Below are 111434 nucleotides of genomic sequence, written 5' to 3' on the forward strand. Positions count from 1 at the left end.
CAATCTGGTCATACGCTTTGAAGTCACCGAAATACTTGGTGATCGCTGCGGTCAGCGTCGTTTTACCATGGTCAACGTGGCCAATCGTGCCGATGTTGACGTGCGGTTTTGTACGCTCAAACTTTTCCTTTGCCATGATGGCCTCCTTTGTCGGTAATGAAGGGAGCCCGCCAACCGAGCTCCCTCAAATCTTCGCTTATGCGTATTTCGCCTGGATCTCGTCCGAGATGTTCTGCGGAACCGGATCGTAGTGGTCGAACTGCATGGTGAACTGGGCACGGCCCGACGACATCGAACGCAGAGTGTTGATGTAGCCGAACATATTCGCCAGCGGAACGAACGCGTCGATCGCGATCGCGTTGCCGCGCGGTTCCTGACCAGAGACCTGGCCACGACGCGAGGTCAGGTCGCCGATGATACCGCCGGTGTATTCTTCCGGGGTGATCACTTCAACCTTCATGATCGGTTCCAGCAGTTTCGCGCCAGCTTTGCGCATGCCTTCACGCATACACATCCGCGATGCGATTTCGAATGCCAGAACGCTCGAGTCAACGTCGTGGAACTTACCGTCCAGCAGGGCAACCTTGAAGTCGATCACGGGGAAGCCAGCCAGCGGGCCGCTGTCCATGACCGAGTTGATGCCTTTTTCAACACCTGGGATGTATTCCTTCGGAACGGCACCACCAACGATGCGGCTTTCGAACGAATAGCCTTCGCCTGCTTCGGTCGGCTGGATCTCAAGCTTGACTTCCGCGAACTGACCCGAACCACCCGACTGTTTCTTGTGGGTGTAGGTGTGCTCAACCGGCATCGAGATGGTTTCACGATAGGCCACCTGAGGTGCACCGATGTTCGCTTCAACCTTGAACTCGCGCTTCAGACGGTCAACCAGGATGTCCAGGTGAAGTTCGCCCATGCCCTTCATGATGGTCTGACCGGATTCCAGATCAGTTTCCACGCGGAAGGAGGGGTCTTCGGCGGCCAGACGGGCCAGACCCTGGGACATTTTTTCCTGGTCGCCCTTGGTTTTGGGCTCAACCGCGATTTCGATCACCGGATCGGGGAAGGTCATGGTTTCCAGAACCACCGGATCCTTCGCATCACACAGGGTGTCACCGGTGGTGGTGTCTTTCAGACCCGCCAGCGCGATGATGTCGCCTGCAAACGCTTCTTCGATCTCTTCCCGGTTGTTCGAGTGCATCATCATCATACGACCGATGCGCTCTTTCTTACCTTTGGTCGAGTTCAGGATCGAGTCACCTTTGTTCATGGTGCCCGAGTAGATCCGAGTGAAGGTCAGCGATCCAACGAAGGGGTCGTTCATGATTTTGAACGCCAGACCGGAGAACGCCATATTGTCGTCTGCACGACGGGCGATGTCACGAACTTCTTCCTCGTCGCCGGGTTTGAAGCCCATGTAATCGACAACGTCCAGCGGGCTGGGCAGATAGTCGATCACAGCGTTGAGCAGCGGCTGAACGCCTTTGTTCTTGAACGCCGAACCACCCAGAACCGGAACGAACGCGATTTCCAGGGTACCTTTACGCAGCAGGGCGCGCAGGGTCGGAACGTCGGGCTCATTGCCTTCCAGGTATTCCATCATCGCGTCGTCGTCCATTTCGACGGCCGCTTCGATCATCTTGCCGCGCCATTCATCAGCCATGTCTTTCAGGCTGTCGCGGATCGGGGCTTTGACCCAGCTTGCGCCCAGATCTTCGCCTTGCCACAGCCATTCTTCCATGGTGACCAGATCAACCAGGCCTTCCAGCTCGGACTCGGCGCCGATCGGAATACCAACCGGAACAGCACGTGCGCCGGTGCGGTCTTCGATCATGCGAACGCAGTTGAAGAAGTCGGCGCCGATCTTGTCCATCTTGTTGACGAAAACCATACGCGGAACCTTGTAGCGGTCAGCCTGACGCCACACGGTTTCGGTCTGGGGCTCAACACCGGCGTTTGCGTCCAGAACGCAAACGGCACCGTCGAGAACCGCCAGCGAACGTTCAACTTCGATGGTGAAGTCGACGTGGCCGGGGGTGTCGATGATGTTCAGGCGGTGCTTGGCCGAGTCAGCGGTCTGACCGTCTTCGGTGCGTTCCCAGAAGGTGGTGGTCGCAGCCGAAGTGATGGTGATGCCGCGTTCCTGCTCCTGCTCCATCCAGTCCATGGTGGCCGCACCATCGTGCACCTCACCAATGTTGTGGGATTTACCAGTGTAATACAGGATGCGCTCCGAGCAGGTGGTTTTGCCTGCATCGATATGCGCCATGATACCGAAGTTACGGTAATGTTCGAGTGTATATTCGCGTGCCATTTTGATAAGCCTCTGGAATTACCAACGGTAATGGCTGAAGGCTTTGTTCGCCTCGGCCATCTTGTGGGTGTCTTCGCGCTTTTTCACAGCAGTGCCGCGGGACTGAACGGCGTCCAGCAGCTCGCCTGCAAGGCGCTCTTCCATGGTGTTTTCGTTGCGGCCACGGGCAGCGGTGATCAGCCAGCGGATGGCCAGTGCTTCGCGGCGCTCGGGGCGGACTTCGACCGGAACCTGATAGGTTGCACCACCAACCCGGCGCGAGCGAACCTCGACCGACGGTTTGATGTTGTCGAGTGCTTCGTGGAACACTTCGACCGGTGCGCGCTTGATCTTGCCTTCAACGCGATCAAAGGCGTTATAGACGATGCGCTCTGCGACCGACTTCTTGCCGTCGATCATCAGGTTGTTCATGAATTTGGTCAGGACCTTGTCGCCAAATTTGGCGTCAGGCAGGACTTCGCGTTTTTCGGCGGCGTGACGACGTGACATATCAGCCTCTCCTTCTTACTTGGGACGCTTCGCGCCGTATTTCGAACGACGTTGCTTACGATCTTTGACGCCCTGAGTATCCAGAACACCGCGCAGGATGTGGTAACGCACACCGGGAAGGTCTTTCACACGGCCGCCACGGATCAGAACAACCGAGTGTTCCTGCAGGTTGTGGCTTTCACCGGGGATGTACGAGATGACCTCGAACCCGTTGGTCAGGCGCACCTTGGCAACCTTACGCATCGCCGAGTTCGGCTTTTTCGGTGTGGTGGTATACACACGGGTGCAGACGCCGCGCTTCTGCGGGCACTGCTCCAGGTGCATGGACTTCGAGCGTTTTACTTTGGGCTGCCGCGGTTTGCGGATCAGCTGTTGAATAGTTGGCATTCCGGTTTCTTCCCCGTTTTGCAACACACATGACATGCACGCGGTTGCGTGCGGTTAAATTCGCTGCACTCATGCGTCCACAAGCGCAAAACCCGCGAGCGTTCCCATTCCGAGGTGAACGTCGCGGTTTGTTATCAGAGGGCGCGAACGATAAAAGTGTCCGGGCCTTGACCAGTTCATTACTGAAATCGGTTATGGGGCGGCCCCCGGTACCGAGATGTCGCGCGTAATAGGGGGAGTCGGCCCAAGTGTCAACAGCATCCGGTTCTGGATGCCCCACGGGCCAGATTGCGCAGATTTATCAGCCCGTCTTGCACCGCTCCAGCCCTCAATGCCTGGTTGCGGGTCGGAAAACGCAAAGGCATAGTTTGGCCAAGCCAATTCTGACGGGTGATTCATGCAAATCCTCGGCCTGTGCCGCTTTTCCTACCCCGCCCTCGGAGGGTTTCAGACCGTACATGAAACCGTCGAAGAACGCCGCAGCTATCTCTATAACCCCGCCCGTCTTGAGGAACGGTTCCGCCTGTTCGAAGCCTCGACCCTGCCCTGTTTTCGCGAACAGACCGATGAGGATTTCGACTTCCTGATCGTGATCGGGGATTGCCTGCCAAAACCGGCCTTTGACCGGCTGCACGATCTGACCGCAGGGATGAAACAAGTTCGGATCATCCAGAAGTCCGCCGACACCCAGATGAGGCCGCGTCAGGTCATGAGATCGGTGCTGAATGCGGCCCGCACCGATCCCGATCAGCCCTGCATCCAGTTCCGGCATGACGATGACGATGCGGTCTCGGTCGATCTGGTCGAGCGCCTGCGCGTCGCAGCGCAGGACAGTGCGGGGTTGCTGGCCAAAAACCAGATGGTCGGGATCGACTATAGTCTTGGATTCTTTGCCCGGTTCGGCCCGGAGGGCATTCGTGCCTCGGAAGTGTACAAACCCATGCTGGGCGTCTCGCAAGGCATGTATATCGCAGGCGGATGCACCCAGTCGGTCATGAATTTCACGCATCACCGCATTGCACGTTTCATGCCCGTCATCAGCTATGCAGACGCGCCGATGTGGGTACGCACGCTAAACGGATTCAACGATTCCAAACACGCGCGAAACAACAAGGATGAGTTTGAGGCGCTGACACCAGAGTTGGAGGGTGAATTCATTGCGCGCTTTGCCATCGATCAGAACGTGGTGCGCCGGGTTCATTCGGCCTGAGCGGACCTTTCCCGGAACAGCGTAAACAGCCCGGCCCCGACAACCAACGCAGCGCCCATCATCGTCACCGGGTCGGGCCAGTCGTCAAAGACCAGCCAGCCCAGAACCAGAGCCCAGATCAGGCTGGAATATCGGAACGGCGCGACAAAACCGACCTCACCCACGCGCATCACCATGACACTGAACAGATAGCCGCTGAGGACAAAGACGGCGGCCGAGACCGTCAGCACCCCGGCAGCCAGCGGAACCGGTACCCAGCCCTCAAAAAGCGAAACAACTGCGGCGGTCAGCGTGATCGTTAGCGATGTGGCCAGCGTGACCACCATCGAGGGCACATCGGCCGACATGCGCCGCGTGATCAGGTCCCGCAGGGTGACAGATGCCACCGCAATCAGCGCGTAGACGGCATAAAGGCTGAATCCATCCGGACCGGGGCGCACGATCAACAGCATCCCCGCGAACCCAAGTGCAATCGCGGTGATCCGTCGCCAGCCGATACGCTCGCCAAACACCAAGGCCGCCCCAAGCGTCACCGTCAGCGGCAGCGCCTGCAGCACCGCCGTCACATTCGCCAGCGGCATATGCTTGAGAGCGGTCAGAAAGAAGAAAGTGGCGGACAGCTCGCTGAGGCAGCGCAGGGCGATCAACCCCTTGTCATGACGCGGGAAATTCAGGTGCAACGCGCCCAGATGTCGGGCCAGTAGAAAGACCAAAGCGGTCGCCACCGCGCCCCGGATCGCCACCAGTTGAAACAGCGGCAAATCCTGCAACGCAACTTTGACCAGCGTGTCATTGACGGTAAAGCCCGCCATGCTGCCCATCATCAGCAGCGCGCCTTTCATATTTGGCGTCATTCGGCCTTTATCCAATCGCAAGTGAACGGAACCATTGGCCCGTCAGGTCTGCCCAATGTCAACTTATCAATGAAGGCTCCACCGAGCCCTGCTGACAGAGCCCTGTGCCATGTTATGATGAAACCCCGCCAAATCAAAGAGGTACACCGTGATCGAAGGCCTGAGCCACATGACATTCATTGTAAGAGACCTCGATAAGATGGAGGAAGTGCTGACAACCGTTCTGGATGCCAGAAAGATCTATGACAGCGGCGACTGGACGTTTTCCCTGTCGAAAGAACGGTTCTTCGACATCGGCGGCCTATGGATTGCCACGATGGAGGGCGAGCCGTTGACCGAAAGGACCTATAATCATGTCGCTTTCAAAATGGGCGAAGATGACTATGACGAGCGGTTGCGACGCATCCGGTCGCTTGGCCTCGAAGTGCGCGAAGGCCGGTCGCGGGTTCCGGGCGAGGGGCGCTCAATCTATTTCTACGACCACGACAACCATATGTTCGAGCTGCACAGCGGCACGCTTGAAGAACGATTGAAACGTTACGCCGAGGGGCCTGAAACTTAAAAAGTTTCAGGGGCGGTTTCTTTTCAAGAAACCGCCCCCCGACGAAAAAAGGCCCCGCTTAACGGCGGGGCCTTGATCGGTTTATATCGTGGCGCTTATTCGCGGCTTTCCGGAGTTTCCACCAGAACGTCCAGCTCATCTCCGACCATGTCGTCGTCGATCATCGGCGCAGCCAGAGCAGCAGCCGCTTCGGCCTCTTCCCGGCGGGCTTCGATGACCACATTGTCACGCGACTGCGCGATGTGGCGGACGGCCTGCGTGGCCCCACCGGTCCCGGCGGGGATGAGGCGACCGACGATGACGTTCTCTTTCAGGCCAACCAGCTTGTCCTTCTTGCCCTGAACCGAAGCCTCGGTCAGCACGCGGGTGGTTTCCTGGAACGACGCTGCCGAGATGAACGAACGCGTCTGCAGTGAGGCCTTGGTGATCCCCAAGAGGATCGGCTCACCCTGAGCAGGGCGACCGCCCCGGGCGATGGCCTTCTCGTTGGCCGCGTCAAACTCCTGCTTGTCGACATGCTCGCCTTTCAACAGGGTGGAATCGCCTGAATCCAGGATCTCCCACTTCTGCAGCATCTGGCGCACGATGACCTCGATGTGCTTGTCGTTGATCTTCACGCCCTGCAGACGATAGACGTCCTGCACTTCGTCGATCATGTAATCCGCCAGCGCTTCGACACCCATGATGGACAGGATGTCATGCGGAGCCGGGTTACCGTCCATCAGGTATTCACCCTTCTGGATGAAGTCCCCTTCGGCGACCGGGATGTGCTTGCCCTTGGGCACCATGTACTCGATGGTCTCCATGGTCTCGTCAGCCGGTTCGATGCTGATGCGGCGCTTGTTCTTGTAGTCGCGGCCAAAGCGCACGTAACCATCGGCTTCTGCGATGATTGCGTGATCTTTCGGACGACGGGCTTCGAACAGTTCGGCCACACGCGGCAGACCACCGGTGATGTCCTTAGTCTTGGCGCCTTCACGCGGGATACGCGCGACAACGTCACCGGCTTCGATCTGCTGGCCATCTTCGACCGACAGGATCGCATCCACCGACATCGGATAGTGAACCGGGTTGCCCGCATCGTTGCGGACCGGTTCGCCATCTTCACCGACCAGAATGATCTCGGGCTTGAGGTCGCTGCCTTTGGGGGCGGCGCGCCAGTCGATCACGATCTTCTGGGTCATACCGGTTGCATCATCGGTCTCGTCACGGACAGCAAGGCCCGAAACCAAGTCGACGTACTTCGCAGTACCAGCTTTCTCGGCGATGATCGGCAGGGTGTAGGGATCCCATTCGAACAGCTTGTCGCCGCGAGCGACTTTGGTACCATCCTTGACGAACAGCTTCGAGCCGTAGCCCAGCTTGTGGCTGGCACGCTCTTCACCGTGTTCGTCCTTGATCACCAGCTTCATGTTCCGGCCCATGACCAGGCTTTCACCTGCGGCATTCACCAGAATCTGCGGGTTCTCGAAGGAAACGACACCGTCCTGGCTGGCTTCCTGGAACGACTGCTGACCACCTTGCGCAACACCACCGATGTGGAAGGTCCGCATCGTCAGCTGTGTACCGGGTTCACCGATGGACTGGGCGGCGATGATGCCGACAGCCTCACCCGTGTTCACCATGGTACCGCGTGCAAGGTCACGACCATAGCAAGTGGCGCAAACGCCTTCCTCGGACTCACAGGTCAGAGGCGAACGGATGCGCATCGACGCAACGCCAGCCTCATCAATGGTGTCAGCCATGCGTTCGTCGATCAGCTGACCAGCAGCAACCAGAACCTCATCCGTGCCCGGACGCAGAACGTCATCAGCAGAAACACGGCCCAGCACACGTTCGGCCAGCGAGGCGACAACCTCACCGTCGTTCACGGCGGCTTCGGCAGTGATCGCTCGCTCGGTGCCACAGTCGATCTCACGAACGATGCAGTCCTGCGCCACGTCCACCAGACGACGGGTCAGGTAGCCTGAGTTCGCCGTCTTCAGAGCGGTATCCGACAGACCTTTACGAGCACCGTGGGTCGAGTTGAAGTATTCAAGAACGGTCAGACCTTCTTTAAAGTTCGAGATGATCGGCGTCTCGATGATGTCACCGTTCGGCTTGGCCATCAGGCCACGCATACCGCCCAGCTGTTTCATCTGAGTGACCGAGCCACGCGCGCCCGAGTGGGCCATCATGTAGACCGAGTTCGGTTCCTGTTCGGACCCATTCTCTGCCCGTTCAGACGACGAAATGGTGCTCATCATCGCTTCGGTGACACGGTCGTTACATTTCGACCAGGCATCGACAACCTTGTTGTACTTTTCGCCCTGCGTAATCAGACCGTCCATGTACTGCTGTTCAAAGTCCTTCACCTGACTGCGGGTGTCATCAACGATGCCCCACTTGTCGTCGGGAATGACCATGTCGTCCTTACCGAACGAGATGCCCGCCTTGAACGCTTCTTTGAAGCCCATCGACATGATCTGGTCACAGAAGATAACCGACTCTTTCTGACCGCAGTAGCGGTAGACGGTGTCGATCACCTGCTGCACTTCTTTCTTCCGCAGCAGACGGTTGACCAGCTCGAACGGTGCTTTGTTGTTCATTGGCAGCAAGGCACCCAGACGCAGACGGCCCGGAGTGGTCTCGAAACGCTTCTGAACTTCGTTGCCTTCGTCGTCGATCTGAGTGATCCGCGCGGTGATCTTGGTGTGCAGATGCACTTCACCGGCGTCCAGCGCGTGCTGAACTTCTTCGATAGACCCAAAGACCTTGCCTTCACCCGGCATGCCTTCGCGTTCCAGTGTCACATAGTAGAGACCCAGGATCATATCCTGCGACGGGACAATAATGGGCGCGCCGTTGGCAGGCGACAGAACGTTGTTCGTCGACATCATCAGAACACGGGCTTCCAGCTGTGCCTCAAGGCTCAGTGGGACGTGAACCGCCATCTGGTCACCGTCGAAGTCGGCGTTAAAGGCCGAACAGACCAGCGGGTGCAGCTGGATGGCTTTACCTTCGATCAGAACCGGCTCGAACGCCTGAATGCCAAGACGGTGCAGCGTCGGCGCACGGTTCAGCATGACAGGGTGTTCGCGGATCACCTCGTCAAGAATATCCCACACTTCGGGACGCTCTTTCTCGACCAGTTTCTTCGCCTGTTTCACAGTCGAAGACAGACCCTTGGCTTCAAGGCGCGAGTAGATGAACGGCTTGAAAAGCTCCAGCGCCATCTTCTTGGGCAGGCCACACTGGTGCAGCTTGAGTTCCGGACCGGTCACAATGACCGAACGACCCGAGAAATCGACCCGCTTACCCAGAAGGTTCTGACGGAAGCGGCCCTGCTTACCTTTCAGCATGTCCGACAGTGATTTCAGCGGACGCTTGTTGGCGCCGGTGATCACGCGGCCACGACGGCCGTTGTCGAACAGAGCGTCAACGGATTCCTGCAGCATCCGCTTTTCGTTGCGGACGATGATGTCAGGCGCGCGCAGCTCGATCAGACGCTTCAGACGGTTGTTCCGGTTGATGACGCGGCGATACAGATCGTTCAGATCCGAAGTCGCGAAACGGCCACCATCCAGCGGAACCAGCGGACGCAGTTCCGGCGGAATGACCGGGATCACGGTCATCACCATCCACTCGGGCCGGTTGCCCGACTCGAGGAAGGATTCAACGACCTTCAGACGCTTGATGATCTTCTTGGGCTTCAGTTCGCCGGTCGCTTCGGCCAGATCAGCGCGCAGCTGCTCGGCTTCGGCTTCCAGATCGATCTGGGCCAGCATCTCACGGATGGCTTCGGCACCGATATTCGCGGTGAACGCGTCCATGCCATAGGCATCCTGCGCATCCATGTACTCTTCTTCGGTCAGCATCTGGCCATAGGTCAGGTCGGTCAGACCAGGTTCGATAACGACATAGTTTTCAAAGTACAGAACGCGTTCCAGATCGCGCAGCGTCATGTCCAGCATCAGACCGATGCGGGACGGCAGCGACTTCAGGAACCAGATATGTGCGACGGGCGCGGCCAGTTCGATGTGGCCCATACGCTCACGGCGGACTTTCTGCAGGGTGACTTCCACGCCACATTTTTCGCAGACAACGCCGCGATACTTCATCCGCTTATATTTGCCGCACAGACATTCGTAGTCTTTGATCGGGCCAAAGATACGCGCGCAGAACAGACCGTCACGCTCGGGCTTGAACGTCCGGTAGTTGATGGTTTCGGGTTTCTTGATCTCGCCATAGGACCAAGACAGGATCCGCTCGGGGCTGGCCAGCGAGACCTTGATCTCGTCGAAGACCTTCGGGGGCGTCAGCGGGTTGAACGGGTTGTTGGTGATTTCCTGGTTCATTTGTTACCTCAAATCTTGCGGAAGGGGGGAGAGGGGAGCGGAAACTTCAAAAGTTTCCGCCTAAGAATTTTTTCAAAATTCTTATTCCTCAACCTCCGCATCCAGGAGTTCCATATTCAGGCCGAGGCCGCGGACTTCTTTCACCAGAACGTTGAACGATTCCGGTACGCCCGCTTCAAAGTTATCCTCGCCCTTGACGATCGACTCATAGACCTTGGTCCGGCCGGCGACGTCATCCGATTTCACGGTGAGCATCTCCTGCAGGGTGTAGGCGGCGCCGTAAGCTTCCAGAGCCCAGACTTCCATCTCACCAAAGCGCTGACCACCGAACTGCGCCTTACCACCCAGCGGCTGCTGGGTGACCAAGCTGTACGGCCCGGTCGAACGCGCGTGGATTTTGTCATCCACCAGGTGGTGCAGTTTCAGCAGGTACTTGATGCCCACGGTGACCGGACGTGCAAATTGCTCACCGGTGCGACCGTCGAACAAAACCGACTGACCGCTTTCCGAGAAGCCCGCACGCACCAGCGCGTCGTTGACGTCTGCCTCTTTGGCACCGTCGAAGACCGGGGTTGCGATCGGAACACCGCGGGTCACGTTGCCCGCAGCCTCGATCAGGCCATCCTCGTCCAGACCGGTGATGCCTTCTTCGTAGACATCCTCGCCATAGGCCAGCTTCATCGCTTCGCGAACCGGGGTCAGATCGCCGGAGCGGCGGTACTCACCCAGAGCGTCGTCGATGTTCAGACCCAGACCGCGTGCGGCCCAACCCATGTGGGTTTCCAGAATCTGACCAACGTTCATACGCGACGGCACGCCCAGCGGGTTCAGACAGAAGTCGACCGGCGTACCATCGGCCAGGAACGGCATGTCTTCCATCGGAACAACCTTGGAGATCACACCTTTGTTCCCGTGACGACCGGCCATCTTGTCGCCCGGCTGCAGCTTACGCTTCACGGCGATGAAGACTTTGACCATCTTCATCACACCCGGCGGCAGGTCGTCGCCACGACGGACCTTCTCGACCTTGTCCTCGAAACGGGCGTCCAGAGCACGCTTCTGCACTTCGTACTGCTCGTTCAGAGCCTCTACGATCTGCGCGTCCTGCTCACCTTCGAGCGCCAGTTGCCACCACTGACCACGGGTCAGGGTTTCCAGCAGCTCCTCGGTGATCACCGAGCCTGCCTTGACGCCTTTCGGGCCTTTGACGGCGGTTTTACCCAGGATCAGACCTTGCAGACGCGCATAGATGTTGCGGTCAAGGATTGCCAGCTCGTCGTCCCGGTCACGGGCCAGACGTTCGACTTCCTCACGCTCGATCTGCAACGCGCGCTCGTCTTTCTCGACACCGTGACGATTGAAGACGCGGACTTCCACGACCGTACCGTAATCGCCCGGCTTCACGCGCAGCGAGGTGTCGCGCACGTCAGATGCTTTTTCACCAAAGATGGCGCGCAGCAGCTTTTCTTCCGGGGTCATCGGGCTTTCGCCCTTCGGAGTGATCTTGCCGACCAGAATATCGCCCGGCTCAACATCCGCACCGATGTAAACGATGCCAGCCTCGTCGAGGTTGCGCAGCGCTTCTTCACCGACGTTCGGGATGTCGCGGGTGATCTCTTCCGGACCCAGCTTGGTGTCACGGGCGGCGACTTCAAATTCCTCGATATGGACCGAGGTAAAGACGTCATCACGCGCGATACGTTCCGAGATCAGGATCGAGTCTTCGTAGTTGTAACCGTTCCACGGCATGAACGCGACGACCACGTTCTTACCAAGGGCCAGTTCACCCATATCGGTCGACGGACCATCGGCAATGACCTCGCCCTTCTGGACGGTGTCACCCACCTTGATCAGCGGACGCTGGTTGATGCAGGTGTTCTGGTTCGAACGCTGGAATTTGCGCAGACGATAGATGTCAACGCCAGCGTCGCCCAGTTCCAGATCCTCGGTGGCACGGATAACGATACGCTGGGCATCGACCTGGTCGATGATACCGGCGCGTTTCGCCTGAATTGCAGCACCTGAATCGATCGCAACCTTTTCCTCGATTCCAGTACCGACCAGCGGCGCTTCGGCGCGCAGCAGCGGAACCGCCTGACGTTGCATGTTCGAGCCCATCAGAGCGCGGTTGGCGTCGTCATTTTCAAGGAACGGGATCAGCGATGCAGCGACCGAAACCAGCTGTTTCGGCGACACGTCGATCAGGTCCACATTCTCGCGCGGGGCGAGGGTGTAGTCACCGGCCTGACGGGTCGAAACCAGATCGTTGATGAACTTGCCATCGGCATCCAGCGTCGCGTTCGCCTGCGCCACGGTGTGACGCATTTCTTCGGTCGCAGACATATAGTGCACCTCATCGGTCACCTCGGCGTCTTTGACGACACGGTACGGTGTTTCGATGAAGCCATACTTGTTCACGCGAGCAAAGGTGGCCAGCGAGTTGATCAGACCGATGTTCGGACCTTCGGGCGTTTCAATCGGGCACATCCGGCCATAGTGGGTCGGGTGTACGTCGCGCACCTCAAAGCCCGCACGCTCACGTGTCAGACCACCGGGGCCAAGCGCCGAGAGACGGCGTTTGTGGGTAACCTCGGACAGCGGGTTGGTCTGGTCCATGAACTGCGACAGCTGCGACGAGCCGAAGAATTCACGAACAGCAGCCGCAGCCGGTTTCGCGTTGATCAGGTCCTGAGGCATGACGGTGTCGATTTCGACAGACGACATACGCTCTTTGATCGCGCGCTCCATGCGCAGCAGGCCAACGCGGTACTGGTTTTCCATCAGCTCGCCGACCGAGCGCACACGACGGTTGCCGAGGTGGTCGATATCGTCCACGTCGCCTTTGCCGTCACGCAGTTCCACCAGCGCCTTGATGCAGGCCACGATGTCCTCGCGGCGCAGCGTGCGCAGGGTGTCCGGCGCGTCCAGAGCCAGACGCATGTTCATTTTCACGCGACCAACAGCGGACAGGTCATAGCGTTCGCTGTCGAAGAACAGGGTGTCGAACAGGGCCGAGGCCGCCTCGACGGTGGGCGGCTCGCCCGGACGCATGACGCGGTAGATGTCCATCAGAGCGGTTTCGCGGCTCATGTTCTTGTCCTGAGCCATGGTGTTGCGCATGTAGGGGCCGACATTGACGTTGTCGATGTCCAGAACCGGGATGTCGGTGATGCCCGCATCCATCAGGTCCTTGACGGTGCCACCGATCAGGTCGCCGTCTTTGTCATACTCAAGGGTCAGTTCGTCACCGGCCTCGACATAGATCGCGCCGTTTTCTTCGTTGATGATGTCCTTGGCGACGTATTTGCCGACGATGTTGTCGAAGGGCACCAGCAGGTCGGTGACTGCACCTTCGTCGATCAGCTTCTTTACCGCGCGCGGGGTGACTTTCTTGCCCGCTTCGGCAATCACTTCGCCCGATTTCGCGTCGATCAGATCATATGTCGGACGGGTGCCGCGCACACGCTCGGGGAAGAAGGGCGTGACCCAGCCTTTCTTCTTGTCCAGCTTGTAGGACACGGTGTTGTAGTACGCGTCCATGATCGCTTCCTGATCCAGACCCAGCGCATACAGCAGAGTTGTCACAGGCAGCTTGCGGCGACGGTCAATACGGGCGAACACGATATCTTTAGCGTCGAACTCAAAGTCCAGCCAGCTGCCGCGATACGGGATGATGCGGCAGGCAAACAGCAGTTTGCCCGAGGAATGGGTCTTGCCCTTGTCGTGGTCAAAGAACACACCGGGCGAGCGGTGCATTTGGGACACGATCACACGCTCGGTGCCGTTCACGATGAACGTGCCGTTCGGTGTCATCAGGGGCATATCGCCCATGAACACGTCCTGTTCCTTGATGTCTTTGACCGATTTCGCGCCGGTGTCCTCATCGACATCAAACACGATCAGACGCAGAGTGACCTTCAGCGGCGCGCTATAGGTCATATCGCGCTGCATGCACTCTTCGACGTCGTATTTGGGTTTTTCCAGATCGTATTTCACAAACTCCAGAACGGAGGTTTCGTTGAAATCCTTGATCGGGAAAACCGACTGGAACACACCTTTGATGCCTTCGCCATCTGTGGGCTGTTCTGCATCGCCGGAGCGCAGGAAAAGGTCATAAGAAGATTTCTGCACCTCAATGAGGTTCGGCATTTCCAAAACTTCGCGGATTTTGCCGTAATATTTACGAAGACGTTTCTGGCCAAGGAACGTTTGAGCCATGTCAGATGTCACCTTTCGATGTTCTCAGCGGGCAAAGACACCGTCGGGCCCCGGCATCTTGCACAATCGAGACGACACGTCCGGATCAATTCGTGACCACCGTCCCGAAGGCGGCCTCCCGATCCGAAAACCGTGTCTTAGAAAACACCCCCTTGATTGAGGCCCTTTCTAAGACAGGTTCGGCTGGACCCGGATTTCTCCGGACCCAGCCAAATTTTTCGGCACATCAGCGATGCGCCAGAGACTAAGCTTAGGCCAGCTCGACTTCGGCGCCAGCTGCTTCCAGCTTGGCTTTGACGTCTTCTGCTTCTGCTTTGTCTACGCCTTCTTTGATCTTGCCACCGGCTTCGACCAGTTCCTTGGCTTCTTTCAGGCCCAGACCGGTGATGCCGCGAACTTCTTTGATCACGTTGATTTTCGAAGCGCCGGCGTTCTTCAGAACGACGTCGAATTCGGTTTTTTCTTCCTCAGCTGCGCCACCGGCGTCGCCGCCTGCTGCCATGACAACTGCGCCGCCAGCTGCGGGCTCGATGCCGTATTCGTCTTTGAGGATGGTTTTCAGTTCTTGTGCTTCCAGCAGGGTCAGACCCACGATGCTTTCTGCGAGTGCTTTCAGATCAGCCATTTTATCAGCTCTTTCCGTTTACAGTGTGTGTTCCAACGTCAGGGGGTATCCCCTACGCAGATCATTCAGTGCCAACCGCTTACGCAGCTTCCGCCTTCTCTTCGATGGTGGAAAGGATGCTTGCGATGTTGCTTGCAGGTGCGCCAATCGCGCCGGCGATGTTCGAAGCAGGTGCGCCAATGCAGCCCACGATCGAAGCAATAAGCTCTTCACGGGACGGCATTTTCGAAACTGTTTCGACGCCTTTGCGGTCCAGAGCGTTCTCGCCCATAGCACCGCCGAGGATCTCAAAATTCTTGTTATCCTTGGCGAAGTCCTCGGCCACCTTGGCTGCTGCCACGGGGTCCTCGGAATAGGTCAGAACGGTCATCCCTGTCAGCAGGTCGGCCATGCTTTCACACGGCTTACCCTCAAGGGCGATTTTGGCGAGCCTGTTTTTGGCAACACGCACGGCACCACCCGCGTCACGAGCACGTGCGCGAAGGTCCTGCATCTCGGCAACTGTCAGACCGGCGTAGTGCGAAACCACTACGACGCCAGAGCTTTCGAAGATTTGGCCGAGTTCCTCGACCACTTTCTCTTTCTGGGCTCTATCCACAGTTCTCTCCAAGTTAGGGGCGATATCTCACCCCGGCTCATATTTGCCGAAGGCAAGCCTCCGGCGTTCAGGTCCGTTGTTACGGGATTGGCCAAAATGCGCCCGAGGATCGTGACCCTCAGAATTCTTTGGTCTTACCCGTCTCAGGCAGGGAATTAAGGGGCCATATGGCACCACCCACCGTCTTGGACGAAACAAAATAAAGCGCACGACGAATCGCACGCTTTATTCCGCAGCCCTACTTAGGGCAGATGGCCTGGGTTTCCAAGGGGTAAATTGCCCACCCGCTCGGCGCTTTCTAAGCCACCTTGCATTGACACGCACACGCCTGTGGTGTCCGGTCACGCCAATGTATGACCAACAATGCTGCAATCCCGCCCCACTATGTTGACCCTCACGCCTGACGAAACGCAGCGCGCCACGCAATATGCCCAAGAGTTCGCGCAGGCCACTCGCGCGGGGACGGTCGCGTCAGTGGTCGGCGTCAAGCGGTCACACGACTTTCCGGGCAAGCGGCTGGTCCTGCGCGTGACGACCGGCAATCGCGATTTCGCGCTCAAGGTCGATCTGGACTCGCCCGAAACCGGGCGCTTGCAGCATGAATACCGCGTTCTGACGGACCTGAGCGCCCATTTTGCGCAAACCGCAACGTCGCGGGTCGTGACCCCGGCCTATATGTCGCCGTCGGGTCTGTTTTTTGTCACCGAATTCATCGACCGCACCACGGCGCTGGATGTGATCTATAACGAGCCCGACGACAACAGGGTTGCGCAAGCCTATCGCCGGGCCGGTGCGTGGCTGCATGATCTGCACAGCGTGCAACCGGCGCAGCCCTATGCGTTCTGGCCACAATGGATGATGGAGCGCATCCGCAATTCCTCGGACACGATCAAATCGCATGTTCGGCACGAATACCAACGCATGATGAACATCATGCGCGCGGACGCGGTGCACCTGCGCGGGCTGGAAGACATACGCGTGTTTTCGCACGGAGATTTCCACGGCCTGAACCTTATCCTAGGCCAGGGCACGGCCATCGGGCTGGATTTCACCGAAGCGCGCGACAAGCTGGCCGTCTACGATATCGTCGATTTCCTGAAGGCCGATGTGTTTCGCCCCGGAGATGCCGAGGAGTTGGACCGCAGCGGCATCCTGAGCCGCAATAAAGAGATGTTCTTTCGCCTCTACCGCCATCCGATCAACATGGACATTCTGGACTTTTGCATGCGCGGGCGATTGATGCGCGACTGGCTGCTGCTGAGCCAGCAGGATCGCGAATACAGCGACTATGACAGACGCCGCGCCGACCGCCTGCGCCTGCGCCTGAAACTGACCCTGACCGATACTTTGATCTGAGGCGGCGCGGCCTTTCGGCCTGCCCGGTCAGATATAGCTGCGCAGAACCGCGGCATCCCGTGCGCCAAGGGTCGGCGCGACCGTCGGGCCGAACTGCGCGCCGGCCGCACCCAGTTCAGGGAACAGAGACAGGATCTCGGCCCGCTGGCGCATGGTCAAAGCCCCGACCGAGTTGCGCGCCAAAAAGAAGCTTTCGCTCAACGCCCCATTCGAACGCACCAGATGATGCCGGTCGAACATGAAATGAGTATACCGCACGGCTTCGGTCTCGTGGATGCCCACCCCCGGCAACCCGCACAGATGCTTGGCCGCAACCAGCACCTCGCGCTCACCAAACAGAATCTCGGCGGCGGCATCGTTGATCAGCACTCGATGCTGCTGCGACAGCACAAGCTGAGTACTGTTGCCGATCACGCCAGGGGCGATGACAACAGGGGCGAATGCTCCGGCCCCCTTGACCTGCGTATGCCCGACCCAGAGCACGCTCTGTAGCCCTCCGTCCCGGGTCCAGACCCGCTGACCGACATGGATGTCTTCGACCAGACAGTTGCCGCCTTCGGTCTCGATCAGCGTCCCGGCCGCAAAGCAGGGGATATAGTCGGTATAGGCCGAACTGCCGGCATTTGACCCACTGACCTTGATATATTGCGTCCCGTCAACAAGCGGTGCCGACGTACCATAGCCCCAGACGTCCGAAAACACGCCGCCCTGCGAGAAGACGTAAATCGTGATTTCCGGCCCGGTCGGATTGCCATCGGCGTCCAGCGCCCGCACGTTGATCAGCGACTCGGACTCGACCCCCTGCCCGTTCGCGACGATGCCGCCCCCATCGGTGATGATATGATCGCCGGGTTCGTCGTCATTGAAGACGTCGACTTCAAACGTGTCGTCCAGGGTTATCGTGGTGCCCGTTCCGGCCGAATACTCGAATATCGTCCCATCCGGCGTGTCCGAGTTGTTGACGATCGGCCCCCCCTCAATCGCGGGATTGCCGCTTGAGAGCACGAGCAGGCTTTCACTATCCTGGGCAAAGAAACTGCGTAGAACCATCGCGACCGAACCGTTACTGAAGAAACACAAAACCCGGGTGTCGGCCCTGGTTACCTTCAGAGTGTATCGGAAAATTCGCGCAATCGATCAACCCCGCCGGGCGATCACTTTTTCGTCTCCAGTCGCCGCCGGAGCTCTTGCCGCATGGGTCGGGGTGCGGTCTTCAGCACATTGCGCAGGCGGCGCCGGTTATAGGCTTTCTCTCCGCTATCGAGCCGGGCCAGAATGGTCGCGAATGGGATCACTGGATGAAACAGGCGGTGCTCATCCACCCGGTCCCGTACCACCTCGTACAGATGAGGAGGATTCGTGCTGAAAGTCTCGACCGGCACCTGATCCGGGATCACATCCTCCAGTTTTGCATAGGAAAGCTTCCCTCGGTTGACGGCCCCGGCAAGGACCGCTTCGTCGTTCAGCTTGATATCGGGAAACCGGCGCAATTGCTCGGCCCGCAGTTTTTTCATTTCGTCTATGACATTCGGACTCACCGCCGTAAGCGGGAACAGGCACCCCCAGTTGGGGTCGACTCCAAAGTGATACAGCGTATTCGAGAACCTCCGGCCCCCAATCTTCTCAAGACGTGCCGCAATCGCATCAGCAGGATATGAGGACATAGAACGGACCAAGTCCGCCACACCAGCAGACGGGACAAAAACATCGGATTCGATGAGAACGTAGCGCGCAAAACCCGGCAACGCGGCGGCGGCCAGATAATAGCACATATCCCCGCACATCCAGCGCCATCGTTGCGGCAGAGACTTCAAACCCTGTTCGCCGAGAGCTTCACCGCAAAGCAACACCTTCGTGAAAGGTGTGCAATCTGCCGGGCCATCTTGTTCGTCCATGACAATTGCGACCTCGGCTCCGGCTGATGCGAGACGCGTGGCCAGCAGGCGTGCCATCTCGGGGAACCCTCTGGTCCTGACGAGAAACAGGGTTTCAATCGAGGTATCCACTGCGTCGCTGACCTGCCCTGAGTTTCGTGCTTGTGCGATGCGACCACCGGTTCGCAATCGATCGCGAACCATTCTCTGCCATCAGTTTTTTCGCTGCGCAAGGCGGCGACAAAACAAAAAAAACCGGGCAGCGCGCGCCACCCGGGTTTTCTATTGCTGAAAGGTCAGCGAGGGCTTATTCGCCCGCTGCCTCTGCCACGTCGACAGTCACGCCCGGGCCCATGGTCGAGCTCAGCGCGATTTTCTTCATGTAGGTGCCCTTGGCGCCCGAGGGTTTCGCCTTGGCCACAGCCGAGACAAAGGCGCGAACGTTTTCGACCAGCTTGGCTTCGTCGAACGACGCTTTGCCAACTCCGGCATGCACAACGCCGCCTTTTTCCGCCTTGAACTGAACTTCACCACCCTTGGCTGCTTCCACGGCCGCTTTCACGTCCATGGTCACGGTGCCCACCTTGGGGTTCGGCATCAGGTTGCGGGGGCCCAGAACTTTACCAAGACGGCCGACGATGGGCATCATGTCCGGGGTCGCAATGCAGCGGTCAAATTCGATGGTGCCACCCTGAATGGTTTCCATCAGGTCTTCTGCACCAATGATATCCGCGCCTGCTTCTTTTGCTTCGTCAGCTTTGGGGCCGCGTGCGAATACAGCAACGCGCATCGCTTTGCCGGTGCCATTGGGCAGGCCGACAACGCCGCGCACCATCTGGTCCGCATGGCGGGTGTCGACGCCCAGGTTCATCGCGATTTCGATGGTCTCGTCGAATTTCGAGGTTGCATTGCCCTTGACCAGAGCAACCGCTTCTTCGACCGACAGATTTTCCTTGCCAGCGATAGCTTCGCGCGCGGCGCGGGTACGTTTACCAAGTTTTGCCATCTTACTTCACCTCGATGCCCATAGAGCGGGCCGAGCCCAGGATGATCTGCATCGCACCTTCGACGCTGGTGGCGTTCAGATCTTTCATTTTGGCTTCGGCGATTTCACGAACCTGCTTGGTGGTCACGGTTGCCACAGTCTCACGACCGGGGTTCTCGGCGCCACGGGGGCGGTTCCGCTTGCCAACCGGCTTCAGACCAGCGGCTTTTTTCAGGTAATAAGACGCGGGCGGCGTCTTGATGTCCATGGTAAAGGACTTGTCCTGATAATAGGTGATCACGGTCGGGCAAGGAGCACCTTGCTCCATGTCTGCGGTCTTGGCGTTGAACGCCTTGCAGAATTCCATGATGTTGATGCCGCGCTGACCCAGCGCCGGACCAACTGGCGGCGACGGGTTCGCCTGACCTGCAGGAACCTGCAGCTTCATTGTACCAGCAAGCTTCTTGGCCATTTGGTTTTCCTTTCAACTTAGGCGAAACGCGTTTCACCCAGACTATGTTGCGTGGTCCGATCCGGGATCGCGATCCCAGCAACCTCCCACGAGAGAATCTCGCCCGAAGACGATAGAGGCGGCATCTATAGGGGAATGGTGGGGTTGGCAAGTGGTGCTACCACCATTCTGTAGCAACGTCTTTTAGCAGGTGGAGCTGATCATTCGTCTAAGGAACAGAACAAGATACTGCACTTCCGGTACAAACCGTTCGAACAATTCTTCGAGCACCTAAAAGGCCTTGCTCCGAATCATCAAGCCCATACAGTGAACACTCGGGAACGAGACCGAAAATGGACTGCTCGCGATGAAGTCCATGTCAAACATATTACTAAGAAGAAGCTGTTGAATTTGTACTATGATACGACTTTTCTATTTGGCCTATGACGCAGTTCTTTGGAGCATTGTTATTCTGTTTGTCGACACAAAACTCATAGAACAAAGAATGTCGGATGTGCTCCATCCAGACGGATTGTCAGAGACTGATTTTTTTGATCAAAACACAAGTGCATCACGCATCGGTGTCTATGTGGATCTAATCAACGCTAGATCGTCAGCGTTACTTGGCCACATATCAATAATGATAGCCGTGCTCCTCGCAATGCTTGTGGTCGTCCGCGAGGATACAGTCTCTTTTGTTACAGTCTTAATCGAACTTAACGTTTACCTCTTTCTGGCGACTGTCTGCCTGAGGTGCATTCGGACCTATGGCTTGGAAACCAACGAAGGACGCGAAAAAGAAAATATCAATCGGTTCAATGATCTTGTCTTCAGATACGCGGCCTATCGCTTTGCGAACTTCGGAATGATGCTGGGAACTCTTGCATTGATAGCTGTGATTTCTTTTCGCTGGCGTCAAATTGCGGAGGGTCTAGGTTGACCAAATTCAGAGAGGACGAGCTAACCTCCCGACCAGGGCAGCAGGATCAAGCTCATAAGACAGGCGCATATGACTATCTTTCGGATAGGAGTATGTACCCTCGGTTCGCACTTATCGGCGGGTTTGCTCTCCTACATCAATCAGCAACCGTGCTTGATGTAGGGTGTGGGGTTGGTTTGCTACGTAGCTTCCTTTCCCCTGAGACCCGATACACTGGTTTCGACATCTCACCCACCGCTATAGCGCGAGCCAAGGAACTGCATTCACATCTGGACCATACTGAATTCGCTGTGGGCGATTTATCGAGGTTCTCAAAAAGCGCGGTTTACGACTGTATCGTTTGGGCAGGCGTTGGAGTTGGTGCAACTTCTGGCGAGAATGTATCTGACTCTTGGAAGGAAACACTGAAGATCTTTCTGGCGCATTTGAAACCTGACGGAGTGCTGTTGGTTGAGTGCATCAGACAATACTCAGCAGAGCTCGAGCCGATCATTCTGGACCTGAGCTGTTTGAACAATCATGTCGAATTCGAATGCAAGGGGGCTGAAAATTACGCTAACCGCACACTATTTGTTGCCAGACCGAAGGCGGAGCTCAGAAATTGAACCGCATATCGTCGCCGGGCCTCTGAAATCCACCGAGCGTAGTTGCCGCAGTGTGCCTAGGCTTCAATAGTTGCAGAGAAGCTAGCAGCGTGACTTGAAGTATCTTGAACGGATAGGCCCACTGGGCCATGAAGCTTCAGCCCTGCTCGGTTATCTGCGTGAAATCCAGCTCGACCAGGGTTTCGCGGCCGAAAATGGAAACAGAGACCTTCAGCTTCTCGTTCTCGTCGTCCACGCCTTCGACCATGCCGTCGAAATCCTCGAACAGGCTGTCGTTGACCTCGACCTTCTCGCCGACCTCGAAGCTGATCATCAGCTTGGGCGCTTCTTCACCTTCCTGAACGCGGTTCAGGATCTGGTTCACCTCGGCGTCGCGCATCGGCATCGAGCGGCCTTACGAGCCTAGAAAGTCAGCGACGCGGTTGACCGAATTGACAAGGTGATAGCCCTGCTCGACCACCGGCGTACAGATCTGCTCTGCGATCTTCTTTTCGAAATTCGAAAGTACGCAGACCGAGTTCGACCGTTTCGCTATGAACCTGCTGCCCTTGTTGCCGTGGGCCGCGGCCCGTGTCTGCCGGCCAGCAAGCCTTCATAGGCCTTCATCCAGCTTTCGGCGACAACCGGCCACGTATATTCGGACATCGCGCGGGTGCGCGCGCGGTCAGATACGTCCTGCGCAAGATCGGTGTTGCTGATCAGCTGGTCCATCGCGCGCGCGAAGCCGTCAGCAACGGCGTCGAGATCCGCGGCCTCGACAAACAGCGCCTCCTGGTCGGTGGCCAATTGCATCGGGCCACCCCAGCGCAGCGTCACGACTGGCAGTCCCAGCCCCATCGCCTCTTGCATGACGATACCGTTGGCCTCGGCCAGAGTGGGGAACAGGAAGCCTCGGAACCGGGACATCTCGCGCACGTAGTCGGCATGGGACAGCCAGCCGGGAAAGGTGACGCGGTCCTGTAGGCCAAGCTCTTGAACTAACGCTTCAACGCCGTGCTTTTCTGGGCCGTCGCCATAGATGGTCAGTCGGGCATCCTGTTCGGAACGCGCAACCGCCCGGACGGCAATGTCGGCGCCTTTGTAATTGACCATCCGCCCGATCCAGACAAACTCTCGCCCGGTCTGGCTGTGATCGATTGGCCGCGCGTCCGATATCCGTTCCGAGACACCGGCATCGGCGACCGTCATCATCCGCGCCTCGTCACACCCGGACCAGCGCAGGGCTTGCCGGGTCCGCTCTCCGCCCGAGACCAAAAGGCGATCCGCCTTCTTCATCATGCCCGGCACGATGCCCAAGAAACCCTGAATCGGGCGGTAGAGGCGTTGCTGCAATCGCTGCCCCTTGCCTTGCCGATCGCGGAACCCGGGTGGGTAGAAGATATTGCCGGACAGCGGCCCCACCACATGCCGATACCCGCGCGGGGCAAACCGCTGCATCATTGGTGAAATGGGGCAGAGATAATGCAGGATCGTTTCAGCGGGATCGAACCGCTGGCAAAGCCTGCGCGCATAGCGATGAAACAGAGTGTTCACCAGAGGGTTCAGAACCCGGCTGCGCCAGCAGAACACCATCAGAGCGGTGTCGGGCACGAAAATCATGCGGTCTTCAGGGAACTCGCCCGCTAGCGCATCCCGGCAGCGCTCATGGGTCATCAGATAGGCATCATGGCCGTTTTGCAGCAGGAACTGGAAATACTGAAAGGCCTTGATCGCCTCTCCGCCCATATCCGTTCCAGCATTTGTGGAAATCAGAACAATCTTCATCAAAAACCGAACGGAGTTGCTGCAATAACTCCGCTCAGCTTAGGTATCGGGACATTGTTTGCCAAGTGAGATCCGTCACAGGACGGATCGTGGTCAAGATTGTTTCGTGACCTGTGTGAAATCCAGCTCGACCGGGGTTTCGCGGCCGAAAATGGAAACAGAGACCTTCAGTTTCTGGTTCTCGTCGTCCACGCCTTCGACCATGCCGTCGAAATCCTCGAACGGGCCGTCGTTGACCTTGACCTTCTCGCCGACCTCGAAGCTGATCATCAGCTTGGGTGCTTCTTCACCCTCCTGAACGCGGTTCAGGATCTGGTTCACCTCGGCATCGCGCATCGGCATCGGGCGGCCCTGAGGGCCCAGAAAGCCGGTGACGCGGTTGATCGAGTTCACAAGGTGATAGCCCTGATCCGACATCTCCATATGCACCAGCACATAACCGGGCATGAACCGACGTTCAGTGGTGACTTTCTTGCCCCGGCGCACTTCGATCACCTCTTCGGTGGGCACCAGAACCTCGTCGATATCGTCCTCAAGGCCCTGTTCAGCCACCGACGTGCGGATCTGCTCTGCGATCTTCTTTTCGAAATTCGAAAGAACGCTGACCGAGTACCACCGTTTCGCCATGAACCTGCTGTCCTTGTTTGCCGTAGGCCGCGACCCATCGCGCCCGTCGTTGAAATCTGTCGCACCACCCGGAATAAAAAGCGGCGCGCAGATCGAATCGCCGCACGCCCATTCCGAATAGTCCCGCGTCACCTACTAGTACATCGCCCAAGGTGCAAGAGGGCAGCGACTCGCAGGCGTTATCCGAACGCGCCCAGGATCAACTGCAGACCGCCGCGAATGCCCAGATCGACCAGCGCAAAGAACACAGCCGTCAGCGCCGCCATGATGAACACCATGACCGTGGTCAACAGAACCTCACGCCGGGTCGGCCAGACGACCTTTGCGACTTCGGCGCGGACCTGCTGAATGAACTGGATCGGGTTTGTGGTGGCCATTTGGCTTATCTCTCTGCTAGCGGATGGGCCGGACATAACCGGGCATTGCGGCAATTTCAAGGGCTGTCAGGGGCGAGGCTTGTCGTCCCATTCATCGCTGAGAATGCGGCGCGCGTCGCCTTCGGGGTCGTCATACTGGTTCGAGCGCACCGTGTAGATAAAAGCCACCAGACCAACGCCGCCCAGCAGCAGCGAGATCGGAATGAGATAGGCCAGAACTTCCATCACTTTACCTCAGCCGCAGGGCGTTCAGGGACACGGTGATCGACGAGGTCGACATCGCCAGCGCCGCAATCAGCGGGGTCGCCAGACCGACCACGGCCAGCGGCACGGCGATGATATTATAAACTGTGGCGATGCGAAAGTTCTCGCGAATCCGCCGGGTCGCCCTGACCGCCGTGTCGCAGGCATCCGCAATCGGGGACAGGTCATTGCCCAGCAGCACGATATCCGACGCCACCCGGGCCGCATCCAGCGCCGAAGCCGGAGAGATCGACACATGCGCCGCCGCCAGCGCCGCCGTATCGTTCAGCCCGTCACCCACCATCAGAACATGATGGCCCTGATCGCGCAACGCCTGCACCTTGGTGGCCTTGTCCTCGGGCAGGGCTTCGGCGATCCACGTTTCGATACCCAGCTTGCCGGCCAGTGCCTCGACCGCTCCGTGCGTATCGCCCGAGATCAGCATGACCTCTTTGCTCGCCTTGCGCAGGGCTGCAACGGCATCAGCCGCGCCGGGGCGCAGGCTGTCAGTAAAGGTAAAGCACAGGGGCGGGTTAGCCCCGATGGCCAGCCAGGCAGAGGTCTGCGGTCCGTCCGTGCCACCAACCCACGCCGCGCGGCCAAGCCGGACGCGCTGATCCTTGTAAACACCTTCCGTGCCATAGCCCGGGACCTCGACCAGATCGCGCAAGCTGGCCGGTTTGATCCCGGCCTCGCGCGCCGCTTTGGCAAGGGCCAGCGACAACGGGTGCGACGAGGCTTCGGCCAGCGCCAGCGCGACCTCAAGGTCCGGCCCCGCGTGATCACCCAGATTGGTCAGTTCGGGCGTGCCCGAAGTCAGAGTACCGGTCTTGTCGAACACTACGGTGTCGACCTGCGCCAGACGTTCGAGCGCGGTGGCGTGTTTGATCAGCATCCCCTTGCGGAACAACCGGCCCGAGGCCGCTGTGGTCACCGCTGGCACCGCCAGCCCCAGCGCGCAGGGACAAGTGATGATCAGCACCGCGGCGGCGATATTCAGCGCCGTGCGGATGTCACCCGAATAAATATACCAGCCCAGAAAGCTGAGCGCCGACAGGATATGCACGCCGGGCGCATAGAGCTTGGCCGCCTTGTCCGCCAACGAAGTATACCGGGACCGCCCCGATTCAGCGATGGCTACCAGATCGGCCATGCGGTGCAACGAGGTATCCTCACCCACCGCCGTCGCGCGGATGGTCAAAGGCCCGGTCAGATTGACCTCACCGGCGCTGACGGTCAGACCGGCCTCGGCAAAGACCGGCAGGGTCTCCCCGGTCAGCAACGAGCGGTCGAGTTCCGAGCGGCCCGAGACGATCTCTCCGTCCACCGGCATCCGGCCACCGGGCCGCACAAGGATCAGGTCGCCCACGGTCAGGGTGGCGACGGCAACCTCTTCTTCGGCCCCGTCCACCAGCCGGATAGCGCGGGGCACCTCAAGCGCGGTCAGCTCCTCAGCCGCCGAGCGCGCGGCGGCACGGGTGCGATAATCCAGATAACGGCCCGCCAGCAGGAAAAAGGTCAACGTCAAGGCGGCGTCGAAATAGGCGTGTTCGCCGCTGAGCGCGGTTTCCCACAGCGATGTGACCAGCGCCAGCCCAATCGCCAGCACGATCGGCACATCCATGTTCAGACGCCGCACCCGCAGCGCGCTCCAGGCGTTTTTGAAAAAGGGCTGCGCGGCAAAGGCAATCGCGGGGAAGGCGATCGCTGCCGAAATCCAGTGGAACATATCGCGCGTCGCGTCCGTGGCCCCGGACCAGACCGACACAGACAACAGCATCACATTCATCGAGGCAAACCCGGCCACCGCCAGCCGCATCAGCAGATCGCGCCCGGCCCGGTCAGTCTGCGTGGCGGACAGGGCGCCGGGGTCCAACTCATGCGCCTCGAAACCGGCGCGTTCCAGCACCGGGATCAGATCGGCGGCGCGGGTTTCGGGCGTGGCTTTGATCATCGCCCGCTTGAGCGTCAGGTTGACCCGCGCGCCTTCGACTCCCGGTGTGGCGTTCAGCTCACGCTCGACCGTGGCGATACAGGCCGAGCAATGAATGCCCGGCAGCGACAACGCAATCTGCACATCCTCGGGCGTGGGCTGCGCGGGCTGGGCCGGAGCCGCAATGCAGCCCGGGCAGGCCGCCGTCGCCGGGGTTACCTGCGCCGTCATCGCCTAGCCCTTCACATACAGCGGCACCCGCTGCGCAAACTCGGCCCCGTCCTTGGCCTTGGCAATCAGGCGGATGTTCCAGTTGCCTTTGCCCAGTGCCGCAGGTGCTGCATAGGCCCGACCGTCAAAGGTGAAATCGGGCGAGAAATCATCCTGTACGTGCGTGGCGCGACCAACCACGGCCTGCAGATCGGCCACTTCAACCGGCGCGCCGGTCTGGTCGGTGATGTGCAGCACCAGCAGGCCACCCGTGACCTCGGCCCGGATATCCCAACCCAACGCCTGTTGTTCCTGCAGGCGTTCGTTGAACTCCTGGCTGGCGACGTAGGAATTCTTGACCTCGAGCCCGGGGAAAGTCTTCACCGCGCTATACGCCAGCACAAGGTTCACCGCGATGATGACGCCAAAGGCGGCAACAAAGACCGCCAGTGCGTGTTTTCCGGTGAATTGACGCTCAGCCATGTTCAGTTTCCTCGTCCGTTGAACGTGGTGTCCTTATTGGCGCGCTCGCCGCTTTCAAGGTCTTCGACCCAGATGCGCACCGCCGTACTGTCCGCCGCTGCCGGTCCGGTATCCTTGGACGCAACGATGTAGACGCGGGTCAATTGTGCCGTATCTGCGGTGACATTGACAGTGTCCCCTTCGATGCCTTCAATTTCCAACTGCAGCGCCGGATCGCCCGCCAGCGACAGCTTGAAGGGCCGATCCTCGCCATGTTTGTTACGCAGGCGCACGTCATAAGTGTTGCGGATCGTCCCGTCCGAAAGGGTCACGAAAGTCGGGTTCCGCACCGGTGCCACCGTCAGGTCGATATCCGACCGGATGAACAGCGCAAACAGCAGCGCAAAGCCCACCAGCGACCACAGCGAGGTATACAGAATGGTGCGCGGACGCAGGATGTGTTTCCAGACGTTCTTGGGCGCCTGCCCTTCGCGTTCGCGGGTCTCATCGCTGAGCGCCATGTAATCGATCAGGCCGCGCGGCTTGCCGATCTTGGCCATCATGTCGTCACAGGCGTCGATGCACAGCGCGCAGGTGATGCATTCAAGCTGCTGCCCGTCGCGGATGTCGATCCCGACGGGGCAGACATTCACGCAGGCCATACAGTCGATACAATCGCCCAGTTCCGTGTCCTTGATGCGTTTGCCCTTTCCGCGCGGCTCACCCCGCCATTCGCGGTAGCCGACGACCAGCGTATCCTCGTCCATCATCGCCGCCTGAATGCGCGGCCAGGGACAGGCATAGATACAAATCTGTTCACGGGCGAAGCCGCCGAAGAAGAAGGTGGTCGCCGTCAGGATCAGCATGGTGGTGTAGGCCACCGGATGCGCGTTGCCGGTGACCAGATCGCGCGCCAACGTCGGCGCATCGGCGAAATAGAACACCCAGGCCCCGCCGGTGGCCAGACCGATCAGGAACCAGACCACCCATTTGGTCAGCCGCAGACGCACCTTGCGGACATCCAGCTTTTTCTGCCGGTGCAGGCGCAGACGTGCGTTGCGGTCGCCCTCGATCCAGCGTTCGACCAGAATATACAGGTCCGTCCATACCGTCTGCGGGCAGGCATAGCCGCACCAAACCCGGCCCAAAGCTGAGGTGAATAGGAACAACCCCAGCCCCGCCATGATCAGCAGACCGGCGACGAAATAGAACTCATGTGGCCAGATTTCGATCCAGAAGAAATAGAAACGCCGGTTGGCCAAATCCAGCAGCACCGCCTGATCCGGCAGGCTGGGGCCGCGGTCCCATCTGATCCATGGCGTGATGTAATAGATGCCCAGCGTGACCGCCATGATGATCCACTTCAGGTTCCGGAACGGGCCGGACACCCGTCTTGGAAAGATTGGCTCTCTGGCGGCATAGAGACTGGGGGTGGGGTTGGAATCGCTCACAGGCTGGCTCCGGGACTGGCATTTCTGTGTGTTTGTTGTTCCAGATCACAGGCCTAGGAACTTTGACATGGGTCAAAACGCGCATCGTACAGACACCTTTTCGCAAAGTTGTTACTGTGTGCTACGAGCCTGCCTCTTCAACCAGGCAATAAAGGTCTTCACCGAGGGCCTAAGTGCCGATCTTTGCGTCACAATATGATATCCGCGCAGGTCGGGCTCGGCGAACAGTTCGACTATGCGGCCTGCCTCGATATCCGCTTCGACGAATTGTCGCACGGTGACAGTGACCCCCTGCCCTGACCGCAGCCCGTCCAGCAGCAGATTGCCCGGCAGCTGCGTGCGCCCGGCCCCGCGTTCGGGGCCAACGCCGCGCTCGGTCAGCCATGTGGTGGCCTCGGTCGTGCCGAATTCTTCCAGCCATGGCAGTTGCGCCAGCTCTGACGGGGTCCAATCGGTCTTGCCGCCCAGCAGCTTGGGCGAGGCGACGATGACCATCGGTGTCTGCAGCAACATCTCGCTGTCCACGCCGGGCCAGCCCCCCGCGCCATAGCGGATGGCCACGTCCACGCCGCCCGGGCGCAGGTCGACCACCTCGAAGGTTGGGTCGAGGATCAGGTTGACCTCGGGGTGGGTCGCGCGAAAGCTGGGCAGGCGCGGCATCAGCCAGGACGCGGCAAAGGATGAGGTCAGCGAGACATGGACCGGGCGATCCTGACCCGAGCGGGCAAGATCGCCGACCGCCGTCTCAATCGCGCCGAACCCCAGTTGCAGCGCGCGGGCCAGATGCTCTCCGTCGCCAGTCAGGGTCAGCGCCTTGCCCGAGCGGTCCAGCAACGCGACGCCCAGATGCTTTTCCAACGCGCGCAACTGCTGACTGATGGCAGCGTGGCTGACATTCAGCGCCACCCCAGCGTCGACAACATTGCGCTTCTCAGCAAAGGCTGCAAAGGCGCGCAGCGCTGCAAGTGGGGGAAGGTTGAGCCAATCCATATGTAACCCGAACTTACACGATAGAATGGCAATTGAGTCGCATTTCATGCCCCGAAGGTCAATCCTTATGGCAGAAACCAGATCATACAGGAGGCATCCATGCTGACCGTTTTTGCCAGATCTTTCATGACCGCCACCCGCGTCGACGCACCTCGCATCCGCGATATGCCCAAGCCGCGCAAGCGCAGCCGGCGTTGGCTGCCCGAGGGTCACTGGTGGAAGGAAACGCCGCGCGACGTCGATCTGCGCGATCTTTAAGGCGGGATCAGCGGCAGTTTCTGGACCGCGATCAAACCTGCCCTAAACTTAGCAAAAGCGGCACCGGCTGTTCTGGAAACGCGCGAACAGATGGAACAGCCGGTGCCTCAACCTTCGGGCGGGAGACCGCCCGGAGGTGTTCTTTTGGACCTTACTGGCCGCCACCAAGCTGGTGGACATAGGCCGATACGGCGCGGATCTGCGCCTCGGTCAGACGGTTTTCCCACGATGGCATGACGCCAAAGCGGCTGTTGGTGACTGTCTCGGTCAGGGCCTCTTCGCTGCCACCATAAAGCCAGATCGCGTCGGTCAGGTTCGGCGCGCCCTGGAAGACATCACCTTTGCCATCTTCGCCGTGGCAGGCCGCGCAGTTGTCTTCAAACACAACCTTGCCTGCCTCAGCCGCCGCATCGTCGGTCTGTGCATTGGTCAGCGACATGACATATTGAACCACCTGGGTGATCTCGTCATGTTCGAGGATTTCGCCAAACGCGGGCATCTCGGAATAGCGCGCATCGTCGCTTTCCTCGTTGCGGATGCCATAAGCGACGGTGGTCTCGATATCCTCTAGGGTACCACCCCATAGCCATGCGTCATCCAGCAGGTTCGGGAAGCCCGGCGCGCCCTGCGCACCCGATCCGTGGCACTGTGCGCACCAGGTCCGGAACACGGCACCGCCTGCATTCACTGCATATTGCTGCAGCTCTGCATCGTTTGCGATGTCATCCAGCGGAGTTTCGACCAGCTTTGCATTCCACGGCGCGTTTGCCTCTTCGAACGCAACCATATCCTGCTGCACCAGTTCACGTGAGGACCAGCCCAGCACACCGGCGGTTGCCGATTGCACCAGAGGCCATGCGGGATACAGGACCGTATAGGCCACGCCCCAAGCAATACAGGCGTAGAAGGTCCACAGCCACCAGCGCGGCATCGGGTTGTCGAATTCCTCGATCCCATCCCAGGTGTGCCCGGTGGTATTAGGATCACCCGGCTGTTTTTCAGGTGTCTTGCTCATTGCCGCGCCTCCTTGGATGTGGCGGGTTTATCTTGATGCCGGAACGGGATGTTGGCGGTGTCCTTGTATTCCTTGCTGGCACCGGGGCGGAAAACCCAGATCACGATGCCAACGAAGAAAGCGAACAACAGCAGCAGCATCCAGCTGTCCGCGAACTGTCTGAGGATTGTGTATTCTTCCATCACATTCCTCCTTAACGGCTCGCGTCCGGGGTGAAGGTCGAGAAATCGACCAGCGTGCCCAGCATCTGCAGATAGGCAATCAGCGCATCAGCCTCGGTCAGCTCAGGCTGACCGTCGAAGTTGCGCACATTCACCTTGTCGCCATAGCGTTCCAGCAACCCGTCATAGTCGCTGTCCGGGTCGGCCTGAGCGCGGAAGTCGGCTTGCGCGTTCTCCAGCATCTCGTCGGTATAGGGCGTGCCCACGACGGCGTTCACCGCCATGATGTCACCGATATACTTGCCGTCCAGCTTGCGATGTTCGAGGAAGCCGTATTTCGGCATCACCGATTCCGGCACCACCGACTGCGGATCCCGCAGGTGGTCCATCTGCCACTGGTCCGAATAGCGGCCACCGACCCGCGCCAGATCAGGTCCGGTCCGCTTGGACCCCCACTGGAACGGGTGGTCATACATCGATTCAGCCGCCAGCGAGTAGTGGCCATAGCGTTCGACCTCATCCCGCATCGGACGGATCATCTGGCTGTGGCAGACATAGCAGCCTTCGCGCAGATAAATCTCACGACCCGCCATTTCCAAGGGGGTGTAAGGGCGCATGCCCTCCACCTTTTCGATGGTGTTCTCAAGGTAGAACAGCGGGGTGATCTGAACCAGGCCACCGATGGTCACGACCAGAAAGCTGAAGATCAGCAGGAGGGTCGCGTTGGTCTCGAGGATCTTATGTTTGTCGAGAATTGCCATTGCTCCGGCCCTCCTTATTCAGCCGGGACCGCGACGGACAGGCTGGCCTCTTTGGCCGGCGCTTTCCGCACAGTCATCCACAGGTTGTAGCACATGACCACAGCACCCGCGAGGAACAGAACCCCGCCCAGGCCGCGCACCACATACATCGGGAACTTGGCAGCCACGGTGTCAGCGAACGAGTTCACCAGGAAGCCGTTGGCATCCACTTCACGCCACATCAGGCCTTCCATGATACCGGTGACCCACATCGACGCGGCGTAGAGCACGATGCCGATGGTGGCGAGCCAGAAGTGCCAGCTGACCATCTGCAGCGAATACAGACGCTCACGCTTCCACAGGACGGGCACCAGGAAGTACAGCGCACCGAAGGTGATCATGCCGTTCCAACCCAGAGCACCCGAGTGCACGTGACCAATGGTCCAGTCGGTGTAGTGGCTGAGCGAGTTCACGGCGCGGATCGACATCATCGGACCCTCGAACGTGGACATGCCGTAGAAGCCGACCGAGATGACCATCATGCGGATGATCGGGTCGGTACGCAGCTTGTCCCATGCGCCCGACAGGGTCATCAGACCGTTGATCATACCACCCCAGGACGGCATCCACAGCACGACCGAGAACACCATGCCCAGCGTCGAGGCCCAGTCAGGCAGCGCGGTATAGTGCAGGTGGTGCGGGCCAGCCCAGATATACAGGAAGATCAGCGCCCAGAAGTGGATGATCGACAGCTTGTAGCTGAAGACCGGACGTTCCGCCTGTTTCGGGATGAAGTAGTACATCATGCCCAGGAAGCCTGCAGTCAGGAAGAAGCCCACAGCGTTGTGGCCATACCACCACTGGATCATGGCATCTTGCACGCCCGACCAGACGATGACCGATTTCGAACCCCAGATGCTGACCGGGATGGTCATGTTGTTGACCAGGTGCAGCATGGCGACGGTGACGATGAAGGCCAGATAGAACCAGTTTGCCACGTAGATGTGAGGCTCTTTGCGCTTGATGATCGTGCCCAGATAGACGGCCAGATAGGCCACCCAGACAACGGTCAGCCATAGGTCAACATACCATTCAGGCTCGGCATATTCTTTAGACTGGGTCCCTCCCAGCAGATAGCCGGTTGCCGCCAGAACGATGAACAGCTGATAGCCCCAGAACACGAACCAAGCGAGGTTTCCGCCCCACAGGCGCGCTGCGCTGGTGCGTTGCACCACGTAGAACGACGTCGCGATCAACGCGTTGCCGCCAAAGGCGAAAATCACCGCCGAAGTGTGCAGCGGCCGCAGACGGCCAAAGTTAAGGTAGCCTTGCGCCCATTCAAAGTTCAGAGCCGGAAAGGCCAGCTGGAACGCAATGAAGGTTCCCGCCAGGAACCCGACCACACCCCAAAATGCAGTTGCGATCACGCCATAGCGGATCACGCCATCCATGTATTCCCCTGAACGGTCTACGAGAATATCTGGCTCGTCTGTGTTTCTAAGCGTCCAGATGAACAGGCCACCGGCGATCAACATCACCAGTATCGCATGCACCTGATACGCCAAATCCCGTGCATAATTGGACCCGATGGCTGCGAATATCACAACCAGTCCAAGCACGATCAGCTTGATATAATTTGACATATTGCGTCCCTTTGCCATGCCCCGCGCGGTTCCGATGCCCCACGGGACCCATTTGACTGTATGCTGTAATGCAGCGAGGCCGCTGATGCTGCTTTGATCTGCATCAAGACAAGCCCCTGTTTTCTGTGACAGGTATGCGCCAAGAAACAGGTGCGCGCGCCAAATCGGCGGCAGTAGAATCACGAGGGCGACATGGCATATAAATCCCTGCTCACGGTCATGACGGAAACTGGCCTGTCCCGGGCCGCATTGGCGCAGATGGTGGCGCTGGCTCAGGGACAGGACGCCCATGCCGAAGCCTTATGTCTGGGCGTCGACCGCAGCCAGACCGGATATTACTATGCCGGGGCCAACGCGCTGATCCTGCAAGAGACTCTGAACCGCGCGAATGCCGAGGCCGAAGAGGTTCTGGCCTTTGCACAGAACTATCTGGGTAAGTCCGGCGTGCGCTGGTCCGCCGAGAACGGCGTCGCCCAGATTGCTGATATCGGCCGCCACGTCGCGCGGCGCGCGCGGTTTTCTGATCTGGTGATTCTGCCCCGCCCCTACGGCAAGGACCGCGACGCCGAGGCCGAGCCGATTGTCGAGGCCGCAATGTTCGAGGGCCACGCACCGGTTCTGCTGGTGCCGGACAAGGTCCAACCGGTGGCGGCCCCGCAGACGGTGATGATCGGCTGGAACGAAAGCGTCGAGGCCATGCGGGCCATCCGCTGCGCCCTGCCCTTCCTGAAACGGGCGTCTCTGACGCGCATCGTGGTCATCGATCCGCCACGTCACGGGCCGGATCGCTCGGACCCCGGTGGGCTACTGTCGCAGATGCTGGCCCGGCATGGTGTCCGGTGCGAGATCGACGTGCTTAGCAAGACGATGACCCGGGTTTCAGACATCCTCAATCGCCATGCTGCGGATACCAATGCGGATATGATCGTGATGGGGGCCTACGGGCATTCGCGTTTCCGCGAGGCCATTCTGGGCGGCGCAACCCGCAACATGCTGGAACAATCGAACGTCCCGGTATTTCTCGCCCACTGACGCTGAACCGGCGCGACATCAAAGCCGCCCTTGGGGGCGGCTTTTTGGTCAGGTCTTGCGGATCAGACCAATCAGGAACAGCAGGATCACCGCACCGACGGTTGCAAAGAAGACCGACGAGAACAGGCCGCCGCCAACCGCAAAACCCAACGCTGGAAAGATGGTACCGGCCAGAAACGCACCCAGAATCCCGACGATGATGTTGCCGATCAGGCCAAAGCCGCGACCCTCCATGATTCGGCCCGACAGCCACCCGGCAATCGCACCGATAAAGAGCATCGCCAACAGACTGCTGAATACCATGCCTTGCTCCTGCCGTTGAAAGTCCGTGCGCCGTGCCGGGGGTCAGACGAGGAAACCACCATCCGTGTCATCGCCCGCCTCTTCCATCAGGCGGCCCATATCGGGAATGGTCACGTGGCGCTTACCCTCAAGCGCGATGATCTGGTCCTTTTTCAGCGCCGACATCTGGCGACTGACGGTTTCCAGCGTCAGGCCAAGGTAATCCGCCATCGCCTCGCGCGTCAGCGGCAGGTCAAACACGATCGGACCGGACATGCCGGCCTTGTGGATCGACGCATCCCGCCGGGCGATGATCGACAACAGGCTGGCGATCTTTTCGCGTGCGGTCTTGCGCCCCAGAACCAGCATCCATTCACGGGCCGCATCCAGTTCGTCCAACGTCATCTCAAGCAATCGCTGGGCGATATGCGGCGTGGAGACCATCAGATCCTCGAACGGCTTCTTGCGAAAGCAGCACATCACCAGATCGGTCGTTGCCATCACATCATAGGGCGCATTGTCGCGCCCGGGGCGGCCCACAAAATCGCTGGGCAACAACAGGCCCACCATTTGCGTGCGCCCGTCCTCCATCGTCTGGGTCAGCGAGGCAATACCGGACACGACCGAACCGACGAAATTCATCGGATCGCCCGACCAGATTATCGTCTGGCCAGCCTCGAAGCTGCGGTAATACTTGATAGTTTCAAGTTCATTCAGTTCATCTTTTTCGCAATGCGCACAAACTGCCCGATGCCGGATCGGGCAATCATCACAGTTTGTGTGCTCGTACAAGGCCTTGAGTGTCATTCGCGTTTCCACTTGATCTCGGTCAAAGTATCTGAGCGTCCCTACGTATACCCGTATCGTTATGACAATGAAACCTCAATTGGCACGGCTTGGACTTTTTGACGCGAAAGTACCGCGTTATACCAGCTATCCCACCGCCCCGCATTTCAACAATGACGTGGGCGCAGAGCTGTTCGGCGACTGGATTGCCGGGCTGAAGCCAGGCAGTTCTGTCTCGCTGTATATCCACGTCCCGTTCTGCCGCAGGCTGTGCTGGTTCTGCGCCTGCCGGACACAGGGCACTCAGACCGACAATCCTGTCATCGCCTATGTGGACGTGCTGAAGGCCGAGTTGGATTTGCTGGCTGCACGGCTGCCCGACGGCATCACCCTGTCGCGCCTGCACTGGGGCGGCGGCACACCGACCCTGCTGAACGCTGACCTGATGCGTGATCTGGCAGCCCGAATTCTGGATACCGTGCCGCTGGGACCAGACGCCGAATTCTCGGTCGAGATCGACCCCAACGAGATTGACGAGGCCCGTCTGGACGCGCTGGCCGAGGCCGGGATGAACCGCGCCTCGATCGGGGTGCAGGATTTCGACGACGAAATTCAGAAAACCATCGGTCGCATCCAAAGCTATGACACCACTCGCGAGGCCGCCGAGATGATTCGGGCTCGCGGGATTTCCAGTCTGAACGCCGATATCCTTTATGGCCTGCCGCATCAGACCAAGGCCCGCATGACCGAAAGTGTGCAGAAATTGCTGTCGCTGAACCCGGATCGCGTGGCGCTTTACGGGTATGCGCATGTGCCATGGATGGCCAAGCGTCAGCAGATGATCCCGTCGGACGCGCTGCCCACCCCCGAACAACGGCTGGAGCTGTTCGAAACCTCTCGCCGCCTGTTCCTGTGGGACAATTACGCCGAGATCGGGATCGACCACTTTGCCACTCAGGATGACGGGCTGACCCACGCACTGCGTGCGGGCCGCCTGAAGCGGAACTTCCAAGGCTATACCGACGATCAGGCCCCGGTGCTGATCGGGCTGGGGGCCAGTTCGATCTCGCGCTTCCCGCAGGGTTATGCGCAGAATGCCTCGGCCACCTCGGCCCATACCAAAGCTATTCGAGAGGGACAGTTCTCGACCGCGCGCGGGCACCTGTTCAAGGGACAGGATGTCCTGCGCGCGCGCCTGATCGAGGCCCTGATGTGCGATTTCCGCATTGATTCGGCCGAAATCCTGCGTGATCATGATATCTCGGCCTCCGAGTTGCAGCAGATGTACGCCGACGCAAACGCCGCCTTTGACGGGCTGCTGCGCGTCGATAACAACGGTCTGTTCATTCCACCCGAGGCCCGCGCCCTGACTCGTATGATCGCCCGCAGCTTCGACGCCTATGACCTGAGCAAGGCCGGGCACAGCTCGGCGATCTGACACCTCTTTCGCGGGCTGGCCCTTCGGCCCGCATCATTCACACCGGCACGGGGGCTTGACGCACGCCTTCGGTATTCTCCAAACTCAGGGGGTGAAGGGGTACGCCCTTTCGCAGCCCGAGGCAGGCGAATTCGCAGACAGTTCTTGCCGACGCAATCGCGTTCGACAGCCCTTTTCGTGCAGCCATTCTGCAACCTGAAAGAGGGACAGCACCCATGCGCGTTTTCACCGTCCTCGGCCCCACCCAATCGGGCAAAACCACCTTGGTCGAGGCCATCAGCCGCCTCGACGGGCGGCCCACCACATTCGATGTTGCCGGAACCGTGCACCTGCACGGTTTTTCTTATTTGGACGAGCCTTGGTGCGCGATCGACGTGGATGGGGGCGGCGATGCGCTGGCCTATGTCGGCCCCGCGATGGCAATCTCGGACGCTGCCGTGGTCGTGGTGCCGCCCGACCCGGATGCCGCCGTTCTGTGCGCGCCCTATCTGCGGTTGGTCGAAGAAGCGGGCATTCCCTGCTTCCTGTTCATCAACCGCATGGACAGCCCCAATGGCCGCATTCGTGATATCGTAGCATCCCTGCAGACCTATTGCTCGCACCATATCGCCCTGCGGCAGGTCCCGATCCGCGACGGCGACACGATCATCGGCGCGGTCGACCTGATCTCGGAACGGGCGTGGAAATATCAGGAGGGTCAGCCCTCGGCCCTGATTGAGTTGCCACAATCAGTGGAAGACCGCGAACAGGAAGCCCGCACCGAGTTGTTGGAGACCCTGTCGGATTTCGACGACAAACTGCTGGAGCAGTTGATCGAAGATAAGCAGCCCCCCAACGATGAGGTCTACGAACTGGCCGCACAAGTGCTGCAGAACCATCAACTGATCCCAGCCTGTCTGGGGGCCGCAAGCCATGGCAACGGCCTGACCCGGCTGATGAAGGCCCTGCGGCATGAGGCGCCCGAGTTCAACATCGCCGCCGACCGGGACGAGGCCGAAGAAACTGCGCGCGCCATTGCGGGCTTTGCGGATGTGAAGAAGCATATTGGCAAGATCACCGTGCTGCGGGGTCTGGGCGATGGCGTGAAAGCGCATGAATCCCTTGGCGGTGAGACCGTCGGGAACCTGACCACGCTGGACGCCAAGACCCAGATCGAGACGCTTGAGGCCGGGCAGATCGGATTGGCGGTGAAGTCAGATCACCTCAACCCCGGTTTCATCTACGACAGCGCAGCGGCCACGCCGTTGCCGGAATGGGCCGCGTCGCATCCCGCCGCGCATCGTCAGGTGGTTTCCCCGGCGCATGAACGCGATGATGTGCGCCTGTCGAACGCGCTGACGCGGCTGGTCGAGATCGACCCCGGTCTGCATCTGGAACAGGACGACCTGAGCGGCCATTCCATTCTTGGCTCGCAAGGCCCGCAGCACATGCGTCGGGTGTCGGCGAAACTGGCTGAAGACTTCGGCATCGAAATCGAAGCCGAGGCCGCCGGAACCGCCTATCGCGAGACCATCCGCACCAAGGTCGAACACCGCCACCGTCACCGCAAGCAATCCGGCGGGGCGGGGCAGTTTGCTGATGTGGTGATCTCGATCGCGCCCCTGCCGCGCGGCTCCGGGTTCCAGTTCGAAGAGGTCGTCAAAGGCGGCGCGGTACCTCGGAACTATATCCCCTCGGTGGAACATGGGGCCAAGGACGCGTTGGTCGAAGGACCCGAGGGCTTCCCGGTGGTGGACGTAAAGGTGACGCTGAGCGACGGCAAACATCACAACGTGGACAGTTCCGATTTCGCCTTCCGCACGGCGGGTAAGAACGCCGTGCGCGAGGCGCTGCCCGAGGCGAAACCGGTGGTCCTGCAACCGATCCTGAATGCCGAGATTCACCTGCCCTCGACTTTCGTGGGCGATCTGGTGCCGACTATTAGCTCGCTGCAGGGTCAGGTTCTGGGTTTCGAGGGCAACCCGAACGCATCAGGCTGGGAAATCTTCAACGCCCAGCTTCCGGCGGTGGCCGAAGACGAATTGCACCGGACGCTGGCCAGCGCAACCCGCGGCACCGGTTGGGTCAAGCTGCAGTTCGATCACTATGAAGAGCTACGCGGCCCGGTACCCGCATCCGCCAAAAACAAGGAAATGGCCTGAAGCCAAAGGCGCGGGCTGCCTGTCAGCCCGCCGCCGCGATCAGTTCACGGGTATAGTCGGTCTGGGCGTTTTCAAACAACTCCTCAGCCGATCCCATCTCGACCACATCCCCGTTACGCATGACGATGACGTTATGTGACATCGCCCGCACCACCTTCAGATCATGGCTGATAAACAGATAGGCCAATCCGTATTTCCGCTGCAGATCCCGCAGCAGATCCACGATCTGAACCTGCACCGTCATGTCCAGCGCGCTGGTGGGTTCGTCCAGAACAAGCAGCTTGGGGCGCAGTACCATGGCGCGCGCGATGGCGATCCGTTGGCGCTGCCCGCCCGAGAATTCGTGCGGGTAGCGGTCCATCGCTGCAGGGTCCAGCCCGACCTCGGTCATCACTTCAGCCACCAACTCCCGCGGGGCGCGGTGGGGATCGACTTTGTGGATCGCCAATCCCTCGGCGATGATCTGCATACAGGTCATGCGCGGGCTCAGGCTGCCAAACGGGTCCTGAAACACAATCTGCATGTCCTTGCGCAGCCGCCGCAACTCACGCGTGGACCAACGACGCACGTCCTGATCGCGGAAGGTGATCGCGCCCTCGGACGCGATCAGGCGCATGATGGCCAGTGCCAGCGTCGTCTTGCCAGAGCCACTTTCGCCAACGATGCCCAGCGTTTCTCCGGCGCGGACGCTGAGCGTCGCATCGTTGACGGCCTTCACATGGCCGACAGTGCGCTTAAGAAAGCCGCGCTGGATCGGGAACCAGACTTTCAGGTGATCGGTGCGAGCGACCTCTTCGGCGTCGCTCTCGACCGGATCAGGGTGGCCGGACGGCTCTGCCGCCAACAGTTTGCGCGTATAGGGGTGCTGCGGATTGTCGAAAATCTCGGAGGTGGCGCCGGTTTCGACGATCTCGCCATCCTTCATCACGCAAACCCGGTCAGCGATCCGGCGCACGATGCCGAGGTCATGGGTGATGAACAGCATCCCCATGTTTTCGGATTTTTGCAGTTCGGCCAAAAGCTCAAGAATCTGCGCCTGAATGGTCACATCCAGCGCCGTGGTCGGTTCGTCAGCGATCAGGATGTCAGGCTTGTTCGCCAGCGCCATCGCGATCATCACTCGCTGGCGCTGACCACCCGACAGCTGGTGCGGATAGCTGTCCAGCCGTTCCTCGGGGTCGCGGATGCCGACCTTGGTCAACAACTCGACAATCCGACCGCGTGCATCGTCGCCCGCCACGTTCTGGTGCAGGGCCAGAGATTCCGCCATCTGTTTCTGGATCGTGTGCAGCGGGTTGAGCGAGGTCATCGGTTCTTGAAAGATAAAGCTGATGTCGTTGCCGCGCACATCCATCAACCTGTCCTCGGACGCGCCGATCATCTCTTGCCCGTCATAGGTGACCGAGCCTTCGACAATCGCACTGTCACCCAGCAGCGATACAGTGCTGAGCGCGGTCACGGATTTACCCGAACCGGATTCACCCACCAAAGCCACCGTTTCACCGCGATCCACAGTGAAAGACACGCCTTTGACAGCTGACGAGACCTGCCCGTCCTGCCGGAACGAGACCTTCAGGTTGTTCACATCCAAAAGGCTCATGAGAAGGTCTTTCTGGGATCAAACGCATCGCGCACGCCTTCGAAAATGAAGACCAGCAGCGATAGCATGATGGCAAAGGTTAAGAACGCGGTGAAGGCCAGCCACGGGGCCTGAAGGTTCTGTTTTGCCTGCAAGGTCAGTTCCCCCAGCGACGGGGCCGAGGACGGCAGTCCAAAGCCAAGGAAGTCCAGCGAGGCCAACCCGCCGATGGTGCCGGTGACGATGAAGGGCATGAAGGTCAGCGTGGCGACCATCGCGTTGGGCAGCATGTGGCGGAACATGATCGTCATGTTGCCAACGCCCAGCGCGCGGGCGGCGCGGACATATTCGAGGTTCCGCGCCCGCAGGAATTCGGCGCGCACAACACCCACCAATCCAGTCCAACTGAACAGGATCATCAGAACGACCAGCAGCCAGAAACTTCGCCCCAGAATCGCGAACATGATGATGATGACGTAGAGCGAGGGCGTGGACGACCAGATCTCAATAATGCGCTGGAATATTAGGTCCAGCCATCCGCCGAAAAAGCCCTGGATGGCACCGGCGAAAATTCCGATCAGACTGGCTGCCCCAGTGACGATCAGCGTGAAAAGGATCGACAGGCGGAAGCCGTATATCACCCGCGCCAGCACATCGCGTTTGGTGTCGTCCGTACCCAGCAGGTTCTGACCGTTGGGCGGCAGCGGCGCGGCCCCGGGGCGGTCTACGCTGGTGTTGAAGGAATAGGGGATCAGCGGCCAGATCGCCCAACCGCGTTCAAAACCCTCGGCCTCGAACGTGCCAGCCGTGATCTCGTCGATGATGCCTTCGGGGTCATCGAAACACTGGTCCAGACCGCCACTGTCGATCAGACACATGACCTCGGGGTCGCGATAGATCGCCTCGGTCTGGAAATCGCCGCCAAATTCAGTCTCGGCGTAGAAGTTGAAGACGGGCGTGTAGAACTCACCCCGGTATTTCACCAGGATCGGTTTGTCATTGGCGATGAACTCGGCAAACAGCGACAGGCCGAACAGGACCGAGAAGATGATCAGCGACCAGAACGCCCGACCATTGCGCCGGAAGTTGCGCCAGCGGCGCTGATTGAGGGGGGAAAGCGCCATCTACCCCTCCCGCTTCTCAAAATCGATGCGCGGGTCGACCAGCACATACATCAGGTCACTGATGATGCCGACGACCAGCCCCATCAGGCCGAAGATGAACAGCGTCCCGAAGATCACCGGATAGTCGCGGGCCACGGCGGCTTCAAACCCCAGACGGCCCAGACCGTCCAGCGAGAAGATAGTCTCAATGATGATAGACCCGCCAAAGAACACGCCAATAAACACCGCCGGAAAACCCGCGATCACGATCAGCATCGCGTTGCGGAACACATGGCCATAGAGCACCTTGCGCTCACTCAGCCCTTTGGCGCGGGCGGTCATGACGTATTGCTTCTTGATCTCATCCAGAAACGAGTTCTTGGTCAGCAGGGTCAGCGTCGCAAAAGCCGAAATCGTCAGTGCGATGATCGGCAAGGCAATGTGCCAGAAATAGTCGGCGATCTTGCCGAACAGGCTGAGGCTGTCCCAATTGTCCGAGGTCAGCCCCCGCAGCGGGAAAATTTGCCAGTAGGAGCCACCAGCGAACAGCACCAGCAACAGGATCGCAAACAGGAAACCGGGAATGGCATAGGCCACGATGATGGCGCCGCTGGTCCATGTATCAAAGGTCGAACCGTCTTTGATCGCCTTGCGGATGCCCAGCGGGATCGAAACCAGATAAGCAATCAGAGTCGACCACAGGCCCAGCGAGATCGAAACGGGCATTTTTTCCAACACCAGGTCAATCACGCTGATCGAGCGGAAATAGCTCTCGCCAAAGTCCAGTGTCAGGTAGTTGCCCATCATGCCCAGAAAGCGTTCGAGCGGAGGCTTATCGAAGCCGAACTCTTTTTCCAGCTCGGCGATGAACTCGGGCGGCAAGCCGCGCGCGCCGACATATTTGTCGTCAAAGGCACCGCCTGCGGGCTCGGCACCTGCATCGCCACCACCGGCAAACCCGGCAAAGACATCTCCCTGACCTTCAACCTGCGCGATGATCTGCTCAATCGGCCCGCCGGGCACGAATTGCACCAGCGTGAAGTTGACGATCATGATGCCCAGAAGGGTCGGAATGACCAGCAACAGGCGTCTTAGGATATAGGCGCCCATATTATCGCAGCGCGCCTTTCGCCTTCAGATCGGCCTCTTTCTCGGGGTTGACCCACCACAGGTCGAGATAGCCCAGCGTGAACGGGGGCAGGTTTTCAGGGTATTCATACATATCGTAGTAAGCTGTCCAATAGTCCGCCACATACCCATCGGGGATGACAAAGAACTCATAACGCAGCGCGCGGTCGAGCGCCATAAGCGCCGCGTCCTGTTCTGCCTGATTTGTGGTGTCGAACGACGCCTCGATCACGGCATCCACCAGCGGGCTGGCAAGGCCAGCCGGGTTGAACAGGCTGAACGCCGCCTCTTTCGAGCCGTACATCTGGCTGAGACCGCCGCCCGTCGACAGGAACGAACCATACCGGCTCGAATACACCATGTCGTAATCACGCTCGCGCCGACGCAGGGTGAACTGTGCCGGGTCAACCTTTTCTGCGGTCGCATCGACGCCGATGGATTGCAGGTTTTGCACATAGGTCTCGATCATCGTGGCGGTCGATGTGGGAATGCTCGAGGCATAGGGAATATTCACCTTCAGCGTCTGCCCCTCGGCATTCCGACGCAGATTGCCCTGGCCCACGGGCCATCCGGCCTCATCCAGCAGCTTGGAGGCCTTGCGCAGATTGCGCCGGTCATTCAGGCGGGCCGGGTTGGATTCGTGTGTCACCAGTGCGGGTTCGCTCAAAACCTCGTCCGGGACGATGTCACCGAGCGATTCCAGAAACGCCAGTTCCGCACCTTCCGGCGCGCCGGTTGCTTCGATATGCGTGCCCTGCACAAACGAGTTGCGGGGCGTGTTCAATCCGAACATCAGGGATTCATTGGCCCACTCAAAGTTAAACGCCAGCGCCAGCGCCTTGCGCACATTCTTGTCGGCGAATTGCGGCTTGCCCAGATTGAAGACAAACCCCGACGGGGTCGGAGGGCTGCCATCGGCGATCTCATCGCGCACCACGGACCCTTCGCTGAGTTTCGGGAAATCATAGCCCGACGCCCAGAGCTTGGGATCACTCTCGATCCGCATGGTGTATTCACCGGCTTTGAACCCTTCGAACGCAGCGGTCTGGTCGGCAAAATACTCGACCCGGATGGTGTCATAGTTGTTGCGGCCAACGTTGAAAGGCAGATCCTGGCCCCAATAGTCGTCCCGACGCTTGTAGACGATGCGGCGATTGATATCGTAGCTGTCCAGCTTGTAGGGACCGGAGCCGACAGCGACCTCGAGCCTTGGTTCATCCAAACGGCGGCTTTCATCCGCCTCAAACCACGCTTTTGAGAACACCGTCGTCGACCCGACTGTCTCAATCAGGCCGCGCCGCGTCACATCCGGGCTGAAGGTGAACTTTACGGTGTGATCGTCCAGCGCCTCGGCCCCGGTGACCATGCGACCCACCGCCTGCGCGTACGAGGGCAGGCCCTGTTCGATGAACAGACGGTGGCTGAACACCACATCCTCGGCGGTCACGGGCGTGCCGTCCCAGAATGTCGCCTCGGGGCGCATGTGGAAGATCACGTAATTGCGGCCTTCGTCATATTCCATGCTTTCCGCCAGAACCCCGTAATACTGGCCCACACTGTCGGCGGTCGACTCGATCAACGAGTCATATTGCAGGGTGGTCAGCGCGCCCGGGCGGCCCTTTCGCGAGTAGGGGTTCAGAGAATCAAACGTCCCCGACCCCGCCAGCGACAACTCTCCGCCCTTGGGGGCATCGGGGTTGACGTAGTTGAGATGCGGATAGTCGGCCGGATAATCCAGATTGCCAAAATAGGAATAGCCATGGCTGCGCGTGACGCCATCCTCGGCGGCCGAGGCAAAGCTGCCCGCTGACAGGACAACTGCCGCTGAAATCCCCAATGCTGCAGCCCATGAGTGAATTTCGGGCGGGCGCAGGGCGGTCAGAAGGGATTTCATCGTTGCACATCCTCTGGGTCGTTGACGTCTTTAATCTTCGTGCGCGCCAGCTAAAAGGCCAACACTTACTGTTGCAAGTTTAGAATGCGTGAACGCTTTGTGAAGTTCTTGTCAGACAAAAAATAAAGCCGCTGCACGAGAGCAGCGGCTTTGAAACCTGCAATTCTGATCGAAAGATCAGTTGCCGATGGTCTGCAGATACGCAATCAGGTCGGCGCGTTCCTGCGGTTTTTTCAGGCCCGCAAAGCTCATGGATGTGCCCGAGATATAGGCGCTGGGGCGGGTCAGGAACGCGTCCAGAGCCTCAGGCGTCCAGTTGCCGCCATGCGCCTGCATCGAGGCCGAATAGCCTGTGAAACCCTTGGCCGACGCAACCGGGCGGTCGACGATACCATACAGGTAGGGACCCGTGCCGTTCGCGCCGTCTTCCAGCTTGTGGCAGGCGGTGCATTTGCGGAACACCCGCGCGCCCTTTTCCGGGTCGGCTGCGGCCAGCATGTCTTCGAATACAATCTCTTCCCCGTCGGCGCTTTCGCCCGAGCTTTCGGTTTCGATGATATAGGAAGCCTCGGCATGATGGCTATCGGTGCTATAGAGGACGTCTGCCCCCCATTTCGCCAGAAGCAGCACCAGGAAGGTGCCGAACAGGCCTGCGGCGGCCTTGGTAACTGTCATCGTGTCGAACATTTTGATCGCGAGTCCATTTCAGCTGTCTGCGGGGTGTCTAAGGCTTCCCCTGACAAGAGGCAAGGTATAGACACCGCGACGAAACGCCCAATTCGCGAACTTGTTGCACGGAATCGACCAAATGACCAAACGTATCGCATTTCAGGGAGAGCCCGGCGCCTATAGCCACGAGGCTTGTCGCAATGCCCGCCCCGATATGGACGCCCTGCCCTGCCGTACTTTCGAAGATGTGATCGAATCAGTGCGCTCGGGCGAGGCCGAACTGGCGATGCTGCCGGTTGAGAACACCACCTATGGCCGGGTCGCGGATATCCACCGCCTGCTGCCCCATAGCGGGCTGCATATCATCGACGAGGCCTTTGTGCGGGTGCATATCAATCTGCTGGCTGTGCCGGGTGCAAAGCTTGAGGACATCACCGAGGCGCATTCCCATCTGGTTCTGCTGCCGCAATGCGCGGGTTTTCTGAAGCAGCACGATATCCGGGGCCGCGTCAGCCCCGACAACGCCCGCGCCGCGCGCGAGGTGGCCGAGGCCGGTGACATCCACTCGGCCGCGCTGGCCAGCGAGTTGGCCGGTGAGATTTACGGGCTGAACGTGCTGGCCCGCCACATCGAGGATCAGGGCGACAACACCACCCGTTTTCTGGTCATGTCGCGTGAGGCAAATCTGTCGCGCCGGGGCGATCACGGGATGATCACCAGCTTTGTCTTTCAGGTCCGCAACATCCCCGCCGCGCTGTATAAGGCGATGGGCGGATTTGCCACCAACGGTGTCAACATGACCAAGCTGGAAAGCTATATGGTCGACGGCTCGTTCACCGCGACGCAGTTTTACGCGGACATCGTGGGCCACCCCGATGACCGCAATGTGCAGCTGGCGATGGACGAATTGGAGCACTTCACCACCAATGTCGAACTGCTGGGCGTTTACCCCGCAGCGCAGCCGCGCGGGTGAAGGCGGGCTATTCAGGTCCCGAAAACTCTGAACACCGTCGCCCCGAGCGCCATAGGTCGAGGATTGTCGCCACGTTTGCGTCCGCGCTCTCGGTCGCGTCGACCTCAAGATCGTATACTCTTCCAAGATGTATGGAGCGTTCATCCCGGGCGGCACTGCCCACTTGGCGGTCACCACGGGCAAGTTCCCGTTGCGCCAACACGTCCTCAGGGCAACGGACAGCAACGAACAGAACGTCGTGACCCGTGAAACCTTGCTTCAGGGCCTCAATCCATCCCGATGTATCGAGAATATGTTCAACGATCAGGTTGTTGCCTGCATTCGCATAGGCCGCAAGGGACGCGTGAAAGCCATCAAATATCGCCGACCGGCTTTCGGCCCAATCGAAATGGCCCTGCCGAAATCGCTGCATCGGCAATACGCCCGAATCCCGCAGATGGTCGATCGAGACGTGCCAGAAGGGGACCTCGGCCCTGTTCTGCAACTCTTGGGCGATTGTCGACTTACCGCTGCTTGAGGCACCGTGCAGGAAGATGATCTGCGCCATGTCTGTTCTTCCCCCTGCAGCACCGGTTAGGTGACGCTATCCGAGGTCGAAGGACTTTGAAATGGCCTCTTCGCTCTGCCTATAGTCGCGAAATCCCATCGCCTCATAATAGGCCAGACCCTCGGCATTGCCCGCTCCGATGGTGGCGTCGATGGCCGGCAGGCCAGCGGCCTTTGCTGCCGTCAGAGTGACGCCGAACAGCGCCCGTCCAACGCCGCGGCGCGCGGCCGTTGGGGCAATATGAGTCCCGATGATGCCCCATCCGGTTGCCACGCCATAAGGATTGCCCGCGGTCGCCAGTTTGAGCGACTGAAACCCCAGAACCTCACCCGTCGCCGCAACCGCGACCGAGCATCGGATCTGATGGGGACCATTGATGTAGTGAGACAGCGCGAACGCGGCATCGCTTGGCCTCGTGCGTTTGCCCGCGTGGGTCAGAGCCTGCAGCAACGCGGACATTCCCGCCGCGTCACTGTCCCGAGCCTCTCGAATAGTGATCTGAGCCATTCGGCTTACCCCTTAGGCCCCGTGCAGGTGGCGTTCTTCCAGCTCGCGCGCAAAGTCGCTGAGGCGAGTCTGGAACTGGCGGCGAAATCTGGACTGGCCCAGTTTCAGCGATTGCAGCAACAACCGCGCGGGCAGCGTTTTTGCGCCCAGCGACGTCGCGATGCTCAGCCGCGTGCGGCGCTGGGACAGGGCGAGTAATTCGATTACCGTATCGCCATTCATGCCCTTGCTGCTCGCCTCGAACCGCATCAGCGATGGCGTCTCGCATTCGGCCAGCAAAACCGAGATCTGGCGCGGTTTGCCCCGGATGTTCAGCTCGGTCTCCCACGTCGTCCCGGCCTGCGGGGCCCCGTATCCGGCGGTGCGTCGCACCTCGATCCCGCGGCGCATGGCCATCCGTTCGAAACGTTCGAAATCCGCAACCATGGCGAATACCGTGTCGATCGGAACCTCGATATCTTCCTGCGCTGAAAACTGCATCTCGTTTCTTTTCCACACCCGGGGTCGGGGTCAGTTTCTCGTTAGTCCAATGTGTCTGCAAGCCAGTGCTGCAGCAAGAAATGCGCAATCGCGCCTTTTCGGGCTGGCAGCAGCCTGGGGTGATCCCCGGCAAAGACCTGCATCATCTCGGTCCGGCTGACCCAGATCGCATCCTCGATCTCGACCGGATCGATCACGATCTCGGGCGACAAGGCGTCACCGGCGCAGCCAAGCATCAGCGAGGCCGGAAACGGCCAGGGCTGGCTGGCCAGATAGCGCACCGCGCCCACCGGCACGCCCGCTTCTTCCATCACCTCGCGCCGCACGGCCGCCTCAAGCGTTTCGCCGGGTTCGACAAAACCGGCCAGCAGCGAATACATCCCCTCGGGCCAGCCGGGCGAGCGGCCCATCAGCACCGAGTTGCCATGTGTGATTAACATGATCACCACCGGATCGGTTCGGGGGAAATGCTGCCCCCCACACGCCGCGCAACTGCGTTGCCATCCACCCTGAGACATCTCGCTGGCCGCACCGCAGCGGGCGCAGAACCGGTGTGTTTCGTGCCATCCGATCACCGCCTTGGCGGTCGCTGCCAGTTCCGCATCGCGTGGGCTGAGGCGGGTCATGATTCGGCGCAGCTCGGCAAAGACATAGCCGTCCGGCAGGTCCGGGTGCTGCTGTTCGCTGCGATCCACAAAGGCCCCAACATCAGCCAGATCCAGCCCCTCGGCGGCCCAGCCCGAGATATCCATGGCAAAAAGCGGCGTCTCATCGTCCGACAGGCCCAGCAAAACCGGCTGTTCTATCACGCCGCCCGGCCCATGTTGCAGAACCTTGTGATCCATCGGGATCAGGGCCAACTTGTCCAACCCCTCGCCCTGCACCAGCAGCTTATCGCGCCACAGCAACAGGCAACGCGCCGCCGGATCGTCATAGGTCTGCGCCAGTTTCCCCGCATCGCCGCGCAGCAATCCCGCCCGGTTCAGCCCCGAGCCGCCAAATGTGACCTGTTCCGCGCGCTTCATGCCTGTTGTCCTCAAGTACCGGGCAAAGGGCTGCCATGTCTTTGCACCCGGCGCAACGGGTATTCACCGGCGAACTTATTTTCGCCTGCCGCCGAAAGACCGCAACATTGCCCCGGAATTTGCACTAAGTCATCCTCATGGTGAATATCGAGTTACCTTGACAGCCAGAAGTAGAAATTTTGAAATCCAGTCCATCGTCGCGCCCACAACAAGGGGGCCGTTCCGGCGCATCCCTGCGAATATTGGCGACCTCTGACCTGCATATGCATCTGACGGCGTTCGATTATTACGCCGATAGCGCGGCCACCGGGATTGGCCTGACCCGTACCGCCAGCCTGATCCGCGCCGCGCGGGAAGAGGCCCGGCGAGAGGGTGCCTTGGTTCTGCTGTTCGACAATGGCGACGCGTTGCAGGGCGCGCCGTTTGGCGATTGGGCGGCAGAAACCGCGCCGGATGCACACCCGCTGCCGCAGGTCTTCAACGCCCTCGGCTATGACGCGGTCGGTCTGGGCAATCATGACTTTGGATTCGGGCTGGAGTTTGTCGATGGCATCGCCGCCCAGATCCGGTGCCCCGTGATCTGCAGCAACATGCGCAGCAAGCGGGCGACGCAGGGCTGGGTTCCACACACGATTCTGCAGCGGGTCGTCAACATCGACGGGGCAGAGATCCCGCTGCGCATCGGCGTCCTGTCGGTCCTGCCGCCTCAGACAGCTCGGTGGGAAGCGCATATGCTGCAGGATCAGGTCGAGGTGACAGATATCCTGACCGCAGCGCAACAGACCGCATCCGACCTTCGGCGCGAAGGCTGCGATCTTGTCGTGGCACTTGCGCATTCCGGGCTGGATCGGGTCGAGGCTGAACCGGACATGGAAAATGCCGTCATCCCGCTGGCCGCGCTGGACGGGATTGACGTGATCGTGGCCGGGCATACACATCTGACCTTGCCCGGCAAAGCGCATGGCGGCTTGACCCATGTGGATCACCAACAGGGGCAGGTACACGGCAAGCCGGTTGTAATGCCGGGATGGGCCGGGTCGCATCTGGGCATTGTTGATCTGGTCTTGGAACAGCGTGACGGGCACGGCTGGCACGTCGTCGAAAGCCGGGTCGAGGCGGTGCCGGTCAGAACCCCCACGACGCTGACCCCGGAGAATGCCGAGATCAAACAGCTCTTTGCAGCAGGGCATGAGGAGACGCGCAAACGCGTCTCAAGACCGGTGGGGTCAGTTCGCAAATCGCTGCACAGCTATTTCTCGTATTGCGTCCCGGATCGGGGACTGGCGTTGCTGGCGGCGGCGCAGGCTGCGGCGCTGCGCCCTCTGCTGCGTGGGAGTCAATGGGACAGCCTACCGGTCCTTTCAGCCACATCCCCGGCCAAGTTCGGCGGGCGCGCCGGCCCCGGATATTACACCGAAGTTCCCGCCGGCCCGGTCTCGATCCGCCATGTGGCCGACCTGCATGTCTTTCCCAATGAACTGCGGGCGGCGGTGGTGACCGGCGCGCAGCTTGAGGATTGGCTTGAGATGTCCGCTGGGGTGTTCAACCAGCTCTCGCCGCGCAGGCCGGGGGATTTGATCGACCATCGCCGGGCGGGATACAATTTCGACGTCCTGCATGGCGCAACTTGGCAAATCGACCTCACCCAACCGGCCCGGTTCAATGCAGGCGGAACCCTGACAGACCCGGCCCATTCGCGTATTCGCGCCTTGCAGGTGAACGGCAAGCCGGTGCGCCCGGATCAGCGCTTTGTCGTCGCCACCAACAATTACCGCCTCAGCGGCGGGGGTCATTTCCCGTTTGTCTCTGCGGCTGAGGTGATCACGCTGCCTGCGCCGCGCATTCACGACGTTCTGTGCGCCTATCTGGCGGGCGCGCTGGCCTCCGATCCGTTGGAGCGGGCACCGCGACCGTTCTCCTTTGTCCCGGCAAACGGGGTTGAGGCGATTCTGGCCACCGGCCCCGGCGCGCGCGCCTATCTGGATGAGCTGGCCGAATACGCACCCCGCACCCTGCCCCTGAACGACGACGGGTTTCTGCCCGTTCACCTGACGCTCTGACGGGTTGCCAAGGCCACGCGGCACGCCTATATGGGGGGCGAGAGGTTGGCGCGGGCGAGCGCCTCGCCAACCTGGTCAGGTCCGGAAGGAAGCAGCCACAACGAGTCCCGCTTGGGTCGATGTCCAGCCTCTCACTTGAACCAACCCATAGCCGCAGGAGGGCTTTATGATTGTAGTAAAAACCCTTCGGGCAGCCCGGTTCTGATCCACAGCGATCTTCTGACTGCCTGAACACATGACCAGCGGGTGCGCGATTGCCATCCGATGGGCAAGCTGTTTCTGATCACAGGCAGAGCAATGTATCTTTCCTTATCGGACCTCGGATGGTCCTCTCATTTCGCCGCGCAACACGCGGCTGACCCTTCATGCCAACCTTTTCGCATCGCCGCCGTCCACCGGGACCGGCTGATCGGCCTCAGCCCCGATGGCGAATCCCCATTGCTGAGCCCGGACAACCCCACCGGGAACTACGCGGTCGGAGATTGGGTGCTGGCAGACGACAACAACCGCGTCCGGCATCTGCTCGAGCGGCGCAGCCTGCTGCAACGCCGGGCGGCTGGCACCGGGGCGTCGGCGCAGTTGATCGCCGCCAATGTCGATGTGCTATTCATCATCAGTTCGTGCAACGCCGATTTCAGCCTGCCCCGGCTGGAGCGTTATCTGGCGCTGGCCCATCAAGCCGGAAGCTATCCGGTGATCGTGCTGACAAAGGCCGACATATCGGATGCGCCCGAGACCTATGTGCAGCAGGTGCAAGCCATCGACCCGTTTCTGACGGTGCTTGCGATCAATGCGCTGGACCCGACTGAGATCGAACAGGTTCTGGCGTGGTGTCCAAAGGGCCAGACCGGCGCGCTGTTGGGCTCATCCGGCGTTGGCAAGACGACGCTGGCCAACGCTATGACCGGTCAGGCACAGGCTACCGCAGGCATTCGCGAGGATGATGCGCGGGGTCGGCACACCACCACCGCCCGCGCGCTGCACCACATGCGCAATGGTGGATGGCTGATCGACACACCCGGCATGCGCGCCTTGCGGTTGCTGGACGCGCAGGAAGGCGTGGACGAGGTGTTCTCGGACCTCATAGAGCTTAGCCAGAACTGCCGATTCTCGGATTGCCAGCATGAGGCCGAGCCCGGCTGTGCCGTGCAGGGCGCGATCCACGACGGCACGCATGATCCCTCACGACTGGAGCGGTGGCGCAAGCTGCGGCGCGAGGATCAGCGCAACTCGGAAACCATCGCGCAGTCCCGCGCGCGCGACAAAGCGTTCGGCAAGATGGTGCGCGGTGTCATGCAAGAGAAGAAATCGCGCAAGCGGTTGTGACCGGCAGGCCTCGTCTGATCAGGCGATCAGGCGGGGCCAGACGGCAGCGTTGCGCCGGGCAAACACGCCGATATGGCCGACCTTGGACAACCCGAACTCCTGCGGTGACAGCAGATGACGGCGCGCCTCCGGGCCATAGAGATCGGCCAGCCGCCAGACCGCCTCGGGTGGGACCATTTGATCGTCTTCGAATGCAAACAGATCAACCGGTCCGCCTATGGTGGACCATCGCGCGGCAGGCAGGGTCTCTCCGATTTCGGGCAGATAGCTGTCGGACGCGGTGCACCATTTGCGCCATTGCCAATAAACCCCAGCGGGCAGATTTTCACCAAAGCCCAGCGCCTTACCCGGCAGATAGCCCAGCGCACGCGCCGCTAGCGGCGCGTGACCGTACCAAAACAATGCAGCCAGGGCACGATAGGGCCACGGGTGATCCGATAGCGTCACCAGCCCGGAACAGACACAGATCATCCGGTCAATACGGTCGATATCAGGTTGCACCGGCCCCAGCATCGCACCCAGCGAATGGCCAACGCTCCAGAGTTTTGCCTGAGGAAACCGCCGCCGCATCTCAGTGCGCGCGGCCGGAATATCGATCAAAGCCCAATCCGCCATCGTCACTGTTGACGTTCTTTGTGGGCCGGTCAGGGACTGGCCAAAATCGCGATAATCATAGGTCAGGCAAGCCATGCCGTGCTCGGCCACCAGCCAGCGCGCAAAATGCTGATAATAGTCACGCGGTACACCGGTCGCATTGTTGATCACAACGACCGTTTCCGGCTCTGACGCGGGCCGGTAGAGCCGCGCCGACAGCATCGCAGGGCCGGAGGGGAACCGGAAATCTTCCGCCATTACGGTCTGCTGCGCATCCAACATTGGGTCCTCTGGCACAATCTGAACCGATCAGTTCATTTAGTCGCCACAGAGTCAAGATTGACGTCGCGAGACCATTGGTGGGCCGCGCCCGCCAATTCGCTTGACTCGGTGCCCGCCCAACCGCTAGCGATGCGGTGATGGTTCCCGTGCCTTTGACCAAGGCCGGGATGAAAAGGGAACACGGTGCGGCCCTGCCCGGCGACAACCGGAACGGACCAAATCCGCGACTGCCCCCGCAACTGTAAGCGGTGAGCAATGCCGAAATGCCACTGGCCGAAAGGCTGGGAAGGTCGGCAAAGCGATGACCCGCAAGTCAGGAGACCTGCCATCGGAACCGAAACTGAATCTCGGGCGGGGTGTCCGGGCAGGTCCTGACAGCATCGCGCCGTCCCGCCTGTATCATGCCCCCGCCCCGCGCGCGGAGGGCGCATCATATGATCTGGAAGACCAACACGCACGAATTCTCGGCAACAGTATGCCAGCGCACCGGAAAACCCTGCCCGGCATTGGCCCGCATGGCGCGGGCACTGACGCAGGCCGTGTCAACCGCCCGCCCGGTGACCAACCCCGAATTTCAGGTCGAAGGCAGCAGCGAACTGACCCATTGCCTCGAAGGCTGTACCGCCCGCTTTCGCGCCTGCCCCGATCAAGTGCGCGTGTTCTGCGGCGGCGATCCCGAGGCCGAAACCGATATGCTTGAGGACTATGCGGACATGATGTTCGGCACCTCTTTCACAACGCTGCCCTCTGGGCTGCTTACGAACCCGCCCTGCGCGATGCTGGAAGCGTCTGTTCTAGCCCCGCGTCGTCAGGCCGAACCGCAACAAATGGCCTGCGCCTGATCTATCGCTGTAACGGGACCCGGGCCGGGGCAACGGCCCAGGTCATCTGCCCCTCGGTCTCGACAGCGCAGGGGCGCAATGCCCGCAGGCGCTCCAGCGCCTTTTCGGGCCGCTCGCCGGATTCGACCATCAGCCGCAGTACAACCATGCCCGACCGGCCACAGCCGCCCCGGCAATGCACCAGAACTCGGCCTCCGCCGGACAGGGCCTGCCGCGCGGCAGCGCTGACCTGAGGCCACAGGTCCTCGACCGCCTCGGGTGGGGCGCCGAAATCCTCGATCGGCAGATGCACCCAACGGCTGGCGCGGCTCTGGATATCCGCTCCGAAATCGCGCGCACCGTCCTGAATCATTTCAACCTCGGTGGTCATCGACAGAACAAGCCCCGGCTTCCAGCCTGCGATCACACCCAGATCGCCCTCATAATCCCCGCCGCGGCCCGGCATCGACGTCAGGGCCAACGTGCCCCCGCCAACCCGCAACGCATAAATCACCAGTTGCGACATGAAATCCCCCTTAAAACACACCCCACAAAAAACGAGCCGCTCAAATCTATCCGGCCAGTCTATCCAGCCTGGCGCGCTTTCCAAAATGAAAATCATCGGGGCGGGCGGTGGACGCGGACAGCGGGGGCCTCTACGCTGCGGCAGAACTCGAATCCGCGAAAGCAGACATGACCGACACGCCCAGCCCCGCCTATCAGGTTCTCGCCCGAAAATACCGCCCGGAAACCTTTGCCGATCTGGTCGGCCAGGACGCCATGGTGCGCACCCTGAAAAACGCGTTCGAGGCCGACCGGATCGCGCAGGCTTTCATCATGACCGGCATTCGCGGCACCGGCAAAACCACCACCGCGCGCATCATCGCCAAGGGCATGAACTGCATCGGTCCCGACGGCGAAGGCAAACCGACCACCGAGCCTTGTGGCCAGTGCGAACATTGCGTGGCCATCATGGAAGGCCGCCATGTCGATGTGATGGAGATGGACGCCGCCAGCCGCACCGGCGTGAATGATATCCGCGAGATCATCGACAGCGTCCGCTATCGCGCGGCCTCGGCCCGCTACAAGATCTACATCATCGACGAGGTGCACATGCTCTCGACCAGCGCCTTCAACGCGCTGCTCAAGACGCTTGAGGAACCGCCCGAGCATGTGAAATTCATCTTTGCCACCACCGAGATTCGCAAGGTCCCTGTGACGGTTCTGTCACGCTGCCAGCGCTTCGACCTGCGCCGGATCGAGCCCGAGGACATGATCGGCCTGCTGCGCAAAATCGCCGATGCCGAAGGCGCACAGATCGCCGAGGATGCTCTGGCGCTGATTACCCGCGCGGCGGAGGGATCCGCGCGTGATGCGACCTCATTGCTGGATCAGGCGATATCCCACGGCGCGGGCGAGACCAACGCCGATCAGGTGCGCGCGATGCTGGGTCTGGCTGACCGGGGTCGCGTACTGGACCTGATCGACATGATCCTGCGCGGCGATGCGGCAGGCGCCCTGACCGAACTCAGCGCTCAATACGCCGAAGGGGCCGATCCGCTGGCCGTCCTGCGCGATCTGGCCGAGATCACCCATTGGGTGTCGGTGGTGAAAATCACGCCCGACGCCGCCGAAGACCCGACCGTTTCCCCCGACGAACGCGCCCGGGGCCAGCAAATGGCCGAGGCGCTGCCGATGCGCGTCCTGACCCGCATGTGGCAGATGCTGCTGAAAGCGCTTGAGGAGGTTTCGGCCGCCCCCAACGCCATGATGGCCGCCGAAATGGCCGTGATCCGGCTGACCCATGTGGCTGACCTGCCAAGCCCCGAAGAGCTGATCAAACGGCTGCAGGATACCCCTCCGCCGCCTAATGGCGGACCCGGCGGCGGAATGCCGACACCATCGCATGCCGCGCAAGCCCCGATGGCCACCGCCTATGCTCCGCCCGCGCGCGGCGGGGCAGGCGCCCCGACCACCGCATTGGCCCAGGATGTGCAGACGGCTCTGGCCCGCTACCCCAGCTTTGAGCATGTGGTCGAACTCATCCGCGCGAACCGGGATGTGAAGCTGCTGGTCGAGGTTGAAAACAGTGTCCGACTAGTTTCATACCAGCCGGGGCGGATTGAGTTCACCCCAACGAATTCCGCGCCAACGGACCTTGCCGCACGGCTGGGTACAGCGTTGCAACGCTGGACCGGAAACCGCTGGGCCGTCTCGATCGTGGCCAACGGAGAGGCCGCAACCATCGCCGAACTGCGCGATGCCGCCGATCTGGCGATCAAGGCTGAGGCCGAGCAACACCCATTGGTTCAGGCTGTCCTGATGCATTTCCCCAAAGCCCGGATCAAAAGCATAGAAACCCCCGAACAACGCGCCGCCAAAGTCGAAACTGAAGCCCTGCCCGAGGTCGAAGACGAATGGGATCCGTTCGAGGAAGACTGACGCGGCTCAGATTCCCGGACCGCTCCCGCGCCCGCCACGGTCCATCGGCTGCGCCGATACCCCTGAGCGGCCTTGGGCCCGGCAGCGCGGGCTTTGCCCGCGCTGCCGGGCCCAACCGGAGAAAAGGTCTTGCCAAAGACCTTGACGACGGGCGGGAGCCCCCTCGGCCCTTGTGTCGCAGAGATGTCGCCCGTATTTAGGCTTCAAACTGACTTACAGGAGAATTCCGATGCTCAAAGGACTCGGCGGTCTGGGCGATATGGCCAAGATGATGAAATCCGCACAAGACTTGCAGACCAAGATGACCGAAATGCAGGACGAACTGAACACCCTGTTGGTCGTCGGTGAATCCGGCGCAGGCCTCGTCAAAGCCACCGCCACCGCCAAAGGCGAGCTCAAAGGTCTCGATATCGATCCGTCCATCTTCAACGGCGACGACAAGGAAGTGGTCGAGGACCTGATCCTGGCCGCCATCAAGGACGCGCAGACCAAGGCCGCCGAACGCTCGCAGGAAGAGATGGCAAAACTGACCGAAAGCATGGGCCTGCCCGCAGACATCAAGCTGCCGTTCTGATCTTCATCTTTTCGAAAATACTCCCGCCGGAGGCTCCCTCCGACGCCACGCAGGACAGGCCGTGAGTTCCAACAGCGACATCGACAACCTGATCGACCTGATGGCCAAGCTGCCCGGTCTCGGCCCCCGCTCGGCCCGCCGAGCGGTGCTGCACCTGATCCGCAAACGCGCCCTGCTGCTGACGCCCCTGTCGGACGCCATGCAGCAGGTCGCCATCACCGCCCGCGAATGCCTGAACTGCGGAAATGTGGGCACCACCGATATCTGTGACATCTGCAACACCGAGGCCCGCGCAACCGGTGAGCTGTGCGTGGTTGAAGACGTCGCCGATCTCTGGGCGATGGAACGCGCGGGTGTCTTCAAAGGCCGCTACCACGTTCTGGGCGGCACGCTCTCGGCGCTGGACGGCATCGGCCCGGACGAACTGCGCATTCCCCGCCTCAAGGACCGGGTCACAGCCGAAGGGATCACCGAAATCATCCTCGCCCTGAACGCCACCGTCGACGGCCAGACCACCGCCCATTACATCGCCGACCAGCTGGAGGGTCAGGTCCGCCTGACCTCATTGGCGCAGGGCGTGCCGATTGGGGGAGAGCTGGACTATTTGGATGACGGGACGATTACGGCGGCGCTCAGGGCGCGGAAGGAGCTTTGAAACCTGTCGTGCGACTTGCTACGGTTCCAGCTTTTCAAAGACGATTTAAGCTCAGGTAGTTTGGAGAAATGAATGGCTTACAATGTTTGGGGCACTGTGAACCCGCCTTGGTATGTGAACATTGAATTCGATGGGGAAAAGCCACGCAATGCTCGCAAGCTGGGACTAGAGAGCGCGACTCGTTACAATCCTGCCTCTGGACCATTGCCGACCAGTGGCTACACTGAAAAGCCGCGTAAGCGTATTCCGGACTATATTGATCGTTGGGGTCTCCAATTTGTTTCCGAGAATTTCCGGCAGGTTGTTGAGGAACTGGAACCGGGCCTGCATGAGTTTTTCCCATTCCAATTGCGTAACGGAAAACGTGGTGATCCGGCACCACAGCAATACTATGTCATGAATATCATGACCCAGTGTGATTGTCTTGACTACGAACAGGGCGGTGTCAGTGTGGATCGTTGGGAAGATGGGGCGATCGCATTTTTCTCCCCTGAAAAAATATCCCATGAAGGAATGGTGCTAAAGAGCGATGTCATAGCCGGTAAACACCTTTGGCGGGCGAAGTATCTGGGTGGCAGTTTCTTCATCTCTGAGGACTTCATGGGGCTCTACAGGAAACGGAAGCTTCAATATCTGGAGCGTGCCCCCGCCGAAGAACGGTAGCAGTACAACACGACGGCCCAACCAGATACCCCTCCCAGATTCACCGTTTCGGTCGGCTCCGCTTCCGGGTAGCATCATTGCCAAATCGGACTTCCAAGGACATCGCTCATGACCCGCCTCCTCGCCCTCACCGTCGCCGCATTCACCGCCAACGCCTCTCTCGCCCAAGACCTCATCGACAAGGGCTTTGTCCAAGGTTGGAACATCATGATGGACCCTGCGCTTGGCGACGGGTGTCTGATCCAGACGGTGTATCAGGACCTCTCGGTGGTGCGCTTAGGCTATGACGCGCTGGACAATCGCGGGTATTTCACCGTCTACAACAAGGCCTGGGGCGACATCGAACCGGGGCAGAGCTATCCGATCCGGTTCGAACTGGACGGTAAGAGCTTTGATGCCACCGCTATCGGGTTCAAACAAGATCGAGTACCCGGCGCGACCGTGTTCTTCACTGACCGCAATTTCGTCAACGCGATTGCCCAGAACAAGACCATGACGGTTTACAACCCAGACGGCCAGACCGTCATGGCAATTGATCTGAAAGGCACCGCCAAGGCGCTGGACTATGCGCGCGATTGCCAGAACAGAACGTTGTGACGAGGCGAGAAGCTTCGCCAACCTCCTTGAGCTAGAGGCCAGGCAAAGCGCCCGGACCCGGCGGCGGTGGCTTGTAGTAGGACCTGAGCCTGCTCAGAACGAGTGTTGCAAATTCGTAAACGAAGGCCGCGTCCGGGGATGATTGCATCGAAACAAGTTCCAAATCGGGGCGCCCTGATCCAGAATGACTTTGCTTCCGGTCGTTCTTTTGCTCTGTAGAAGCCTATCAAAGTGGATTCTTAGCCGCCCGCCATTCATAACTCAGGTCTATTCATGAAGTATTTCATTTTTCATAGTTTGATGAAGCTCAAGGAACCCTTCTCTGCGGCCGCACGTCGACGTCGGCGTCGGATTTTCATAGAGCGTATGAATATCAAGGGCGGAGAGCGGATTATCGACCTTGGGGGCACGGCCGAGTTCTGGGCGGATTTCCCATTGCCTCTGGATCTCACCATCATCAACCTGCCGGATTCGATGTCGCCAGAACCAGAGTACTCGACACACAAAGTCACCTTGCTGCCAGGCGACGCCTGCGATGTCGATTTCGCCAAGGATATGTCGTTTGATATCGCCTTCTCGAACAGCGTGATCGAACACGTCGGCGATAGCGAAAACCGCCGGCGCATGGCGTCCGAGGTCAAAAGGCTTGCGCCCAGTTACTGGGTGCAGACCCCTTCGATCTGGTTCCCGATCGAAGCGCATTGCAACATGCCGTTTTGGTGGTTCTATCCGAAATGGATCAAAAACAAGCTTATCGCAGGCTGGCAGAAGAAATTGCCTGCCTGGACGGAGATGGTCGTTGGCACAACTGTCCTGATGCGGTCCGAGATCAGAAATCTGTTCCCGAACGGTCAGATCTGGACCGAATGGAAGCTTGGCTTTCCCAAGAGCTATGTGGCCTATAAGCCGCCCGAAAACAGTTGACCCGTCGACAGTTTCGGGCGGCATCTCGCCGTGGCCCGCTAGGTACCCACTTGGCCGAGCCATTTGCTCAGCCATGGTGGCGGCTGGCGATGAGGATTGCTCAAACCAGAACGTTCTAGCGAATCGGATCAAGCAGGGCGTCCGTTGCCCTGCAATCCCGGATCACGTCCCGACCGCAGGGCACCGGATCGAGGTCGCGGGACAGGCACAGGCGGATTTCTTCAATGTAACCTTGTTTGCAGGTCACGGTGATCATGTCCGGCTCTAGCGTCGGGTTGGCTTGCAAAAACGCCTCTTCCACCACAGCGGCGGGCAGTTTGACCGAAGCCTCCAGCTTGCGAAAGACCGAAGGGCGCGCAATGCGATCATAGGCTTGCCGCGACAGGGTGAAGTAGTCCGGGGCAGAAAGCCCCGAGCAGGTTCCGTGTTTCTTCCACTGATGCCATGCAAGCCCTGAACTGCCCTGAATATCTTCCATTTCCCGCGTCATCGCGCGCGACGGCGGGGCCTCGGGGGTGCGGCAATAGGACGGCCAGCCCTGATGAAACTGCGGCCACAACCCGTGCAGAATCCAACCGTGGTCATGCCGCGCATCACACTGGTCTGACCCGCGCGCATCGCCTTCGCGGGCGCACCAGTTGGGCGACCAGCTGAGCGACAGAACGTAGTAGTCGAACACGCCCGCCTTCTCGCCCTCGGCCATCGCAGTCACGGCGCTCAGCACCCACAATACTACCCAGCGCATTCGCCTCTTCCCTTCTTTCGGTGACGCGACTATATAGGCCCCAAGTTCCCCGACAACGGAAACCTGCCCCACAACCTCGGGGCCGCCGAATTCCGGCGACGGGACAGATGTATTCAAAGGAGATGGGCTGATGGCAAAACCCCTGATGGCCAAGGCAACCGCCGTATGGCTGGTGGACAACACCACGATCAGCTTCAAGCAGATCGCGGATTTCGTAGGCATGCACGAACTGGAAGTGCAGGGCATCGCGGATGGCGATGTGGCCGCTGGTGTGAAAGGCTTTGACCCCATCGCCAACAACCAGCTAACGCAAGAAGAAATCGACACCGCGCAGAGCAACCCGCTCCATAAGCTGAAGTTGAAATTCAACCCGGCAGCCTCGGGCGAGGAAAAACGCCGCGGCCCGCGTTATACGCCCCTGTCCAAGCGGCAGGACCGTCCGAACTCGATTCTGTGGCTGGTTAAGTTCCACCCCGAACTGAGCGACGGTCAGATCGCCAAGCTGGTGGGCACCACCAAGCCCACGATCCAGTCGATCCGCGAGCGCACGCACTGGAACATCTCGAACATGCAGCCGATCGACCCGGTTGCCCTGGGCCTGTGCAAACAGTCCGAGCTGGACGCCATCGTCCAGAAGGCCGCTGCGAAGAAAGCCGCCGAAGGCGGCGTCATGAGCGATGATGAGCGCCGCAAGCTGGTTTCGACCGAACAATCGCTGGATATGGATGCCGCGCCCAAGATTCCGACCGCGATCGAGGGGCTGGAAACATTCTCGCTGTCTGATGACGGCGACGACAAGGACGAGGATGAACCGATCGTCGACGCTGACAGCTTCTTCAACCTGCCCAAGGGCGGCAGCGACGAAGACGAGGAAGACGATCTGCGCCCCTGACCTGATCTTGGCCCCGACTGAACCCAGCCGGGGCCTTTTCGATTGTGAAATGCCATGCTGAATGTTCTGTCCGCGCTCTTTGGCCCGCACCGCGCTGTGTCGATCTATGTCTTCCTCAAGACCAAAGGTCTGGCGATTGCCGGCGCACTGTTGATGGTCCTGATCATCTCGGGGCTTGTGTTTCTTGGTGACGATGGTGACCACGAGCACCATTCGTTCATAACCGTACCCGTGCTGTCCGCCACGCCGATCAACGGTGATCTGAAGAATGGGGTGATTGCCTCGGTCCGCCTGCCAGATGGCTCAGCCGCGTCGGTGACATCGACAGAGGCCCCCGTTGCGCAAACCGTCGGCACCAGCGCCTGCATCGAAAAACGCGTCTATGTGGAAAGCGGTGAGCCGCGCTACCGGTTCAAACTGCCTCGCTACTGCGAGGCAAGCTGACAAGCAAAACCGCCCGGTGGTCGCACCGGGCGGTTTTTCCTTCAGATCATCTGAAACAGAATGCCTGAGACGATGGCTCCGCTGATGCCCAGCCCCAGATAAGTGGCAAAGACGCGTGGCTTAACCAGCGACCAGACCGCTGCCATCGCAGGGATCGAACTGACGGCCCCGGCCACCATGAACGCCATCGCAGCGCCTGCGGTCATCCCCTGCTCCATCAACCCCGCCAGCAGCGGCGGCGCTACATAGGAGTTCAGGTAGGCAGGCATCCCGACCAGCGCGGCGGTGACAATGGGCAGTACACCTTCCCCCCCGACAACGCGAGCGATCAGGTCGGCAGGGACGTAGCTGACCAGCAGCGCCTCGAGCACGTAAGCCAGCGCCAGCCATTTCAGCAGAAACAGGCCGTTATGGACGAACTCCGACCGGAAGCGGACCCGGCGCTCGGGCTCCTGCCAGAATTTCCACACTGGTTTGTCGTCCTTTTTCGGACCGCAGCCGCAGCAACCCGCGGGTTTGTATTCGCGCAAGGGCTGGGCGAACGCGCCGCCGCGCATCAGGGCGCGGACCGCAAAGCCTCCGAACAGGCCCAGCGCTACCGCAGCGACGGCCTTGCCGATGGCAAAGGGCCAACCCAACGCGCCTGCGGTGATCAAAAGGGTCGGCGGGTCGATCAGAGGCGAGCTGAGCCAGAAGGCCATGACGGCCGACAAGGGCGCACCCAGCGCCAGAAGCCCGGCGATAAACGGGATCACCTCGCAGGAACAGAAAGGAGCCAGCCCGCCGAACAGCGCGGCGAGAAAGATCATCCGCGTCTCGCGCCCCTCAAACGCGCGGGCCACCATAACCTCGGCCCCTGTGGCTTTGAGGTAAGACAACAGCAGCACCGCGAACAGGATGTATTGCCCTGTATGCGCGAGCGCCTTGCCCGCAAATGTCACGACCTCAACCCAGTTGCCCGGATCAAGCAGCGCGACAGCGATCAATAGGGCGACAATCAGCGCCCAGGGCGTCTTGATCAGGTCAACCAGGTTCCGCCCCAGTGGCTTGGGATTCTGTGTCAGTTCAGCCATCGTTCGCGGCCTTTCCCACTTCGTCTGCACAGCATTCGCTGAGGATGAACTGCGCAAGGTTCCTAAGTTCATCGAAACACGCCCGGTTAATGGTGCTGCGCCCGATCTTTTCCTGTTCCACAACGCCACCGGCGGCCAAAAACCTCAGGTGATGCGCAAGAGTCGACGGCGCGATGCCCGTGCGGTTTTGTATTTCTCCAACCGTCAGCCCGGTCTGACCGGCGCGGACCAGCGTCTTGAGGACTTTCAGCCGGGCCTCGGACCCCATGGCCGAAAACCCGGCAGCAACTGATTCCCACATTTGCCATCTCCATTAAACTAGATTTATAGTTATTTAATTCTTTTGGAACCACAAGTCAATCACCCGTGGATAAGTCCAGATTGCCCCCGCCTTAAGTCCAATCTATAAGCAATCCATGGGCATCTCGGTCGACACCTTCTTTCTGGAGCGCAACGGACAGGGTACGCTGCAGGCGCAGATCCAACAGATGATCGCCGAGGGCATCCTGTCGGGTCGCTTTCATACCGGCGAGAAACTGCCCTCGTCCCGAAAATTGGCAGCACATCTGGGGGTCAGCCGGATCACGGTCACGCTGGCCTATACTGAGTTGCTGGCCAATGACTATCTCACAGCAAAGGGACGCTCGGGCTACTACGTGTCGGACAACGCCCCCGTGCCCCCAACCTATACCCCACAAAGACGCGAGAGCGAGACGGTGGACTGGGACGTAGCACTGGCGCGCCGGTTTTCGGGTGGAGATATTCTGCCGAAACCCAGCGATTGGCGCGACTACCGCCATCCATTCATCTACGGTCAGGCTGACCGGACTCTGTTTGACCATGCGAATTGGCGCCTCTGTGCTGTACGCGCGTTAGGCCATAAAGACTTCGACACATTGACCGGCGATTATGTGGATCGCGACGACCCACTGCTGATAGAATTCATCGCCCGCCACACCCTGCCCCGGCGCGGAATCGCCGCCCGGCCCGAAGAGATACTCATTACCTTGGGCGCGCAGAACGCCCTGTGGCTGGCTTCGCGCGTCCTGCTCAACCGGGACCGCAAGGCAGCCATCGAAGACCCCTGCTATTACGCCCTGCGCGATCTTCTGATCCATTCCGAATGCAAGCTGGCCCCGCTGCGCGTAGATCGCGACGGCTTGCCGCCCAATGCGATCCCCGATGACACCGATGTCATCTTCACCACTCCCAGCCATCAATGCCCGACCACAGCTACGATGCCCATCGACCGCCGCCACGCCCTGTTGCGCCGCGCGCGTGAGTTGAACGCGATGATCGTGGAAGACGACTATGAATTCGAGATGTCCTTTCTGGGCGCGCCCTCGCCCGCGCTGCGGTCGCTGGATACGGACGGGCGGGTGATCTATGTGGGCAGCTTCTCGAAATCTCTGTTTCCGGGACTGCGGCTGGGCTACATGGTCGGGTCCGAAAGCTTCATCCGCGAGGCCCGTGCCCTACGGTCGCTAGTCCTGCGCCACCCGCCCGGCCATGTGCAGCGCACAGCGGCTTATTTCCTGTCTCTGGGGCACTACGATGCGCAGATCAGGCGCATGTCCAAGGCCCTTCAGTACAGGCGCGAGGCCATTGATGAGGCGATCCGTCAGTCTGGTCTGACGGTCGCGGGGCGCGGAATGCTGGGCGGGTCGTCGATCTGGATGCAGGCCCCCGCGCATGTGGACACCACGCGGCTTGCGCATCATCTGCAGGACAAAAGCGTACATATCGAACCCGGAGAGCCTTTCTTTTTCGGCCCGCAGCGACCAAAGACCTACTATCGCCTCGGTTATTCCTCGATCCCGCCCGACCGGATCGGGCCGGGGATCGCGAAAATCGCCGAGGCGATTGCGCAGGCGTGACGCCACTGGACCTATCCCGCCTGCAGTTCTGGCCCTATCGCCATAGACACCCTTGGGTCAAAACCAACCGGAAAATAGGGGCGACAGACCCCGTTCCAGCCATCCTTGATCGGAGAACATGCAGATGAAAATGACCACCGAAGAAGCCTTCGTCAAAACGCTGCAAATGCACGGGATCGAACATGCGTTCGGCATTATCGGGTCGGCCTTCATGCCGATCTCGGACATTTTCCCCAAGGCCGGGATCACCTTCTGGGACTGCGCGCATGAGGGCTCGGGCGGGATGATGGCAGATGGCTATACCCGCGCCACCGGCAAGATGTCGATGATGATCGCGCAGAACGGCCCCGGTATCTCGAACTTCGTGACCGCCGTGAAGACCGCTTACTGGAACCATACGCCGCTGTTGCTGGTGACGCCGCAGGCAGCGAACAAGACCGTGGGTCAGGGTGGGTTTCAGGAAATCGAGCAGATGAATATGTTCGCCGACTGCGTCTGCTATCAGGAAGAGGTCCGCGACCCCTCGCGCATGGCCGAAGTGCTCAGCCGCGTGATCCAGAACGCCAAACGCTACAGCGCGCCCGCGCAGATCAACGTGCCGCGTGATTACTTCACGCAGGTGGTGGATATCGAACTGCCCCGGATCGTCGATTTCGAACTGCCCTCGGGCGGAGAAGCCGCACTGGATGAGGCTGCCGAGCTGCTGTCGAACGCGCGTTTCCCGGTGATCCTCAACGGCGCGGGCGTGGTTCTGTCAGGCGCGATCCCGTCAACCGTTGCGCTGGCCGAGCGTCTGGATGCGCCGGTCTGCTGCGGCTATCAGCACAATGACGCCTTCCCCGGCTCGCATCCGCTTCATGCGGGTCCGTTGGGCTATAACGGCTCGAAAGCCGGGATGCAGCTGATCGCGCAGGCGGATGTGGTGCTGGCCTTGGGCACGCGCCTGAACCCGTTCTCGACCCTGCCGGGTTACGGCATCGACTATTGGCCCACCAACGCCAAGATCATTCAGGTTGACGTCAAACCCGAGCGGATTGGCCTCACCAAGCCCGTCACCGTCGGCATCGTGGGCGATGCCAAAAAGGTTGCCGACACCTTGCTGGAAAGGCTCTCAGGCACCGCTGGTGACGAAGGCCGTCAGGCCCGCAAAGACCTGATCGCCACCACCAAATCCGCATGGGCGCAGGAGCTGTCCTCGATGGATCACGAGAACGACGATCCCGGCACCACATGGAACGAGCGCGCCCGCTCGGCCAAGCCCGACTGGCTGAGCCCTCGCAAGGCGTGGCGCGCCATTCAGGCCGCGTTGCCGAAAGAGGCCATCATTTCCTCGGATATCGGCAATAACTGCGCCATCGGCAACGCTTATCCGTCGTTCGAAGAGGGCCGCAAATATCTGGCCCCCGGCCTGTTTGGCCCTTGCGGTTACGGCCTGCCTTCGGTGATCGGTGCCAAGATCGGCTGTCCGGATACGCCGGTTGTTGGGTTCTCGGGTGATGGCGCGTTCGGCATCGCGGTGACAGAACTCACCGCAATCGGCCGCGAGGAATGGCCCGCCATCACGCAGGTGGTGTTCCGCAACTATCAGTGGGGTGCTGAGAAACGGAACTCGACCCTGTGGTACGACGACAACTTTGTCGGCACCGAGCTGGATACTCAGGTTTCCTACGCCGGCATCGCGCAAGCTTGTGGCCTGAAAGGCGTGGTCGCGCGCACGATGGACGAGTTGACGGCGGCTCTGGCGCAGGCAGTCGAGGATCAGAAGAACGGTATCACCACCCTGATCGAAGCCATGATCAATCAGGAACTGGGCGAACCTTTCCGCCGCGATGCGATGAAAAAGCCGGTCGAAGTGGCAGGCATCGACGCAGCAGACATGCGTCAGCAATAACATCATGACGTGGCCGGGTCCCGGCGGCCCGGCCCTCATATATTAGTTTCGAAAAAGCCGGAAACCCATCTGAACAGTAACGAAACGCTTGAGCCCGGCACTAAAGTTCTCACAATGGCCCGCAGGTTCAGGTCCCAAGGCGACCGGCCACAGGGAGAGAGTTAACGTGACGCATCAGCCCAAGATCGACCTGTCGCCCAAGGTTTCAGATGAGGTGCGCAAGACCACCTGCTATATGTGCGCCTGCCGCTGCGGCATCAACGTGCATATGAAAGACGGCAAGGTCGCCTATATCGAAGGCAACCGCGATCATCCTGTGAACAAGGGCGTTCTATGCGCCAAAGGCTCCGCCGGGATCATGCAGGTCAACGCGCCTTCGCGCCTGCGTAAGCCGCTGCGCCGGGTGGGTCCGCGCGGGTCCGGCGAATTCCGCGAGATCGAATGGGATGAGGCGATCAGCACCGCCGTCGGCTGGCTGAACGAGCTGCACGAAACCGCACCGCACAAGCTGGCCTTCTTCACCGGGCGCGACCAGAGCCAAAGCTTTACATCCTTTTGGGCGCAGAATTTCGGCACCCCGAACTATGCAGCCCATGGCGGCTTCTGTTCCGTCAACATGGCAGCGGGCGGTATCTACACGATGGGCGGTGCGTTCTGGGAATTCGGCCAGCCCGATTGGGACCACACCAAACTATTCGTGCTGTTCGGCGTGGCCGAGGATCATGACAGCAACCCGATCAAGATGGGTATCGGCAAGATCAAGGCGCGCGGCGCGCGGGTTATCGGCGTGAACCCGATCCGCTCGGGTTATAACGCGGTGGCCGATGATTGGGTGGGCATCACGCCCGGCACCGATGGTCTGTTCATTCTGTCGCTGATCCATGTGCTGATGAAAGCGGGCAAGATCGACCTCGACTACCTCAGCCGCTACACCAACGCACCAGTTCTGCTGAACGCCGCCGAAGGCCCCGAGAAGGGCCTGTTCCTGCGCGACGCAGACGGCAAACCGCTGGTCATCGACCGCGTCACTGGTGAACCAACGGCTTTCGACAAGCCCGGTGTGCGCCCGGACCTGTCGGCCACATATGACAAAGACGGCGTGACGCACCGTCCCGTCTTTCACCTGATCGCCGAGAAATACCTATCCGACGACCACGCCCCGGAAAACGTCGCCGAACGTTGCGGTATCCCAGCCCAGAAAATCCGCGCCATCGCCGCCGAAATCGCCCGTGTCGCCTTTGATGAGGCCATCGAGCTGGACCACGAATGGACCGACTTCCGGGGCGAGAAACACAGCAAAATGACAGGCCGCCCGGTCAGCTTCCACGCCATGCGCGGCATCTCGGCCCATGCCAACGGCTTCCAGACTTGCCGCGCGCTGCATGTGCTGCAAATCCTGCTGGGCACGGTTGAGGTCCCCGGCGGATTTCGCTTCAAACCGCCCTACCCGAAACCGGTCGAAGCACACCCGACACCCCACGGCGACCGCCGCCCGGGCCGCCCGCTGGAAGGCCCCCATCTGGGCTTCCCGCGCGGCCCCGAGGACCTTCTGCTGGACGAGCACGGCAATGCCCAACGCATCGACAAGGCCTTCACATGGGAAAACCCGATGTCCGCCCACGGGCTGATGCATATGGTGATCTCAAACGCTGCCGCCGGTGATCCCTACAAGATCGACACGCTGTTTATGTATATGGCGAATATGTCGTGGAATTCGTCCATGAATACCAAGGGCGTGATGGAGATGCTGTCGGCCCGCAACGAAGACGGCAAATACGTCATCCCAAGGATCATCTATTCCGACGCCTATTCCTCGGAAATGGTGGCCTATGCCGACCTTATCCTGCCCGACACCACCTATCTGGAACGCCACGACTGCATCTCGCTGCTGGATCGCCCGATCTGCGAGGCCGACGCCGCCGCCGACGCCATCCGCTGGCCGGTGGTCGAACCCGACCGCGACGTGCGCGGCTTTCAGTCGGTGCTGATCCAGCTTGCCAACCGCATGAGCCTGCCGGGCTTCACCAACGAAGACGGCACTCCCAAGTGGAAAGACTATGCCGACTACATCGTCAACCACCAGCGCAAACCGGGGATCGGTCCGCTGGCGGGGTTCCGGGGCGAAAACGGCGACAAGGAAGGCCGTGGTGTGGTCAACCCCAATCAGTTGGACCGCTATATCGAGAACGGCGGCTTCTACGTCGCGCATATCCCTGAGGGCGCGGATTACTACAAACCGTGGAACACAGCCTATCAGGACTGGGCCGTAGGCATGGGGATTTATGACAGTCCACAGCCCTACCTGTTCCAGCTCTATTCCGAGCCGATGCGCAAGTTTCAACTGGCCGCTGAAGGTCACGGCAACCACCAGCCGCCCGACCACCTGCGCAAAAGGCTCAAAGGCACGATGGACCCGCTGCCCATCTGGTATGAGACGGACCAGCAGGGCAACGAGGGCTTCACCATCAACGCCCTGACCCAGCGCCCGATGGCGATGTATCACAGCTGGGGCACCCAGAACGCCTGGCTTAGGCAATTGCATGGACGCAACCCGCTTTACGTCCCCACCAAACTGATGCGCGAACACAATCTGCAAGACGGAGATTGGGCCAAAGTCACCTCCCCTCATGGTGAAATAACTGTCCCGGTCATGGAAATGGCCGCGCTGAATGAAAACACCGTCTGGACCTGGAACGCCATCGGCAAACGCAAAGGTGCCTGGGCGCTGCAGGAAGACGCGCCCGAGGCCACCAAAGGCTTCCTGCTGAACCATCTGATCCACGAGTTGCTGCCGCCTAAGGGAGACGGCATGCGATGGGCCAATTCCGATCCGATCACGGGTCAGGCCGCCTGGTTCGACTTGAAGGTCAAAATCGAAAAGTCCGCCCCCCCAAGCGACGCGGAAAGCCAACCCGAGTTTAACCCAATCAAATCTCCCGTCGGCACTGGCCCAAGAAACCTCGCTTGGAAGGTGGGCGAATGATCCACTCTTCATCTGGCCATAAATATCCCGGGGAGCGCGAGGGGCTGGCCCCTCGCTCCTGCCCTCACCACACCGACGAAGGCTCACTGGCATGACCCAGCTCCCCACATCCACAGACCGCAAGATGGGCTTGGTGATCGACCTCGACACCTGCGTCGGCTGCCACGCCTGCGTGATCTCGTGCAAAGGGTGGAATACCGAAAACTACGGTGCGCCGCTGTCGGATCAGGATGCGTACGGAGCCGACCCTTCGGGCACCTTCCTGAACCGCGTTCATTCCTACGAAGTGCAGCCCGCCGACGGCCCCGCCCAACTGATCCACTTCCCCAAATCCTGCCTGCATTGCGAGGACGCCCCCTGCGTCACCGTCTGCCCGACCGGGGCCAGCTACAAACGAGTCGAGGACGGAATCGTGCTGGTCAACGAAAGCGACTGCATCGGCTGCGGTCTCTGCGCTTGGTCCTGCCCCTATGGCGCGCGCGAGATGGACATGGCCGAAGGCGTGATGAAGAAATGCACCCTCTGCGTAGATCGCATCTATAACGAGAACCTGCCCGAAGTGGATCGTGTCCCGACCTGCGTCCGCACCTGCCCCGCCGGCGCGCGGCATTTCGGCGATCTGGGCGACCCGGACAGCGATGTCAGCAAGCTGGTTGCCGAACGCGACGGCATGGACCTGATGCCTGAGATGGGCACCAAACCGGTCAACAAATACCTGCCGCCCCGGGCAAAGGACACGGTGGACGAACAGATCAACATACTGGCCCCGCTGCTGGCCCCTGTGGCGGAAGACCCCAAGGGCTTTCTCGGATGGCTCGACAAGACGTTGGAGAAGTTCTGATGCATCCGGCCCCTTCCGTTATCCTCTTCACCACATTGTCGGGGCTGGGCTTCGGGATGCTGTTCTTCCTTGGCCTCGGGATGCCGAATGTTTCCGGCTGGGTGGCTTTGGTGTTCTTTGCCATCGCCTACGCGCTGTCTGTTGGTGGATTGCTGGCCTCGACCTTTCACCTCGGCCATCCGGAGCGGGCTTGGAAGGCCTTTACGCAATGGAAAACCAGCTGGCTCAGCCGCGAGGGTTGGTGCGCAGTGCTCGCTCTGATCGTCATGGGGATCTATGCGTTGGGCGTGGTCTTTCTGGACCAACGGTTTGGTCTTCTGGGGTGGGTTGGGGCGTTACTGTCTCTGGCCACGGTGTTTACGACATCGATGATCTACACCCAACTCAGGACCGTTCCGCGCTGGAACATGAAGCTGACGCCTATCCTCTTTCTAAGCTTCAGCTTGGCCGGAGGTGCCCTTCTGGCCGGTCAGACCCGTGTCGCCGTGCCCATGTTGCTGATCGCGGCGCTGGTTCAGCTTCTCTACTGGCGCCAGGGAGACAAGGCTTTCGCGGCGGCGGGCACCGATCTGGGCACCGCGACAGGTTTGAGTGAACGCGGTTCTCTCCGCGCGTTTGAACCACCCCATACCGGGACCAACTATCTGTTGCGAGAATTCGTCCATGTGGTCGGACGCAGACATGCGGCAAAGCTGCGGGGAATTTCGTTTCTCCTTGCGTTTGGTCTGCCGGTCCTTTTGCTGCTGGTCCCCTTCAGCCATCTTTTTGCTGCCCTCGCCGTCCTGTCGCATATCGCAGGCGTCGCAACCTCGCGCTGGTTGTTCTTCGCGCAGGCAGAACACGTTGTCGGGTTGTATTACGGCAAACGATGAATGGGGGCTCTGCCCCCGGCGCGGCAAGCCGCACCTCCCCCGGGATATTTGGGGCCAGATGAAGTTTGGAACCCCAGGAAGAGAAGCCGCGCGCCGGGGCGGGGTGCCGCCCGGTTGCAGGTGGATCAGATCAGGCCCGCATGGGTCATGGCCGCATCGATGGCAGCTTTGGTACTGGCATCCAGTTCGGTCAGGGGCGACCGGACCTCGGGGCTGCACAGGCCCAGCTTGCTAAGGGCATATTTGGCGCCAACGAGACCGGGTTCGATGAAGATCGCCTCGTGCAGGGGCATCAGGCGGTCCTGATAGGTCAGAGCTTTGGCGTAATCGCCCGCAAGCGTTGCCTGCTGGAATTCGGCACAGAGTTTCGGGGCCACGTTTGCCGTGACCGAGATGCAGCCGACGCCGCCATGGGCGTTGAATCCCAATGCCGTCGCATCCTCGCCGGACAACTGGCAGAAGTCCGAGCCGCAGCTGGCGCGTTGCTGGCTGACGCGGGCCAGATCGCCTGTGGCGTCCTTGACTCCGACGACGCGTGGCAGTTGGGCCAACTCGCCCATCGTCGCGGGCGTCATGTCGATCACCGAGCGGCTGGGGATATTGTAGATGATGATCGGAATATCGGCGCTGTCGTGCAGCGCGCGGTAGTGGGCCAGCAGGCCCTTTTGCGTCGGCTTGTTGTAATAGGGCGTCACAACCAGCGCCGCATCAGCGCCGATCTTTGCAGCGAACTGGACGAACCGGACCGCCTCGACCGTGTTGTTGGACCCGGCCCCAGCGATCACCGGGACGCGGCCTGCGGCAGCCTTCACGACTTCGGCAACGACCGTTTCGTGTTCATCATGGGTCAGCGTCGGGCTTTCGCCGGTTGTACCGACGGGCACCAGGCCGGTCGAGCCTTCGCTGATCTGCCACTCGACCAGATGTTTGAGCGTCTCCAGGTCCAACGCGCCGTTGCTGAACGGGGTGACCAGGGCGGGCATCGAGCCTTTGAACATGGAACGCTCCTTAAGGTGCAGTTAGCAGTTTTTGCGTCACGGGCCATCACAATCATAGCGATCCGAGTTGATCCCGGCGGCGCAAGGTTTATCCTGAATGGCTCTATCCTTGGTTGGTTGGGAAATGCAAGGCATGACACGCGTACTGGCGCTTTTGGTGGTGGTGATTTTGGGCTCGGTCGGGCAGGTGCGGGCCGACGCGGCGGGCGACCTGCGTGCCGGTCTGTATGAGATGCGCAAGGGGGATTGGAATGCGGCCCTAAGCACCTCGGGCGCGCGCGGGTCGGTGTCTCGGGACATCATCGTCTGGCACTGGTTGCGCGAGGGCTTCGGCAGCTCGGGGGATGTGCTGGTTTTCCTTGAACGTCGCCCCGATTGGCCCGGCCTGGCCTGGCTGCGCCGCAAGAGCGAGCCGTCCTTTACCAATGCCGATGCGGACCGGGTGCTGAAATTCTATGCCGGGATGCCGCCACAAACCGCCGAAGGGTCGCTGAACTATGCCGTCGCGCTGATGAGCAAGGGGCGCCATGGCGAGGCCGAGGCCGATATCGTGACCGCGTGGCGGACCATGCCGATGGGTTCAGGACTGCAGAAGGATTATCTGGAGAACTTCGACAAGCTGCTGAAGCCGCATCACGCGGCGCGCATGGACCGGATGTTGTGGGATGGCCATCTGGTCAGCGCCGGCCAGATGTTGCCCCTGATCAGCGCCGATCAGCGCAAGCTGGCCGAGGCCCGGATCGCTCTGCAAAAACGTCAGAACGGGGTGGATGGCAAGGTGGCGGCGGTGCCGAAATCTCTGGCCGATGCGCCCGGGCTGGCCTTTGACCGGTTTGTCTGGCGTGATCGGAAAGAGCTGGACGACAGCGCCATCGATCTGATGCTGGCCCGGTCGACCGGGCCTGACGCGCTGGGTGAGCCGGACAAGTGGGCCGAGGGGCGGCGCAGGCTAGCGCGGCTTGAGATGCGAACCGGCAGCGCCGAGCGCGCCTATGCCATCGCCGCCAATCATCACATGACCCCGGATATGGGCTATGGCTATGCCGATCTCGAATGGCTGGCCGGGTTCCTTGCCCTACGCAGGCTGGATGATCCGGCGACGGCGGTGCGCCATTTCCAGAACTTCTCGGGCGCGGTGCAATCCCCCATTTCCAAAGGGCGCGGCGGGTATTGGCTGGGGCGAGCTTATGCGGCACTGGGAGATGCAGACAAAGCATATGAAGCATATGCAGTTGGGGCGGATCATCAGACCTCGTTCTATGGTTTGCTGGCAGCCGAGCGCATTGGCCGACCGTTTGACCCAGAATTGGCGAACCCGCGCCGCGCCGCGCACTGGAAACAGGCCGCGTTCGCGGACTCCAGCGTGCTCGAGGCCGGGTTGCTTCTGTTGCAGGCGGGTGAGGGCAATCTGTCGGAGCGCTTCCTGACCCATTTGGTCGAAAGCCTCGATCAGACGCAGGCCAATCAGTTGGGCGATTTGGTGCTGGAACTGAATGAGCCGCATCTGGCCGTCATGATAGCCAAACGCGCGGCGACAACCGGGGTTGTCCTGCCAGCCGCCTACTATCCCGTGCATCCAGTCGCCGATATCGGCCTGCCGATGGCAAAAGAGATGACCTTGGCCATTGCCCGGCGCGAAAGCGAATTCGATCCGGTGGTGATCAGCGGCGCGGGCGCACGGGGGCTAATGCAGGTGATGCCCGCGACGGCGCAGTTGGTGGCCAAGGATCTTGGTATTCTCAGCGGACACAAGACCGGGCGGCTGACCTCGGACTGGCGGTACAACGCCAAGCTGGGGGCGAATTACCTGTCCAGCCTGGCCGAGGATTTCAACGGCAACGTCGTCATGATGGCGGCTGGCTACAACGCCGGACCCCGTCGCCCGATTTCATGGATGGAGCGTTATGGCGACCCCCGCCGGGGTGAGGTGGATGTGATCGACTGGATCGAGACCATCCCCTTCAAGGAAACCCGCAACTATGTCATGCGCGTCGCCGAGAGCCTCCCGGTCTATCGTGCGCGGCTGGGCCAACCGCCTCTTCCGGTGCCGTTTTCACAGGAGTTGACCGGCTCAACCCTTGCGTCTTTCGCGCCATAGGGTGAACAGGCCCGCCGCGATCACCAGCCCTGCGCCCAGCACAACTGCGGGGCGCAAGGTCTCGTGGAAGACGGTGATGCCCAGAATAGCGCTCCACATCAGGTGGAAATAGGCGAAAGGCTGTACGGCGCTGGCCTCGGCCATTTCATAACATTTGATCAGCAGCCAATGCCCCAGCGCACCTGAAATGCACAGCAGCCCCATCCATAGCCAGTCGCTGCGAGCCATCGGTTCCCAGAACCATATGCCAATAGCGGTCATAGCGACGGCCCCTGCCACGCCGGTCCAGAAAAAGCTGGTGGCGGTGCTGTCGCGCCGCGCGGCGTATCGGGTCAGCAGGCCGTAAACCGCGAACATCAGCGCCGAGATCAGCGGGATCACCGCCCAAGGGTTGAACACGCCTGCTCCGGGTTGGAGGATGATCAGAACGCCGACACAACCGACACCGATCGCAGCCCAGCGCCGCCAGCCGACTTTTTCGCCCAGCACCGGGCCGCTGAGGGCTGCGATCAGCAGCGGGTAGCAGATGAACACCGCTTGACTTTCGATCAGCCCGAGGATCGTGAAACTGTAAACAGCGACGCAGATTTCTCCGGCCAGCAGCAGGCCCCGGAAAATCTGCAGCCGAAGCTGACTGGTCTGCGCTGCAGCCCTCAGGCCTCCGGGTGATCTGGCTGCTAGTGCAATCACGAAGGCGGCAAAGAACCAGTACCGGATCATCACCACCATGTAGGTGTTATAAGCCCCCGCCAGATGGCGCGAGATACCATCCTGCAACGCAAACACGATGGTTGCGCCGATCATCAGCGCAATACCCGCGTTTACGTTGTTCTGCTGGCTCATGGCTTCACCGCCCGGGTCATGTGCCGCTTGCGGCCAAAGCCGGGGCTGCGGGTAACGTCGAACCCGGCGTCGGCCAAGCCCCGGCGTACGAACCCGGCTGCGGTGTAGGTTGCCGCCGTGCCGCCCGGCGCCGTGTGGTCAGCCACCTGCTGCATCAGTTCCGCACCCCATAGTTCGGGGTTCTTGGCGGGTGAGAAGCCATCCAGAAACCATGCGTCCGCCGTATGATCCCAGCCCGGCAGGGTTTGACGGGCATCCCCGACAATGACCTCAAGATGCAACGTATCCAACGTGCAGCTCTGGCCCGTCCAGACCGCCAGAAAGCGATCCGCCCATGGCGACAGTTCGGGAAACGCCGCCAGCGCGCGGGCCATATCGTCTGGGGCCATCGGGAAGGCCTCGAAACTGGTGAACCGCAGCGGTGAGGTCTGCCCTGCACCCTCCCACGCGGACCAGACGGTCAGCATGTTCAGGCCGGTGCCGAAACCCAGCTCGGCGATGTGAAATCCGGGTGCAAAGCGCGCAGGCAGGTCGTTGCCTGCAAGGAACACATGGCGCGTCTCTTCCAACCCGTTCTGCAACGAGTAATAGGGATCGTCGAAACGATCCGAGACAGGAATCTGATCCTCGGTCCACGTCAGTTCGGCACGCTGGTCTGCCATCGGGTTATCCTGTAGCTAGGCGGCGCGACACTGAACAAGGAAAAGGGGATTGGCAATGGTCGATGTGACGGTGCGCGGCGCAGGCATCTTTGGCCTGTCCATCGCATGGACCTGCGCCCGACGCGGGGCCAAGGTTCAGGTGGTCGACCCCTTCGGCCCCGGCGCAGGCTCCAGCGGAGGGCTGGTGGGGGCGCTTGCGCCGCATGTGCCCGAGAACTGGAACGCCAAGAAGGCCTTTCAGTTCGACAGCCTGATCATGGCCGAACCGTTCTGGCAACAGGTGGAGGCGACGGGTGGCGTTTCCCCCGGCTATGCGCGGCTGGGTCGGTTGCAGCCCGTCGGCGACCAGCGCAGCCTTGACCTCGCCCATACGCGGGCAACCACGGCCGAGATGCTATGGCAAGGGCGCGCCCGTTGGACCGTGCGCCCGGTGGACGAGCTCGGCGCTTGGTGCCCGCCCAGCCCCACTGGCTTTATCATCCACGACACGTTGAGCGCACGAATGCACCCCCGGCGCGCCTGTGCTGCTTTGGTTGCAGCGCTCGGGGTGATGGGGGTCGAGGTGACAACACAGGCCCCCGACAAGGGTCAGGTCATTCACGCCACGGGCTTGGCCGGTCTGGATGAGCTCAGCCGCGCCTTCGGCAAAACCGTTGGCAATGGCGTCAAAGGACAGGCCGCCTTGCTGCGGTTTGATGCCGGAGAGGTGCCGCAGCTATTCGCGGATGCGGTTCATATCGTGCCGCACGCGGATGGCACGCTGGCGATCGGATCGACGTCCGAACGGGGCTATGATGACCCCACCAGCACCGATGCAGCACTGGACGATGTGCTGGACCGCGCCACCCGCGCGCTGCCCCTGCTGCACGGGGCCGAGGTGATCGAGCGATGGGCCAGTGTGCGCCCCCGCAGCAAAAGCCGCGCCCCGATGCTGGGTGCGCATCCTTTGCACCAAGGCCAGTTCATCGCCAACGGAGGCTTCAAGATCGGCTTCGGCATGGCCCCGAAGGTGGCCGAGGTCATGGCCGATCTGATGCTGGACGGCAAAGACGCGATCCCCGACGATTTCCGGCCCGAGGCGTCGTTGTGACCTTCGAAGTCCCGCCGCAGCGCCTGTTCCCGGACAGTCCGAAACTGTCGGAGGTGCTGGTGCTAATCCGCGAAAGCTTTGCTTATATGGAAGGTCGCATTGATCCGCCCTCATCCATGCACCGACTGACCGAGGATACGCTGCGGGATCAGGCGCGAGAGGGTGAGGTCTGGGTCATCGGTACGCGCCCGGATGCCGTTGTGTTTCTGACGCCAAAGCCCGGGCGTTTGTATCTGAGTAAACTGGCCGTCGACCGAAGCCAGCGGGAGCGGGGTTTGGCCCGGCGGCTGGTTACGCTTGCTGAGACCCGCGCAAAGGCGCTGGGTTTAGAGGTGTTGGAACTGCAAACCCGCGTCGAGCTTGTCGAGAACCACGCTGCCTTTGCCCGCATGGGGTTTGTCAAAACTGGTGAGGTGGCCCATCCGGGGTACGACCGCACCACCTCAATCACGATGCAAAAGCGCCTAGGTTAGCGCCTCGGCCCGCATACATTCGCGTCCGTCGGGCCCGCGCGTCCACAGCGTTTGCCCGTTCCGACAGAGGGTCGCAGTTTCAAAGTGCATCAGCGGGGCCGTGGCGCGGAAGGAAAACGCGGTCAGCTGGCCCATCAACTCGGTCGCATAAAGCATCAGAAGCTGCGCCAGCAAAGGCCCATGCACGACCAGCCCGGCATAGCCCTCAACCTCGCGCGCGTAATCCAGATCATAATGGATGCGATGCCCGTTGAAGGTCAGCGCGGAATAGCGAAACAGCAGGGTGGTATCAAAGCTGACCTCGCGGCGGTCGGTCTCATCCGAACGGGCCTGCGGGGGCTGCGGAGGATGGACCCGGGGCGACGGGTCCTCGCGATAGACCAGATCCTGCCATTCGGTCAGGCACAATTGGCCCTGCTGCCAGACCTCGTGGCGCAGAGTGACAAAGCCCAGCGGACCGCTGCGGCCGGTCTTCTGCGCAGCCCTTTCCCGGAGCGACCGCCGTTCGGCTTCAACGCCCGCGATCAGAGGTCGGTGGAATTGCAATCGACCTCCGGCCCACATCCGCCGCGGCAGACCCATATCCGGGATCAACCCAAGGCCAACCTTCGGATGCCCGTCCCGCCCAAGATCAGACGGCGGCAAGGGTGACCAGAAATACAGGTGATGGAAAAACGGTGGCAGGGCCGCGCCCGCCTCAACCGAGGGCGCGTGCCCCAACGCGACCTGCAACGCTCGGGCGCGGGCGGGATCCATCGGGTCTCCGACGACCTCGGCCCCTATCGCATCTTCGTAGGTCAAACCCCCGCCTCGGCCCGCAGCTTCTGCATCAGGGCGTGCAGAGTGTGTTCATAGCGGTCATTGGTCAGACGTCCCTCGGCATCAAACTCGTTAGAGCTGTCGGCCAGATGAATTTCGGGCCCCTGCAGGATGCGCGGCTGGAACGGCACCATGAAGGAGCGCAGGATCATCTGCGCGCGTTCGCCCCCGGCGCGGCCCGCGGCGGCGGACATTACGGCCACCGGCTTGTCCATCCACGGCTTGTCCTTGGTTCGGCTGACCCAGTCCAGCGCGTTTTTCAGAACGCCTGACGGCCCCTTGTTGTATTCCGGGGTCGAGATGATCACCGCATCCGCCTGCGCGATCTGATCCGCCAGCACCTGTACGGCCTCGGGGATACCCTCGCCGGTTTCCAGATCACCGTCATAAAGCGGCAGGTTCAGATCGGCCTCGATAAATGTGCCGGGCGCGAACAGGCGCGCCGCTTCGCTCAATAGTTTGCGGTTGGTCGCGCCCTGCCGCAGCGAGCCGGAGAGGCCAAGAAGGATGGGATCAGACATGGGGAAACTCCGTTGCCGTGTTTCCCCAATAGTTAGCCAAAGATCGTTCCGGACCAAAGCCCCGGTGACGCGCAGTCACTGTGCGCACCGCAGGGTGCCCGGCCAGATTAGGTGCGCCCGCTGGGAATGATCTCGATATCGACGCGGCGGTTGCGGGCCTTGCCCTCGGGCGTCAGGTTCGAGGCGGCGGGGCGGCTTTCGCCCAGACCAATCGTGGTGATCCGGCCGCTGTTCACGCCATTGGCCTGCAGGATATCCGCCACCGAACGGGCGCGCCGTTCCGAGAGGCCCTGATTGTAGGATGCCTCGCCATCGCTGTCGGTATGGCCGATGACCTGCACGTTCGAGTTGGGATAGCGCACAAGGTTCTGCCCCACGCGTACAAGATCAGCCCGCAGCGCCGGATTCACGGTCGAGCTGTCGGTGGCAAAGGTGATGTCGTTGGGCACGGTCACGATCAGACGGTCGCCCGCATTGGTGATGGTGATGCCGTCATTGGCCAGTTGCTGCCGCAGTTCGGCAGCCTGCCGGTCCAGTTGATTGCCGATGACACCGCCACCGGCGGCCCCGATGGCCCCACCGGCCAACGCACCCAGAAGCGGATCAGAGTCGTTGGCAATCGCGCCAACCCCGGCCCCGATCAAACCGCCCAGAATCGCACCTTGCTTGGCGTTCTGATTAGGATCAGAGGGCAAGTTCAGCGTACCGGGGTCCGTACAGGCCCCCAAAACCAAAGCCGAGCTCAGCCCGGCGGCAACAACAAACTTGGAAATCGTCATAAGTTCAACCTTCTGCTCTGGCATCCGTTTTGGTTGGTGCCACGTTCTTTGCCCCATTATATCGCGCCGCTTGGGCCCAGGCTCAAGCAACAATCGGGTGAATTGGCAGTTACGCGCCGTTCAGTGGGCCTGTCCAGGCGCGTCCCAGCGGTTCTGTTCCTGCCAGATCGCACGCAGCGGCTCACCCTGCCCACAGAAGTGATCCTCGGTCAGCTCACAAGCCCAGATGCGGTCTGTGCGGAAATGGCGAAAACCATTGCGCAGCTCGCACCACGCCGCCAGCATAGTGCATTCGATGTGATAGATCAGGGCGACGGGCCGTACAGTACGTTCAGTCCGCTCGCCTTGGGAATTGACATAGGTGATACGAATTTTGCGCTCGGACCGGATCGCTTCACGGTAATTCACGACCGGCACGCAGCCCTTGGCTGGATCATCCAACGGTGCACCCCACGGCGCGACCTGCAGCCAATCAGCGGGCGCGCGCAAGGCCTCGATCTTGCGGCACACCCGGTCGGCGGCCTGCTGTAACGTGCTGTCACCGGTCCGCGCCAGCATCGACAGGCCAACCCACAGCGCCTCGACCTCTTCGGCGTCAAAGTTCAGCGGCGGCAGGTCATACCCCCGCCGCATCAGATACCCGACCCCCGCCTCGCCCTCGATCGGCGTGCGCTGAGCCTGAAGCGCGGCGATGTCGCGATAGACCGTCCTGACGGACACCTCCAGCTTGTCTGCCAACGTCTCAGCCGTCACAGGCGCGGGGGCGGCGCGTAAAATCTGAATGATTTCAAACAGGCGGGTGGAACGGCGCATCTGGGTCTCCGGCATTTCTGCTGACACCCTAGCACATCCCCCTGACAAGGTGGTGTCAGGAGTGATCGGCAATTCTGGGCTCAACCGAAAGGAGGCCCATCATGCCAAGCCGAGACCATCACGTTCTGATGACCCTGAAACTGGACCGCTGGGCACAAGACCACCATCTGCGCGGGTTCGAGATCGAGCGCGAGATCATGGCCGCCCGACAACCCTGCGCCCCAAAACGGCGCGCCCGGCGGTTCTCGCTGGGCAATCTGAAGGTGTTTTGGACCCGAACCGCCTAGAAATCCGCCTTGGCGCGGAATTTCATTGAAACGCCCCCTTCGGGGTTCTTCAGACGCAGTTCTTCCGAATGCAGCATCAGGCGCGGAAAGTCCCGCGCCGCGCCCTCGGCATAAAACGGGTCACCCAGAATAGGATGGCCCAGCGCCAGCATATGCACGCGCAACTGATGCGAGCGCCCGGTTTTGGGAAACAGTCGTACACGCGTCGTCTCACCCTCGTACTTCACCACACGCCATTCGGTGACGGCTGGTTTGCCCGTCTCATGGCACACCATCTGCCGCGGGCGATTGGGCCAGTCGACGATCAGCGGCAGATCAACCGTGCCCGTCTTGTCCTTCGGCCGCCCCCAGACACGGGCAACGTAGGTTTTGCGGGTCTGACGGTTCTCGAACTGCAAACCCAAATGCCGCTGAGCGTGAGGCGTCTGAGCAAAGACCATGACGCCCGATGTATCCCGATCCAGCCGATGCACCAGTAGAGCCTGCGGAAATGCCGCCTGCACCCGGGTTAGCAGACAATCGGCCAGATGCGCCCCCCGCCCCGGCACCGACAACAGCCCCGAGGGTTTGTTCACCACGATCAGCTGTGTGTCTTCATGCAGAACGTCCAGAGGCGTCTGCGGGGGATCATAGGTCTCGCTCATGCGCGCCTGCCTATCGCAGCCCGCAACCTCCCGCAACGTCGTCCTTGCCTGATGCGGCCGGGTTCAGCAACTGTTGCCCCAACAGACAGGAGGACACATGCATCCCACGATCCAACGTATGCAAGAGGTTGTCGCCAAAGGCGATGAAAGCCTGATCCAAGACCTGCTGGCCGAAGACGTGCGGTTCTCGCCCCCGACCTATTACAGCACTTGGACCGGGCGTGCACCGGTTGCGGCGGTTCTGGGCCATGTGGGTCAGGTGTTCTCGGATTTCCGCTATCGACGTGTGATGGGTGAGGGCAACGACTGGGCATTGGAATTCCAATGCAAGGTGGGTGAGCTGGATGCGGTGGGCGTCGATCTGATCACGCTGGACGAAGACGGTCAGATCCAGGACTTCGAGGTGGTCATGCGCCCTTATAAGACCATCGGAGCGCTGCGCGAGGCCATGATGGCCCGCGTCATGAACGATGCCCGGCTCCTGCAGTTCAAGGACGCGCTGAGCTGACCATGCCAATCGCTGCCGATCAACTTGTTCGCGTCCCCCTGCTGCCCGTACTGGCCCTGCAAGGCCTTTCTGTGCGCCGCAACGCGCGTTTCCTCCCCGAACCCATTGGCCCCCGCGAGGGGCGTGAAGGCCGTGGTCCCCGCCTGCGCCTGCTGATCGCCGGAGACAGCTCTGCCGCCGGGGTCGGGGCAGGCACGCAGCACCAAGCCCTGTCGGGTCATTTGGCCCGCCGGTTGGCAAAACACTATTCCGTCGAATGGCGGCTAGAGGCCACCACCGGGCACACGACGCGAGATACGCTTGATCGGCTTCAAAAACTGGATATGGAGTTTGATGCTGTCGTCACAGCACTCGGCGTGAATGACGTCACCCGCGCGGTCTCGGCCCGGCAATTCGCGACGCAGCAGGCAGAGCTGCTGACCCTACTGACCGATAGCTTCGGCGCGCGCAAAGTGATCGCGACCGCAGTGCCCCAGATGAACCGCTTCCCCGCCCTGCCCCAGCCCTTATCGTGGGTGCTGGGCCAACAGGCCAAGCGGCTGGATCAAGGATTACAGCAGGTTGCAAGCCGCTTCCCGCAAGCACGTCATCTGACGCTGGATTTGCCGGATGACCCGGCGCTCGCTGCCCCGGATGGCTATCACCCCAGTCCCAAAACCTACGCGCTCTGGGCAGACGAGGCCGCGCGTCTGATCCTTCAGGCCTGAGACCGGATCTGCCGGATCATCGGGATCGAATAGACCACCAGCCCAGCCCAGATCAGGGGGAAGGCAATCATTCTTGCGCTGTCGATCTTCTCACCGAACAAGGTTACGGCGGTGATGAATATCATCGTCGGAGCGATGTATTGCAGGATGCCCATCGTTGACAGCCGCACCAGCTTGGCCCCGTTTGCATAGACCAACAGGGGCACCGCAGTCACGATCCCCGCGCCTGCCAGCAACATGGTATCGGACATTGCGACACCGAAATGCCCCGAGCCAGTTGCCCCCAGCCACGTCACATAGGTCAACGCGGGAACCAGCAGGATCAAAACCTCCAGCAAGAAACCCTGATTGGGCCCGATCGGTAGCGAGCGTTTGAAGAAGGCATAAAACCCCCAACTCACCATCAACCCCAGCGCAGCCCACGGCAGGCTGCCTGCCTGCACCACCAACACCAGCACGCCCAACGCAGCTAGACCAACGGCCAGCATCTGCGTTTTGGTTAAAGGTTCGCGCAACAAAACCGCGCCCAATGCAATGCTGAACAGCGGGTTGATGTAGTATCCTAGGGCTGCATCCAAAGCGTTGCCTGAAGAAATCGCCCAAACGTAAATCGCCCAATTTACCGAGATCAGCGCCGCAGTCAGCGCCGCCATCCCCAACATCTGCGGATTGCGCAACGCTGCCTTTAGATCGGCTGTCCGCCCCAGAGCAATCAGCAACAGCCCCGCCACCGGAACCGACCAAATGACGCGATGCGCCACGATCTCGACAGGGCCGATATGCGCCACGGCTTTCATGTAAAGCGGAAGGAACCCCCACAGCACATAGGCCGTCACAGCAAGAGCCAACCCCTTGGGTGAATCCATATTCCGATCAGCAATGTCGCGCGCAGTCATGGGCTTCTCCAAGGGCAACGCCCCTGTCTAAGGCAATGTTGCGCACTGACAAACCTCTTATTCTGTGACATCCGCCATCACGATCCCTGATACATCAACAACCAGCGTACACATGACGATCAGCCGACTCTTTGCGAGGCTCTGCCTCGCGCTCCGGGATATTTTTGGCCAGATGAAGAGTGGATCCCCTGCTTCATCTGGCTCTAAATATCCCGGGGGAGACGCGGCTTGCCGCGGCGGGGGCAGAGCCCCCATCCTCTGTTCTCAGATCTTAACCCGTTCGGATTTCGGATCATACATCGGCTTCAGCGAGGTCTCGGCGCGCACTTTGACGCCACACACATCAATCTCGTAGGCGGACGCCAAAACACTGGCCGCCGTTTCACCAGCGCACGGGACATAGCCCATGCCGATCGCACCACCCAGCGTGTGCCCATAGTTGCCGGAACTGAGATAGCCGACATATTCCCCGTCCCGCACGATCGGCTCGTTGTGATACAGCAGCGGCTCGGGGTCGGTCAGTCGGAACTGCACCAGACGGCTCTGGGGGCCGCTGTCTTTGCGCGCGATCACCGCGTCGCGTCCGATGAAATCACACCCCTTGTCGGGCTTGACCGCAAAACCCAACCCGGCATCGATCACGTGGTCTTCGCAGGTGATGTCATGGCCGAAATGACGAAAGCCCTTTTCGATCCGGCAACTGTCCATCATGTGCATCCCGCACAGTTTCAGCCCCATATCCTGCCCTGCTGTGTGCAGCGTTTCGAACACGTGGCCCGCCATGTCGGTTGAGACATAGATCTCCCACCCCAGCTCTCCCACATAGGTCACACGATGGGCGCGGGCCAGCCCCATGCCGATCTCGATTTCCTGCGCGGTGCCGAACGGATTCACCGCATTCGAGAAATCGTTGGGCGATACTTTCTGCAGCAACGTCCTCGCGTTCGGCCCCATGACGGCCAGAACGCCTTCGGCCGCTGTCACATCGGTGAGGACAACGCGGAAATCACCCACGTGGCGCTGCATCCAGGTTTGGTCCGCCAGACGTGTCGCGGCGGGGGTGACGACCAGATAGGCGATCTCGGATAGGCGGGTGACGGTTACGTCGGCCTCGATCCCGCCTGCGCGGTTGAGGAACTGGGTATAGACGATCTTGCCCACCGGCACGGCGAAATCCCCGCCGCCGACATAGTTCAGGAAGGCCTGCGCATCCGGCCCCTCGACCCGGATTTTACCGAATGAGGACATATCGTACATGCCCACATTTTCCCGCACCGCGCGGTGTTCCGCCGCCGTGTTTTCGAACCAGTTCTGGCGTTTCCAGCTATAGCGGTATTCGCGCGCCTGCCCCGGTTCGGCGAACCAGTTGGCGCGTTCCCAGCCTGCCAGTTCGCCAAAAACCGCACCTTGTTCCTGCAGGTGATGGTGGAACGGCGTCCGGCGCACACCGCGGGCGGTGGCTTTCTGACGATATGGGTAGTGGTCGGCGTAGAGCAGGCCCAATGTCTCTTTCGACCGTTCAAACAAGTACTGCCTGTTGCCCTGAAACGGCTGCATCCGCGCGATGTCCACATCGCCCAGATCGAACGGCTTCTCGCCTGCATCCATCCATTCGGCCAACGCCATGCCCGCCCCTCCGGCGGATTGGATGCCGATCGAGTTGAAACCGGCTGCGGTCCAGACATTGTCCATCTCGGGCGCGAGGCCAAGGTGATAGGCATCGTCGGGCGTAAAGCTTTCGGGGCCGTTGAAGAAGGTATGAATCCCCGCCTCGGCCAGCATCGGCATTCGGTTGCAGGCGGCTTCGAGGATCGGCTCAAAGTGGTCGAAATCCTCGGGCAGTTGGTCAAACTCGAAACTGTCGGGGATACCGTTCATCGCCCAGGGCTTGGCGTTGGGTTCAAACGCGCCCAGCAGAATTTTACCCGCATCCTCTTTGTAATAGGCGCATTCGTCGGGCACCCGCAACACTGGCATTTGGCCCAGCCCATCAATGCCTTCGGTCACGATATAAAAATGCTCGCAGGCGTGCAGAGGGACATTTACGCCCGCCATCCGACCGACCTCGTGCCCCCACATGCCAGCGCAGTTCACCACCATGTCACAGTCGATATGGCCACGGGCGCTGCCATCGTCCGAGACCCAGTCCACCCCCGTCACACGGCGGCCCGATCTGGCGATGCCCGAGACCTTGACCCGTTCGCGCACGACCGCACCACGCTGGCGGGCGCCCTTGGCCAAGGCCAGCGCGATATTAGCCGGATCGCCCTGCCCGTCCGTTGGCAACCAGACACCGCCCGTCACACCCTCAAGATTGATATGCGCGTAGCGCTCTTTTACCTCGGCAGGTGACAGTTCCTCGACCGGCACACCGAAAGCACGGGCCATCGCGGCGTTTCTATTAAGCTCTTCCAGACGCTCGCTGGTCAGCGCGACCGAAATCGATCCGACCTGGCGCAGCCCGGTGGCCACTCCGGTCTCTTCTTCCAGTCCCAGATACAGCTCGGCCGAGTAGCGCGCCAGCTTTGTCATATTGGATGAGGCGCGCAATTGCCCGATCAAACCGGCGGCGTGCCACGTCGTGCCGCTGGTCAGCTGCTTACGCTCCAGCAGCACCACATCGGTCCAGCCTTTCTTGGTCAGGTGATAGGCGACCGAGCAGCCGATCACGCCGCCGCCGATGATGACCACGCGGGCTTTGGAGGGAAGGTCAACCATTCTGATATCTCCGATGTTTCATGATGTGCGCTCAGACGATCCGATGTCCGGCGGCCCGCAGCTTTTGGGCGAGGGTTTCGATATGCTCGGGGCCGACCTCGCAGCAGCCACCGACGATTGTTGCCCCGTGTTCGACCCAGCGCATAGCGTGGCTTGCATAGGCGTCGGGGGTCAGGTCATGGCGTTGCTGCAGCGCGTCGACCGTCGGGGCATCCCGCAGGAAACCGACGGAGATGCCGGTGAAGCCGTTGGCATAGGCCCCATACGGCAGACCAAAGTCGGCGATGACGTCTAGCGCCGCAGGAATCGCCTCGGGGCGCGAGCAGTTGATGAGCACCGCGCCGGGCGCAAACCGCGCGATCAGCGGCGCAACGTCGCCCACGGCCTCGCCCGAGCGCAATCGGGTGCCATCGTCGTCCATCACCGACAGGGCCAGCCAGACCGGCTTGCCGCAGTCTTGGGTGCCGCGCAGCGCGCCTTCGGCTTCTTGCAGGGATGAGACCGTTTCGATCAAGAACAGGTCGACGCGGTCGGCCATCATGCCGACCAGTTCGGCAAATTTCGCGGCGGCCTCCTCGGGGTCGGGGTTCAGGTCTGGGCGGTACGAGGCTAGAAGCGGCCCAAGCGCACCGGCGATGCGGCCCGTCGTTCCCGCCCGCGCCCGCTCGGCCTGCGTCAAGGCGGCGTCGATCAGTGGGTTCAGCTGATCTTCGATCCCTTCGCGGACCAGACGAGAGCGGTGCACGGCGTAGGTGTTGGTCGTGGCCACGGTGGCGCCGGCCCGGAAGTAGTCGGCATGCACCTGCCGCACCAGATCGGGCCGATCCATCATCACCCGTGTTGACCACAGCGCAGTCGGTCGCTGATCGCTGCGTTTGACCAGTTCCTGCCCGACCGAGCCGTCCAGAAGTGTGATATCCGCCATCAGGTCGTCTCCTCAGGGTATCAGGACCAGTTTTCCGGGCAGGGTTTTCGACTGAAACACCTCTTGCGCGCGGGCGATGCCGCGCAGCGGAAAGGTGCTGGAAATCAGAGGTCTGATCCGGCCTTCGTTTATCAGGGTGACAAGGCAACCGAAGACCTCGGGCGGCTGATGGGTGCAGCCGTGAATCGTGATGTCGCGCAGGTAGATGTCGCGCAGATCGGCGCTGACGATCGGTCCTGCGATGGCCCCCGACACGGCGTATTGCCCGCCCGATTTGAGTGCCCGGATCAGGTCGGGCCATGCCGGGCCGCCCACTACATCAATCACCGCGTCGAAGGTGTCTGGTGGCAGCGGGGCGTCCCGATCATAGGTTGCGACCGCACCCTGCGCTTTCACCACGTCAGCCTTGGCCGCCCCCGTGACGCCGCAGACCGCTGCGCCGCGCAGGATGGCCAGCTGGACCGCGGCCAGACCCACGCCGCCCGACGCGCCTGTGATCAGAACCTTGTGTCCTGCGGTCACGCCCGCGCGGGTCAGCAGGTTCTCGGCGGTGCCAAAGGCGCAGGGGATGGCGGCGATTTCCTCATCCGACAGCGGTGAGGCCGTCACGTCATACAGATCATCCGCATCCAGCAGGCAGTATTGCGCAAAGGCCCCGTCAATCTCGGACCCCAAGGCGATAAACCCGCGCGGATTGCCGGGATATGGGCGCGGCAGGTTGATCGGACAGGTCACGCGCTGGCCCGGCGCGAAACCGGTTTCGGGCCCGGCTGTTTCGACAATCCCGCACAGATCGCCGCCCTGAATACGCGGAAACACCAACGCACCACCCCAGCCACCCGCTGTCACATCCTGATCGACCGCGTCGGTCGCACCGGTCACGTCCGGGGAATACCAGCCAATGCGTGTGTTGATGTCGGTGTTGTTAACACCCGCAGCCGCCACGCGCACCAGAACTTGACCGGGGCCGGGTTGCGGCACCGGGATATCCTCGCGCCATTCCAGCGCATCCGGCCCCCCGTGGCAGGTCAGATAGACGCCGTGCATAACGCGCCCAGCAGCCATGGCTCAGGCCCGCAGCCGCTCGTTGGCCGGATCCCAAAGGGGTTGATCCTCTTGCACCGTGGCGGGGTATTTCTGGCCGTAGATCTCGACCTCAAGCGCGGTGCCCGGCTGGGCCAGTTCCGCCCTGATCATGCCCAGCGCGATGGACTTGCCCACGCGATAGCCCCACGCGCCCGAGGTCGTCTCGCCCACGATCTCGCCATTTTGCCAGATGCAGGACATATAGGGCGCGTCGCAATCGCCCGCATCCACGGTCAGGGTGACGAAGGATTTCTTCACGCCCCGCTGCTTTTCGCCCAAGATCGCCGCCTTGCCGGGGAAATCCTGCGGTTTGTCCAGTTTGACGAAACGTTCCAGCCCGCCCTCCAGCAGAGAGTAATCGGTCGACAGGTCGCCCTTCCACGCGCGATAGCCCTTTTCGATGCGCAGCGAGTTGAGGGCATACATGCCAAACGGTTTCGCCCCAGCGTCGAGGATCGCGTCATAGACCGCAGGCATGTCGTCGTTCAGGGCGTGAACTTCCCACCCCAGCTCTCCTGCAAAGGACACGCGGATCAGGTGGGCGGGTCGCCCGGCGACGGTGGCGGACTGATGGGTCAGCCACCCCGACGAGAGGTCCGCATCCGTCAGGCCAGACAGGATGTCGCGCGATTTCGGGCCGGTGACGATCAGCGTGTCGCGGGTGGTGGTGACGTCCTGAACGCTGACACTGGCGGGCATGGCAGCCCGCAGGATGTCACGGTCATGCCATTGGGCTGTCGCGGCGGTGATCATGACGAATTCGTCCTCGCCCAGACGTAGGCAGGACATCTCGGTCAGGATGCGGCCCCGGTCGTCCGAGATATAGACCAGATTGATCCGGCCCACCTTGGGCAGACCACCCGTAACCAACCCGCGCAGCGCCTCGGCGGCCCCTGCGCCCTGCACCATGAAGCGCGAAAATCCCGGCAGGTCGAGCACGCCACACGCGTCACGCACGGCCTCACATTCTTCCCTGATCCGCTGCTCCCACGGGCCGGACCGGCCCCATGTGTGCGTTGCATCCAGCGCGGTATCATCGCCCGGCTGCGCAAACCAGTTGGCACGTTCCCAACCGTTATAGACACCCATCACACCACCCAGCGCCCTGACTTTGTCATGCACCGGAGACAGCTTCTTATCCCGCGCAGCAGGCCATTCGTGGTGGGGGAAGTGCATGGCGTATTCGTTGCCATAGACCTCCATGCCCTTCTGGTTGCAGTAATCCTGATCGGTGTAGTCGGTGTAACGGCGCGGATCGACGGCCCACATATCCCATTCGGTCGCGCCATCAACGATCCATTCGGCCAGCACCTTGCCCGCGCCACCGCCCTGCGCAATGCCGAAGGTGAAAGTGTGGGCCTCGAACGCATTCCTCACACCCGGCATCGGGCCGATCAGAGGCAGCCCGTCCGGCGCGTAAGGGATCGGCCCGTTGATCACACGGCCAACGCCCGAGGTCGCCATCAGCGGCACACGCTCCATCGCGTCGGTGACAATATCCTCGATGCGGTCCAGATCGTCGTTCCACAGTTGGAAACTGAAATCGTCGGGCATCGGGTCATCTTCGGTCATCCAATGACCCCTGCAGTTGGGCTCATAGGGGCCAAGGTTGAAGCCGTTCTTCTCCTGCCGCAGGTAATAGGACACATCCACGTCGCGCAGCAGAGGCAGCTTGCCACCGTTTTCCTTGCTCCACGCTTCGACCTCGGGGATCTCATCGGTCAGCAGGTATTGATGACTCATCACCATCGCAGGCACGGTGCGTCCGCCATAGGGCTTGAACCATTCGCCGACGCGCTGCGCATAATATCCGGCCGCGTTGACCACATAATCACAGGCGATGTCGCCCTTTTCCGTATGGACCGTCCATGTGCCATCGTCGTGCTGCGTCACACCCGTCGCCGGGCAGAAGCGGATGATCTTCTGCCCCAGATCGCGCGCGCCCTTGGCCAGCGCCTGTGTCAACTGCGCCGGGTCGATGTCGCCATCGGTCGGATCATACAGCACGCCCTCAAGGTCGTGGGTTTCCAAAAACGGATAGCGCTCTTTGGCCTCGTCCGGCGTCCACATCTTCATCGCGATGCCCTGATAGCGGCCCATGGAGCAGGCGTGCTGAAACTCCTGCGTCCGCTCGGCACTATGGGCCAGACGGATCGACCCCGAGACATGGTAGTTCATCGGATAGTCGACCTCATCCGCCAGCCGCGCATACAGCTCGGTCGAATAGCGCTGCATGTTCATGATCGCCCATGAGGTCGAAAAGGTCGGCACATTCCCCGCCGCGTGCCATGTGGACCCGGCGGTCAGTTCGTTCTTTTCCAGCAGAACGCAGTCGGTCCAGCCCTTCTTGGCCAGATGATACAGGGACGAACAGCCCACAACGCCGCCGCCGATTATGACCACACGGGCCTTGGTTGGAAAGTCACTCATGCGTCTGATCCCCCGTCAATCTGCCCGCTGGGGCAGGTCGTCCTTGATGTCGTAGTAATCGCCCTTGTCGGCCACAAAGATATGCTGGGCCAGCTTCAGCCCCGTGGGTTCGTCCAGCGACCCGGCCGAGACGGCAATCGTGTCCTCATCATTATGCTGCCAAAACAGGAACGAACCGCAGGCGTTGCAAAAGCCGCGCCGGGCAATGTCCGACGCACGGAACCAGCTCAGCGTCTCGCTGGCGGTGAAGCTCAGGTTGTCCTGATGCGTGACGGACGAGGCCCAGAGGTGCCCCGACTGCCTGCGGCACTGGCCACAGTGGCAGGCGGCGGGCTGGGTCAGGTCTCCGTCGATCTCATAGGCGACCGAGCCGCACAGGCAGGAACCGGTATGCATGTCTTACCCCCGAGTTGCGGGCGCGGTGCTGGTGCCCAGCAACACGCCGTAGATGATGAAACAGGCCGCCATGACGCGGCGGACCCAGATGTTGAACACAGCGCCCAGCGCTGCCTTGCCCATCAGCGCCCCCAGCAGCGTAAAGCCCGAATAGCTGAGCGTGGTGATGGCCAGTGCGGTCGGCATGATCACGGTCATCTGCTGCCAGATCGGCACGTCCGGCTGAACGAATTGCGAAAAGGCGGCCAGATATCCCGCGACGCTTTTGGGATTGATCGTGGCAACGGCCAGCGCGTGCAGATAAACATGCCGCGCCGGGCGTTCCGAGGCCGGTGCGGGTTTGCTGGCATTCATCCAGCCGCGGACACCCATCCAGATCAGAAACCCGGCCCCAATTAATTTGGCGATGAAGAACCCGGTGGGCGAGGCTGCAATCAGCGCCGTGATGCCCAGCGCCGACAGGATCAGGAAGGCGCTTGCCTGCGTCAGGATCGCAAGAACGCCCAGCATCGCTTTGGGCAATGGCAAGCTCATGCCGTTCGAGATGCAGTTGACCGCATTCGGCCCCGGGGTGGTCACAAACACCACCCAGAACACGGCGAACAGGGTCCAGGCCTCGATGCTCATCAATACACCGGTGGGGCGATGACCCAGACGGCCACGGCTGGCGCGTCATAGGGGTTGGCCCAGTGATGGGTTTCATGCCGGATACGAAAGCTGTCGCCGGGGCCAACGGTAAAGGACCTGTCACCGATCGTCAGGTCCAGCTTGCCGGACAGCATATAACCCAGCTCTTGCGTGGGGCGCTTGGTTGGCGTTTTCAGACGAGACCCGGGCTGAAACGTCGAATGCACCACCTCGAAATCATCCGTCAGATCGGGCGAGAGCAATTCCTCAATCAGCCCTTCATCGCCCGAGCCCATCGGGCGCCGCGACCCGGCGCGCACCACGTAGCCCTGCTCGGCGGCGGGCGCAGCGGAATGGCCGAACAGCATCGACATCGGCACACCCAGACAGTCCGAGATCTGCTTCAGGTCCGAAATCGAGGGGTCAGACAGGTCGCGTTCGACCTGGCTGAGCCAGCCCACAGACCGGTCGAGCCGGGCCGCGATTTCCGACAGCGTCAGCCCGCGCGCCTTGCGCAGGGCGCGGATATCGGCACCGAGGGTGGCGCTGTAGGGGGCTTGGCTGTTCACATCGACTCTCGTGAAAATTTTGTCTTATTTTTCACGATGACGCGAATCGGTGAAATCTCCAAGGATTTTTTCACTTGGGCGAGTAATTCATCTTGGATATGCAGATGGCATGTGGATTGCGGTGATCTATCTCTGGGCACTCAACGCCCTGACTTTGCTTGTCTTTGGTTGGGACAAGCTGCGTGCGCGCCGCCGAAAGCGGCGCATCCCGGAACGGCGGCTGTTATGGCTGGCCGCCCTTGGCGGTAGTCCCGGCGCAGTACTGGGGCGCTGGATTTTCAATCACAAGACCCGCAAACGCAGATTTGGGATCTGGCTGTTTGCTATCACAGGCGCGCAGATCGGCGGGTGCGTCTTGCTGATGACACAAGGGCCGGTTCTCTGGCAGTAACAAACGGAACCGATTGCGCGGGACCTCGCGAACACCACAGCCAGCTTACTGCACCGCCGCCTAACCGCCAAAGACCTGCGTCAGAATCTCATCCAACCGGCGGGCATCCTGCTCTGTGAATGCATCGGGCTGATCGCTGTCGATATCGAAGACCGCGATCACGTGTCCCGTGGCATCCCGCACCGGCAGCACCAGTTCCGACCGGGTTGATGTGGCGCAGGCGATGTGCCCCGGAAAGGCCTCTACGTCTGGCACCAGTTGCACCTGCCCCGTGCGCGCCGCGGCCCCGCAGACGCCCCGGTCGAAGGGAATGACCAGACAACCATGTCCGCCCTGATACGGCCCGATCTTGAGCAGCCCCGGTTCCGTCACCCGATAAAAGCCCGTCCAGTCAAAGCGATCATCGGCGTGGTGCACCTCGCAGGTGACGGTAGCCATAAGCGCAATCGGGTCGGTCTCGCCTTCAGTCAGGGCGGCGATGGTTTTGGCGAGCGTGTCGTAGTCTACGGTCATGGCAGTGCTTTTTGGTTTGCAGGGGTCGGGGGGCGCCGCCCCCTCTTGAGCCGCTGGCTCAATTCACCCCCGGAGTATTTGGAAAAAGATGAAGGGTCAAATGCGTTCGATGGCGATGGCGGTGCCTTCGCCGCCGCCGATGCAGATGGCCGCTACCCCGCGTTTGAGGTTTCGTTTTTCCAGTGCGTTCAGCAACGTCACCATGATCCGCGCGCCTGAGGCCCCGATGGGGTGGCCCAGCGCGCAGGCCCCGCCATTGACGTTGACCTTGTCGCGGGGCAGGCCCATTTCGTGCATGAAGGCCATGGGTACGACCGCAAAGGCCTCGTTGACCTCCCACAGGTCGACATCGTCTGCTGTCCAGCCGATGCGGGCCAGCAGTTTCTGCGCTGCCGGGACCGGGGCAGTGGTAAACAGGCCCGGGGCCTGCGCGTGGCTGGCATGGCCCAGGATGCGGGCGCGGACGGTAAGACCCTGTGCCTCGGCCGCATCGGCAGAGGCCAGAACCAGAGCCGCCGCCCCGTCCGAGATCGACGAGGAATTGGCCGCAGTCACGGTTCCATCCTTGCGGAAGGCCGGTTTCAGCGTGGGGATCTTGTCGGGTCGCGCGGATTTGGGTTGCTCGTCTGCGTCCAGAATAACCTCGCCCTTGCGAGTCCGGACTGTGACCGGCGTGATCTCGTGATCAAAGGCGGCCCCGTCCTGCGCGGCTAGAGCGTTTGACAGCGACTGCAGCGCGTATTCGTCCTGCGCTTCACGCGTGAACTGGTAAGCCTCGGCGCAATCCTCGGCGAAGGTGCCCATCAAGCGGCCTTTGTCATAGGCGTCCTCGAGCCCATCCAGAAACATATGGTCGATGACCTGCCCATGACCAATCCGCGCGCCGCCGCGCATTTTCGGCAGCAGGTAGGGGGCGTTTGTCATGCTCTCCATCCCGCCCGCGATCATCGTTTCGGCATGGCCCAGCGCGATCTGGTCGAAGCCGATCATCGCCGCCTTCATCCCCGAACCGCACATTTTGTTGAGCGTGGTGGCGGGCACCTCTTCGCCCAGACCGGCAGCAAAACCGGCCTGACGGGCGGGGGCCTGCCCCTGCCCCGCGGGCAGAACGCAGCCCATCAGCACCTCGTCAACGGTCTGCAGCCCGGCCCCCTGCATGGCGGCACGAATCGCGGCACCGCCAAGCTGAGCCGCCTCGACACCGTCGAACATGCCCTGAAACCCACCCATCGGCGTGCGGGCGGCCCCTGCGATCACAACTTCTTTCATCTGACGGCTCCTTGTATTTCTCTACCCTTGGATACCGAATGGTAAGAATTGCCGTCTAGCGTATTTCTACGACTTTGTTTCAATGCAGGGAACGATTGAGCATGGGGCTGAGCAGCAGCACGACGGGGGATACGCAGGTGATCTCGGTTCATTGCGACCGGATCGACGCGGCAATGGCGATACAGTTCAAGGACGACATGCGTGCCGAAACCCAGACCGATGCGCCGCGGGTCGTACTGGACCTGACCTCGGTCGAGTTCATCGATTCCAGCGGCCTGGGGGCCATCGTGGCCTCGATGAAACAGCTGGGGGACGGGCGGCGTCTAGATTTGGCGGGGTTGCATCCGATCGTGGAAAAAGTGTTCCGACTGACGCGGATGGATACTGTCTTTCGCCTGTTTGCTTCGCTGGACGATGCCATTGCCGATACGGGCCATTAACTGGCAGGAGTGAACCCGCGTGGCCCCGAAGAAAGAACATGATTGTCTGGAGCTGAGCTTTCCTGCAACCGCAGCAAGCGCCAGCGCCGGTATCGTCGCGCTGAGCGACCGGCTCGCGGCGCAGGGCCTGCCGGTTGAGAAATCCGATGACGTCAAGATCGCGCTGGCCGAAGCGATCAATAATGTGGTGGAACACGCGTATGCCGGAACCGCCGCCGCCAACATCCGGATCGATTGCCACCTGTGTCAGAGCAAATTGGTCATCCGAATCCGCGACACCGGGCGACCAATGCCCGACCTGCGCGCACCCGAAGGGGTGCCGGCACCGCTGAGCGCAGACCCGCAGGACCTGCCAGAGGGTGGGTTTGGCTGGTTTCTGATCCGTCAGTTGGTCAGTGACATTCAGTATGAGCGGCAAGACGGCTGCAACCTTTTGTGCCTGCGGTTCGATTTTTCGGAATCTTCGCACCAGGCATTAAATGGTCACAATAACGCCCAGATCGAACCATTGTCGCGCCGCAAATGAAGGTCAGAAAGAAAGGGTAGCTCAGATAGCTTCCCTCGGCGCCTTACGTCACAGCCCCCACCCAGTGAACGGCGCCGAGGACCTCCCCCCCTGAAAACATTGGACAATCCCTTGCGGCGGCTTACTGTCTGCCTGTTCATGACAAAGGGGAATGCCATGCGCGACTTGCACAGACCGGGCCGGTCCGAAGTTCTTGCAACCGAGGGCATGTGCGCAACGTCACATCCGCTGGCGGCCAAGACGGCGCTGGATATTCTGCAAAGAGGCGGCAACGCGATGGACGCCGCCATCGCCGGGGCGGTATTGCTCGGAATTTGTGAGCCGCAGATGACCGGCCTGGGCGGTGATTGCTTCGTTTTGTACAATCGTGCAGGGAACGATGATATCCGCGCCCTGAATGGGTCAGGTCGTGCAGCGGCAGGTGCCGATGCGCAAATCCTACGGGACAGGGGTCTTGAGGCGATGCCTCTGAATAGCCCAGATGCGGTAACGTTGCCCGGCGCGGTCGATGCCTTTTGCCGGCTGGCCCAAACCGAGGGGCGGCTGGGGCTTGATGCGCTGCTGCAACCGGCCATTCACTATGCCGATGCCGGCGTACCGGTTGCGCCCCGCGTCGCACTCGACTGGAAAAACGGGGCGGGCACGCTGCAGGGCGCGGGCCGCGACCATTATCTGGCCGACGGCAAGCCGCTTCAGATCGGTCAGGTGTTTCGATCCCCCGGACAAGCCGAGGTGCTGCGCCGCATCGCCCGCCACGGGCGCGAGGCCTTCTATTCTGGCGAGATTGCCGAAGACATGCTGACCGCGCTGACCCGCCTTGGCGGTGTGCATGAGATGCAGGATTTCGAGGCCGTTCAGAGTGACGAGACAACACCGATCAGCGGCGATTATAAGGGCATCGAACTGATCGAACATCCGCCAAACGGACAAGGGGCCACCGCGATCCTTCTGCTGAACATTCTGAAGCATTTCGATCTGTCCCAAATGGACCCATACGGAGCGGAACGCGCCCATATCGAGGCCGAGGCCACCAAACTTGCTTATGACGCGCGCGACCGGTTCATCGCCGACCCCGACCACACCCACCGGATGGAGCATTTTCTGGCCCCCGAAACGGCAGCAAGACTTGCAGCGCTGATCAGTCGGGACCGCGCCCTGCCCGCCGCCGCGCCGCTGACCGAAAACGTGCATAAGGACACCGTCTATATCACCGTGGTCGACCGGGATCGCATGGCCGTGTCGCTGATCTATTCGATCTATCACGGGTTCGGCTCGGGGATCGCATCCGACAAGTTCGGCATCCTGCTGCAAAACCGCGGCGCGGGGTTCACGCTGGAGCCCGGGCATCCGAATGAACTGGGCGGTGGCAAGCGGCCGATGCACACGATCATCCCGGGCATGTTGCGGCGAAACGGTCGGTTGTGGATGCCCTTTGGCGTGATGGGCGGAGCCTATCAACCGACCGGGCACACACGACTGGTTTCAAACCTGCTGGACTTCGACATGGGCCTGCAGGCGGCGGTCGATGCGCCGCGTGCCTTCGCCGATAACGGGGTCCTGAAATTGGAGCGCGGCTATTCCGATGCGGTTAAGCAACAATTGACCGATCTTGGCCACACCATTGAGATACCGGAAACACCCCTGGGTGGAGCGCAGGCCATCCGAATCTCCGACACCGGGGTTCTGGAAGGGGCAAGCGATCCGCGTAAAGATGGGTGCGCCCTTGGGTATTGAATGCCGCGACCACGCGGCACAAATCAGTTCAGCTGGAAATGCAGCGGATAGGATCCGTCCTGAAACGGTCCGAACATATTGGGAATATCGGGATGGTCGACGGGTTCACCAGACTGGTCCTCGACCAGATTTTGTTCTGAAACATAAGCAACATAGAAGGATTGATCGTTCTCCGCCAGCAGGTGGTAGAACGGCTGATCCTTCAGCGGTCGACTGTCTTCGGGGATGGCCTGATACCATTCCTCAGAGTTCGAAAATTCCGGATCAACATCAAAAATCACCCCTCGAAAAGGATGTCGTCGGTGTCGAACCACCTGTCCCAGACGGTACTTGGCTTGTGTCTTTAACATTGTTTCAGCCCCCAAAGAGGTTAGTACATCTTTTCGGGCAAAAAAGCCAATCATTGAGCTGAAATTCGGGGAAACAGTCTGTGAACCTTCTACTGACAGTGTTCGAAATCGTAGCTCCGGTGTTCCTCTTGGCTGGCATCGGCTACGCTTGGGTGAAGCTGGGTTTCGAATACCGGCTGGAGTTCGTCACCCGCCTTGCAGTGACGCTGGCGGTGCCCAGCCTGATCTTCGTGGCGTTGATGCAAACCGACATTCCAGGCGGAGATTTGACGCTGTTTACACTTGCAGCCATTGCGGCGCATGTGGCCCTGGCCGCCGTGTTCTGGATCTTTGTGCGCATCACCGGGCTGGAGCAGCGCACCTATCTGGCCCCACTTATCTTCGGGAATACCGGCAATCTTGGCCTGCCGTTGTGCCTCTTTGCCTTTGGGCAGGCCGGGCTGGGCTATGCAGTGATTTTTCTGGCCGTGACGGCCCTGTTTTCGTTCACCTTCGGCATCTATCTGGTCGCCGGACGTGGGGCCTTTGGCAAGGTCCTGCGCGAGCCGATGGTCTGGGCCACCCTGTTGGGGGCTTTGTTCCTGTGGCAAGGGTGGCAGACACCCCTGTTCCTGACCAATACGCTGGACCTGCTGGGGCAGATGGCAATCCCGATGATGCTGATCACGGTGGGTGTGGCCATCGCCCGGCTGACCACACAGAAGCTGCAACAAGCGATCTGGCTGTCACTGCTAAAACTGGCGGTCTGTTTCGGGTTGGGCTGGGCCCTTGCCATCGGGTTCGGGCTTGGACCCGTAGCGTTTGGCGTAATGGTCGTGCAAATCTGTTCGCCTGTCGCCGTCACCTCATACCTGCTGGCTGAACGGTTCGACGCAGATGCCGACGCGGTTGCGGGCATGGTCATGGTCTCGACCGTGCTGTCGGTGGCCGCTTTGCCTCTAATTCTTGCTATTATTCTGTAACGATTGTGATTTCCTCAGAGCTCAATCTGCGTTAGAATAAAGAAAAAAGGCACGAGGCACATGAGCAGAATTCTTTTCGTACTCTTCGGGGTGCTGCTTTTGGCATCCTGTGGGGGCGGGTCGAAGCAACCGCCCAGCAGATTGAATGACGCGTGCAGCATTGCGCGCGAAAAACCCGACTATATCAAGGCCTTCAAAAGTACGGAACGCAAATGGGGTGTCCCCGTTCACGTTCAGATGGCCACGATCTATCAGGAAAGCCGCTATCGCCACGATGCGCGTACCCCGCATAAATACGTGCTGGGCGTAATTCCGATGGGCCGTCAGAGCAGCGCCTATGGTTATGGTCAGGCGCTTGATGGCACATGGGAAGAGTATCAGCGCGAAACCGGCAAACGCCGCGCCAAGCGGGATCGAATCCGCGATGCCTCGGATTTCATCGGCTGGTACATGAACAAAAGTTACGAACGTAACGGTATTCACCCTGCAGACACGCGCAACCAGTATCTGGCCTATCACGAAGGCCATACCGGGTTCGCGCGCGGCAGCTACAACAGCAAATCATGGCTGCTGAACGTGGCAAATGATGTGGACTCGCGCGCGCAGCTTTATCAGGCGCAACTGGCCAATTGTCGTTACTGATCTTGTCGGGTCAGCGATTGGCTGACCCGATCCGGGTTCTGCTGGAGAACACGTTCTGATCGAGGTTGCCGCCCTCGGTCAGTGGGCCCAGCAGCACGGTCGTCTGACTGCCCGCATTGTCGTGGATCACCCATTTGCGCAGCTCAACCGGGTCGGCGGTAAACATCAGTTCGATCCGCCCGTTTTCCGGGTTCTTCGGGTCCTGCGCCGTCACTACAGTCGCGGTGCCGTCAAAATCATGGCCCACCACCATATTGGCCTGCGACAGGTTCACATTCCGCGCCAGCACCAGCGACAGAGGAGTGCGCCGCAGCGGGTACTGCTCGGGCGGTTGGTTGGATTTTGGATCAAAAATCTGGACGGTTCCGGCCCGCGCCAGCACCACCGCATCATTGGGCGGATCGTATTCAAACCGCATCTTGCCCGGTCGCTGCAGCCACAGCTTTCCAGTACTCAGAGAGCCATCGTCATTCACCTGGGTGAACGTGGTCTGAACCGTTTTCAACTGGTTCAGATAGTTGGATATCTGTGACAGTGGCAGCTTGTCAGCCGCCCATGCGGCGGGTGCGGCCAGTGTCAGAGCAAGGGCAAAAGCAATCTGTTTCATGAGACCCAGATAAGCGTTCTGCCCTTGTTATTAAATATCCTATTGCTCAGGGACGAGGATTTCGCGTTTGCCGACATGATTTGCCCCGGAAACAACGCCTTCCTCTTCCATCTGCTCAACAAGCCGCGCAGCTTTGTTATAGCCGATGGCAAGTTTCCGCTGGATATACGAGGTCGAACATTTGCGATCCTTGATCACAATCGCCACCGCCTGATCGTACAGAGCATCCTCGCCATTGGTATTGCCACCCGTGTTCAGGCCCAGAACAGCGTCGATATTATCGGCCTTTTCCTCAGCCGGGCCATCGACAACACCGCTCATGTAATCCGGCGGGCCGAACTGTTTCAGGTGGTTGACGATTTCCTCGACCTCTTCGTCCGAAACGAAGGGCCCGTGGCAACGGGTGATCTTGGCACCGCCCGCCATATACAGCATGTCGCCCTGCCCCAGCAGTTGCTCGGCGCCCATCTCGCCCAGAATGGTCCGGCTGTCGACTTTCGAAGTCACCTGGAACGAAATCCGGGTCGGGAAGTTTGCCTTGATCGTACCGGTGATCACATCGACCGAGGGGCGCTGCGTGGCCATGATCAGGTGAATACCCGAAGCCCGCGCCATCTGTGCCAGACGCTGGATACAGGCCTCGATTTCCTTGCCCGCGACCATCATCAGGTCGGCCATTTCGTCGACAATGACGACGATATAGGGCATCGCTTCGGGTGCGAATTCCTCGGTCTCGAACATCGGTTCACCGGTTTCGTCATCAAAGCCGGTCTGGACCGTGCGGCTGAACATCTCGCCCTTGGCCAGCGCGTCTTTCACGCGACCATTGTAGCCCGCGATGTTGCGCACGCCCATTTTGGACATCTTGCGGTAGCGATCTTCCATCTCGCCCACGACCCATTTCAAGGCCACGACCGCCTTTTTCGGGTCGGTCACAACGGGTGAGAGTAGATGCGGGATGCCGTCATAGACGGACAGTTCCAGCATCTTGGGGTCGATCATGATCAGGCGGCACTCATCGGGCGTCAACTTATAGAGCAGCGACAAGATCATCGTGTTGATCGCCACCGATTTACCGGAACCAGTCGTACCGGCGATCAGCAGGTGGGGCATTTTCGCGAGGTTCGCCACAACGGACTCACCGCCGATATCCTTGCCCAGCGCCAGCGGCAGCGCATGGTTGCCGTCACCAAAGTCACGGCTGGCAAGGATTTCGCGCAGCACCACCATCTCACGGTTTTCGTTCGGTAGTTCGATCCCGATGACCGAACGGCCCGGCAGGGTCGAAACCCGCGCCGACAGCGCTGACATGGACCGTGCAATGTCGTCGGCCAGACCAATCACACGGCTGGCCTTCAGACCCGGCGCGGGCTCCAGTTCATACATGGTGACCACCGGGCCGGGGCGCACGCTGACGATCTCGCCCTTCACACCATAGTCATCCAGCACGTTTTCCAACATCCTGGCGTTTTCTTCCAAAGCCTCATCGCTCAGATGATGACGCTGAATGCTGGCCGGGTTGGACAGCAGGCCCAGCGGGGGCAGTTCAAAATCGGAGTGCTTATCCTCGAACGACAACGCGGGCTGCGCCTCGGCCTGTGCGCGGCGCGATGGAGGGGGTGCGCGGCGCACCGGCTGAGCAACAACCGGTTTGCGCGGCTCGGCAACAGGGATTTTCACGGCCTGAAGCGGCTGCGGGGTGGGCTCCTCAAACACAGCCTCGTCGTCATAGTCAGGCTCAGCATAATCAGGCTCTGTCACATAGTCCTGCTGCATCTGCCAATCCGCCTCTGGGCTCGCGGTCAGCGGCGGCTCGGACGGCAGCATCGACGAGGTCACGGGGGGCTCTGGCGGCAATTCATCTGCCGCGCCCGCGTTCAGGATCAACGGATCAGGCCCGCGTCCACGCCCCTTGGTCAGCGGTAGGTTCGGATCAGGCTCGGGGGCCATCTCTCCGGCGGCGACCTTGCGGTTGCGCACAGCGGCCGAGATTTTGGACCGGATGCGGTCCTCTTTGGGCATATCATAATAGCCCTCGACCGCGACGGGGTCGATCAGTTCCGGCTCGGGCATCGGTTCGGGACGGCGGATCAGCGAGGTCACACCTGCCAGAAAGCCCGGCTTGGCCTCGGGTTCGGGCACATCCAGTTCCGGGTCTTCGAAAACCGGATCGGCATAGGCCAGATCGTCCTCGAACTCGGCCTGTAGCGGCACATCGCGTTCGGCACGGCGTTCAGCCCATTGCGCACGACGATCCCGCGCCGCCTGCGCCGTGGCCGAAGCGCCCCGGCCCAAGGCATTCATCAACAGATCATAGGCCATGACGAGGCCCAGCAGGAAGGCGCGGAACCCCTTGCGCACATCCGCTTTGGTAAAGCCCAGCACAAACACGCCCAACGCCAGCATACCAATCGCCATCGCCAGCGACATCAGCTTGACCAGAAAATGCGACGAGATCGGCAGCAGCGTCAGCAAGGCGCCCATCACGGTGTCGCCAAACAGGCCACCCAACCCATAGCTATGCGTCGCACGCCATTCGGTTCCGGGCACCAATGTGGCGGCATAAACCGCCAGAACAGCAATCCAGATCGGAGCAAAAATCAGACGGGCAATGGCGCGGTCCTCGCCAAAATGACCGGCAAAGCGCACGCCCCATGTGACCAATACCAGCGCCACGCCGAAGCTGCCCCAGCCCACAATCATGAACAACGGCGCGGCAATTGAGGCACCCACACGTCCCATCCAGTTCTGTACGGCTGCGTCGGTTGACACCATCCAGTTCGGATCATCCGGCGTATAGGACCAGACCATCGCGGCAGCGGCGAGCCCCAACAGGATCAGGGCGATCCCGATGAGTTCCTTGCTGCGCCGTTCGATGGCGGCCTGCGTGGTGCTGTCCAGTAACGGATCACGGTTTCGCGCGTTCAATGATGCCATTTTGCCCTCGTACCTCACGAATAGATGCAGTCGCGTAGCGTGATCAGCCCGCGCTTCATCTCTGTTTTTGGGGCCACCATGGCGACCCGGATAAATTGCTCGCCCGGGTTTTGCCCCGGATCACCTTGAGAAAGATATGCCCCCGGAAGAACCCGAACCCCGGTCTCTTGCCAAAGCTTCAATGCCGTTTCTTCGCCGTTTTCGACCGGCAGCCACAGGAAGAAACCGGCCTCGGGGGGCATATAGCCCTGCACGCCTGCGAAAACCTCATCCGCGATGGCGTATTTTTCCTGATAGAGCGCGCGGTTTTCCTGCACATGCGCCTCATCCGCCCAAACCTTGGCGGCGGCGGCCTGCAACGGGGCAGGCAGCGGCGCACCCGCATAGCTGCGCAGCAGTTTGACCCGGCTGATCGTCTCGGGTCCGCCTGCGATCAGGCCCGACCGCAGCCCGGCCAGATTGGAACGCTTGGACAAAGAGTTGAACAGTGTCACGCGCTCGGGGTCCGCACCCAGTTCCTGCGCAACTGTCAGCGCGCCGACCGAGGCCGTATCGCGATAGATCTCGGAATAGCATTCATCCGCAAAGATGCGGAAATCGTATTTCTCGGCCAATTGGATCAGTTCAGCCCAGTAATCGCGCGAGGCGACCGCCCCCTGCGGGTTCGCGGGCGAACAGATATAGGCAACGGCGGTGCGGTTCAGCACATCTTCGGGCAGGCCCGCATAATCCGGCAGATGGCCGGTTGCAGCGGTTGCAGGCACAAAATAGGGCTGTGCCTGCACCGAGATCGAGGCGACCATATAGACCTGATAGAACGGGTTCGGGCACAGGATGATCGGCTGCTGGCCGTTCTTCTGCTCGGGGCAGAGCGCCATGGCGGCATTGTAAAGCCCCTCGCGCGTGCCGTTCAGCGCCATCACATTGGTATCAGCATCCATCGACACGCCATAGCGGCGGTTGACCCAGTCCGCGATTGCACCGCGCAGTGCGGGCGAGCCCTCGTTCGGAGGATAGCCCTGAAACCCGGCGGCATTTTCCATGATCACATCGATCACCCAAGGCGGGAAATCGTGCTTGGGCTCGCCAATGGTCATGTGAACGACATCACCGCCCGGCTGATGATGATCCAACAGGGCGCGCAGACGCGGGAATGCATATTCCGGTAGGTTCGAAAACCGCTCGGGGAAATTCATGATACTGCCTCAATATCGGGGTCATTTTTCGCCCCGTTTGTTGGCAGATTACAGATCGTGCCCTGCTTCGTCCAGACAAAGAGGTTCCGAATCAGGGGATTGTGGCATTCAGGTCAAAGCGGCCTCCGCCGCCGATCCCACCCGCAACAGCGCCTCTTCCGACCCCGGATAGCCCAGCATCATCAGCCCGCAGCCGGGTGTGCCTGTTGGCAGCGTTAGCGCCGCAAGCCCCATCAGGTTGCCGATCCGCGTGTTGCGCAAGGACAAGAGATTCTCGGTGATATAGTAGTCATGATCGTTCATCAGCCGGTCCAGATTGGGCGGCAGGATCGGGGCCGTCGGCGCAAGAACCGCGTCAAACCCTGCGGTCGCAGCGTCCCATGCCTGCCGGCAAGCGGTCAGTTTCGACCATGCGGCCACGTAATCGGGGCCTGAGAACCCTTTGCCCATGCGGAACCGTTCGAGGATTTCGGGATACATCGCCTCGGGGTTCGCTTCGATCACGTCGCGCCACAACCCATAGGCCTCGGTGGTATAAAGTACGCCCGACAGGCCCATCGCATCGTTCAGTTCGGGCACCTCAAGTGGGACAATCTCGGCCCCGGCCTCTTTCAGGCGCGCCAGCGCGCCGTCATAGGCTTTGGCCGGAGCCTCGCGCAGATCGTCCTTGGCCACGTTCTGCAAATCGGCAAAGCGGCGGCCTTGCAGCGAAGCCCCGCGCAGATCAGCCGGGGCCGTGCCTTCCAGTGCAGCCAGCATATGCGCGGCGTCCTCGACCGATCGCGCCAAGGGTCCGACCGTATCAAATTTGAGGCACAACGGCACGACGCCCTCAAGGCTGACGCGCCCCGCCGTGGTTTTCAGGCCCACCAGATCGTTCCACGCCGACGGAATCCGCACCGACCCGCCGGTGTCGGACCCGATACCGCAGGCCGCAAGACCCCACGCGACCGAGGCCCCGGCGCCTGAGGACGATCCCCCCGGCACCGCGTCTTCGTCATTCACACAAGGCGGCGTCGCCGTGATGGGGTTCAGGCCCAGACCAGAGAACGCCAGCTCGCTCATATGGGTCTTGCCCAGACAGACCGTGCCCATGGCGGTTGCGTTGCGCAGGACCTGTGCATCCGCCTCGGGCACACGCCCTTTCAGCAGGGCCGAGCCCGCTTCGGTTCCGACACCCGCGGTATCAAACAGGTCTTTCCAGCTGATCGGAACGCCATCCAGCAAGGACCGGCGCAAGCCAAGCTTGGCGCGCTCTTGCGCGGCTTGGGCCTCGGCACGGGCGCGATCATGGGTGACGCGGGCATAGATGCGATCCCTGTGCGGGTGGGCGTCGATGGCGCTTAGATAGGTTTCGGTCAACTCGACCGGATCGATCTGACCCATTCCGATGCCACGGCCCAGATCACATGCCGTCATGGTCAGCCAGTCTTGCATCCTGCCCCCTCCCGTTTCAGTCCGTGATCGGACGGTAGCGACAGGACCGCACATGGACAATCCCGAAAGGGCGGGCATATTGCAGCGCATGGAACACAGATCCGACATCCTGATCGTTGGCGGCGGCCTGAACGGCCCGGCCCTTGCACTGGCGCTGGCCCAAACCGGGCATTCGATCACCGTGATTGACGCACTGGCCGAAAAGGTGCGCAAGAACGCAGCCTTTGACGGGCGCGCCTATGCTTTGGCGCTGGCCTCGCAACGCTTGCTGGACGCCATTGGCGTTTGGGAAAAGGTCGAGGACCACGCGCAGCCGATGTTGGAAATCAAGGTCACCGATGGCCATGCCGGTGCGGGTCCTTCGCCGTTTTTCATGCATTTCGATCATGCCGAGATCGAAGAAGGCCCGATGGGCTATATGGTCGAGGATCGCCACCTGCGGCGCGCCTTTCTGGAGGCGATGGCCGAGCAGGACGAGATCACTGAGATCAGCGGCAAAACGGTGGTGTTTCAGGACATTTCGCCCACCGGGGCAACGCTGACGCTAGACGGCGGGTCTACCCTGTCCGGCAGCCTTCTGGTCGGCTGCGACGGCCGCCGCAGCGGCACTGCGGCGCGGGCCGGGATCAAGCGGACCGGTTGGGACTATGGCCAGACCGCTCTGGTTTGCGCCATTGAACACGCGCTGCCCCATCATGGCATCGCCCATCAATTCTTCATGCCCCCCGGCCCGCTGGCAATACTGCCGCTAACCGGCAACCGCAGTTCCATCGTCTGGAGCGAACGCACGGAAACGGCGGGCCAGATCAACGCCCTGTCCGAGGTCGATTACCTTCAGGTCCTGCGCCCACGCTTTGGCGATTTTCTTGGCGATATCCGCCTGCAGGGTGACCGGTTCACCTATCCGCTGAACCTGACCATCGCCAACTCCTTCATCGCGGATCGTCTGGCCCTAGTCGGAGACGCCGCCCACGGTATGCACCCAATTGCCGGTCAAGGCCTGAATGCGGGCCTGCGCGATGTGGGGGCCTTGGCCGAGGTGCTGACCCTTGCAGGCCGACGTGGCGAGGATATCGGCTCGACCCTCGTGCTGGAGCGTTATCAGGAATGGCGCCGGTTCGATACAGCCTCGCTTGCGATGGCGACGGATGTGTTTAACAAGTTGTTTTCGAACGACAATCCGCTGCTGCGCATGGGCCGAGATATCGGTATGGGCATCGTCGGATCGCTGCCCGGACTGCGACGCGGTTTCGTGCGCGAGGCCGCAGGTCTGACCGGAGACCTGCCGAAACTGCTGCAGGGTCGTCCGATTTAGTCCAGCTCTCGCGCCTCATCCACCAGCATCACCGGGATGCCATTACGGATGGGAAAGGCCAGACCGGCGGCTTTGGACACCAGTTCCTGCCGCTCGGCGTCATAATGCAAGGTCGTGTGGGTCTGCGGGCAAATCAACGCCTCAAGCATATGACGGTCAAAAGCGTGTTCAGGTGCGCTCATTGTAGATGTTCCTCATTCGATCCGCCGCGCATGGCGAATTCAATCAATGTCACCAAGGTCTCGCGCCGTGTGCGCAGGCAGGGGGCTTCCAGCAGGGCCTGTTTTTCCTCGGGGTCGAATTCCAGCATCATCGACAGGGAATTCACCAGCAGTTCATCATCAGCGTCCTTCATCGTCTCCCAGTCGGTCGACAACTGGCGGGATGAGAAGAACCGTTCAAGCAACCGCAGGAACCGGGTGCGGTCGAACTTGTCATCTTCTTCGGCCTTGCCCAGATCACGATCAAACCCGCCCCAAGATACTGACGCGCGGCGATAGGGGGTGAAGCTGTCAAGCTCAGTCTTAACCCGGAACCGCGAGATTCCGGTCAGCGTGATCAAATACCGACCATCCTCGGTTTCCGAAAACTGCGTCACCCGCCCGGCACAGCCGATCTGATGCAGCCGCGTCTCATCACCCTGACAGGTGTTCGGCTGCACCATCCCGATCAGCCGTTCAGGCGTTTTCAGCGCGTCATCCAGCATCTGCAGATAGCGCGGCTCGAATATATGCAGCGGCAGACGAGAGCGCGGTAACAACAGCGCTCCGGGCAGAGGAAACACGGACACGGTTTCCGGCAGATCAGCGGGGTGCATCATATAGTCGAGTGTAGCCCTGATCAGACTTTAGGCAAATATCATCGAGCTGAGCTTGCGCCGCCCGTTCAGCACAATCGGATCATTGGGCTTGAGCGCGTCGAAGATTGTGAACAGCTGTGCCTTTGCCGCACCCTCGTTCCATTCACGATCCCGGCGGAACAGTTCCAGCAATTGGGCGACCGCCTCTTCAACGTCACCGTTGGCGTGCAGGGCCTGTGCCAGATCGAACCGGGCCTGATGATTATCGGGCTCGGCCTCAACCGCTGCGGTCAGTTCACCCACGGGCCCCGCGTCGGCGGCCTGTTTGGCCAGTTCCAGTTGCGCATGGGCCGCTTCAACCTCGGGCGAGGTCGAAATCTCGGCCGGTGCGCCGTTTAGGATCGCTTCGGCCTGATCCAGATCACCCAGCGCGATATGCGCGCGCACCAGCCCGCCATAGGCAGCGGCATGGTTGGGGTCTTCGCCCAGAATCGCCGCGAAGGTCTGCGCCGCGTCCACAGCCGCGCCTTCGGTCAGCATATCCTCGGCGGCCTGAACTGCGTCGTCCAATTGACCGCCGGGGCTTTCACCACCTGCGGCCTCGATCACACGGTCGATGAACGCCTTGATCTCGGACCCCGGCAACGCGCCCTGAAACCCATCGACCGGCTGGCCCTTGTGGAACGCATAGACGGTTGGGATGGACTGGATGCGCAGCTGACCTGCGATCATCTGCGCCTCATCCACGTTGATCTTGACCATCTTGACCGCGCCTTTGGCGGCGGTCACAGCCTCTTCCAGCGCCGGACCCAGCGTTTTGCAGGGGCCGCACCAAGGGGCCCAGAAATCGACGATGATCGGCATCTCTTGCGAGCCTTCGACCACATCGGCCATGAAGGTGGCCTCGGTCCCGTCCTTGATCAGATCGGTGGTGTCAGAGCTGGCTGCGCCGTTCAGAAGGTCCATGGCATTATCTCTCTGGTTCATATTTGCGCCCTATATGCAGCCCCGCAGGTCAGAAACCAAGGGCAGAGTCGGGCGATTTTGCATCAATCAGACGTCGAATGTCGCAAAAACCGGCGCGTGATCGCTGGGTTTCTCCCACCCGCGCGCATCGCGCAGAACCCGGCTGGAATGCCCCGCGTTCGAGATATCGGGCGTCGCCCAAACATGATCCAGCCTGCGGCCCTTATCCGCCGCATCCCAGTCGCGCGCGCGGTAAGACCACCAGCTATAGAGCTGACCTTCGGGAATATCCTGCCGGGTGATATCGACCCAACCGCCCGCATCCTGCGTCTCGGCCAGTGTTTCGACCTCAACGGGGGTATGCGACACGACCTTGAGCAGTTGCTTGTGCGACCACACATCATCCTCGCGCGGAGCGATGTTCAGATCGCCGACCAGAATCGACTTTTCCGGCTTCTCCGCGTGGAACCAGTCACGCATATCGGTCAGGTAATCCAGTTTCTGGCCAAACTTCTCGTTCACCTCGCGGTCCGGCACATCACCCCCGGCAGGAACGTAAAAATTGTGGATCGTCACACCATTTTCCAGCCGCCCCGCGATATGACGCGCATGGCCGAGACCGGCGAAATCCTTGTCGCCCACTTCCTCGATCGGCAACCGGGACAGGATGGCCACACCGTTATAGCCCTTCTGCCCCCGCGCGATCATGTGCTTATAGCCAAGCGCGGCGAACCCCTCGGTCGGAATCTTCTCGACCGGTGATTTGCACTCTTGCAGGCACAGCACATCCGGGGCTTCTTCCTGCAGCAATTTCAGCACGATAGGCTCGCGCAGGCGGACCGAGTTGATGTTCCATGTGGCAAGGGTGAAGGGCATGTGGGGATTCCTCTGTCGCGGGTTGGCGCGAGGTTAGCGCGGGACGGATGGGGGTGCCATCGAAAAGCACCCTGTTCCGGTCAGAGCCGCGCTACCCCCGATTTCAGTACCGCCTGAGCATCATTGAATATCTCATCCACGATCTCGGCAGCCGGCATGACCTTGCGCACCAACGAGACCCCTTGACCCGACCAAAGTGACATCGCCTCGACATCGCCATCGGTCCCGGGCAAGGGCGTATAGCTTTGATACCGCAGCACGGCCTCTCCGTCGGGTCGGTGGCCGATCACCTGCTCTTCGTCCGGACGGTGACCGGGGCCCGCAGACCCCGCGGCCTTCCACGTCCGAGAGGTCGAGTTTTGCAGCGCGCGATGCGGCGCTTGAGGCCATTTCACGTCATAGAGATCATAATACCATTCCGTCTGCGCCTCGGTCGCGGTCAGGATGCGCGTGCGATAGTCGTCGTGGATGGTGGCCTCGGCACTGGCCAGAAACCGGGTTCCGATCCAGACGGCAGACGCCCCTAACATCAAGGCAGCCGCCATGCCGCGCCCATCCGCAATTCCACCTGCCGCGACGACAGGGATCGAAACGGCATCGACCACGGCCGGAATCAACGCCATGGTCGAAACCTGCCCCCAGACATGGCCGCCGGCCTCCCACCCCTGCGCGACGATAATGTCCGCGCCTGCGTCCTGCGCGACCCGGGCCTCGTCGGCGGTCCCGATGCTGGCCATAACAACCAGTCCGGCCCGTTTGGCCTTTGTGATGGCAGATGGCTCCAGGCCCCAAAACAGGGACACTGCATGAACCTGCTTGTCGATACAGACCTGAAGCTGATCGTCGTATGGAAAGGCCAGGTTCAGGTTGACGGCAAAGTTTCGGTCCGTCAGCGCGCGGGTCTGATCAATTCCCGCCACGACCTGTTCGGAGGGTTTGCCCCAAAGGGGAATGACCCCGTAACCGCCCGCATTGCAGACCGCCGCAACAAGCGCGGGGCCCGCAGCCCCACCCATCGGGGCCGAAAGGATGGGTTTCTCAATATTCAGTAAGGTGCAGATATCGCCTGCCATTTTCTGATCCTCCCCAAGTTCAGGATCGCATTGGCGCTGGTTCCCGTGGACAAGTCAAGCCGCCCGGCGCGCGCCGTAAATCTTGACAGGAAGCCCCTAGCGGCGTTCAGAAAATGAAAAAAGCCGGGCCATAAAGGCCCGGCAGTCCAACAGGGAGGTTCATGTCATCACCCGGACATGCACGGGTTGGGAGTAACCTAAAGATGTCTCAAGGGTATCACTTTGATCCAAGTCAATCCACCTCGGATCAAGACACCAATCGATATCCGCCGGATTCTGTGACCAAAAGGCGCGCATTCGACGGATCGGGCTCGATCTTCTGACGCAGGCGATAGATGTGGGTTTCCAGCGTGTGCGTGGTGACGCCCGCGTTATAGCCCCAGACCTCGTGCAGCAGCACATCGCGCGCGACCACGCCATCGGTCGAGCGGTAGAGGAACTTGAGGATGTTCGTCTCTTTCTCGGTCAGGCGGATTTTTCTGTCATCCTCGGTCATCAGCATCTTCATGGCCGGTTTGAACGTGTAGGGGCCCAGAACGAATACCGCATCCTCGGACTGTTCGTGCTGGCGCAACTGGGCCCGGATACGGGCCAGAAGAACCGGAAACTTGAACGGCTTGGGGACATAGTCATTGGCCCCCGCATCCAGACCCAGAATGGTATCGGCATCGCTGTCATGGCCAGTCAGCATCA

General features: G+C 60.8%; 109 protein-coding genes, 1 other RNA gene, 1 pseudogene and 1 riboswitch (1 of these 112 running past the window's edge). Of the genes and pseudogenes, 40 read left to right on the forward strand and 71 right to left on the reverse strand.

What is annotated here, in order from left to right; genetic code table 11:
* From ACR0J1_RS05720 to rpsL, 4 genes are all read right to left on the reverse strand, one after another.
* On the reverse strand, positions 1-136 hold a 136-nt coding region (locus ACR0J1_RS05720), incomplete at its 3' end, for a GTP-binding protein (RefSeq protein ID WP_480732136.1).
* Between the two features lie 60 nt (positions 137-196).
* Entirely contained in the window at positions 197-2314 is a 2118-nt protein-coding gene (gene fusA / locus ACR0J1_RS05725) for an elongation factor G (protein WP_480731310.1), read from the reverse strand.
* 18 nt (positions 2315-2332) lie between these two features.
* A complete protein-coding gene (gene rpsG / locus ACR0J1_RS05730) occupies positions 2333-2803 on the reverse strand; it encodes a 30S ribosomal protein S7 (RefSeq protein WP_008756926.1) in 471 nt (156 codons plus the stop codon).
* 15 nt (positions 2804-2818) lie between these two features.
* Positions 2819-3190: a 30S ribosomal protein S12 gene (gene rpsL / locus ACR0J1_RS05735; RefSeq protein ID WP_005621086.1), complete on the reverse strand. Its 372-nt coding sequence runs from the start codon at positions 3188-3190 to the stop codon at positions 2819-2821.
* Positions 3191-3587: 397 nt separating this feature from the next.
* On the opposite strand from rpsL, the gene ACR0J1_RS05740 reads away from it, so the two are divergent.
* Positions 3588-4400, forward strand: a complete 813-nt coding sequence (locus ACR0J1_RS05740) for a putative rhamnosyl transferase (protein ID WP_480731311.1) — start codon at positions 3588-3590, stop codon at positions 4398-4400.
* Here the strand turns inward: ACR0J1_RS05740 and ACR0J1_RS05745 are convergent.
* Positions 4388-5254, reverse strand: a complete 867-nt coding sequence (locus ACR0J1_RS05745) for a DMT family transporter (RefSeq protein ID WP_480731313.1) — start codon at positions 5252-5254, stop codon at positions 4388-4390. The two genes, ACR0J1_RS05740 and ACR0J1_RS05745, sit on opposite strands and share 13 nt — an antisense overlap.
* 148 nt (positions 5255-5402) lie before the next feature.
* Here ACR0J1_RS05745 and fosX point away from each other — a divergent pair, with 148 nt between their 5' ends.
* Complete coding sequence (fosX, locus tag ACR0J1_RS05750) at positions 5403-5816, forward strand: FosX/FosE/FosI family fosfomycin resistance hydrolase (protein WP_480731314.1); 414 nt, start codon at positions 5403-5405, stop codon at positions 5814-5816.
* 95 nt (positions 5817-5911) lie between these two features.
* On the opposite strand, the gene rpoC is transcribed toward fosX, so the two are convergent.
* From rpoC to rplJ, 4 genes are all read right to left on the reverse strand, one after another.
* On the reverse strand, positions 5912-10153 hold the full coding sequence (gene rpoC, locus ACR0J1_RS05755; RefSeq protein WP_480731315.1) for a DNA-directed RNA polymerase subunit beta': 4242 nt from the start codon (positions 10151-10153) through the stop codon (positions 5912-5914).
* Between the two features lie 81 nt (positions 10154-10234).
* Positions 10235-14371, reverse strand: coding sequence for a DNA-directed RNA polymerase subunit beta (rpoB, locus tag ACR0J1_RS05760; protein WP_480731316.1), 4137 nt, complete (start codon positions 14369-14371; stop codon positions 10235-10237).
* A gap of 250 nt (positions 14372-14621) precedes the next feature.
* A complete protein-coding gene (rplL, locus tag ACR0J1_RS05765; protein WP_008204003.1) occupies positions 14622-14996 on the reverse strand; it encodes a 50S ribosomal protein L7/L12 in 375 nt (124 codons plus the stop codon).
* 79 nt (positions 14997-15075) lie between these two features.
* A complete protein-coding gene (gene rplJ, locus ACR0J1_RS05770) occupies positions 15076-15594 on the reverse strand; it encodes a 50S ribosomal protein L10 (RefSeq protein WP_010441181.1) in 519 nt (172 codons plus the stop codon).
* Between the two features lie 363 nt (positions 15595-15957).
* On the opposite strand from rplJ, the gene ACR0J1_RS05775 reads away from it, so the two are divergent.
* A complete protein-coding gene (locus ACR0J1_RS05775; protein ID WP_480731318.1) occupies positions 15958-16950 on the forward strand; it encodes an aminoglycoside phosphotransferase family protein in 993 nt (330 codons plus the stop codon).
* Between the two features lie 27 nt (positions 16951-16977).
* Here the strand turns inward: ACR0J1_RS05775 and ACR0J1_RS05780 are convergent, their stop codons facing one another.
* From ACR0J1_RS05780 to rplK, 4 genes are all read right to left on the reverse strand, one after another.
* Positions 16978-18000 (reverse strand): Hint domain-containing protein, encoded by a 1023-nt coding sequence (locus ACR0J1_RS05780; RefSeq protein ID WP_480731319.1) that lies wholly within the window; start codon positions 17998-18000, stop codon positions 16978-16980.
* Positions 18001-18104: 104 nt separating this feature from the next.
* Positions 18105-18902, reverse strand: a complete 798-nt coding sequence (locus tag ACR0J1_RS05785) for a hypothetical protein (RefSeq protein ID WP_480731320.1) — start codon at positions 18900-18902, stop codon at positions 18105-18107.
* Between the two features lie 229 nt (positions 18903-19131).
* A complete protein-coding gene (gene rplA, locus ACR0J1_RS05790) occupies positions 19132-19830 on the reverse strand; it encodes a 50S ribosomal protein L1 (protein WP_480731321.1) in 699 nt (232 codons plus the stop codon).
* 1 nt (position 19831) lies between these two features.
* Positions 19832-20281, reverse strand: a complete 450-nt coding sequence (gene rplK, locus ACR0J1_RS05795; protein WP_480731323.1) for a 50S ribosomal protein L11 — start codon at positions 20279-20281, stop codon at positions 19832-19834.
* 415 nt (positions 20282-20696) lie between these two features.
* Between rplK and ACR0J1_RS05800 the strand changes: the two genes are divergently transcribed.
* Both ACR0J1_RS05800 and ACR0J1_RS05805 read left to right on the forward strand, forming a co-directional pair.
* The gene (locus ACR0J1_RS05800) at positions 20697-21200 is read left to right on the forward strand and encodes a hypothetical protein (RefSeq protein WP_480734636.1); all 504 of its coding nucleotides are present in this window, start codon (positions 20697-20699) and stop codon (positions 21198-21200) included.
* A 92-nt stretch (positions 21201-21292) separates the two neighbouring features.
* Positions 21293-21805: a class I SAM-dependent methyltransferase gene (locus ACR0J1_RS05805; protein WP_480731326.1), complete on the forward strand. Its 513-nt coding sequence runs from the start codon at positions 21293-21295 to the stop codon at positions 21803-21805.
* 136 nt (positions 21806-21941) lie between these two features.
* Here ACR0J1_RS05805 and nusG (ACR0J1_RS05810) read toward each other — a convergent pair.
* The 9 genes and pseudogenes from nusG (ACR0J1_RS05810) to ACR0J1_RS05850 form a co-directional block, all read right to left on the reverse strand.
* A pseudogene (gene nusG, locus ACR0J1_RS05810) lies at positions 21942-22340 on the reverse strand (transcription termination/antitermination protein NusG).
* Positions 22337-23569 (reverse strand): glycosyltransferase family 4 protein, encoded by a 1233-nt coding sequence (locus ACR0J1_RS05815; protein ID WP_480731327.1) that lies wholly within the window; start codon positions 23567-23569, stop codon positions 22337-22339. Before ACR0J1_RS05815 ends, nusG (ACR0J1_RS05810) begins: the two are co-directional and overlap by 4 nt.
* Positions 23570-23662: 93 nt before the next feature.
* Positions 23663-24196, reverse strand: coding sequence for a transcription termination/antitermination protein NusG (nusG, locus tag ACR0J1_RS05820; RefSeq protein ID WP_170415591.1), 534 nt, complete (start codon positions 24194-24196; stop codon positions 23663-23665).
* A gap of 179 nt (positions 24197-24375) precedes the next feature.
* Positions 24376-24573 carry a preprotein translocase subunit SecE gene (secE, locus tag ACR0J1_RS05825; protein WP_171124314.1) on the reverse strand — a complete coding sequence of 66 codons (198 nt, stop codon included), beginning with the start codon at positions 24571-24573 and terminating at the stop codon, positions 24376-24378.
* A gap of 66 nt (positions 24574-24639) precedes the next feature.
* Complete coding sequence (gene ccoS, locus ACR0J1_RS05830) at positions 24640-24798, reverse strand: cbb3-type cytochrome oxidase assembly protein CcoS (RefSeq protein ID WP_170328799.1); 159 nt, start codon at positions 24796-24798, stop codon at positions 24640-24642.
* Positions 24799-24802: 4 nt separating this feature from the next.
* A complete protein-coding gene (locus tag ACR0J1_RS05835; RefSeq protein WP_480731329.1) occupies positions 24803-26980 on the reverse strand; it encodes a heavy metal translocating P-type ATPase in 2178 nt (725 codons plus the stop codon).
* Positions 26981-26983: 3 nt separating this feature from the next.
* Entirely contained in the window at positions 26984-27442 is a 459-nt protein-coding gene (locus ACR0J1_RS05840) for a FixH family protein (RefSeq protein ID WP_480731331.1), read from the reverse strand.
* 2 nt (positions 27443-27444) lie between these two features.
* On the reverse strand, positions 27445-28872 hold the full coding sequence (gene ccoG / locus ACR0J1_RS05845) for a cytochrome c oxidase accessory protein CcoG (protein ID WP_480731332.1): 1428 nt from the start codon (positions 28870-28872) through the stop codon (positions 27445-27447).
* Positions 28873-28983: 111 nt separating this feature from the next.
* Positions 28984-29862 carry a LysR family transcriptional regulator gene (locus tag ACR0J1_RS05850; protein ID WP_480731333.1) on the reverse strand — a complete coding sequence of 293 codons (879 nt, stop codon included), beginning with the start codon at positions 29860-29862 and terminating at the stop codon, positions 28984-28986.
* A gap of 99 nt (positions 29863-29961) precedes the next feature.
* On the opposite strand from ACR0J1_RS05850, the gene ACR0J1_RS05855 reads away from it, so the two are divergent.
* Positions 29962-30120: a hypothetical protein gene (locus ACR0J1_RS05855; RefSeq protein ID WP_480731335.1), complete on the forward strand. Its 159-nt coding sequence runs from the start codon at positions 29962-29964 to the stop codon at positions 30118-30120.
* A gap of 151 nt (positions 30121-30271) precedes the next feature.
* On the opposite strand, the gene ccoP is transcribed toward ACR0J1_RS05855, so the two are convergent.
* The 4 genes from ccoP to ccoN are packed head-to-tail and all read right to left on the reverse strand — an operon-like array spanning position 30272 to position 33679.
* Complete coding sequence (ccoP, locus tag ACR0J1_RS05860; RefSeq protein WP_480731337.1) at positions 30272-31135, reverse strand: cytochrome-c oxidase, cbb3-type subunit III; 864 nt, start codon at positions 31133-31135, stop codon at positions 30272-30274.
* Positions 31132-31317 carry a CcoQ/FixQ family Cbb3-type cytochrome c oxidase assembly chaperone gene (locus ACR0J1_RS05865; RefSeq protein WP_050605006.1) on the reverse strand — a complete coding sequence of 62 codons (186 nt, stop codon included), beginning with the start codon at positions 31315-31317 and terminating at the stop codon, positions 31132-31134. Before ACR0J1_RS05865 ends, ccoP begins: the two co-directional genes overlap by 4 nt.
* A gap of 11 nt (positions 31318-31328) precedes the next feature.
* Positions 31329-32057 carry a cytochrome-c oxidase, cbb3-type subunit II gene (gene ccoO, locus ACR0J1_RS05870; RefSeq protein WP_480731339.1) on the reverse strand — a complete coding sequence of 243 codons (729 nt, stop codon included), beginning with the start codon at positions 32055-32057 and terminating at the stop codon, positions 31329-31331.
* A 14-nt stretch (positions 32058-32071) separates the two neighbouring features.
* Positions 32072-33679, reverse strand: a complete 1608-nt coding sequence (gene ccoN / locus ACR0J1_RS05875) for a cytochrome-c oxidase, cbb3-type subunit I (RefSeq protein WP_480731340.1) — start codon at positions 33677-33679, stop codon at positions 32072-32074.
* Positions 33680-33871: 192 nt separating this feature from the next.
* Here ccoN and ACR0J1_RS05880 point away from each other — a divergent pair, with 192 nt between their 5' ends.
* Positions 33872-34711 (forward strand): universal stress protein, encoded by an 840-nt coding sequence (locus ACR0J1_RS05880; protein WP_480731342.1) that lies wholly within the window; start codon positions 33872-33874, stop codon positions 34709-34711.
* Between the two features lie 48 nt (positions 34712-34759).
* Here the strand turns inward: ACR0J1_RS05880 and ACR0J1_RS05885 are convergent, their stop codons facing one another.
* Entirely contained in the window at positions 34760-35014 is a 255-nt protein-coding gene (locus ACR0J1_RS05885; protein ID WP_480731344.1) for a GlsB/YeaQ/YmgE family stress response membrane protein, read from the reverse strand.
* A 42-nt stretch (positions 35015-35056) separates the two neighbouring features.
* Positions 35057-35800: a transcriptional regulator FnrL gene (fnrL, locus tag ACR0J1_RS05890; RefSeq protein WP_480731346.1), complete on the reverse strand. Its 744-nt coding sequence runs from the start codon at positions 35798-35800 to the stop codon at positions 35057-35059.
* A 61-nt stretch (positions 35801-35861) separates the two neighbouring features.
* On the opposite strand from fnrL, the gene hemN reads away from it, so the two are divergent.
* Positions 35862-37217, forward strand: a complete 1356-nt coding sequence (gene hemN, locus ACR0J1_RS05895) for an oxygen-independent coproporphyrinogen III oxidase (protein WP_480731348.1) — start codon at positions 35862-35864, stop codon at positions 37215-37217.
* A gap of 215 nt (positions 37218-37432) precedes the next feature.
* On the forward strand, positions 37433-39358 hold the full coding sequence (locus ACR0J1_RS05900) for an elongation factor G (protein ID WP_480731350.1): 1926 nt from the start codon (positions 37433-37435) through the stop codon (positions 39356-39358).
* A 22-nt stretch (positions 39359-39380) separates the two neighbouring features.
* Here ACR0J1_RS05900 and ACR0J1_RS05905 read toward each other — a convergent pair whose 3' ends face one another.
* From ACR0J1_RS05905 to ACR0J1_RS05925, 5 genes are all read right to left on the reverse strand, one after another.
* The gene (locus ACR0J1_RS05905; RefSeq protein WP_480731352.1) at positions 39381-40958 is read right to left on the reverse strand and encodes an ABC transporter ATP-binding protein; all 1578 of its coding nucleotides are present in this window, start codon (positions 40956-40958) and stop codon (positions 39381-39383) included.
* Positions 40955-42061, reverse strand: a complete 1107-nt coding sequence (locus ACR0J1_RS05910; protein WP_480731354.1) for an ABC transporter permease — start codon at positions 42059-42061, stop codon at positions 40955-40957. Before ACR0J1_RS05910 ends, ACR0J1_RS05905 begins: the two co-directional genes overlap by 4 nt.
* On the reverse strand, positions 42062-43150 hold the full coding sequence (locus tag ACR0J1_RS05915; protein ID WP_480534587.1) for a microcin C ABC transporter permease YejB: 1089 nt from the start codon (positions 43148-43150) through the stop codon (positions 42062-42064). It lies immediately after the preceding gene.
* Position 43151: 1 nt separating this feature from the next.
* Positions 43152-45062: an extracellular solute-binding protein gene (locus ACR0J1_RS05920; protein WP_480731356.1), complete on the reverse strand. Its 1911-nt coding sequence runs from the start codon at positions 45060-45062 to the stop codon at positions 43152-43154.
* Between the two features lie 177 nt (positions 45063-45239).
* A complete protein-coding gene (locus tag ACR0J1_RS05925) occupies positions 45240-45749 on the reverse strand; it encodes a c-type cytochrome (protein ID WP_480731358.1) in 510 nt (169 codons plus the stop codon).
* Positions 45750-45870: 121 nt separating this feature from the next.
* On the opposite strand from ACR0J1_RS05925, the gene ACR0J1_RS05930 reads away from it, so the two are divergent.
* On the forward strand, positions 45871-46704 hold the full coding sequence (locus ACR0J1_RS05930; RefSeq protein WP_480731360.1) for a prephenate dehydratase: 834 nt from the start codon (positions 45871-45873) through the stop codon (positions 46702-46704).
* Positions 46705-46711: 7 nt separating this feature from the next.
* Here ACR0J1_RS05930 and ACR0J1_RS05935 read toward each other — a convergent pair whose 3' ends face one another.
* From ACR0J1_RS05935 to nudC, 4 genes are read right to left on the reverse strand one after another with little or no spacing between them, the layout of a single operon-like run.
* The gene (locus tag ACR0J1_RS05935; protein WP_480731362.1) at positions 46712-47251 is read right to left on the reverse strand and encodes a chloramphenicol phosphotransferase CPT family protein; all 540 of its coding nucleotides are present in this window, start codon (positions 47249-47251) and stop codon (positions 46712-46714) included.
* A gap of 36 nt (positions 47252-47287) precedes the next feature.
* Positions 47288-47758 (reverse strand): N-acetyltransferase family protein, encoded by a 471-nt coding sequence (locus tag ACR0J1_RS05940; protein ID WP_480731363.1) that lies wholly within the window; start codon positions 47756-47758, stop codon positions 47288-47290.
* 12 nt (positions 47759-47770) lie between these two features.
* A complete protein-coding gene (locus ACR0J1_RS05945; protein ID WP_480731365.1) occupies positions 47771-48238 on the reverse strand; it encodes an SRPBCC family protein in 468 nt (155 codons plus the stop codon).
* A 41-nt stretch (positions 48239-48279) separates the two neighbouring features.
* Complete coding sequence (nudC, locus tag ACR0J1_RS05950) at positions 48280-49263, reverse strand: NAD(+) diphosphatase (RefSeq protein ID WP_480731366.1); 984 nt, start codon at positions 49261-49263, stop codon at positions 48280-48282.
* 179 nt (positions 49264-49442) lie between these two features.
* Here nudC and ACR0J1_RS05955 point away from each other — a divergent pair, with 179 nt between their 5' ends.
* From ACR0J1_RS05955 to rsgA, 3 genes are all read left to right on the forward strand, one after another.
* Positions 49443-51323, forward strand: a complete 1881-nt coding sequence (locus ACR0J1_RS05955) for a bifunctional 2',3'-cyclic-nucleotide 2'-phosphodiesterase/3'-nucleotidase (protein WP_480731369.1) — start codon at positions 49443-49445, stop codon at positions 51321-51323.
* Positions 51324-51361: 38 nt separating this feature from the next.
* Positions 51362-51460: signal recognition particle sRNA small type (ffs, locus tag ACR0J1_RS05960), an RNA gene on the forward strand.
* Positions 51461-51620: 160 nt separating this feature from the next.
* Positions 51621-52649 carry a ribosome small subunit-dependent GTPase A gene (gene rsgA, locus ACR0J1_RS05965; protein WP_480731371.1) on the forward strand — a complete coding sequence of 343 codons (1029 nt, stop codon included), beginning with the start codon at positions 51621-51623 and terminating at the stop codon, positions 52647-52649.
* A gap of 18 nt (positions 52650-52667) precedes the next feature.
* On the opposite strand, the gene ACR0J1_RS05970 is transcribed toward rsgA, so the two are convergent.
* The gene (locus tag ACR0J1_RS05970; RefSeq protein ID WP_480731373.1) at positions 52668-53525 is read right to left on the reverse strand and encodes an alpha/beta hydrolase family protein; all 858 of its coding nucleotides are present in this window, start codon (positions 53523-53525) and stop codon (positions 52668-52670) included.
* Positions 53526-53646: 121 nt separating this feature from the next.
* Positions 53647-53869: riboswitch (cobalamin riboswitch) on the forward strand.
* A gap of 90 nt (positions 53870-53959) precedes the next feature.
* Here ACR0J1_RS05970 and ACR0J1_RS05975 point away from each other — a divergent pair.
* Positions 53960-54367, forward strand: coding sequence for a hypothetical protein (locus ACR0J1_RS05975; protein WP_480731375.1), 408 nt, complete (start codon positions 53960-53962; stop codon positions 54365-54367).
* A gap of 1 nt (position 54368) precedes the next feature.
* Here ACR0J1_RS05975 and ACR0J1_RS05980 read toward each other — a convergent pair whose 3' ends face one another.
* Positions 54369-54872 carry a protein-tyrosine phosphatase family protein gene (locus ACR0J1_RS05980; RefSeq protein WP_480731376.1) on the reverse strand — a complete coding sequence of 168 codons (504 nt, stop codon included), beginning with the start codon at positions 54870-54872 and terminating at the stop codon, positions 54369-54371.
* Positions 54873-54979: 107 nt separating this feature from the next.
* On the opposite strand from ACR0J1_RS05980, the gene ACR0J1_RS05985 reads away from it, so the two are divergent.
* The 6 genes from ACR0J1_RS05985 (at position 54980) to ACR0J1_RS06010 (ending at position 60201) form a co-directional block, all read left to right on the forward strand.
* Positions 54980-56788: a DNA polymerase III subunit gamma/tau gene (locus ACR0J1_RS05985; RefSeq protein WP_480731378.1), complete on the forward strand. Its 1809-nt coding sequence runs from the start codon at positions 54980-54982 to the stop codon at positions 56786-56788.
* A gap of 229 nt (positions 56789-57017) precedes the next feature.
* A complete protein-coding gene (locus ACR0J1_RS05990) occupies positions 57018-57362 on the forward strand; it encodes a YbaB/EbfC family nucleoid-associated protein (RefSeq protein WP_480731380.1) in 345 nt (114 codons plus the stop codon).
* Between the two features lie 61 nt (positions 57363-57423).
* On the forward strand, positions 57424-58017 hold the full coding sequence (gene recR, locus ACR0J1_RS05995; protein ID WP_480731382.1) for a recombination mediator RecR: 594 nt from the start codon (positions 57424-57426) through the stop codon (positions 58015-58017).
* Positions 58018-58089: 72 nt separating this feature from the next.
* A complete protein-coding gene (locus ACR0J1_RS06000; protein ID WP_480731384.1) occupies positions 58090-58680 on the forward strand; it encodes an imm11 family protein in 591 nt (196 codons plus the stop codon).
* Between the two features lie 108 nt (positions 58681-58788).
* The gene (locus ACR0J1_RS06005; RefSeq protein WP_480731386.1) at positions 58789-59277 is read left to right on the forward strand and encodes a hypothetical protein; all 489 of its coding nucleotides are present in this window, start codon (positions 58789-58791) and stop codon (positions 59275-59277) included.
* 366 nt (positions 59278-59643) lie between these two features.
* The gene (locus ACR0J1_RS06010; RefSeq protein ID WP_480731387.1) at positions 59644-60201 is read left to right on the forward strand and encodes a class I SAM-dependent methyltransferase; all 558 of its coding nucleotides are present in this window, start codon (positions 59644-59646) and stop codon (positions 60199-60201) included.
* A 115-nt stretch (positions 60202-60316) separates the two neighbouring features.
* Here ACR0J1_RS06010 and ACR0J1_RS06015 read toward each other — a convergent pair whose 3' ends face one another.
* Positions 60317-60946, reverse strand: coding sequence for a ribonuclease T2 family protein (locus ACR0J1_RS06015; RefSeq protein WP_480731389.1), 630 nt, complete (start codon positions 60944-60946; stop codon positions 60317-60319).
* A gap of 130 nt (positions 60947-61076) precedes the next feature.
* On the opposite strand from ACR0J1_RS06015, the gene ACR0J1_RS06020 reads away from it, so the two are divergent.
* Both ACR0J1_RS06020 and ACR0J1_RS06025 read left to right on the forward strand, forming a co-directional pair.
* Positions 61077-61838, forward strand: a complete 762-nt coding sequence (locus tag ACR0J1_RS06020) for a DUF1013 domain-containing protein (protein ID WP_480731391.1) — start codon at positions 61077-61079, stop codon at positions 61836-61838.
* A gap of 54 nt (positions 61839-61892) precedes the next feature.
* Positions 61893-62282, forward strand: a complete 390-nt coding sequence (locus ACR0J1_RS06025; RefSeq protein ID WP_480731393.1) for a hypothetical protein — start codon at positions 61893-61895, stop codon at positions 62280-62282.
* A gap of 41 nt (positions 62283-62323) precedes the next feature.
* On the opposite strand, the gene ACR0J1_RS06030 is transcribed toward ACR0J1_RS06025, so the two are convergent.
* Both ACR0J1_RS06030 and ACR0J1_RS06035 read right to left on the reverse strand, forming a co-directional pair.
* Positions 62324-63355, reverse strand: a complete 1032-nt coding sequence (locus ACR0J1_RS06030) for a permease (protein ID WP_480731395.1) — start codon at positions 63353-63355, stop codon at positions 62324-62326.
* Positions 63348-63656, reverse strand: a complete 309-nt coding sequence (locus ACR0J1_RS06035; RefSeq protein ID WP_480731397.1) for an ArsR/SmtB family transcription factor — start codon at positions 63654-63656, stop codon at positions 63348-63350. The genes ACR0J1_RS06030 and ACR0J1_RS06035 overlap by 8 nt, the downstream gene beginning before the upstream one ends.
* Before the next feature lie 115 nt (positions 63657-63771).
* Here ACR0J1_RS06035 and pdxR point away from each other — a divergent pair, with 115 nt between their 5' ends.
* The 5 genes from pdxR (at position 63772) to ACR0J1_RS06060 (ending at position 71819) form a co-directional block, all read left to right on the forward strand.
* The gene (gene pdxR / locus ACR0J1_RS06040; protein WP_480731399.1) at positions 63772-65232 is read left to right on the forward strand and encodes a MocR-like pyridoxine biosynthesis transcription factor PdxR; all 1461 of its coding nucleotides are present in this window, start codon (positions 63772-63774) and stop codon (positions 65230-65232) included.
* A 124-nt stretch (positions 65233-65356) separates the two neighbouring features.
* Positions 65357-67123 carry a sulfoacetaldehyde acetyltransferase gene (gene xsc, locus ACR0J1_RS06045; protein WP_480731401.1) on the forward strand — a complete coding sequence of 589 codons (1767 nt, stop codon included), beginning with the start codon at positions 65357-65359 and terminating at the stop codon, positions 67121-67123.
* 166 nt (positions 67124-67289) lie between these two features.
* The gene (locus tag ACR0J1_RS06050; RefSeq protein WP_480731402.1) at positions 67290-70106 is read left to right on the forward strand and encodes a molybdopterin oxidoreductase family protein; all 2817 of its coding nucleotides are present in this window, start codon (positions 67290-67292) and stop codon (positions 70104-70106) included.
* A gap of 91 nt (positions 70107-70197) precedes the next feature.
* A complete protein-coding gene (locus ACR0J1_RS06055) occupies positions 70198-70947 on the forward strand; it encodes a 4Fe-4S dicluster domain-containing protein (protein WP_480731404.1) in 750 nt (249 codons plus the stop codon).
* On the forward strand, positions 70947-71819 hold the full coding sequence (locus tag ACR0J1_RS06060) for a dimethyl sulfoxide reductase anchor subunit family protein (RefSeq protein WP_480732138.1): 873 nt from the start codon (positions 70947-70949) through the stop codon (positions 71817-71819). Before ACR0J1_RS06055 ends, ACR0J1_RS06060 begins: the two co-directional genes overlap by 1 nt.
* A gap of 125 nt (positions 71820-71944) precedes the next feature.
* On the opposite strand, the gene dapA is transcribed toward ACR0J1_RS06060, so the two are convergent.
* The gene (gene dapA / locus ACR0J1_RS06065; RefSeq protein WP_480731406.1) at positions 71945-72817 is read right to left on the reverse strand and encodes a 4-hydroxy-tetrahydrodipicolinate synthase; all 873 of its coding nucleotides are present in this window, start codon (positions 72815-72817) and stop codon (positions 71945-71947) included.
* Between the two features lie 133 nt (positions 72818-72950).
* On the opposite strand from dapA, the gene ACR0J1_RS06070 reads away from it, so the two are divergent.
* On the forward strand, positions 72951-74915 hold the full coding sequence (locus ACR0J1_RS06070; RefSeq protein ID WP_480731408.1) for a lytic transglycosylase domain-containing protein: 1965 nt from the start codon (positions 72951-72953) through the stop codon (positions 74913-74915).
* Here ACR0J1_RS06070 and ACR0J1_RS06075 read toward each other — a convergent pair.
* Both ACR0J1_RS06075 and mnmC2 read right to left on the reverse strand, forming a co-directional pair.
* Positions 74889-75758 carry a DMT family transporter gene (locus ACR0J1_RS06075; RefSeq protein ID WP_480731410.1) on the reverse strand — a complete coding sequence of 290 codons (870 nt, stop codon included), beginning with the start codon at positions 75756-75758 and terminating at the stop codon, positions 74889-74891. The two genes, ACR0J1_RS06070 and ACR0J1_RS06075, sit on opposite strands and share 27 nt — an antisense overlap.
* Entirely contained in the window at positions 75755-76420 is a 666-nt protein-coding gene (gene mnmC2, locus ACR0J1_RS06080; RefSeq protein ID WP_480731412.1) for a tRNA (5-methylaminomethyl-2-thiouridine)(34)-methyltransferase MnmC2, read from the reverse strand. Before mnmC2 ends, ACR0J1_RS06075 begins: the two co-directional genes overlap by 4 nt.
* 55 nt (positions 76421-76475) lie before the next feature.
* Here mnmC2 and ACR0J1_RS06085 point away from each other — a divergent pair, with 55 nt between their 5' ends.
* Both ACR0J1_RS06085 and ACR0J1_RS06090 read left to right on the forward strand, forming a co-directional pair.
* Complete coding sequence (locus ACR0J1_RS06085) at positions 76476-77510, forward strand: NAD(P)/FAD-dependent oxidoreductase (RefSeq protein WP_480731413.1); 1035 nt, start codon at positions 76476-76478, stop codon at positions 77508-77510.
* Positions 77507-77983, forward strand: coding sequence for a GNAT family N-acetyltransferase (locus tag ACR0J1_RS06090; protein WP_480731415.1), 477 nt, complete (start codon positions 77507-77509; stop codon positions 77981-77983). Before ACR0J1_RS06085 ends, ACR0J1_RS06090 begins: the two co-directional genes overlap by 4 nt.
* On the opposite strand, the gene ACR0J1_RS06095 is transcribed toward ACR0J1_RS06090, so the two are convergent.
* From ACR0J1_RS06095 to ACR0J1_RS06110, 4 genes are all read right to left on the reverse strand, one after another.
* Positions 77975-78739 (reverse strand): HTD2 family dehydratase, encoded by a 765-nt coding sequence (locus ACR0J1_RS06095; protein WP_480732140.1) that lies wholly within the window; start codon positions 78737-78739, stop codon positions 77975-77977. The genes ACR0J1_RS06090 and ACR0J1_RS06095 overlap by 9 nt on opposite strands.
* Before the next feature lie 41 nt (positions 78740-78780).
* Complete coding sequence (locus tag ACR0J1_RS06100) at positions 78781-79323, reverse strand: NADPH-dependent FMN reductase (RefSeq protein ID WP_480731417.1); 543 nt, start codon at positions 79321-79323, stop codon at positions 78781-78783.
* Between the two features lie 107 nt (positions 79324-79430).
* Positions 79431-80102 (reverse strand): YiaD family glycine zipper/OmpA-like lipoprotein, encoded by a 672-nt coding sequence (locus tag ACR0J1_RS06105; RefSeq protein WP_480530624.1) that lies wholly within the window; start codon positions 80100-80102, stop codon positions 79431-79433.
* Between the two features lie 120 nt (positions 80103-80222).
* Positions 80223-80915: a helix-turn-helix transcriptional regulator gene (locus ACR0J1_RS06110; RefSeq protein ID WP_480731419.1), complete on the reverse strand. Its 693-nt coding sequence runs from the start codon at positions 80913-80915 to the stop codon at positions 80223-80225.
* Positions 80916-81016: 101 nt separating this feature from the next.
* On the opposite strand from ACR0J1_RS06110, the gene ACR0J1_RS06115 reads away from it, so the two are divergent.
* On the forward strand, positions 81017-81202 hold the full coding sequence (locus ACR0J1_RS06115; protein ID WP_480731421.1) for a hypothetical protein: 186 nt from the start codon (positions 81017-81019) through the stop codon (positions 81200-81202).
* Here the strand turns inward: ACR0J1_RS06115 and ACR0J1_RS06120 are convergent.
* Positions 81199-81846: an RluA family pseudouridine synthase gene (locus ACR0J1_RS06120; protein ID WP_480731423.1), complete on the reverse strand. Its 648-nt coding sequence runs from the start codon at positions 81844-81846 to the stop codon at positions 81199-81201. The two genes, ACR0J1_RS06115 and ACR0J1_RS06120, sit on opposite strands and share 4 nt — an antisense overlap.
* Before the next feature lie 97 nt (positions 81847-81943).
* Here ACR0J1_RS06120 and ACR0J1_RS06125 point away from each other — a divergent pair, with 97 nt between their 5' ends.
* Positions 81944-82354: a nuclear transport factor 2 family protein gene (locus ACR0J1_RS06125; RefSeq protein ID WP_480731424.1), complete on the forward strand. Its 411-nt coding sequence runs from the start codon at positions 81944-81946 to the stop codon at positions 82352-82354.
* A 2-nt stretch (positions 82355-82356) separates the two neighbouring features.
* Positions 82357-83061: an SGNH/GDSL hydrolase family protein gene (locus tag ACR0J1_RS06130; RefSeq protein WP_480731425.1), complete on the forward strand. Its 705-nt coding sequence runs from the start codon at positions 82357-82359 to the stop codon at positions 83059-83061.
* On the opposite strand, the gene rarD is transcribed toward ACR0J1_RS06130, so the two are convergent.
* The 8 genes from rarD to ACR0J1_RS06170 all read right to left on the reverse strand — a co-directional run bounded on the left by rarD (position 83052) and on the right by ACR0J1_RS06170 (position 92708).
* Positions 83052-83957 carry an EamA family transporter RarD gene (rarD, locus tag ACR0J1_RS06135; protein WP_480731427.1) on the reverse strand — a complete coding sequence of 302 codons (906 nt, stop codon included), beginning with the start codon at positions 83955-83957 and terminating at the stop codon, positions 83052-83054. The two genes, ACR0J1_RS06130 and rarD, sit on opposite strands and share 10 nt — an antisense overlap.
* A gap of 264 nt (positions 83958-84221) precedes the next feature.
* Positions 84222-86675, reverse strand: a complete 2454-nt coding sequence (locus ACR0J1_RS06140) for a GcvT family protein (protein WP_480731429.1) — start codon at positions 86673-86675, stop codon at positions 84222-84224.
* Between the two features lie 31 nt (positions 86676-86706).
* Positions 86707-87600, reverse strand: a complete 894-nt coding sequence (locus tag ACR0J1_RS06145; protein WP_480731430.1) for a homocysteine S-methyltransferase family protein — start codon at positions 87598-87600, stop codon at positions 86707-86709.
* A gap of 12 nt (positions 87601-87612) precedes the next feature.
* The gene (locus ACR0J1_RS06150) at positions 87613-88665 is read right to left on the reverse strand and encodes an alcohol dehydrogenase catalytic domain-containing protein (protein ID WP_480731432.1); all 1053 of its coding nucleotides are present in this window, start codon (positions 88663-88665) and stop codon (positions 87613-87615) included.
* Between the two features lie 3 nt (positions 88666-88668).
* Positions 88669-91116 (reverse strand): GcvT family protein, encoded by a 2448-nt coding sequence (locus ACR0J1_RS06155; protein WP_480731434.1) that lies wholly within the window; start codon positions 91114-91116, stop codon positions 88669-88671.
* A 15-nt stretch (positions 91117-91131) separates the two neighbouring features.
* Positions 91132-91512, reverse strand: a complete 381-nt coding sequence (locus ACR0J1_RS06160) for a GFA family protein (RefSeq protein ID WP_480530604.1) — start codon at positions 91510-91512, stop codon at positions 91132-91134.
* A 3-nt stretch (positions 91513-91515) separates the two neighbouring features.
* Positions 91516-92139, reverse strand: a complete 624-nt coding sequence (locus ACR0J1_RS06165) for a LysE family translocator (protein WP_480731436.1) — start codon at positions 92137-92139, stop codon at positions 91516-91518.
* Positions 92139-92708, reverse strand: coding sequence for a helix-turn-helix domain-containing protein (locus tag ACR0J1_RS06170; protein WP_480731438.1), 570 nt, complete (start codon positions 92706-92708; stop codon positions 92139-92141). Before ACR0J1_RS06170 ends, ACR0J1_RS06165 begins: the two co-directional genes overlap by 1 nt.
* Positions 92709-92829: 121 nt before the next feature.
* On the opposite strand from ACR0J1_RS06170, the gene ACR0J1_RS06175 reads away from it, so the two are divergent.
* Positions 92830-93099: a DUF1294 domain-containing protein gene (locus tag ACR0J1_RS06175; protein WP_480734509.1), complete on the forward strand. Its 270-nt coding sequence runs from the start codon at positions 92830-92832 to the stop codon at positions 93097-93099.
* A gap of 60 nt (positions 93100-93159) precedes the next feature.
* Here the strand turns inward: ACR0J1_RS06175 and ACR0J1_RS06180 are convergent, their stop codons facing one another.
* Positions 93160-93612 carry a GAF domain-containing protein gene (locus ACR0J1_RS06180; RefSeq protein WP_480731441.1) on the reverse strand — a complete coding sequence of 151 codons (453 nt, stop codon included), beginning with the start codon at positions 93610-93612 and terminating at the stop codon, positions 93160-93162.
* 96 nt (positions 93613-93708) lie between these two features.
* Positions 93709-94881 (reverse strand): thiolase family protein, encoded by a 1173-nt coding sequence (locus tag ACR0J1_RS06185; protein ID WP_480731442.1) that lies wholly within the window; start codon positions 94879-94881, stop codon positions 93709-93711.
* Positions 94882-94982: 101 nt separating this feature from the next.
* Between ACR0J1_RS06185 and ACR0J1_RS06190 the strand changes: the two genes are divergently transcribed.
* The 3 genes from ACR0J1_RS06190 to ggt all read left to right on the forward strand — a co-directional run bounded on the left by ACR0J1_RS06190 (position 94983) and on the right by ggt (position 97581).
* Positions 94983-95321: an STAS domain-containing protein gene (locus ACR0J1_RS06190; RefSeq protein WP_480731444.1), complete on the forward strand. Its 339-nt coding sequence runs from the start codon at positions 94983-94985 to the stop codon at positions 95319-95321.
* Positions 95322-95340: 19 nt separating this feature from the next.
* Positions 95341-95847 carry an ATP-binding protein gene (locus ACR0J1_RS06195; RefSeq protein WP_480731446.1) on the forward strand — a complete coding sequence of 169 codons (507 nt, stop codon included), beginning with the start codon at positions 95341-95343 and terminating at the stop codon, positions 95845-95847.
* A gap of 156 nt (positions 95848-96003) precedes the next feature.
* On the forward strand, positions 96004-97581 hold the full coding sequence (gene ggt, locus ACR0J1_RS06200) for a gamma-glutamyltransferase (protein WP_480731448.1): 1578 nt from the start codon (positions 96004-96006) through the stop codon (positions 97579-97581).
* 23 nt (positions 97582-97604) lie between these two features.
* On the opposite strand, the gene hspQ is transcribed toward ggt, so the two are convergent.
* The gene (gene hspQ / locus ACR0J1_RS06205; RefSeq protein WP_170398818.1) at positions 97605-97931 is read right to left on the reverse strand and encodes a heat shock protein HspQ; all 327 of its coding nucleotides are present in this window, start codon (positions 97929-97931) and stop codon (positions 97605-97607) included.
* Positions 97932-98011: 80 nt separating this feature from the next.
* Here hspQ and ACR0J1_RS06210 point away from each other — a divergent pair, with 80 nt between their 5' ends.
* Together ACR0J1_RS06210 and ACR0J1_RS06215 are read left to right on the forward strand one after the other, a co-directional pair.
* Complete coding sequence (locus ACR0J1_RS06210; protein WP_480731449.1) at positions 98012-98893, forward strand: AEC family transporter; 882 nt, start codon at positions 98012-98014, stop codon at positions 98891-98893.
* 60 nt (positions 98894-98953) lie between these two features.
* Complete coding sequence (locus ACR0J1_RS06215; RefSeq protein WP_480731451.1) at positions 98954-99535, forward strand: transglycosylase SLT domain-containing protein; 582 nt, start codon at positions 98954-98956, stop codon at positions 99533-99535.
* Positions 99536-99545: 10 nt separating this feature from the next.
* Here the strand turns inward: ACR0J1_RS06215 and ACR0J1_RS06220 are convergent, their stop codons facing one another.
* The 4 genes from ACR0J1_RS06220 to ACR0J1_RS06235 all read right to left on the reverse strand — a co-directional run bounded on the left by ACR0J1_RS06220 (position 99546) and on the right by ACR0J1_RS06235 (position 105712).
* Positions 99546-100142 (reverse strand): LolA family protein, encoded by a 597-nt coding sequence (locus ACR0J1_RS06220; RefSeq protein ID WP_480731452.1) that lies wholly within the window; start codon positions 100140-100142, stop codon positions 99546-99548.
* 39 nt (positions 100143-100181) lie between these two features.
* Positions 100182-103079 (reverse strand): DNA translocase FtsK, encoded by a 2898-nt coding sequence (locus ACR0J1_RS06225; RefSeq protein WP_480731454.1) that lies wholly within the window; start codon positions 103077-103079, stop codon positions 100182-100184.
* Between the two features lie 14 nt (positions 103080-103093).
* Positions 103094-104275: an aminotransferase class I/II-fold pyridoxal phosphate-dependent enzyme gene (locus ACR0J1_RS06230; protein WP_480731456.1), complete on the reverse strand. Its 1182-nt coding sequence runs from the start codon at positions 104273-104275 to the stop codon at positions 103094-103096.
* A gap of 108 nt (positions 104276-104383) precedes the next feature.
* Positions 104384-105712 (reverse strand): amidase, encoded by a 1329-nt coding sequence (locus tag ACR0J1_RS06235; RefSeq protein ID WP_480731457.1) that lies wholly within the window; start codon positions 105710-105712, stop codon positions 104384-104386.
* Positions 105713-105764: 52 nt separating this feature from the next.
* Between ACR0J1_RS06235 and ACR0J1_RS06240 the strand changes: the two genes are divergently transcribed.
* Positions 105765-107027, forward strand: coding sequence for an FAD-dependent monooxygenase (locus ACR0J1_RS06240; protein ID WP_480731459.1), 1263 nt, complete (start codon positions 105765-105767; stop codon positions 107025-107027).
* Here the strand turns inward: ACR0J1_RS06240 and ACR0J1_RS06245 are convergent.
* The 6 genes from ACR0J1_RS06245 to ACR0J1_RS06270 all read right to left on the reverse strand — a co-directional run.
* A complete protein-coding gene (locus ACR0J1_RS06245; protein ID WP_480530574.1) occupies positions 107024-107209 on the reverse strand; it encodes a Trm112 family protein in 186 nt (61 codons plus the stop codon). The two genes, ACR0J1_RS06240 and ACR0J1_RS06245, sit on opposite strands and share 4 nt — an antisense overlap.
* Positions 107206-107847, reverse strand: coding sequence for an LON peptidase substrate-binding domain-containing protein (locus ACR0J1_RS06250; protein ID WP_480731461.1), 642 nt, complete (start codon positions 107845-107847; stop codon positions 107206-107208). Before ACR0J1_RS06250 ends, ACR0J1_RS06245 begins: the two co-directional genes overlap by 4 nt.
* A gap of 27 nt (positions 107848-107874) precedes the next feature.
* Entirely contained in the window at positions 107875-108792 is a 918-nt protein-coding gene (trxA, locus tag ACR0J1_RS06255) for a thioredoxin (protein WP_480731463.1), read from the reverse strand.
* Positions 108793-108879: 87 nt separating this feature from the next.
* Complete coding sequence (locus tag ACR0J1_RS06260; protein WP_480731465.1) at positions 108880-109668, reverse strand: exodeoxyribonuclease III; 789 nt, start codon at positions 109666-109668, stop codon at positions 108880-108882.
* Positions 109669-109748: 80 nt separating this feature from the next.
* Entirely contained in the window at positions 109749-110741 is a 993-nt protein-coding gene (locus tag ACR0J1_RS06265; protein ID WP_480731467.1) for an NAD(P)H-dependent flavin oxidoreductase, read from the reverse strand.
* Between the two features lie 247 nt (positions 110742-110988).
* A protein-coding gene (locus ACR0J1_RS06270) for a response regulator transcription factor (protein WP_480530564.1) crosses the window boundary here: on the reverse strand, positions 110989-111434 show its 3' portion. The gene runs 241 nt beyond the window's last position; the window shows 446 of its 687 coding nt (coding positions 242-687); the start codon falls outside the window, past its right edge; it ends in the stop codon at positions 110989-110991.

This window comes from Ruegeria sp. CJ3, from assembly GCF_056536725.1.

What these genes read in the sequence shown, in the direction of transcription:
- ACR0J1_RS05885 (WP_480731344.1), bottom strand. Translation starts at nt 35,014, where the DNA reads ATGGTATTCAGCAGTCTGTTGGCGATGCTCTTTATCGGTGCGATTGCC.
- ACR0J1_RS05925 (WP_480731358.1), bottom strand. Translation starts at nt 45,749, where the DNA reads ATGTTCGACACGATGACAGTTACCAAGGCCGCCGCAGGCCTGTTCGGC.
- ACR0J1_RS05910 (WP_480731354.1), bottom strand. Translation starts at nt 42,061, where the DNA reads ATGGCGCTTTCCCCCCTCAATCAGCGCCGCTGGCGCAACTTCCGGCGC.
- ACR0J1_RS05835 (WP_480731329.1), bottom strand. Translation starts at nt 26,980, where the DNA reads ATGACGGCGCAGGTAACCCCGGCGACGGCGGCCTGCCCGGGCTGCATT.
- ACR0J1_RS06020 (WP_480731391.1), top strand. Translation starts at nt 61,077, where the DNA reads ATGGCAAAACCCCTGATGGCCAAGGCAACCGCCGTATGGCTGGTGGAC.
- ACR0J1_RS06250 (WP_480731461.1), bottom strand. Translation starts at nt 107,847, where the DNA reads ATGATGCACCCCGCTGATCTGCCGGAAACCGTGTCCGTGTTTCCTCTG.
- hemN (WP_480731348.1), top strand. Translation starts at nt 35,862, where the DNA reads ATGACAATGAAACCTCAATTGGCACGGCTTGGACTTTTTGACGCGAAA.
- ACR0J1_RS06130 (WP_480731425.1), top strand. Translation starts at nt 82,357, where the DNA reads ATGCCAATCGCTGCCGATCAACTTGTTCGCGTCCCCCTGCTGCCCGTA.
- ACR0J1_RS06220 (WP_480731452.1), bottom strand. Translation starts at nt 100,142, where the DNA reads ATGAAACAGATTGCTTTTGCCCTTGCTCTGACACTGGCCGCACCCGCC.
- rplK (WP_480731323.1), bottom strand. Translation starts at nt 20,281, where the DNA reads ATGGCCAAGAAGCTTGCTGGTACAATGAAGCTGCAGGTTCCTGCAGGT.
- ACR0J1_RS06190 (WP_480731444.1), top strand. Translation starts at nt 94,983, where the DNA reads ATGGGGCTGAGCAGCAGCACGACGGGGGATACGCAGGTGATCTCGGTT.
- ACR0J1_RS06115 (WP_480731421.1), top strand. Translation starts at nt 81,017, where the DNA reads ATGCCAAGCCGAGACCATCACGTTCTGATGACCCTGAAACTGGACCGC.
- nusG (WP_170415591.1), bottom strand. Translation starts at nt 24,196, where the DNA reads ATGGCGAAACGGTGGTACTCGGTCAGCGTTCTTTCGAATTTCGAAAAG.
- ACR0J1_RS05780 (WP_480731319.1), bottom strand. Translation starts at nt 18,000, where the DNA reads ATGGTTCTACGCAGTTTCTTTGCCCAGGATAGTGAAAGCCTGCTCGTG.
- ACR0J1_RS05980 (WP_480731376.1), bottom strand. Translation starts at nt 54,872, where the DNA reads ATGTCGCAACTGGTGATTTATGCGTTGCGGGTTGGCGGGGGCACGTTG.
- ACR0J1_RS06140 (WP_480731429.1), bottom strand. Translation starts at nt 86,675, where the DNA reads ATGGTTGACCTTCCCTCCAAAGCCCGCGTGGTCATCATCGGCGGCGGC.
- ACR0J1_RS06215 (WP_480731451.1), top strand. Translation starts at nt 98,954, where the DNA reads ATGAGCAGAATTCTTTTCGTACTCTTCGGGGTGCTGCTTTTGGCATCC.
- ACR0J1_RS05900 (WP_480731350.1), top strand. Translation starts at nt 37,433, where the DNA reads ATGCGCGTTTTCACCGTCCTCGGCCCCACCCAATCGGGCAAAACCACC.
- ACR0J1_RS06155 (WP_480731434.1), bottom strand. Translation starts at nt 91,116, where the DNA reads ATGAGTGACTTTCCAACCAAGGCCCGTGTGGTCATAATCGGCGGCGGC.
- ACR0J1_RS05930 (WP_480731360.1), top strand. Translation starts at nt 45,871, where the DNA reads ATGACCAAACGTATCGCATTTCAGGGAGAGCCCGGCGCCTATAGCCAC.
- ACR0J1_RS05945 (WP_480731365.1), bottom strand. Translation starts at nt 48,238, where the DNA reads ATGCAGTTTTCAGCGCAGGAAGATATCGAGGTTCCGATCGACACGGTA.
- ACR0J1_RS05840 (WP_480731331.1), bottom strand. Translation starts at nt 27,442, where the DNA reads ATGGCTGAGCGTCAATTCACCGGAAAACACGCACTGGCGGTCTTTGTT.
- ACR0J1_RS05815 (WP_480731327.1), bottom strand. Translation starts at nt 23,569, where the DNA reads ATGAAGATTGTTCTGATTTCCACAAATGCTGGAACGGATATGGGCGGA.
- ACR0J1_RS06245 (WP_480530574.1), bottom strand. Translation starts at nt 107,209, where the DNA reads ATGAGCGCACCTGAACACGCTTTTGACCGTCATATGCTTGAGGCGTTG.
- ccoO (WP_480731339.1), bottom strand. Translation starts at nt 32,057, where the DNA reads ATGGCAATTCTCGACAAACATAAGATCCTCGAGACCAACGCGACCCTC.
- ACR0J1_RS06030 (WP_480731395.1), bottom strand. Translation starts at nt 63,355, where the DNA reads ATGGCTGAACTGACACAGAATCCCAAGCCACTGGGGCGGAACCTGGTT.
- ACR0J1_RS06100 (WP_480731417.1), bottom strand. Translation starts at nt 79,323, where the DNA reads ATGTCTGATCCCATCCTTCTTGGCCTCTCCGGCTCGCTGCGGCAGGGC.
- ACR0J1_RS05970 (WP_480731373.1), bottom strand. Translation starts at nt 53,525, where the DNA reads ATGTTGGATGCGCAGCAGACCGTAATGGCGGAAGATTTCCGGTTCCCC.
- ACR0J1_RS05920 (WP_480731356.1), bottom strand. Translation starts at nt 45,062, where the DNA reads ATGAAATCCCTTCTGACCGCCCTGCGCCCGCCCGAAATTCACTCATGG.
- ACR0J1_RS06240 (WP_480731459.1), top strand. Translation starts at nt 105,765, where the DNA reads ATGGACAATCCCGAAAGGGCGGGCATATTGCAGCGCATGGAACACAGA.
- ccoN (WP_480731340.1), bottom strand. Translation starts at nt 33,679, where the DNA reads ATGTCAAATTATATCAAGCTGATCGTGCTTGGACTGGTTGTGATATTC.
- ACR0J1_RS05880 (WP_480731342.1), top strand. Translation starts at nt 33,872, where the DNA reads ATGGCATATAAATCCCTGCTCACGGTCATGACGGAAACTGGCCTGTCC.
- ACR0J1_RS06180 (WP_480731441.1), bottom strand. Translation starts at nt 93,612, where the DNA reads ATGACCGTAGACTACGACACGCTCGCCAAAACCATCGCCGCCCTGACT.
- ACR0J1_RS06230 (WP_480731456.1), bottom strand. Translation starts at nt 104,275, where the DNA reads ATGAATTTCCCCGAGCGGTTTTCGAACCTACCGGAATATGCATTCCCG.
- fusA (WP_480731310.1), bottom strand. Translation starts at nt 2,314, where the DNA reads ATGGCACGCGAATATACACTCGAACATTACCGTAACTTCGGTATCATG.
- ACR0J1_RS06105 (WP_480530624.1), bottom strand. Translation starts at nt 80,102, where the DNA reads ATGACGATTTCCAAGTTTGTTGTTGCCGCCGGGCTGAGCTCGGCTTTG.
- rpoC (WP_480731315.1), bottom strand. Translation starts at nt 10,153, where the DNA reads ATGAACCAGGAAATCACCAACAACCCGTTCAACCCGCTGACGCCCCCG.
- rarD (WP_480731427.1), bottom strand. Translation starts at nt 83,957, where the DNA reads ATGACTGCGCGCGACATTGCTGATCGGAATATGGATTCACCCAAGGGG.
- ACR0J1_RS06075 (WP_480731410.1), bottom strand. Translation starts at nt 75,758, where the DNA reads ATGAGCCAGCAGAACAACGTAAACGCGGGTATTGCGCTGATGATCGGC.
- pdxR (WP_480731399.1), top strand. Translation starts at nt 63,772, where the DNA reads ATGGGCATCTCGGTCGACACCTTCTTTCTGGAGCGCAACGGACAGGGT.
- ACR0J1_RS05740 (WP_480731311.1), top strand. Translation starts at nt 3,588, where the DNA reads ATGCAAATCCTCGGCCTGTGCCGCTTTTCCTACCCCGCCCTCGGAGGG.
- ACR0J1_RS05935 (WP_480731362.1), bottom strand. Translation starts at nt 47,251, where the DNA reads ATGGCGCAGATCATCTTCCTGCACGGTGCCTCAAGCAGCGGTAAGTCG.
- xsc (WP_480731401.1), top strand. Translation starts at nt 65,357, where the DNA reads ATGAAAATGACCACCGAAGAAGCCTTCGTCAAAACGCTGCAAATGCAC.
- ACR0J1_RS05855 (WP_480731335.1), top strand. Translation starts at nt 29,962, where the DNA reads ATGCTGACCGTTTTTGCCAGATCTTTCATGACCGCCACCCGCGTCGAC.
- ccoS (WP_170328799.1), bottom strand. Translation starts at nt 24,798, where the DNA reads ATGGAAGTTCTGGCCTATCTCATTCCGATCTCGCTGCTGCTGGGCGGC.
- dapA (WP_480731406.1), bottom strand. Translation starts at nt 72,817, where the DNA reads ATGTTCAAAGGCTCGATGCCCGCCCTGGTCACCCCGTTCAGCAACGGC.
- ACR0J1_RS06225 (WP_480731454.1), bottom strand. Translation starts at nt 103,079, where the DNA reads ATGGCATCATTGAACGCGCGAAACCGTGATCCGTTACTGGACAGCACC.
- ACR0J1_RS06235 (WP_480731457.1), bottom strand. Translation starts at nt 105,712, where the DNA reads ATGCAAGACTGGCTGACCATGACGGCATGTGATCTGGGCCGTGGCATC.
- ACR0J1_RS05805 (WP_480731326.1), top strand. Translation starts at nt 21,293, where the DNA reads ATGTACCCTCGGTTCGCACTTATCGGCGGGTTTGCTCTCCTACATCAA.
- ACR0J1_RS06005 (WP_480731386.1), top strand. Translation starts at nt 58,789, where the DNA reads ATGACCCGCCTCCTCGCCCTCACCGTCGCCGCATTCACCGCCAACGCC.
- ACR0J1_RS06120 (WP_480731423.1), bottom strand. Translation starts at nt 81,846, where the DNA reads ATGAGCGAGACCTATGATCCCCCGCAGACGCCTCTGGACGTTCTGCAT.
- ACR0J1_RS06185 (WP_480731442.1), bottom strand. Translation starts at nt 94,881, where the DNA reads ATGAAAGAAGTTGTGATCGCAGGGGCCGCCCGCACGCCGATGGGTGGG.
- mnmC2 (WP_480731412.1), bottom strand. Translation starts at nt 76,420, where the DNA reads ATGGCAGACCAGCGTGCCGAACTGACGTGGACCGAGGATCAGATTCCT.
- ACR0J1_RS06010 (WP_480731387.1), top strand. Translation starts at nt 59,644, where the DNA reads ATGAATATCAAGGGCGGAGAGCGGATTATCGACCTTGGGGGCACGGCC.
- ACR0J1_RS06015 (WP_480731389.1), bottom strand. Translation starts at nt 60,946, where the DNA reads ATGCGCTGGGTAGTATTGTGGGTGCTGAGCGCCGTGACTGCGATGGCC.
- trxA (WP_480731463.1), bottom strand. Translation starts at nt 108,792, where the DNA reads ATGGACCTTCTGAACGGCGCAGCCAGCTCTGACACCACCGATCTGATC.
- rpsG (WP_008756926.1), bottom strand. Translation starts at nt 2,803, where the DNA reads ATGTCACGTCGTCACGCCGCCGAAAAACGCGAAGTCCTGCCTGACGCC.
- ACR0J1_RS06060 (WP_480732138.1), top strand. Translation starts at nt 70,947, where the DNA reads ATGCATCCGGCCCCTTCCGTTATCCTCTTCACCACATTGTCGGGGCTG.
- ACR0J1_RS05940 (WP_480731363.1), bottom strand. Translation starts at nt 47,758, where the DNA reads ATGGCTCAGATCACTATTCGAGAGGCTCGGGACAGTGACGCGGCGGGA.
- rpsL (WP_005621086.1), bottom strand. Translation starts at nt 3,190, where the DNA reads ATGCCAACTATTCAACAGCTGATCCGCAAACCGCGGCAGCCCAAAGTA.
- ACR0J1_RS06025 (WP_480731393.1), top strand. Translation starts at nt 61,893, where the DNA reads ATGCTGAATGTTCTGTCCGCGCTCTTTGGCCCGCACCGCGCTGTGTCG.
- ACR0J1_RS05785 (WP_480731320.1), bottom strand. Translation starts at nt 18,902, where the DNA reads ATGGCACGCCTGCTGGCCACGCGTCTCGCATCAGCCGGAGCCGAGGTC.
- ACR0J1_RS06160 (WP_480530604.1), bottom strand. Translation starts at nt 91,512, where the DNA reads ATGCATACCGGTTCCTGCCTGTGCGGCTCGGTCGCCTATGAGATCGAC.
- secE (WP_171124314.1), bottom strand. Translation starts at nt 24,573, where the DNA reads ATGGCCACCACAAACCCGATCCAGTTCATTCAGCAGGTCCGCGCCGAA.
- ACR0J1_RS06070 (WP_480731408.1), top strand. Translation starts at nt 72,951, where the DNA reads ATGACACGCGTACTGGCGCTTTTGGTGGTGGTGATTTTGGGCTCGGTC.
- nudC (WP_480731366.1), bottom strand. Translation starts at nt 49,263, where the DNA reads ATGAAGCGCGCGGAACAGGTCACATTTGGCGGCTCGGGGCTGAACCGG.
- ACR0J1_RS05775 (WP_480731318.1), top strand. Translation starts at nt 15,958, where the DNA reads ATGCTGCAATCCCGCCCCACTATGTTGACCCTCACGCCTGACGAAACG.
- ACR0J1_RS06125 (WP_480731424.1), top strand. Translation starts at nt 81,944, where the DNA reads ATGCATCCCACGATCCAACGTATGCAAGAGGTTGTCGCCAAAGGCGAT.
- ACR0J1_RS05990 (WP_480731380.1), top strand. Translation starts at nt 57,018, where the DNA reads ATGCTCAAAGGACTCGGCGGTCTGGGCGATATGGCCAAGATGATGAAA.
- ACR0J1_RS06265 (WP_480731467.1), bottom strand. Translation starts at nt 110,741, where the DNA reads ATGGCAGGCGATATCTGCACCTTACTGAATATTGAGAAACCCATCCTT.
- ACR0J1_RS06145 (WP_480731430.1), bottom strand. Translation starts at nt 87,600, where the DNA reads ATGGCGGATATCACACTTCTGGACGGCTCGGTCGGGCAGGAACTGGTC.
- rsgA (WP_480731371.1), top strand. Translation starts at nt 51,621, where the DNA reads ATGTATCTTTCCTTATCGGACCTCGGATGGTCCTCTCATTTCGCCGCG.
- rplL (WP_008204003.1), bottom strand. Translation starts at nt 14,996, where the DNA reads ATGGCTGATCTGAAAGCACTCGCAGAAAGCATCGTGGGTCTGACCCTG.
- ACR0J1_RS05865 (WP_050605006.1), bottom strand. Translation starts at nt 31,317, where the DNA reads ATGGAAGAATACACAATCCTCAGACAGTTCGCGGACAGCTGGATGCTG.
- ACR0J1_RS06035 (WP_480731397.1), bottom strand. Translation starts at nt 63,656, where the DNA reads ATGTGGGAATCAGTTGCTGCCGGGTTTTCGGCCATGGGGTCCGAGGCC.
- ACR0J1_RS05915 (WP_480534587.1), bottom strand. Translation starts at nt 43,150, where the DNA reads ATGGGCGCCTATATCCTAAGACGCCTGTTGCTGGTCATTCCGACCCTT.
- ACR0J1_RS06260 (WP_480731465.1), bottom strand. Translation starts at nt 109,668, where the DNA reads ATGCCCTTCACCCTTGCCACATGGAACATCAACTCGGTCCGCCTGCGC.
- ACR0J1_RS06055 (WP_480731404.1), top strand. Translation starts at nt 70,198, where the DNA reads ATGACCCAGCTCCCCACATCCACAGACCGCAAGATGGGCTTGGTGATC.
- ACR0J1_RS06095 (WP_480732140.1), bottom strand. Translation starts at nt 78,739, where the DNA reads ATGGATCCCGCCCGCGCCCGAGCGTTGCAGGTCGCGTTGGGGCACGCG.
- rplA (WP_480731321.1), bottom strand. Translation starts at nt 19,830, where the DNA reads ATGGCAAAACTTGGTAAACGTACCCGCGCCGCGCGCGAAGCTATCGCT.
- fnrL (WP_480731346.1), bottom strand. Translation starts at nt 35,800, where the DNA reads ATGACACTCAAGGCCTTGTACGAGCACACAAACTGTGATGATTGCCCG.
- ggt (WP_480731448.1), top strand. Translation starts at nt 96,004, where the DNA reads ATGCGCGACTTGCACAGACCGGGCCGGTCCGAAGTTCTTGCAACCGAG.
- rpoB (WP_480731316.1), bottom strand. Translation starts at nt 14,371, where the DNA reads ATGGCTCAAACGTTCCTTGGCCAGAAACGTCTTCGTAAATATTACGGC.
- ACR0J1_RS05905 (WP_480731352.1), bottom strand. Translation starts at nt 40,958, where the DNA reads ATGAGCCTTTTGGATGTGAACAACCTGAAGGTCTCGTTCCGGCAGGAC.
- ACR0J1_RS05850 (WP_480731333.1), bottom strand. Translation starts at nt 29,862, where the DNA reads ATGGATTGGCTCAACCTTCCCCCACTTGCAGCGCTGCGCGCCTTTGCA.
- ACR0J1_RS06085 (WP_480731413.1), top strand. Translation starts at nt 76,476, where the DNA reads ATGGTCGATGTGACGGTGCGCGGCGCAGGCATCTTTGGCCTGTCCATC.
- ACR0J1_RS05975 (WP_480731375.1), top strand. Translation starts at nt 53,960, where the DNA reads ATGATCTGGAAGACCAACACGCACGAATTCTCGGCAACAGTATGCCAG.
- ACR0J1_RS05745 (WP_480731313.1), bottom strand. Translation starts at nt 5,254, where the DNA reads ATGACGCCAAATATGAAAGGCGCGCTGCTGATGATGGGCAGCATGGCG.
- ACR0J1_RS06000 (WP_480731384.1), top strand. Translation starts at nt 58,090, where the DNA reads ATGGCTTACAATGTTTGGGGCACTGTGAACCCGCCTTGGTATGTGAAC.
- hspQ (WP_170398818.1), bottom strand. Translation starts at nt 97,931, where the DNA reads ATGTTAAAGACACAAGCCAAGTACCGTCTGGGACAGGTGGTTCGACAC.
- ACR0J1_RS06150 (WP_480731432.1), bottom strand. Translation starts at nt 88,665, where the DNA reads ATGGCTGCTGGGCGCGTTATGCACGGCGTCTATCTGACCTGCCACGGG.
- ACR0J1_RS06110 (WP_480731419.1), bottom strand. Translation starts at nt 80,915, where the DNA reads ATGCGCCGTTCCACCCGCCTGTTTGAAATCATTCAGATTTTACGCGCC.
- ACR0J1_RS06165 (WP_480731436.1), bottom strand. Translation starts at nt 92,139, where the DNA reads ATGAGCATCGAGGCCTGGACCCTGTTCGCCGTGTTCTGGGTGGTGTTT.
- ccoP (WP_480731337.1), bottom strand. Translation starts at nt 31,135, where the DNA reads ATGAGCAAGACACCTGAAAAACAGCCGGGTGATCCTAATACCACCGGG.